Origin of the sequence: Rhizobium sp. BK008, from assembly GCF_014197345.1 — a bacterium.
Lineage (GTDB): Bacteria > Pseudomonadota > Alphaproteobacteria > Rhizobiales > Rhizobiaceae > Rhizobium > Rhizobium anhuiense.
Map to the genome: position 1 here is coordinate 262,467 of NZ_JACIFK010000006.1, position 115,343 is coordinate 377,809.

General features: G+C 61.6%; 94 protein-coding genes (2 of these 94 cut by a window edge). 47 read left to right on the plus strand and 47 right to left on the minus strand.

Annotated elements, in window-relative coordinates; all coding sequences use genetic code 11:
* On the plus strand, nt 1-578 hold the 3' end of the coding sequence (locus FHT69_RS23465; RefSeq protein WP_132574987.1) for a hypothetical protein. Its footprint begins 610 nt before the window's first position; only the last 578 of its 1,188 coding nucleotides appear in the window; the start codon falls outside the window, past its left edge; the stop codon is at nt 576-578.
* A 204-nt stretch (nt 579-782) separates the two neighbouring features.
* Here the strand turns inward: FHT69_RS23465 and FHT69_RS23470 are convergent, their stop codons facing one another.
* From FHT69_RS23470 to FHT69_RS23490, 5 genes are all read right to left on the minus strand, one after another.
* Nucleotides 783-944, minus strand: coding sequence for a hypothetical protein (locus FHT69_RS23470; RefSeq protein ID WP_164735950.1), 162 nt, complete (start codon nt 942-944; stop codon nt 783-785).
* Nucleotides 945-1,140: 196 nt separating this feature from the next.
* Nucleotides 1,141-3,006, minus strand: a complete 1,866-nt coding sequence (gene malQ, locus FHT69_RS23475; protein WP_183906034.1) for a 4-alpha-glucanotransferase — start codon at nt 3,004-3,006, stop codon at nt 1,141-1,143.
* Between the two features lie 28 nt (nt 3,007-3,034).
* Complete coding sequence (treZ, locus tag FHT69_RS23480) at nt 3,035-4,801, minus strand: malto-oligosyltrehalose trehalohydrolase (RefSeq protein WP_246780755.1); 1,767 nt, start codon at nt 4,799-4,801, stop codon at nt 3,035-3,037.
* Between the two features lie 143 nt (nt 4,802-4,944).
* Nucleotides 4,945-6,618: a response regulator gene (locus tag FHT69_RS23485; protein WP_183906036.1), complete on the minus strand. Its 1,674-nt coding sequence runs from the start codon at nt 6,616-6,618 to the stop codon at nt 4,945-4,947.
* A 10-nt stretch (nt 6,619-6,628) separates the two neighbouring features.
* On the minus strand, nt 6,629-12,928 hold the full coding sequence (locus tag FHT69_RS23490; RefSeq protein WP_097543750.1) for a HAMP domain-containing protein: 6,300 nt from the start codon (nt 12,926-12,928) through the stop codon (nt 6,629-6,631).
* Nucleotides 12,929-13,084: 156 nt separating this feature from the next.
* Between FHT69_RS23490 and FHT69_RS23495 the strand changes: the two genes are divergently transcribed.
* From FHT69_RS23495 to FHT69_RS23535, 9 genes are all read left to right on the plus strand, one after another.
* Nucleotides 13,085-13,549: a hypothetical protein gene (locus tag FHT69_RS23495; RefSeq protein WP_183906037.1), complete on the plus strand. Its 465-nt coding sequence runs from the start codon at nt 13,085-13,087 to the stop codon at nt 13,547-13,549.
* Between the two features lie 74 nt (nt 13,550-13,623).
* On the plus strand, nt 13,624-13,905 hold the full coding sequence (locus tag FHT69_RS23500; protein WP_047618913.1) for a hypothetical protein: 282 nt from the start codon (nt 13,624-13,626) through the stop codon (nt 13,903-13,905).
* 359 nt (nt 13,906-14,264) lie between these two features.
* Complete coding sequence (locus FHT69_RS23505; RefSeq protein ID WP_183906038.1) at nt 14,265-15,182, plus strand: metal ABC transporter substrate-binding protein; 918 nt, start codon at nt 14,265-14,267, stop codon at nt 15,180-15,182.
* On the plus strand, nt 15,179-16,078 hold the full coding sequence (locus tag FHT69_RS23510) for a manganese/iron ABC transporter ATP-binding protein (RefSeq protein ID WP_048338450.1): 900 nt from the start codon (nt 15,179-15,181) through the stop codon (nt 16,076-16,078). Before FHT69_RS23505 ends, FHT69_RS23510 begins: the two co-directional genes overlap by 4 nt.
* Complete coding sequence (gene sitC, locus FHT69_RS23515) at nt 16,078-16,935, plus strand: iron/manganese ABC transporter permease subunit SitC (protein ID WP_143541136.1); 858 nt, start codon at nt 16,078-16,080, stop codon at nt 16,933-16,935. The genes FHT69_RS23510 and sitC overlap by 1 nt, the downstream gene beginning before the upstream one ends.
* Nucleotides 16,932-17,777: a metal ABC transporter permease gene (locus FHT69_RS23520; protein WP_183906039.1), complete on the plus strand. Its 846-nt coding sequence runs from the start codon at nt 16,932-16,934 to the stop codon at nt 17,775-17,777. The genes sitC and FHT69_RS23520 overlap by 4 nt, the downstream gene beginning before the upstream one ends.
* A gap of 132 nt (nt 17,778-17,909) precedes the next feature.
* Nucleotides 17,910-18,935, plus strand: a complete 1,026-nt coding sequence (locus FHT69_RS23525; RefSeq protein ID WP_047618900.1) for an ABC transporter substrate-binding protein — start codon at nt 17,910-17,912, stop codon at nt 18,933-18,935.
* Nucleotides 18,932-19,972: a FecCD family ABC transporter permease gene (locus FHT69_RS23530; RefSeq protein WP_048338447.1), complete on the plus strand. Its 1,041-nt coding sequence runs from the start codon at nt 18,932-18,934 to the stop codon at nt 19,970-19,972. The genes FHT69_RS23525 and FHT69_RS23530 overlap by 4 nt, the downstream gene beginning before the upstream one ends.
* A complete protein-coding gene (locus tag FHT69_RS23535) occupies nt 19,969-20,730 on the plus strand; it encodes an ABC transporter ATP-binding protein (RefSeq protein ID WP_183906040.1) in 762 nt (253 codons plus the stop codon). The genes FHT69_RS23530 and FHT69_RS23535 overlap by 4 nt, the downstream gene beginning before the upstream one ends.
* A gap of 7 nt (nt 20,731-20,737) precedes the next feature.
* Here FHT69_RS23535 and FHT69_RS23540 read toward each other — a convergent pair whose 3' ends face one another.
* Entirely contained in the window at nt 20,738-21,205 is a 468-nt protein-coding gene (locus tag FHT69_RS23540) for an Lrp/AsnC family transcriptional regulator (RefSeq protein ID WP_048338445.1), read from the minus strand.
* Nucleotides 21,206-21,358: 153 nt separating this feature from the next.
* Here FHT69_RS23540 and FHT69_RS23545 point away from each other — a divergent pair, with 153 nt between their 5' ends.
* On the plus strand, nt 21,359-22,549 hold the full coding sequence (locus tag FHT69_RS23545) for an amino acid aminotransferase (protein WP_183906041.1): 1,191 nt from the start codon (nt 21,359-21,361) through the stop codon (nt 22,547-22,549).
* Between the two features lie 26 nt (nt 22,550-22,575).
* Complete coding sequence (locus FHT69_RS23550) at nt 22,576-24,204, plus strand: thiamine pyrophosphate-dependent enzyme (protein WP_183906042.1); 1,629 nt, start codon at nt 22,576-22,578, stop codon at nt 24,202-24,204.
* Nucleotides 24,205-24,243: 39 nt separating this feature from the next.
* Here the strand turns inward: FHT69_RS23550 and glgB are convergent, their stop codons facing one another.
* Genes glgB through FHT69_RS23565 form a run of 3 tightly spaced genes read right to left on the minus strand, consistent with a single transcriptional unit; the run spans nt 24,244 to nt 32,957 of the window.
* A complete protein-coding gene (gene glgB, locus FHT69_RS23555) occupies nt 24,244-26,454 on the minus strand; it encodes a 1,4-alpha-glucan branching protein GlgB (RefSeq protein WP_183906043.1) in 2,211 nt (736 codons plus the stop codon).
* The gene (treS, locus tag FHT69_RS23560; protein ID WP_183903868.1) at nt 26,451-29,732 is read right to left on the minus strand and encodes a maltose alpha-D-glucosyltransferase; all 3,282 of its coding nucleotides are present in this window, start codon (nt 29,730-29,732) and stop codon (nt 26,451-26,453) included. Before treS ends, glgB begins: the two co-directional genes overlap by 4 nt.
* Complete coding sequence (locus tag FHT69_RS23565) at nt 29,733-32,957, minus strand: alpha-1,4-glucan--maltose-1-phosphate maltosyltransferase (protein WP_183906044.1); 3,225 nt, start codon at nt 32,955-32,957, stop codon at nt 29,733-29,735.
* A gap of 228 nt (nt 32,958-33,185) precedes the next feature.
* On the opposite strand from FHT69_RS23565, the gene FHT69_RS23570 reads away from it, so the two are divergent.
* The 3 genes from FHT69_RS23570 (at nt 33,186) to FHT69_RS23580 (ending at nt 35,324) form a co-directional block, all read left to right on the plus strand.
* Entirely contained in the window at nt 33,186-33,575 is a 390-nt protein-coding gene (locus FHT69_RS23570; RefSeq protein WP_047618877.1) for a hypothetical protein, read from the plus strand.
* Nucleotides 33,576-33,647: 72 nt separating this feature from the next.
* On the plus strand, nt 33,648-34,529 hold the full coding sequence (locus FHT69_RS23575) for an MBL fold metallo-hydrolase (protein WP_047618875.1): 882 nt from the start codon (nt 33,648-33,650) through the stop codon (nt 34,527-34,529).
* Between the two features lie 21 nt (nt 34,530-34,550).
* On the plus strand, nt 34,551-35,324 hold the full coding sequence (locus tag FHT69_RS23580) for a phosphotransferase enzyme family protein (RefSeq protein ID WP_047618873.1): 774 nt from the start codon (nt 34,551-34,553) through the stop codon (nt 35,322-35,324).
* A 55-nt stretch (nt 35,325-35,379) separates the two neighbouring features.
* Here FHT69_RS23580 and FHT69_RS23585 read toward each other — a convergent pair whose 3' ends face one another.
* Both FHT69_RS23585 and FHT69_RS23590 read right to left on the minus strand, forming a co-directional pair.
* Entirely contained in the window at nt 35,380-36,423 is a 1,044-nt protein-coding gene (locus FHT69_RS23585) for a magnesium and cobalt transport protein CorA (RefSeq protein ID WP_047618872.1), read from the minus strand.
* A gap of 155 nt (nt 36,424-36,578) precedes the next feature.
* Complete coding sequence (locus FHT69_RS23590; protein WP_183906045.1) at nt 36,579-37,289, minus strand: DUF4272 domain-containing protein; 711 nt, start codon at nt 37,287-37,289, stop codon at nt 36,579-36,581.
* Nucleotides 37,290-37,490: 201 nt separating this feature from the next.
* On the opposite strand from FHT69_RS23590, the gene FHT69_RS23595 reads away from it, so the two are divergent.
* Nucleotides 37,491-39,374, plus strand: a complete 1,884-nt coding sequence (locus FHT69_RS23595) for a methyl-accepting chemotaxis protein (protein ID WP_183845425.1) — start codon at nt 37,491-37,493, stop codon at nt 39,372-39,374.
* A 66-nt stretch (nt 39,375-39,440) separates the two neighbouring features.
* Here the strand turns inward: FHT69_RS23595 and FHT69_RS23600 are convergent, their stop codons facing one another.
* The 5 genes from FHT69_RS23600 to FHT69_RS23620 form a co-directional block, all read right to left on the minus strand.
* Entirely contained in the window at nt 39,441-40,892 is a 1,452-nt protein-coding gene (locus tag FHT69_RS23600) for an NCS1 family nucleobase:cation symporter-1 (protein WP_183906046.1), read from the minus strand.
* Between the two features lie 150 nt (nt 40,893-41,042).
* Nucleotides 41,043-42,212 carry an alpha/beta hydrolase gene (locus FHT69_RS23605; RefSeq protein ID WP_183906047.1) on the minus strand — a complete coding sequence of 390 codons (1,170 nt, stop codon included), beginning with the start codon at nt 42,210-42,212 and terminating at the stop codon, nt 41,043-41,045.
* Between the two features lie 76 nt (nt 42,213-42,288).
* Entirely contained in the window at nt 42,289-45,360 is a 3,072-nt protein-coding gene (locus FHT69_RS23610; protein ID WP_047618865.1) for an efflux RND transporter permease subunit, read from the minus strand.
* A complete protein-coding gene (locus tag FHT69_RS23615) occupies nt 45,357-46,442 on the minus strand; it encodes an efflux RND transporter periplasmic adaptor subunit (RefSeq protein ID WP_183906048.1) in 1,086 nt (361 codons plus the stop codon). The genes FHT69_RS23610 and FHT69_RS23615 overlap by 4 nt, the downstream gene beginning before the upstream one ends.
* On the minus strand, nt 46,439-47,512 hold the full coding sequence (locus tag FHT69_RS23620; protein WP_029868246.1) for an efflux RND transporter periplasmic adaptor subunit: 1,074 nt from the start codon (nt 47,510-47,512) through the stop codon (nt 46,439-46,441). Before FHT69_RS23620 ends, FHT69_RS23615 begins: the two co-directional genes overlap by 4 nt.
* Nucleotides 47,513-47,625: 113 nt before the next feature.
* On the opposite strand from FHT69_RS23620, the gene FHT69_RS23625 reads away from it, so the two are divergent.
* The gene (locus tag FHT69_RS23625; RefSeq protein ID WP_047618973.1) at nt 47,626-48,258 is read left to right on the plus strand and encodes a TetR/AcrR family transcriptional regulator; all 633 of its coding nucleotides are present in this window, start codon (nt 47,626-47,628) and stop codon (nt 48,256-48,258) included.
* A gap of 102 nt (nt 48,259-48,360) precedes the next feature.
* On the plus strand, nt 48,361-49,410 hold the full coding sequence (locus FHT69_RS23630) for a LacI family DNA-binding transcriptional regulator (RefSeq protein WP_244604831.1): 1,050 nt from the start codon (nt 48,361-48,363) through the stop codon (nt 49,408-49,410).
* A gap of 262 nt (nt 49,411-49,672) precedes the next feature.
* Here FHT69_RS23630 and FHT69_RS23635 read toward each other — a convergent pair whose 3' ends face one another.
* The 6 genes from FHT69_RS23635 to FHT69_RS23660 are packed head-to-tail and all read right to left on the minus strand — an operon-like array spanning nt 49,673 to nt 57,820.
* Nucleotides 49,673-50,719: a carbohydrate ABC transporter permease gene (locus FHT69_RS23635; protein WP_174824483.1), complete on the minus strand. Its 1,047-nt coding sequence runs from the start codon at nt 50,717-50,719 to the stop codon at nt 49,673-49,675.
* Nucleotides 50,720-50,732: 13 nt separating this feature from the next.
* Nucleotides 50,733-51,728, minus strand: a complete 996-nt coding sequence (locus FHT69_RS23640) for a carbohydrate ABC transporter permease (protein WP_063473552.1) — start codon at nt 51,726-51,728, stop codon at nt 50,733-50,735.
* Between the two features lie 2 nt (nt 51,729-51,730).
* Nucleotides 51,731-52,837: an ABC transporter ATP-binding protein gene (locus FHT69_RS23645; RefSeq protein WP_047618858.1), complete on the minus strand. Its 1,107-nt coding sequence runs from the start codon at nt 52,835-52,837 to the stop codon at nt 51,731-51,733.
* Complete coding sequence (locus tag FHT69_RS23650; RefSeq protein WP_097543734.1) at nt 52,825-54,189, minus strand: glycoside hydrolase family 28 protein; 1,365 nt, start codon at nt 54,187-54,189, stop codon at nt 52,825-52,827. The genes FHT69_RS23645 and FHT69_RS23650 overlap by 13 nt, the downstream gene beginning before the upstream one ends.
* The gene (locus tag FHT69_RS23655; protein WP_029867880.1) at nt 54,186-55,280 is read right to left on the minus strand and encodes a glycoside hydrolase family 105 protein; all 1,095 of its coding nucleotides are present in this window, start codon (nt 55,278-55,280) and stop codon (nt 54,186-54,188) included. The genes FHT69_RS23650 and FHT69_RS23655 overlap by 4 nt, the downstream gene beginning before the upstream one ends.
* Nucleotides 55,281-55,297: 17 nt before the next feature.
* A complete protein-coding gene (locus FHT69_RS23660; RefSeq protein ID WP_097543733.1) occupies nt 55,298-57,820 on the minus strand; it encodes a hypothetical protein in 2,523 nt (840 codons plus the stop codon).
* A 191-nt stretch (nt 57,821-58,011) separates the two neighbouring features.
* Between FHT69_RS23660 and FHT69_RS23665 the strand changes: the two genes are divergently transcribed.
* The 3 genes from FHT69_RS23665 (at nt 58,012) to FHT69_RS23675 (ending at nt 62,316) form a co-directional block, all read left to right on the plus strand.
* Nucleotides 58,012-59,295 carry an ABC transporter substrate-binding protein gene (locus FHT69_RS23665; protein ID WP_029867882.1) on the plus strand — a complete coding sequence of 428 codons (1,284 nt, stop codon included), beginning with the start codon at nt 58,012-58,014 and terminating at the stop codon, nt 59,293-59,295.
* Between the two features lie 205 nt (nt 59,296-59,500).
* A complete protein-coding gene (locus tag FHT69_RS23670) occupies nt 59,501-60,862 on the plus strand; it encodes an MFS transporter (protein ID WP_029867883.1) in 1,362 nt (453 codons plus the stop codon).
* Nucleotides 60,863-61,053: 191 nt separating this feature from the next.
* Nucleotides 61,054-62,316: a DUF3422 domain-containing protein gene (locus tag FHT69_RS23675; protein WP_029867884.1), complete on the plus strand. Its 1,263-nt coding sequence runs from the start codon at nt 61,054-61,056 to the stop codon at nt 62,314-62,316.
* A gap of 54 nt (nt 62,317-62,370) precedes the next feature.
* Here FHT69_RS23675 and FHT69_RS23680 read toward each other — a convergent pair whose 3' ends face one another.
* From FHT69_RS23680 to FHT69_RS23705, 6 genes are all read right to left on the minus strand, one after another.
* A complete protein-coding gene (locus FHT69_RS23680) occupies nt 62,371-64,515 on the minus strand; it encodes a methyl-accepting chemotaxis protein (RefSeq protein ID WP_029867885.1) in 2,145 nt (714 codons plus the stop codon).
* A 16-nt stretch (nt 64,516-64,531) separates the two neighbouring features.
* Nucleotides 64,532-65,461 (minus strand): substrate-binding domain-containing protein, encoded by a 930-nt coding sequence (locus FHT69_RS23685; RefSeq protein WP_063473577.1) that lies wholly within the window; start codon nt 65,459-65,461, stop codon nt 64,532-64,534.
* Nucleotides 65,462-65,660: 199 nt separating this feature from the next.
* Complete coding sequence (locus FHT69_RS23690; protein ID WP_183906049.1) at nt 65,661-66,545, minus strand: carbohydrate ABC transporter permease; 885 nt, start codon at nt 66,543-66,545, stop codon at nt 65,661-65,663.
* The gene (locus FHT69_RS23695; RefSeq protein ID WP_097543729.1) at nt 66,535-67,461 is read right to left on the minus strand and encodes a carbohydrate ABC transporter permease; all 927 of its coding nucleotides are present in this window, start codon (nt 67,459-67,461) and stop codon (nt 66,535-66,537) included. Before FHT69_RS23695 ends, FHT69_RS23690 begins: the two co-directional genes overlap by 11 nt.
* A gap of 35 nt (nt 67,462-67,496) precedes the next feature.
* Nucleotides 67,497-68,717, minus strand: a complete 1,221-nt coding sequence (locus tag FHT69_RS23700) for an ABC transporter substrate-binding protein (protein ID WP_183906050.1) — start codon at nt 68,715-68,717, stop codon at nt 67,497-67,499.
* A gap of 50 nt (nt 68,718-68,767) precedes the next feature.
* Nucleotides 68,768-70,090 carry an alpha-L-fucosidase gene (locus tag FHT69_RS23705; RefSeq protein ID WP_183906051.1) on the minus strand — a complete coding sequence of 441 codons (1,323 nt, stop codon included), beginning with the start codon at nt 70,088-70,090 and terminating at the stop codon, nt 68,768-68,770.
* A gap of 206 nt (nt 70,091-70,296) precedes the next feature.
* Between FHT69_RS23705 and FHT69_RS23710 the strand changes: the two genes are divergently transcribed.
* Entirely contained in the window at nt 70,297-71,304 is a 1,008-nt protein-coding gene (locus FHT69_RS23710; RefSeq protein WP_029733074.1) for a LacI family DNA-binding transcriptional regulator, read from the plus strand.
* A 6-nt stretch (nt 71,305-71,310) separates the two neighbouring features.
* On the opposite strand, the gene FHT69_RS23715 is transcribed toward FHT69_RS23710, so the two are convergent.
* Complete coding sequence (locus tag FHT69_RS23715; RefSeq protein ID WP_082849646.1) at nt 71,311-71,586, minus strand: type II toxin-antitoxin system RelE/ParE family toxin; 276 nt, start codon at nt 71,584-71,586, stop codon at nt 71,311-71,313.
* The gene (locus FHT69_RS23720) at nt 71,586-71,846 is read right to left on the minus strand and encodes a CopG family ribbon-helix-helix protein (protein ID WP_047618843.1); all 261 of its coding nucleotides are present in this window, start codon (nt 71,844-71,846) and stop codon (nt 71,586-71,588) included. The genes FHT69_RS23715 and FHT69_RS23720 overlap by 1 nt, the downstream gene beginning before the upstream one ends.
* A 290-nt stretch (nt 71,847-72,136) precedes the next feature.
* Between FHT69_RS23720 and FHT69_RS23725 the strand changes: the two genes are divergently transcribed.
* The 6 genes from FHT69_RS23725 to FHT69_RS23750 all read left to right on the plus strand — a co-directional run bounded on the left by FHT69_RS23725 (nt 72,137) and on the right by FHT69_RS23750 (nt 77,495).
* On the plus strand, nt 72,137-72,865 hold the full coding sequence (locus tag FHT69_RS23725; protein ID WP_049808181.1) for a FadR/GntR family transcriptional regulator: 729 nt from the start codon (nt 72,137-72,139) through the stop codon (nt 72,863-72,865).
* A gap of 123 nt (nt 72,866-72,988) precedes the next feature.
* Nucleotides 72,989-73,567, plus strand: a complete 579-nt coding sequence (locus FHT69_RS23730) for an isochorismatase family protein (protein ID WP_029733070.1) — start codon at nt 72,989-72,991, stop codon at nt 73,565-73,567.
* The gene (locus FHT69_RS23735; RefSeq protein WP_029733069.1) at nt 73,564-74,577 is read left to right on the plus strand and encodes a GlxA family transcriptional regulator; all 1,014 of its coding nucleotides are present in this window, start codon (nt 73,564-73,566) and stop codon (nt 74,575-74,577) included. The genes FHT69_RS23730 and FHT69_RS23735 overlap by 4 nt, the downstream gene beginning before the upstream one ends.
* A 96-nt stretch (nt 74,578-74,673) precedes the next feature.
* Complete coding sequence (locus tag FHT69_RS23740) at nt 74,674-75,687, plus strand: ABC transporter substrate-binding protein (protein WP_029733068.1); 1,014 nt, start codon at nt 74,674-74,676, stop codon at nt 75,685-75,687.
* Between the two features lie 96 nt (nt 75,688-75,783).
* Complete coding sequence (locus FHT69_RS23745; RefSeq protein WP_029733067.1) at nt 75,784-76,602, plus strand: ABC transporter ATP-binding protein; 819 nt, start codon at nt 75,784-75,786, stop codon at nt 76,600-76,602.
* Between the two features lie 11 nt (nt 76,603-76,613).
* On the plus strand, nt 76,614-77,495 hold the full coding sequence (locus FHT69_RS23750) for an ABC transporter permease (protein ID WP_029733066.1): 882 nt from the start codon (nt 76,614-76,616) through the stop codon (nt 77,493-77,495).
* Between the two features lie 82 nt (nt 77,496-77,577).
* On the opposite strand, the gene FHT69_RS23755 is transcribed toward FHT69_RS23750, so the two are convergent.
* Genes FHT69_RS23755 through FHT69_RS23770 form a run of 4 tightly spaced genes read right to left on the minus strand, consistent with a single transcriptional unit; the run spans nt 77,578 to nt 82,355 of the window.
* Nucleotides 77,578-78,978 (minus strand): sensor histidine kinase, encoded by a 1,401-nt coding sequence (locus tag FHT69_RS23755; protein ID WP_063473548.1) that lies wholly within the window; start codon nt 78,976-78,978, stop codon nt 77,578-77,580.
* Entirely contained in the window at nt 78,968-79,636 is a 669-nt protein-coding gene (locus FHT69_RS23760; protein ID WP_047618835.1) for a response regulator, read from the minus strand. Before FHT69_RS23760 ends, FHT69_RS23755 begins: the two co-directional genes overlap by 11 nt.
* Nucleotides 79,637-79,686: 50 nt before the next feature.
* Nucleotides 79,687-80,547, minus strand: a complete 861-nt coding sequence (locus FHT69_RS23765) for a hypothetical protein (RefSeq protein WP_063473547.1) — start codon at nt 80,545-80,547, stop codon at nt 79,687-79,689.
* An 11-nt stretch (nt 80,548-80,558) separates the two neighbouring features.
* Nucleotides 80,559-82,355, minus strand: a complete 1,797-nt coding sequence (locus FHT69_RS23770) for a heparinase II/III family protein (protein ID WP_063473546.1) — start codon at nt 82,353-82,355, stop codon at nt 80,559-80,561.
* Nucleotides 82,356-82,485: 130 nt separating this feature from the next.
* On the opposite strand from FHT69_RS23770, the gene FHT69_RS23775 reads away from it, so the two are divergent.
* From FHT69_RS23775 to FHT69_RS23805, 7 genes are all read left to right on the plus strand, one after another.
* Nucleotides 82,486-83,472 carry a carbohydrate ABC transporter permease gene (locus FHT69_RS23775; RefSeq protein WP_025554591.1) on the plus strand — a complete coding sequence of 329 codons (987 nt, stop codon included), beginning with the start codon at nt 82,486-82,488 and terminating at the stop codon, nt 83,470-83,472.
* A complete protein-coding gene (locus FHT69_RS23780) occupies nt 83,469-84,305 on the plus strand; it encodes a carbohydrate ABC transporter permease (RefSeq protein WP_025554593.1) in 837 nt (278 codons plus the stop codon). Before FHT69_RS23775 ends, FHT69_RS23780 begins: the two co-directional genes overlap by 4 nt.
* A 4-nt stretch (nt 84,306-84,309) precedes the next feature.
* Nucleotides 84,310-85,482, plus strand: coding sequence for a glycoside hydrolase family 88 protein (locus tag FHT69_RS23785; protein ID WP_063473545.1), 1,173 nt, complete (start codon nt 84,310-84,312; stop codon nt 85,480-85,482).
* A gap of 15 nt (nt 85,483-85,497) precedes the next feature.
* The gene (locus tag FHT69_RS23790) at nt 85,498-86,607 is read left to right on the plus strand and encodes an ABC transporter ATP-binding protein (protein WP_025554597.1); all 1,110 of its coding nucleotides are present in this window, start codon (nt 85,498-85,500) and stop codon (nt 86,605-86,607) included.
* Nucleotides 86,608-86,627: 20 nt separating this feature from the next.
* Nucleotides 86,628-87,341 carry a YesL family protein gene (locus FHT69_RS23795; RefSeq protein ID WP_025554599.1) on the plus strand — a complete coding sequence of 238 codons (714 nt, stop codon included), beginning with the start codon at nt 86,628-86,630 and terminating at the stop codon, nt 87,339-87,341.
* A 39-nt stretch (nt 87,342-87,380) separates the two neighbouring features.
* Nucleotides 87,381-88,655: an ABC transporter substrate-binding protein gene (locus FHT69_RS23800; protein WP_063473544.1), complete on the plus strand. Its 1,275-nt coding sequence runs from the start codon at nt 87,381-87,383 to the stop codon at nt 88,653-88,655.
* A gap of 77 nt (nt 88,656-88,732) precedes the next feature.
* Nucleotides 88,733-90,583, plus strand: a complete 1,851-nt coding sequence (locus tag FHT69_RS23805) for a DUF2264 domain-containing protein (RefSeq protein ID WP_063473543.1) — start codon at nt 88,733-88,735, stop codon at nt 90,581-90,583.
* Nucleotides 90,584-90,608: 25 nt separating this feature from the next.
* Here the strand turns inward: FHT69_RS23805 and FHT69_RS23810 are convergent, their stop codons facing one another.
* Nucleotides 90,609-91,115 carry an HIT family protein gene (locus tag FHT69_RS23810; RefSeq protein WP_048338436.1) on the minus strand — a complete coding sequence of 169 codons (507 nt, stop codon included), beginning with the start codon at nt 91,113-91,115 and terminating at the stop codon, nt 90,609-90,611.
* A 319-nt stretch (nt 91,116-91,434) separates the two neighbouring features.
* On the opposite strand from FHT69_RS23810, the gene FHT69_RS23815 reads away from it, so the two are divergent.
* Nucleotides 91,435-91,698 (plus strand): hypothetical protein, encoded by a 264-nt coding sequence (locus FHT69_RS23815; RefSeq protein ID WP_029867892.1) that lies wholly within the window; start codon nt 91,435-91,437, stop codon nt 91,696-91,698.
* 42 nt (nt 91,699-91,740) lie between these two features.
* On the plus strand, nt 91,741-92,010 hold the full coding sequence (locus FHT69_RS23820; protein ID WP_029867893.1) for a hypothetical protein: 270 nt from the start codon (nt 91,741-91,743) through the stop codon (nt 92,008-92,010).
* Between the two features lie 107 nt (nt 92,011-92,117).
* Here FHT69_RS23820 and FHT69_RS23825 read toward each other — a convergent pair whose 3' ends face one another.
* From FHT69_RS23825 to FHT69_RS23840, 4 genes are all read right to left on the minus strand, one after another.
* Nucleotides 92,118-92,528, minus strand: coding sequence for an HD domain-containing protein (locus FHT69_RS23825; RefSeq protein WP_183906072.1), 411 nt, complete (start codon nt 92,526-92,528; stop codon nt 92,118-92,120).
* A gap of 5 nt (nt 92,529-92,533) precedes the next feature.
* A complete protein-coding gene (locus tag FHT69_RS23830; RefSeq protein ID WP_183906052.1) occupies nt 92,534-92,857 on the minus strand; it encodes a DUF2934 domain-containing protein in 324 nt (107 codons plus the stop codon).
* Nucleotides 92,858-92,911: 54 nt separating this feature from the next.
* Complete coding sequence (locus FHT69_RS23835) at nt 92,912-93,268, minus strand: hypothetical protein (RefSeq protein ID WP_183906053.1); 357 nt, start codon at nt 93,266-93,268, stop codon at nt 92,912-92,914.
* Between the two features lie 107 nt (nt 93,269-93,375).
* Entirely contained in the window at nt 93,376-93,666 is a 291-nt protein-coding gene (locus FHT69_RS23840; RefSeq protein WP_183906054.1) for a hypothetical protein, read from the minus strand.
* 357 nt (nt 93,667-94,023) lie between these two features.
* Here FHT69_RS23840 and FHT69_RS23845 point away from each other — a divergent pair, with 357 nt between their 5' ends.
* The 3 genes from FHT69_RS23845 (at nt 94,024) to FHT69_RS23855 (ending at nt 96,430) form a co-directional block, all read left to right on the plus strand.
* Nucleotides 94,024-94,338 carry a co-chaperone GroES gene (locus FHT69_RS23845; RefSeq protein ID WP_127431063.1) on the plus strand — a complete coding sequence of 105 codons (315 nt, stop codon included), beginning with the start codon at nt 94,024-94,026 and terminating at the stop codon, nt 94,336-94,338.
* Between the two features lie 153 nt (nt 94,339-94,491).
* A complete protein-coding gene (gene groL, locus FHT69_RS23850; protein ID WP_029868430.1) occupies nt 94,492-96,120 on the plus strand; it encodes a chaperonin GroEL in 1,629 nt (542 codons plus the stop codon).
* Between the two features lie 52 nt (nt 96,121-96,172).
* Nucleotides 96,173-96,430, plus strand: coding sequence for a hypothetical protein (locus FHT69_RS23855; RefSeq protein WP_047618812.1), 258 nt, complete (start codon nt 96,173-96,175; stop codon nt 96,428-96,430).
* Here FHT69_RS23855 and FHT69_RS23860 read toward each other — a convergent pair.
* Entirely contained in the window at nt 96,411-97,160 is a 750-nt protein-coding gene (locus tag FHT69_RS23860) for an SDR family oxidoreductase (RefSeq protein WP_097631692.1), read from the minus strand. The two genes, FHT69_RS23855 and FHT69_RS23860, sit on opposite strands and share 20 nt — an antisense overlap.
* Nucleotides 97,153-97,902 (minus strand): SDR family NAD(P)-dependent oxidoreductase, encoded by a 750-nt coding sequence (locus tag FHT69_RS23865; RefSeq protein ID WP_029868427.1) that lies wholly within the window; start codon nt 97,900-97,902, stop codon nt 97,153-97,155. The genes FHT69_RS23860 and FHT69_RS23865 overlap by 8 nt, the downstream gene beginning before the upstream one ends.
* 98 nt (nt 97,903-98,000) lie before the next feature.
* Here FHT69_RS23865 and FHT69_RS23870 point away from each other — a divergent pair, with 98 nt between their 5' ends.
* Together FHT69_RS23870 and FHT69_RS23875 are read left to right on the plus strand one after the other, a co-directional pair.
* A complete protein-coding gene (locus FHT69_RS23870; RefSeq protein WP_183906055.1) occupies nt 98,001-101,057 on the plus strand; it encodes an FAD-binding and (Fe-S)-binding domain-containing protein in 3,057 nt (1,018 codons plus the stop codon).
* Between the two features lie 45 nt (nt 101,058-101,102).
* Nucleotides 101,103-101,834: a FadR/GntR family transcriptional regulator gene (locus FHT69_RS23875; RefSeq protein ID WP_097631694.1), complete on the plus strand. Its 732-nt coding sequence runs from the start codon at nt 101,103-101,105 to the stop codon at nt 101,832-101,834.
* Nucleotides 101,835-101,889: 55 nt separating this feature from the next.
* Here the strand turns inward: FHT69_RS23875 and FHT69_RS23880 are convergent, their stop codons facing one another.
* Genes FHT69_RS23880 through FHT69_RS23905 form a run of 6 tightly spaced genes read right to left on the minus strand, consistent with a single transcriptional unit; the run spans nt 101,890 to nt 110,593 of the window.
* Complete coding sequence (locus tag FHT69_RS23880) at nt 101,890-103,575, minus strand: thiamine pyrophosphate-binding protein (RefSeq protein ID WP_097631695.1); 1,686 nt, start codon at nt 103,573-103,575, stop codon at nt 101,890-101,892.
* Nucleotides 103,576-103,597: 22 nt separating this feature from the next.
* Nucleotides 103,598-104,791, minus strand: coding sequence for an NAD(P)/FAD-dependent oxidoreductase (locus FHT69_RS23885; protein ID WP_097631696.1), 1,194 nt, complete (start codon nt 104,789-104,791; stop codon nt 103,598-103,600).
* 9 nt (nt 104,792-104,800) lie between these two features.
* Nucleotides 104,801-105,613: an NAD-dependent epimerase/dehydratase family protein gene (locus tag FHT69_RS23890; protein ID WP_047618800.1), complete on the minus strand. Its 813-nt coding sequence runs from the start codon at nt 105,611-105,613 to the stop codon at nt 104,801-104,803.
* A gap of 12 nt (nt 105,614-105,625) precedes the next feature.
* Nucleotides 105,626-106,837 (minus strand): pyridoxal phosphate-dependent aminotransferase, encoded by a 1,212-nt coding sequence (locus tag FHT69_RS23895; RefSeq protein WP_179869575.1) that lies wholly within the window; start codon nt 106,835-106,837, stop codon nt 105,626-105,628.
* Complete coding sequence (locus FHT69_RS23900) at nt 106,834-108,501, minus strand: hydantoinase B/oxoprolinase family protein (protein ID WP_132575032.1); 1,668 nt, start codon at nt 108,499-108,501, stop codon at nt 106,834-106,836. The genes FHT69_RS23895 and FHT69_RS23900 overlap by 4 nt, the downstream gene beginning before the upstream one ends.
* A gap of 10 nt (nt 108,502-108,511) precedes the next feature.
* Nucleotides 108,512-110,593 (minus strand): hydantoinase/oxoprolinase family protein, encoded by a 2,082-nt coding sequence (locus tag FHT69_RS23905; RefSeq protein WP_183906056.1) that lies wholly within the window; start codon nt 110,591-110,593, stop codon nt 108,512-108,514.
* Between the two features lie 307 nt (nt 110,594-110,900).
* On the opposite strand from FHT69_RS23905, the gene FHT69_RS23910 reads away from it, so the two are divergent.
* From FHT69_RS23910 to FHT69_RS23930, 5 genes are all read left to right on the plus strand, one after another.
* Nucleotides 110,901-112,016, plus strand: a complete 1,116-nt coding sequence (locus tag FHT69_RS23910; protein WP_029868369.1) for an ABC transporter substrate-binding protein — start codon at nt 110,901-110,903, stop codon at nt 112,014-112,016.
* 77 nt (nt 112,017-112,093) lie between these two features.
* On the plus strand, nt 112,094-113,011 hold the full coding sequence (locus FHT69_RS23915; RefSeq protein ID WP_028755661.1) for an ABC transporter permease subunit: 918 nt from the start codon (nt 112,094-112,096) through the stop codon (nt 113,009-113,011).
* A 17-nt stretch (nt 113,012-113,028) separates the two neighbouring features.
* Complete coding sequence (gene livM / locus FHT69_RS23920) at nt 113,029-114,339, plus strand: high-affinity branched-chain amino acid ABC transporter permease LivM (protein ID WP_183906057.1); 1,311 nt, start codon at nt 113,029-113,031, stop codon at nt 114,337-114,339.
* Nucleotides 114,336-115,154 (plus strand): ABC transporter ATP-binding protein, encoded by an 819-nt coding sequence (locus FHT69_RS23925; protein ID WP_183906058.1) that lies wholly within the window; start codon nt 114,336-114,338, stop codon nt 115,152-115,154. Before livM ends, FHT69_RS23925 begins: the two co-directional genes overlap by 4 nt.
* Nucleotides 115,151-115,343, plus strand: partial view of an ABC transporter ATP-binding protein gene (locus FHT69_RS23930; RefSeq protein ID WP_183906059.1) — the 5' end (the start) only. 542 nt of this gene lie beyond the right edge of the window; the window shows 193 of its 735 coding nt (coding positions 1-193); the start codon lies at nt 115,151-115,153; its stop codon lies beyond the right edge, outside the window. The genes FHT69_RS23925 and FHT69_RS23930 overlap by 4 nt, the downstream gene beginning before the upstream one ends.

Genomic DNA, 115,343 nt, shown 5'->3' on the forward strand with positions numbered 1-115,343 from the left:
CGACGCTCGACGGCACCGTGACGATGAAGGGAAACTGGGAGATCGAAAACGGCAAGGTCGCTGTCGACGAATATGCCTTCGATTTCAAGAATATCGGCCGGCTGAATTTCGCCGTCGACTTCTCCGGTTATACGCTGGGCTTCATCAAATCGCTGCAGCAGGCGGTGAAAACCGCCGAGGCCAATCCGAACAAGGAAGAGGCCAACCAGGCCGCCGGCCTTGCGATGTTGGGGCTGATGCAGCAGCTGACGTTCAACAGCGCTTCGATCCGCTTCGACGATGCCTCGATCACCAAGAAGGCACTTGACTATGCTGGCTCGCAGCAGGGCGTCACGGGCGATCAACTGGCGCAATCGCTGAAAGGTCTTGTGCCGATGATGATGGCACAGCTCAACCTACCCGAGCTGCAAAACCAGGTGTCTGCCGCCGTCAACACCTATCTCGACGGTCCGAAAAATCTGACGATCAGCGCCGCGCCGGAAAAGCCGGTTCCCTTTCCGATGATCATGGGTGCTGCCATGGGTGCACCGAACACCATTCCCTCGGTGCTCGGCGTCAAGGTCACCGCGAACGACTAGAGCCATTCCAGCAAAAGTGCGTCGCGGTTTTGCGTCCGGACTTGCGTGAAAACAAAGAGATAGAGCATTTCCGTGATTCGGAGAAAAACGGAAATGCTCTAGGATCTTTGCTCTAGGATCTTTGCAGGGCGCTTCACGAACGCCGTCTGCCGGAGGCGGGTTATCTGCCAACCTGCCTCTGGATCAGCCCCTTCAGGAATTGCTCTAGAACTCGTCGCTGCGACGCTTCACGGCGTGCTTCAGAGCCACCATATGCCTTCGCCGCTCCAGCACATAATCGGCATATCCGACGCAGATGAACAGCAATGTCGGGCCGGCGTATATGATGATCAGCGCCAATGCGATAAGGATGAATGCGGTCGTCATGGTCGTATTTTCCATCAATATTAGGCGTGCCGCAACTGAAGCGGCGAAACGGACGGAGCCTCGTCTCGACGATCCCTGTCCTTATTCCTTCAAAATTCGCCGGCCTGCTATTCGTTCCCTTCCCGATCGATTTCCATTCGTTTGGGATGCCCGATCGAGCGACAATGACGAAGTTGACGGCTCGCCCCAACCTCGATCAGTCCCGTGGCCGTTCCTCCCGCATTGCCGCCGTCACGCTCTTGAGCAGCGGGCTCGACATCAGATCCCCGAGCAAAAACGATAGCTTCGGCTTCCAGTTCGGATAGCTGTCACTGGTGCCGGGAACATTGGTCGGTCTCTTCTCGTCGGTAAGGTCGGCGAGACGGACCACAGCGAGAAGCGAGTGTGTCCTGGCGATGAAGCGATAGGCGCTCACGGTCAGTTCTCTCAGCGTCCGCTCGCTTGCTTTCGCGCGCGCGAGGCGGGCCGGCAGATCGAGGCCGGCGAGCTTGAAGGCGGCCTTCAGGTTTCTCCGTTCGCGTTTGCGGTATTCGCGATGTTTTTCGGTGAGATCGGGCGGCACGATGCCGTGGTCGGACCGGGCCTGAATGTCGGCGCCACGCCACCAGCCGGCAAGCGTCTGATGGTCGTGGGTCGAAATGCAGGCCAAAGCGAGGACGGGATAGACGTCCGCCGGCTTGAAACCCTGTTCGTCCTGTTCATAGGAAAGAATGCGATAGGAGAGAATGTGGGCCGCCGCCAGATCCTCCTGCAATCCGTTGGGGATCAGCCCCAAATCTTCTCCAATGACCAGGCAGTGATGTTCTGCGGATAGCTCGGCAAGGATCTGCAAAAGCCGATGCTCGGGATAGCAGACAAAGGCGCCGTTGTCCGGCCTGCTGCCTAATGGCACCAGGAAGAGGCGGCGAAGCGCTGCGGCGTGGTCGATGCGAATGGCGCCCGCATATCGCATGGCAGCGCTCACCATCCGCCGGTAAGGCGACATTTCTCCTGAAGCGATTGTCGAAGGCAGGTATCCGGCGAGGTGCCAGTCCTGCCCGTCCACGGCGAAGGGATCGGGCGGGCTGCCAATTGTGGCCTTCGAGACGTAGATGTCAGGCTCGCTCCATGTCGCCGAACCGTCGACCGCCTCGCCGACGGCCAGATCGAGATAGAGCCCGATCCGCAGGCCGGCCTTCCCAGCCCGGTCCGCCGCCTGCGTTAGCTGCCGATGGGCGAGCCATTGCAGCCACATGTGGAAGCGGACATCGTCCGCATGCCCACGCTCGAATTCGACGACAGCGGCGCTGTCGAAGTGCTGGAAGTCTGCCGGCCAGCTTTGCCAGCCGGCGCCCGAGCCGCGCTCGACCATGGAAAAGGAGAGGCATTCGAAAAGCGCGTGAAGGCGCAGGCTGTCGCCGCCTTGCGCAACAAAAGCGTCGAAATCGGCCGGGTCGTATCTTTTGTCACTGACGCGGCGCTGTCGCCAGGCCGGCCAGAGATTGCGAAGGGCCTCGAGCTTGATCTCTGCTACTCCGACGTAATCGACGAGATCGGTTTGGCGAAGGCTTGCCAATTGCCGTTCGAGTTCCGGACTACAGACAAAGCCCGGCAATCGGTCGACCGCGAGATAGAGCGGGTTGAGATGCTGGCGGCTCGAGGGCTCATAGGGGCTGCAACGCTCGGGATCGGCGAGAAACGGCGCGTGAAGCGGGGTGAGGCCGATGAAATCGGCGCCCAGCGATCCCATGAGATCCGCCATATCGGCCAGATCCTCGAAGTCTCCTATGCCCCAGTTGCGTGCCGAACGGAGCTCGTAAAGCTGCAGGCTCACACCCCAGACCCGCGTAGCGGAAAGGAAATCCGGCAGAAATGACGTGGGAATCTTCCTGCGTGCCGGCCTAGGCTCCCGCCGCGGCGCGCCGGCCTCGTGATCGACCGCTCCCGTCACGTCGATCTTCAATGCCGAGAGGATCTTGCGCTTGGTCTCGCCCGATACCGTCACCTCCCGGTTGTCCGGACTGGGCCTGGTCGGGCTGATGCCGTGCCGGCGAGCGAGCTTGTCGAGCTCAGCGGATTTCATCGTTCGATCGCCTTCCTGTCAGCCCGCCTCACGCTTCGCTGATGCTCCACATCACCGTCCAAGGCGCGAGATTATCGCCGTCGCTGCCGCCGAGACGGAAGATCGTCTCGGCGTCGTCCTGCTGCAAGGAGAGTGGCACCGCGTCGTTGCCGAGATTGGCGCGCAGATGAAGACGCCGGTTTTGCGCCAGGGTCCAATCCACCGCGAGCGCGCTTCCGGCTGAGCGATAGACCGCCTTTCCGGCGCCGGCGCCTTTCAGCAAGGGCACGATCCTTCGGTGCCGGAGCCCAAGAAGCGTCCTGTAGAAATCAAGAACATCGGAGGAAGCGCATTTCGACCAATCCAGCTTGGCGGCGGCAAAGGTCGATGGCGCCGTCGGGTCGAGAAGATCGTCTGCGTCGAAGCCCGGCAGACGCGACAGCTCGTCGCGGCGGCCTCTTCTGACCTTCTCGTTCAGATCCTCGTCGAAATCGCAGAAGAAGGGGAAAGGCTCTCTGGCGCCCCATTCCTCGCCCATGAACAGCATCGGGATCTCGGGCGCCAGCAGGTAGATTGAAGTAACGGCCTTGACGGCATCCGCCGGGCTCGAAGCCAGAATCCGGTCCCCCAGCGCCCTGTTGCCGATCTGGTCGTGGTTCTGGATGAAGGAGATGAAAGCGGTGGGCGGCAGGTGACCGCTCGGCCTGCCGCGGCTTCCGCCGCGATAGGGCATATGCTCTCCCTGAAACACGAAGCCTTCCGCCAGCGCCCGGCCGAGCTTGCCGGGGTCTTCGGCATAATCGGCATAATAGCCGAAGGTTTCGCCCGTGGCGGTGATGTGCAGCACATGGTGCACGTCGTCGTTCCATTGTGCGGTGAAGAGGCTCGCCTCGCCGTTTTCGTCACGCGACAACAACTCGCTGTCGTTTTCTTCGTTTTCGACGATCAGGTGAATATGCCGACCGACCGCCGCCGCCCTGACGCGGCGGGCAAGCGCGTGAAGCAGATGCTCGGCGCTGTCGTCCTTGATGGCATGGACGGCATCGAAGCGGAAACCATCGAGCCTGAATTCGGTGATCCAGTAGAGGGCATTCTGAATGATGAATTCACGGATCATCGCCGATCCGTCGCCGTCGTAATTGACGCCGTGGCCCCAGGGCGTCTTGTGGTGGTCGGTAAAGAGCGGCGCGTAGGAAGGGATAAAATTGCCGTCCGGTCCGAAGTGATTGTAGACCACATCCAGGAAAACCGAGATGCCGCGCGCATGCGCTGCGTCCACTAGCGCCATGAAATCTTCCGGACGGCCATAACTGCTGTCCGGAGCGTAAGGAAGCACGCCGTCATAGCCCCAGCCGTAGCGGCCCGGGAATTCGCCGACCGGCATGATTTGCAACGCCGTGACGCCCAGTTGTTGCAGATGGTCGAGACGCTCGATCGCCGCCCTGAAACTGCCCCCAGGCGTGAAGCAGCCTATATGCATCTCATAGATGATCATCTCCTCCCAGGGGCGGCCCGCCCAGGCATCCGTCTTCCAGCGATAGGTGGCAAGGTCGATCACTTCGCTCGGACCGTGCGCATCCTGCGGCTGAAACCGCGAGGCGGGGTCCGGAACTTCGGAGCCGTCCGGCAGGACAAAGCGATAAAGCGTACCGGCATGGGCATGGGCATCCGCAACTGCACAGCGGTGCCAGCCATCGTCAGCCGCCTGCATTGGGCGCAGGCCAGCGCCTTCGAGCTTCAGCGACACGCTATCATGCAAGGGAGCCCAGAGGCGAAACAGAATGCCCTCTTCGGTGAATGCGGGGCCGAACGTCATTTTGGTCAAGGGAAAGCCTTCGATGAAATCGGGATGGGATTTGGGTAACTTTTGCCGGGGCAAAAAGTTTCGTCCGCAGGCGGACGCACGAAAGCGGCCGCTGTCACCAGGATGGCCGGGCCGGTCGCCTTACGCTTTGATCGTCAGGCCGCCGCGACTTTGCCTGAGAGCGCCTGGTCCATGGCCGCCTGGAGTTGCTCCTGCGTGAATGGCTTCTTCATCCGCAGCATCCGGCCGAGGCCATGGTCTTCGGAAAACTCGGCATAGCCAGAGGCAAGGATGATCGGCAGGCCTGGAAAGGAAGAGCGAAGGTGACGCGCAAGCTCCGCGCCCGTCATACCCGGCATGGCATGATCGGTGATGACGAGATCGCAATCCTGTCCGCCGGCAAAGAATTCCAAAGCCTGGGACGCGGAAGACGCTTCCTGCGGCAGGTGCCCGAGATCCTCCAGCATCGCTACGGTTCCCGTCCTGACCAGCGCGTCGTCGTCGACGACGAGAATGGCAAGCGGCCGAGACGAGGGTTTCAACGGCTCCGTCGCCGGAGGCTCGACGGCCGGCAGCACTTTGACGAAGGTTTCGGCGACGGGCAGCCACAGGCATATGGTCGTGCCCTTGCCCCTTACGCTCGATATCTGGATCGAGCCGCCGGATTGCGCCGCCAGGCCATGAACCATCGACAGGCCGAGACCGGTGCCCTTGCCGACCCCTTTGGTGGTGAAAAACGGTTCTGCGGCACGCGAGACCGTTGCCTCGTCCATTCCCTCGCCATCATCCGACACCGATATCCTGATGTAATTCCCGCCCGCGAGGCTGGCCGGCCGGCTCTCTTCGGCCGCCGCGGCAACCGTCACTACGCCGCCACTTTCGAGTGCGTCCCGGGCATTGACGAACAGGTTGAGCAGCGCCAGTTCCAGTTGGTTGCTGTCGACCAGCAGGGGCGCGAGATCGGCCGGGATGCTTTTGCGGATTTCGATGCGCGGCCCCACCGCCTTGGCGAGGAGATCTTCGACGTTTTCGAACAGCCTGAGGAAATCCACCGCCTGCGGCTTGAGCTCCTGGCGGCGCGCGAAGGCAAGCAGGCGTTGGGTCAGCGCCGTGCCGCGCTCGGCCGCCTGGATCGCGTTCGTCACCAGGCGTTCGCTGCGTTCATCCGGCGGAAGCCGTTTCTTCAAAAGATTGAGGCTGCCGAGAACCGCCATCAGGAGGTTGTTGAAGTCGTGGGCGACGCCACCCGTGAGGTGACCGATCGTGTCGAGCTTCTGCGCCTCGAACAGCTGTGCGAGCGCCTCCTCGCGCTCCCGTGTCCGTTGATCGATCCGATGTTCGAGCTCTTCGTTGAGTTCACGCAACTGCGCTGCCGAAGCCTCGAGCTCGGCGGTACGCTGGTGAACGCGGGCCTCCAGCTCGGCGTTCAGGCGTTCGAGCTCCCGCGTCTTCCTGTAGAGATCGGCAAAGACCCGCACCTTGGCTCTCAGCACCTCCGGGACGATCGGGACGGAGACGTAGTCGACCGCGCCCACCGCATAGCCACGCAGCCGATCCGGTTCGGCGAGCATGACGGCGGAGACGAAGATGATCGGCGTGTTCTGATAGCGCGGATGCTGCCGGATCATGCTGACGAGCTCGAACCCGTCCTGTTCAGGCATGCAGACATCGACGAGGATCACCGCGATTTCGGTGCGCAACAGGTGCTCGAAGGCCTCGCGGGCGGATTGCGCCTTGATGAGGTTTTCTTCGAGTTCTTCGAGAATGACCTCGTAACTCAGGAGCTTGGCCGGCTGGTCGTCGACGAGGAGGATGTTGACGGGGTTCATGGCCAGATCCTCAACGATGCAGCCACATGCGAAGAGCCGACAGAAGCTGTTCGGTATTGACCGGCTTCGCCAGGTAGTCCGAGGCGCCCGCTTCCAGGCATTTCTCGCGGTCGCCCTTCATCGCCTTGGCCGTCAGCGCCAGGATCGGCAGCCGCCGGAACCGGGGCTCCGAACGGATGACCTGCATCGTCTCATAGCCGTCCATTCCAGGCATCATGATGTCCATCAGCACGATCGCGACTGAAGGTTCGTTGTTGATGACATCGATGGCTTCGCTGCCGGTCGTCGCTGTCAGCACCTTCATTCCCCGGCGTTCGAGGACACTGCTCAGGGCGAAGATGTTGCGGGCATCGTCATCGACGAGCAGGACGGTTTCACCAACCAGATCCTCATCCGAGCTGTGCAAATCCCGCAGCGTTGCCTGCTTTGCGGCCGGCAGGTCGGCGACGACCCGGTGCAGGAACAAGGCCGTTTCATCCAGAAGGCGCTCAGGCGACTCGACCCCCTTGACCACGACGCTGCGGGCCATGCTGTGCAGCGTCGCGTCTTCCTCGGCGGAAAGCTCCCGGCCGGTGAACACGACCACCGGCACCTCGCCGATCTCGGCGTCGTCGCGAATCTGCTCCAGCACGTCGAAACCGGACATGTCGGGAAGGGAAAGGTCGAGCACCACGCAGTCGGCGGCATTGTGTCGAAGGACGGCGAGAGCCTCCGATCCGGAGCCGACGCTGGTGATGTCGATGTCGTCATGTCCGAGAAGGGCGGTGACGCTCAGACGCTCGGCCTCGTTGTCTTCCACGAGCAGCAGGTGCTTGCGGCGCGGCTGCGCATAGGCCTTCAGTCGCGACAGCGCCTTGCCAAGCCCTTCCGGCGTCGTCGGCTTGCTCATGAACGCGAAGGCGCCGCGGGTCAGCCCATGTTGGCGATCCTCGTCGAGGCTGATGATCTGGACCGGAATATGCCGCGTCTGCGGATTCTGCTTGAGCTGGCTGAGCACCGTCCAGCCAAGCATGTCGGGCAGGAAGATGTCGAGCGAGATCGCCGCCGGCCTGTAGTCCTGGGCCAGTGCGAGCGCATCGCTGCCGCGCATCGCCACCAGAACCTTGAAGCCGTTGTCGCGGGCGAGATCCACCAGGACGCGGGCATAATGCGCATCGTCCTCGACGACGAGCAGCACCGAGTCGCCGGCTGCTATCTGGTGGCGATCGTCTTCGACATGTTCTGCAGGCTTTTCGGCCCGGCGGCTGGCGGCGGCTTCGGCGAATTCCACGACATTTGCCGGCGGAACGGACTTCGGCGCAACCGCGCCGGCGCCGACATAGGTGAGCGGCAGGTAAAGGACGAAGGTGCTGCCAACCCCAGGCGTGCTGCGCAGCTGGATCTCACCGCCCAAGAGGTTTGCCAGTTCGCGGCTGATCGCCAGGCCGAGGCCGGTACCGCCATATTTGCGGCTCGTCGAAGCGTCGGCCTGCTGGAAGGCCTCGAAAATGATGCGCTGCTTTTCAGGCGGTATGCCGATGCCGGTATCGACGACCTCGAAGGCGATCACCGAAGGCGCGTGCTTGAGCGAGGGATGATCGGACGACCAGCCGCTCGTTGCCGCAGCGACGCGAAGCGTCACGCCGCCCTGCGCGGTGAACTTGAAGGCATTCGACAGCAGGTTCTTGAGGATCTGCTGCAACCGCTTCGAATCCGTGATGAGGCTCTTTGCGACATCGGCGCCGACATCGACTGCGAAAGACAGGTTGCGGTTTTCGGCCTCGTGCCGGAATGGCCGCGCCATCATCTCGAGCAGGTTGCTGACGAAGATCTCCTCGGCATCGACCGAGACCGTTCCGGACTCAATCTTCGACAGGTCGAGAATGTCGCTGATGAGGTTCAGCAGATCGGTGCCCGCGCCGTGGATCGTCTTGGCGAACTCGACCTGTTTCCCCGACAGATTGCCATCCGGATTTTCTCCGAGCTGCTGGCCGAGGATGAGGATCGAATTCAAAGGTGTGCGCAGCTCATGCGACATGTTGGCGAGGAATTCGGATTTGTACTTCGACGTCAGCGCGAGCTCGGTTGCCTTTTCCTCCAGCGCGCGCCGGGCCTGCTCGATCTCCTGATTCTTCGCCTCGACTTCGACGTTGCGTTCCTCCAGCTGCTGCGCCTTCTGCCCGAGCTGCTCGTTGGTCTGCTGCAACTCGCGCTGCTGCGTCTGAAGCTCGGCGGCAAGCTGCTGGGACTGCTTGAGCAGGCCTTCGGTCTGCATGGTCGCTTCGATGGAGTTGAGGACGATGCCGATCGATGTCGTCAGCTGGTCGAGGAAGGACAGCTGCAGCTCGGTGAATTCGCCGGCGGAGGCAAGCTCGATGACCGCCTTCACCTGCCCCTCGAAATGCACCGGCAGCACGATGGCGCTTCTCGGCAGGGTGGTGAACACCCCTGAACTGATCGGAACGACGTTATCGGGAAGATCGGTGACCAGGATGCGGCGGGCGTCGCTGGCGCATTGCCCGACAAGTCCCTGGCCGAATTCGAGCCGGGCCGGATGCGCCGCCTCAACCCCTTGCGCATAGACGGAGAGCAGCGACAAGACCGGCTGCCGCTCGTCGGCATCCACCTGGTAGATGACCCCTTGATGGGCGCCGACCAGAGGTGCGAGCTCCGACAGCAGCATCTTGCCGACCAGCGTCAGGTCGCGCTGGCCCTGCAGCATATTGGTGAAGCGCGCCAAATTGGTCTTCAGCCAGTCCTGCTCGGTGTTGCGCTCTGTGGTCAGGCGCAAATTGTCGATCATCGTGTTGATGTTGTCCTTGAGCTCGGCCACTTCGCCACGCGCGTCGACCTTGATCGAGCGCGTCAGGTCGCCCTTGGTGACGGCGGTCGCCACTTCGGCAATGGCGCGCACCTGCGTCGTCAGGTTGGCGGCCAGCAGGTTGACGTTGCCGGTCAAGTCCTTCCAGGTGCCTGCTGTGCCCGGAACATTCGCCTGACCGCCGAGGCGGCCTTCCACGCCGACCTCACGCGCCACCGTGGTCACCTGATCGGCAAAGGTCGCAAGCGTGTTGGTCATGTTGTTGATGGTTTCGGCAAGGGCGGCCACCTCGCCCTTGGATGCGACGGTGAGATTCTGCTTGAGGTCGCCGTTCGCCACCGCCGTCACCACCTTGACGATGCCGCGGACCTGCTCGGTCAGGTTGGCGGCCATGACGTTGACGGTGTCGGTCAGGTCCTTCCAGGTGCCGGCGACACCCGGCACCTGCGCCTGGCCGCCAAGCTTGCCTTCGGTGCCAACCTCGCGGGCAACACGCGTCACTTCGCCGGCGAAAGCATTGAGCTGGTCCACCATCGTATTGATGGTGTTCTTCAGTTCGAGAATTTCCCCCTTCACGTCGACGGTGATCTTGCGCGACAGGTCGCCGCGCGCCACGGCCGTCGTCACTTCGGCGATGTTTCGAACCTGGGTCGTCAGATTGGCGGCAAGCAGGTTGACGTTGTCGGTGAGGTCCTTCCAGGTGCCGGCGACGCCGGGAACGACGGCCTGCCCGCCGAGCCTGCCATCGGTACCGACTTCGCGGGCGACACGCGTCACTTCGCCGGCAAAGGAGCGAAGCTGATCGACCATGGTATTCAAAGTATCCTTCAGGAGCAGGATTTCGCCGCGCACGTCGACGGTGATCTTGCGCGACAGGTCGCCATTGGCGATTGCGGTCGCCACCTCGGCGATGTTGCGCACCTGCGCCGTCAGGTTGCCGGCCATGGAGTTGACGCTGTCGGTCAGGTCTTTCCAGGTGCCGGCGACACCGGAGACCTGCGCCTGGCCGCCAAGCTTGCCTTCGGTGCCGACTTCGCGCGCCACACGCGTCACTTCGCCGGCGAAGGCGTTCAGCTGATCGACCATCGTGTTGATGGTATTCTTCAGTTCGAGGATTTCCCCTTTCACGTCGACGGTGATCTTGCGCGACAGGTCGCCGCGCGCCACGGCGGTCGTGACTTCGGCGATGTTGCGCACCTGGCCGGTGAGGTTGGAGGCCATGGAATTGACGTTTTCGGTGAGGTCCTTCCACGTGCCGGCGACGCCCGGCACCTGCGCCTGACCGCCAAGCTTGCCTTCGGTGCCGACCTCGCGCGCGACGCGCGTGACTTCGGAGGCAAACCGGTTCAACTGATCGACCATGGTGTTCAGCGTTTCCTTGAGCTCGAGGATTTCCCCCGAGACCGACACCGTGATTTTCTTCGACAGGTCGCCATTGGCGATCGCGGTCGAGACTTCGGCAATGTTGCGCACCTGTGCCGTCAGATTGCCCGCCATGGAATTGACGCTGTCGGTCAGGTCTTTCCAGGTGCCGGCGACGCCAAGCACGTTCGCCTGGCCGCCAAGCCGCCCTTCCGTGCCGACTTCGCGCGCCACACGCGTCACCTCGCCGGCAAAGCCGTTGAGCTGGTCGACCATGGTGTTGATGGTCTCCTTCAGTTCGAGGATTTCCCCCGACACGGTGACGGTGATCTTCTTGGAAAGGTCTCCCTGGGCGACGGCGGTCGCGACTTCGGCGATGTTGCGCACCTGCCCCGTCAGGTTGGAGGCCATGGAATTGACGCTGTCGGTCAGATCCTTCCAGGTGCCGGCGACGCCGCGCACATTGGCCTGGCCGCCAAGTCGCCCTTCCGTTCCCACTTCGCGGGCCACACGTGTCACTTCCGAAGCGAAGGCGTTCAGCTGGTCGACCATCGTATTGATGGTTTCCTTCAATTCGAGAATCTCGCCCTTCACGTCGACGGTGATCTTCTTCGACAGATCGCCATTGGCGATCGCGGTCGAGACCTCGGCGATGTTGCGGACCTGCGCCGTCAGGTTGCCGCCCATCGAGTTGACGTTTTCGGTCAGATCCTTCCAGGTGCCGGCGACGCCGCGCACATTGGCCTGGCCCCCGAGCCGGCCTTCCGTACCCACTTCGCGGGCCACACGCGTCACTTCCGAAGCGAAGGCGTTCAGCTGATCGACCATCGTGTTGATGGTCTCCTTCAGCTCGAGGATTTCGCCTGACACCGTCACGGTGATCTTCTTCGACAGGTCGCCATTGGCGATCGCGGTCGAGACCTCGGCAATGTTGCGCACCTGTGCCGTCAGGTTCGAGGCCATGGAATTGACGTTGTCGGTCAAGTCCTTCCAGGTGCCGGCCACGCCCGGCACCTGCGCCTGGCCGCCGAGCCGCCCCTCGGTGCCGACTTCACGCGCCACACGCGTCACTTCGCCGGCAAAGCCGTTGAGCTGGTCGACCATCGTGTTGATGGTTTCCTTCAGTTCCAGGATTTCACCCGAGACGTCGACGGTGATCTTGCGCGACAGGTCGCCGCGCGCCACGGCAGTGGTCACCTGGGCGATGTTACGCACCTGGGCTGTGAGGTTGCCGCACATGGCGTTGACGCTGTCGGTCAGATCCTTCCAGGTGCCGGCCACACCCGGCACCAGCGCCTGTCCGCCAAGCTTGCCTTCGGTGCCGACTTCGCGGGCGACGCGCGTCACCTCCGAGGCGAAGGACCTGAGCTGGTCGACCATCGTGTTGATCGCTTCTTTCAGTTGCAGGATTTCGCCGCGCACGTCGACGGTGATCTTCTTGGAGAGGTCGCCATTGGCAACGGCGATCGTCACCTCAGCGATGTTGCGCACCTGCGCCGTCAGGTTCGACGCCATCGAGTTCACGCTTTCGGTGAGGTCCTTCCAGACACCCGTCACTTCGGGCACCTGCGCCTGTCCGCCGAGCTTTCCGTCCGTGCCGACCTCACGGGCAACGCGCGTCACTTCCGATGTGAAGACGCTCAGCTGCTTGATCATCGTGTTGACGATATCGGCCGAGCGCAGGAATTCGCCTTTGAGCGCCCGCCCGTCGACATCAAGCGGCACGGTCTGCAACAGGTCGCCCTTAGCAACGGCCGTGATCGTCCGGGTCACGGCCGTCGTCGGCCACAGGAGATCGTCGATCAGGCCGTTGATCGATCCTTCCATCTCGGACCAGGAACCATCAGACAGGCCGAAGCGCACGCGCGTGCTCGTTCGCCCGTCCCGGCCGACGACCTGACCCACATGCTCGAGCTGCTGGGCCATGCGTTGATTGGCGGCAATGATGTCGTTGAGAGCGTCGGCGACCTTGCCGGTGACGCCTGTGAGATCCGACCGCATCCGCACGGAAAAATCGCCGCGCCTGACTGCGACAAGGACCTCCAGAAGCGCGCTGGCGTCGTCGAACGCCATCGTCTTGTGGTCGTGCCCATTGATGCTGTCCGGCGTGACGCTATCCCGCGAAAATTCACTGGCTTGATTACTCACGAAAATCCCCCCTGTTCGACTGGAGATAATTTAGTGCTCGAGTGGAAAAAGGGTATGGCCGGACCGCGCGGTTGTACAGACCGATATGTCCTGCCGTCAGCCATAAACTTCGCCTGCGCGGGAACAGTTTCCCGCCGGCCGTCGTTTCCACCCCGAATGGAGAGCGACATGTCGAACGTCTCGAGAACAGGCAAGGAAGAGATCAACAACGCGACCAACCCGAACACGTTTGGAAAGTCGGTCGAGAGCCAGGCGCAAATCGAGGACGCGGCTGCGCAGGCGGCGGCCGGCGCTGGCGGCAAAATGCTCAACATCTACCGATTGGAGCCCGTCGCGGCGCCTGACGATCCGCGATGGGACAATTCCCCGGGGCACGGTATTGTCGTCGTCGCCGCCAGGACGGCGGGCGACGCCAGGATCGTCGCTGCGGCTCGTGAGCTCGACTTCATGGAAGTGGATGCGGCGCCCGCCGAGGATGTCACAACCGTCAATGCAAGCGCCTTTCGGGACGACAAGCTCTACACCGTCATCGAGATCGATCGGAACCGGCGCGATGTCACGCGCGGGATCGTCGACGGTGAAGTTACCGTCGACACGATCCGGCCGGTTCAACCGGACTGACGTAGCAATGTCCCGGCGCAATCGGCGACGCGCCGGAGCGTCATCAAGTGGCCCCTCGTTTCCTCGGAGCTCTCATGAATACGGCCAACCTTCAGCTCAAGGGCCTGATCATGGCAATGGCGTCGATATGCGACGCAATCGTCGAGAAGGACCTGCTCACCCGTCAGGAACTCAATGCCGCGCTCTCGAAAGCCAAGAAGGCCATCGAGGACGACGACGACCATGAACTCTCGGATGCCAACCGCGCCGCGATCCTGTTTCCCATACGGGTGCTGCAACTCGCCGAGGAGGCAAGCGGGCGAGGCGAACAATTGACGTTTTCGGATTATGCCAAGCTCGTGGGAAAGATGAGCTGATGACCATGTTCGAAGCCTCGAATCCTATGGCAAGTCGCGGTCCCTGCTCCGCGCCTCAGTGGCAGGCTTAGATGGTCTGAAATCAGTCGAGCGGTTGCAACCGGCTCGGTCTGTTCCTCTATAGATCCGCGATAGAAACCAACGCCTTGTTCGACGCGTGTCGGCGGGAACAATTCTCGTTCCGCTCCTTTCTCGAAAATCCTTGTTGCAAATCAGTCGCAATTGCAGAATAGATAGGGGCAGGCTTATCAGCAGCAATTGCCAATGCGTCGCATTTGCATCAGCGGACTGATTGCGGTCGACGCTGAGCCAAGGCGAGATCGGGAAACGATGGATGACGCAAAGAGAGAGGAAAGTTCATGCTTAGTCGAATGAGACGCCGGGTCGCAACCGGGCTGGCGGCCATCGCCGCACTCGGCGTGATGGCTGGCAGTGCCGCCGCGCAGGAGAAGTTCAAAGCCGTCACCACCTTCACCGTTATTGCCGACATGGCCAAGAACGTGGCCGGTGATGCGGCGATCGTGGAATCGATCACCAAGCCGGGCGCCGAGATCCATGAGTATCAGCCGACGCCCGGCGATATCCAGCGGGCGCAGGGCGCGCAGATCCTCCTGTCGAACGGACTCAACCTCGAGCTATGGTTCCAGAAATTCTATCGGAATCTCAAGGATGTTCCCGACGTCGTGGTCTCGACCGGCGTCGAGCCGATGGGCATCAGCGAAGGTCCCTATAGCGGCAAACCCAATCCGCATGCCTGGATGTCGCCGAAGAATGCGATCATCTATGTCGACAACATCCGCGACGCCTTCGTCAAATACGACCCGAAGAACGCCGAGATCTACAAGGCCAATGCCGAGGCCTACAAGAAGGAGATCGAGGCGACCATCGCGCCGATCCGCGAGAAGCTCGATACCATTCCCGAGGACAAGCGCTGGCTGGTGTCGAGCGAAGGCGCATTCTCTTATCTCGCCCGCGACTTCGGCTTGAAGGAGCTCTATCTGTGGCCGATCAATGCCGATCAGCAGGGCACGCCACAACAGGTCCGCAAAGTCGTCGATGCCGTCAGGGCCAATAAGATCCCTGCCGTGTTCAGCGAGAGCACGGTGTCGGACAAGCCGGCCCGCCAGGTCGCCCGCGAGACCGGCGCCCGGTATGGCGGTGTTCTCTATGTCGACTCCTTAAGCGACGCCGACGGTCCCACGCCGACCTATATCGATCTGTTGCGCGTGACCTCCGACACTGTCGTCAAGGGCCTAGCCGAAGGCCTGTCGCAATGAATGCGATCGTCTCCCCGGTTTCCCCCGCATCTTCGGATGTGGGGGCCGGCATTTCCGTGAGGGATGCCACGGTCACCTATCGCAACGGCCACACGGCGCTGCGCGACGCCAGCTTCCAGACACCAACTGGCACCATCACCGCGCTCGTCGGTGTCAACGGTTCCGGCAAGTCGACCCTGTTCAAGGCGATCATGGGCTTCGTGCGTCTGGCCAGGGGCGAGATTTCGGTGCTCGGCATGCCGGTCGAACAAGCGCTGCGGAAAAATCTCGTCGCCTATGTGCCGCAATCGGAAGAAGTCGACTGGAATTTTCCGGTGCTGGTCGAGGACGTCGTCATGATGGGGCGCTACGGCCACATGGGGATGATGCGAATACCGAAGGCGGCCGACCACGAAGCCGTGTCCAAGGCGCTCGCCCGCGTCAACATGAGCGAATACCGCAAGCGTCAGATCGGCGAGCTGTCCGGCGGCCAGAAGAAACGCGTCTTCCTCGCTCGGGCGCTGGCGCAGGACGGTCGCGTCATCCTGCTCGACGAGCCTTTCACCGGTGTCGATGTCAAGACCGAAGAGGCCATCGTCAAGTTGCTCCGCTCGCTGCGCGACGAAGGCCGGGTGATGCTGGTCTCGACGCACAATCTCGGCAGCGTGCCGGAATTCTGCGACCGCACGGTACTGATCAAAGGCACCGTATTGTCCTACGGACCGACAGACGAGACCTTTACGCAGGAAAATCTCGAAAGAACCTTCGGCGGCGTGCTTCGCCATCTCGTGTTGAATGGCTCCGGCGGCAAGCCATATCCCGTCGGCATCCTCACTGACGACGAGCGGCCGCTGGTCCTGCGGGAGGGCAAGCTGCTCGCGCCGGCCCCGGCGAACAAAAGCGATGGACAAGCCTGATGGCCGGCATTCTCGAACCCTTCACCTATGACTACATGCTGAACGCCATGTGGGTATCGGCTCTTGTCGGCGGTGTCTGCGCCTTCCTCTCCTGTTACCTGATGCTCAAGGGCTGGTCGCTGATTGGCGACGCACTCTCCCATTCCATCGTGCCGGGTGTCGCCGGCGCCTACATGATCGGACTTCCCTTCTCGATCGGCGCCTTCTTCTCCGGCGGCCTGGCTGCCGCAGCGATGCTCTTCCTCAACCAGCGTACCAAGCTGAAGGAGGACGCCATCATCGGCCTGATCTTCTCCTCATTCTTCGGGCTTGGCCTGTTCATGGTATCGCTCAGGCCGACTGCCGTGAACATCCAGACGATCGTGCTCGGCAATATCCTCGCGATCACGCCCGAAGACACGCTCCAGCTTGCCATCATCGGTTTCGTTTCGCTCGCCATCCTGCTGGTGAAATGGAAGGACCTGATGGTCGTTTTCTTCGACGAGACCCATGCCCGTTCAATCGGACTTAACCCGACGCGGCTCAAGATCATGTTCTTCACGCTGCTGTCGGCATCGACGGTCGCGGCACTCCAGACCGTCGGCGCCTTTCTCGTCATCTGCATGGTGGTCACGCCGGGCGCGACGGCTTACCTGCTGACGGATCGCTTCCCGCGGCTGCTCGTCATCGCCGTGGCGATCGGGGCAGCGACCAGCTTCATCGGCGCCTATGTGAGCTATTTCCTCGACGGCGCGACCGGCGGCATCATCATCGTCCTCCAGACGCTGATCTTCCTTGCCGCCTTCTTCCTGGCGCCGAAGCACGGAATGCTGGCAAGCCGGCGCAGAGCCGCACAAGCTCTGGAGGTATCCCCATGAATGGTCTCACCGCCCTGTTGGCGCCGTTCCAGTTCGATTTCATGATCAACGCCCTGATCATCTCGGTGCTGATCGCCATCCCGACGGCGCTGCTCTCTTGCTTCCTTGTGCTCAAGGGCTGGGCGCTCATGGGAGACGCCATGAGCCATGCCGTATTCCCGGGCGTGGTCATTGCCTATATCGCGGGCTTTCCCTTCGCCATCGGCGCCTTTGCAGCCGGGATGGTCTGTGCGCTTGCCACCGGCTTCCTCAAGGATAACAGCCGCATCAAGCAGGACACGGTGATGGGCATCGTATTTTCAGGCATGTTCGGGTTCGGCCTGGTTCTCTATGTGAAGATCCAGTCCGAGGTGCATCTCGACCACATCCTCTTCGGGGACATGCTCGGCATCGGGTTTCCCGACATCGTGGAGACGGGAGCCGTTGCGATGCTGACGGCCACCATCATCGCCGTCAAGTGGCGTGACCTGCTGCTGCATGCGTTCGATCCGGCGCAGGCCAGAGCGGTCGGGTTGAGGGTGAATCTCCTTCACTATGGCCTGCTCTGCCTGCTCTCGTTGACGATCGTGGCTGCACTCCGGTCGGTCGGGATCATTCTCGCCATTTCGCTGCTGATCGCACCAGGCTCCATCGCTTATCTGCTGACGCGCCGCTTCAGTGCGATGCTCGCTTTGTCGGTCGCAATCGCGGTGGTCACGGCCTTTGCCGGCGTCTATCTTTCCTTCTTCATCGATAGCGCACCCGCTTCGACCATCGTTCTTCTGTTCGCGATCGCCTTCGTTGGAGCCTTCCTCCACGCCACCCGCAAGACCGCGCGCATCGAAACGAGCGAGGTAACCTGAGGAGCCGGCGTTGCCCCGGCGCATGTACTCTGCTCTCGAATTTTGCGATAAGTTGATTTATTCTGTCTTGTTTTCTGGCTACTCCCAAGGCTATACCCCGGCCGCATGCACTCACGCACCGGGGATTTCTTCGTGACCAGCCTCAAATCAATTCTGGCCGCCTGCGGCCTTTCCGCCCTGATCGGCTTTGCCGCAAATCCATCTTTGGCCGGTTCGACGACCTACCCGTTGACGCTGGAAAACTGCGGTGCTGAGGTAACTTTCAAGAAGGCGCCCGAGCGGGCGATCGGCCTCGGCCAGAACAGCGCGGAAATCCTGCTGTTGCTCGGCCTCCAGGACAAGATGGTCGGCACCGCCTTCTGGCCGAGCAAGGTCCTGCCGCAGCTCGCCGAGGCCAATGCCAAGGTCAAGCTCCTGACCGTCGAAATGCCGACCTTCGAGTCGATCCTCGCCGAAAATCCCGACTTCGTGGCGGTGGCCTTGCCGAGCCTGGTCGGGCCGAACAGCAAGGTCGCCAAGCGCGACGATTTCGACAAGGTCGGTGTCGCCACCTATCTCTCGCCCAGCACCTGCCTCAGCACCAAGGACGTCAAGGACCAGTACGGCAGCCGCGGCGAGCTGTGGAACATGGATCTTCTCTACAAGGAGATCGACGAGCTCTCTGAGATTTTCGACGTCGCCGACCGCGGCCAGGCGCTGATCGCCGACTTCAAGGCGCGTGAGGCCAAGCTTCGCTCCGGCGTTTCCAAGGACGGCGTGAACCTGTCCTATGTCTTCTGGTTCTCCAGTCCCAGCCCGTCGGCCGATGCCTATGTCGGCGGCAAGAACAGCGCCTCCGGCTTCATCGCCGACCTGCTCGGCGGGCATAATGCGATATCAGCGGAAGCCGAATGGCCGACGATCGGTTGGGAAGGCATCATCGCCGCCAATCCTGACGTGATCGTCGTGGCCAGCCTCGACCGTAACCGTTGGGAACTCGACAAGCCGGAGGCCAAGATCAAGTTCCTGAACACCGACCCGGCCGTCAGCCAGACCCCAGCCGTCAAGAACAAGGCGATCGTCGTCATGGACGGCCAGGCGATGAACCCGACCATCCGCACGATCTACGGCGCCGAGCAGGTGGCCGAGCAGTTGAAGGCTCTCGGTCTGCTGAAGTGACGGAAGCGGGCAGTCTCTTCCGGCAGCTGGGAGCGGCCACCGCACTGCTGCTCGCCTCCCTCTGCCTCATCGCTGTCGCCGTCGGCGTCAGCGTCGGCATCGGCGACCTGCCGATCCCGCTGGCGACCACTTTTTCGGCCGTCACCAACCGGCTCGGATGGACCGCGGTCGAACTGAACCGCATCCACGAGACCGTCATCTGGGATTATCGCCTGAGCCGCGCGCTCGTCGCCGCCTTCTGCGGCGCGGGCCTTGCGCTGTCGGGCGCGATCATGCAGTCGCTGCTGCGCAATCCACTTGCCGAACCCTATGTGCTCGGTATCTCCGCCGGCGCCTCCACCGGCGCCGTCGCGATCGTCATCTTGGGCGTCGGCTCGGGCGCGGTATCGCTATCGGCCGGCGCCTTTGCAGGGGCCTTCGCGGCCTTCTTCTTCGTCGCGCTGTTGTCGAACGGCACGCGCGGCGGCGCGGACCGCACCATTCTCGCCGGTGTGGCCGCATCGCAGCTCTTCAACGCCTCGACCTCCTATATCGTCACCACCTCGGCCAATGCGCAGCAGGCCCGCGACGTCATGTTTTGGCTGCTCGGCAGTTTTGGCGGCGTGCGCTGGCCGGAATTCGCGCTGGTTTCGATCGTCGTCGGGTTCGGCCTCGCCGCCTGTCTGTTCTATGCCCGCGTGCTCGACGCCTTCGCTTTCGGCGACGAGGCGGCATCCTCGCTCGGCGTCAATGTCGGCCGCGCCCGCATGGTGCTCTTCGCGCTGACCGCGATGATGACGGCGACGATCGTCAGTATGGTTGGCTCCATCGGCTTCGTCGGCCTCGTGGTGCCGCATGTCGCCCGCTTTGTCGTCGGACCGCTCCATATCCGGCTGCTACCGGCCTGCGCCATAACAGGAGCGATTTTCATGGTGCTCGCCGACATCGCCGCGCGCGCCCTCATTCCCAACCAGATCCTGCCGATCGGCGTCGTCACGGCCCTGGTCGGCGTTCCCTTCTTCTCCCTCATCCTCTACCGGTTCCAGCGCGCGACATGAGCATCAAGGCCGACAACCTCACCTGGAAAATTGGCAGGAAGACCATTCTGGACGGCGTCTCCCTGGAAGCGCAGCCCGGCCGGATGCTCGGCCTGCTCGGGCCGAACGGCTCCGGCAAGACCTCGCTGCTCAGGCTTCTCGCCGGCCTGAAGCAGCCGCATGCCGGCCGCGTCACGCTCGACCGCAGCGATATCGGCACGATCAGCCGCCGCTCGATCGCCCGGCGCATCGCCTTTGTCGAGCAGCATGCCACGACAAATGCCAATCTGAAGGTGGTCGACGTCGTCAAGCTCGGAAGGTTCCCGCACCGGTCGATGTTCTCGGGCTGGACCAAGGCCGACGAAGAGGCGGTCGAAAGTGCGCTCGCGCGCGCCGGCATGGCGGAGAAACGCGACGATCGCTGGCAGAATCTCTCGGGCGGCGAAAAGCAGCGCACCCATATCGCAAGGGCGCTCGCTCAGTCGCCGCAGGAGCTGATCCTCGACGAGCCGACGAACCATCTCGACATCCAGCACCAGATCGGCCTGATGCGGCTCGTCTCCGGCCTGCCGATCACCAGCATTGTCGCTTTGCACGATCTCAACCATGCCGCCATGTTCTGCGACCAGCTGATCATCATGCAGCAGGGCAGGATCGTCGCCACCGGCGCACCGCAGGACGTATTGAGCGAGGCCCTTCTGCGCGACGTCTTCTCCGTCGAAGCCCGCATCGAAGCCTCACCCTATCACTCGCGCCCGCATATCCATTATCTCAGGTGAGAGCGTCTCAGGTCACGATCTGCAGCGGCAAAGCGGTCGTCTTTTTCAGTGTCTTGAGGACGATGCTTGACTTGACCGACGCCAGATTGTCGGTGACCCGGATCATTCTTTCGAGAAACTGGCTGAGATGTTCGAGGTCGCGCGTCATGACCTTCATCAGAAAGTCGGCGTCGCCGGTCTGCGAATAACACTCCAGGATCTCCGGCGCGGTCTCGATGAAGCGATGAAGCCGCTCGTTGCCGCCTTCCGTATGTGCTCTCAAGCTGACGAGCGTATGGGCAACGACGGTAAAACCCAGTTTCACGGGATTGAGGATGGCGACGACACTCTGGATATATTGCTCGTTGCGCAGCCTTTCCAAACGGCGAGCGCATTGGGTCGCAGAGAGATTGACCTTCTGAGACAGCTCGCTCTGCGTCACCTCGCTGTTTTGCTGGAGGGCGGCAAGCAATTTGATATCGAATGGATCAAGCATGGCCGCCCTCCTCGAACGGTGAATTTCTGCACATCATAGCCATATCGCGCCGATTGTCTGCATGATGGCGCGGTTTCAGGGAGATAATCGCAGAAATTCGTCGTGAAAGTTCAGCTAGTCTGCGAGCCAGAATTCAAGAAACGAGGTGGACTTGTGTTTGACGAACTGAACAGTCGGCCGGCCGACAGCCTGCTTGCACTCATCAAGGCCTTCCAGGCCGACGATCGCCGCGGAAAAATCGACCTTGGCGTCGGCGTCTATCGTGACGCCATGGGACGCACGCCGGTGATGCGTGCCGTCAAAGCGGCGGAACAGTTTCTCCTGGAAACCCAGGACAGCAAGAAATATCTCGGGCCGGAAGGCGACCTGCAATTCGTGCGCCTGCTGCAGCCCATCATCTTCGGAAAATCGCCGACGTTTACGCAACGCCTCGTCGGCATTCAGACACCCGGTGGAAGCGGCGCCTTGCGTCTCGGGGCCGAGCTTATCCAGGCGGCAAATCCATCGGCGAAGGTTCTGCTCGGGACGCCAAGCTGGCCAAATCATGCGCCGATCTTCAGCTCGGCGCGCTTGCCGGTAAAGGAGTACGCCTTCGTCGACTTGGCGTCGCAGCAGGTGATATTCGAAAGCGTGATCGACGCCTTGTCTTCCGCTCGGGAAGGCGACGTCGTTCTCCTTCACGGTTGCTGCCATAATCCGACCGGTATCGACTTCACCATGGAACAGTGGCTAGAGATTACCGAGCTCCTTGTCGCGCATCGACTGGTGCCGTTCATCGATCTCGCCTATCAGGGGCTTGGCGACGGCCTCGAACAAGATGCCGCGCCAGCACGCATGGTCCTCGACGCAGTCGATGAGGCGCTGATCGCCTATTCCTGCGACAAGAATTTCGGTCTCTATCGCGAGCGTGTCGGCGCGCTCTATGTCATGGCCCGTAATGGAGATGACCTGAGGAAAGCCGAAAGCAACATGGCGGCACTTGCCCGTGTGAACTGGTCCATGCCGCCCGACCATGGCGCCGCCATCGTCAGGACCATTCTCGAGAGCGCCGAGATGACGGCCATGTGGCGCGCCGAGCTCGAAGAGATGTGCCAGCGTGTCAACGGCAACCGGGCAGCGCTCGCCGCCGCCTCCCCCGATCTGACCTTCATAAGCCGGCAACGCGGTCTGTTCTCCAATCTCTCCATGTCGAAGGATACGGCCGTAGCGCTCAGAGCGAGCCACGGTATCTACATGGCGGATTCCGGGCGCATGAACCTTGCCGGCATGCAACCGGCCGACGCCGGCGCCATTGTCGCAGCGCTTCGAGCCGAAGGCTGCCTGAAATCATCGACGGTCGCCTAGCCGAACGCCCGCATTGGAGTCTTCAGATGAGCAGGAAAGAAACGACCGGTCAGGCGATGACCCGTTCCCTCGTCGCCCATGGGATCGACACGGTCTTCGGCATCCCCGGCGCCCACATGTATGATTTCAACGATGCCCTTTACGGCGCCGGCGATAAGGTTCGGTTCATTCACACCCGGCACGAGCAGGGCGCCGGCTATATGGCTTACGGCTATGCCAAGTCCACCGGTCGGATCGGCGCCTATACCGTCGTGCCTGGGCCGGGTGTCCTCAATTCCGGCGCGGCTCTCTGCACCGCTTATGGCGCCAACGCGCCAGTGCTTTGCATTACCGGCAACATCATGTCCCATTTGATCGGTCAAGGCAGAGGGCAGTTGCACGAATTGCCGGATCAGCTCGCCACGATGCGCGGAATCACCAAGACGGCGGAACGCATCAATCACCAGTCCGAAACCGGTCCTGTCATGGCCGGGGTCGTCAGTAAAATGCTCTCGGGCCGCCAAGGTCCGGGAGCGGTCGAAGCGCCATGGGACGTGTTCGGACAATCCGGCCCTGAAATCGACCTTCCCGTCGGTTCGAGAGCGCTTTCTCCGGTCGTGAACCCCGATGCGATCGCCGCCGCAGCGGCACTGATTTCAGGTGCCAAGAACCCGATGATCATGGTCGGCGGCGGTGCGGCAGATGCCGGCGCCGAGATCGCAGCACTTACAGAACTGCTGCAGGCCCCCGTCACCGCCCATCGCTCCGGCAAGGGCATCGTCGCCGACGACCATCCGAACTATCTGAATTTCGTCGCCGCCTACGAATATTGGAAGAAGGTGGACGTCCTGATCGGCATCGGCAGCCGGCTCGAATTGCAGTTCATGCGATGGAAGTGGCTGCCCAAAGGTCTCAAGGTCATCCGCATCGATATCGATCCGACCGAAATGGTCCGCCTCAAGCCCGATGTGGGCATCGTCTCGGATGCCAAGGCGGGAGCACAGGCTCTGCTTGATGCCGTGGCAGGTTCCAGCCGCGAGGATCGCACACGCGAATTTGCCGAACTCAACACAGAGGCCAGGTCTCGCTTCTCGGCAGTGCAGCCGCAACTCGCCTATCTCGATGCCATCCGCGAAGCTCTGCCAAGGGACGGCTTCTTCGTCGAGGAAATCTGCCAGATGGGCTTTACCGCCCGATTTGCATTCCCGGTCTATGGCCCTCGCCAATACGTCACATGCGGTTATCAGGACAATCTGGGTTTCGGCTTCAACACGGCCTTGGGCGTCAAGGTCGCTCATCCCGACAAAGCCGTTATTTCCATTTCCGGCGATGGCGGCTTCCTGTTCGGCGTTCAGGAACTTGCCACAGCCGTCCAGCACAAGATCAATGTCATCGCTGTCGTCTTCAACAACTCTGCCTTTGGCAACGTGCTGCGCGACCAGAAGCAGGCGTATAAGGGCCGCTATCTTGGCTCGGACCTCACCAATCCGGATTTCGTCGCCCTTGGCGAGAGCTTCGGCATTCGCGCGTTCAGGGTGACGAGCCCCGGCGCATTGAAAGACGCGCTCGAGAAAGCCCTATCACTCGACGAACCCGTTCTCATCGAGGTTCCGGTCGAGAAGGGATCCGAGGCGAGCCCCTGGCCTTTCATTCATGCGGCTCCGCATGCCGAATGATGCCAAACGACCGCGAAGCCGCAAGGGACTGAGACCTCGTCAAGGCGACGGCCCCTGCAGAAACATCGTCGACAGCGGCGGCAGCGTCAGCGACAGGGAGACGGGCCTGCCGTGGGCCGCCACGGGTTCAGTCGACACCGCGCCATTGACCAGACCCGAGCCGCCATATTCCCGTGCATCGGTCGTTATCCGTTCGATCCACACACCGTCGCTCGGCACACCGATCCTGTAACCGTAACGCGGCACCGGCGTGAAATTCGACACGACCAGGAACGACGAAGCGCGGGCGGGCGCGTAACGGAGCATCCCGAGAACGGAATTGACGGCGTCGTCGGCTGCCGCCCATTCGAAGCCCTCCGGGTGAAAGTCGCCGAACTGCAATGCCGGCTCTTGCCCGTAAAGGCTGTTCAGATCCCGCACCAGCCGCTGGATACCGACATGCTGGGGCCGGTCCAGCACATCCCAGGTCACCGAACCGTCATGGTTCCACTCGCCCGGCTGGGCGATTTCGCTGCCCATGAACAGAAGCTTTTTGCCGGGATGGCCCCACATGAAGGCAAGATAGCTGCGCAGATTGGCGAATTTCTGCCATTCGTCGCCCGGCATCTTGGTCAGCAGCGAGCCCTTTCCGTAGACGACCTCGTCATGGGAAATCGGCAGCATGAAGCGCTCGGAATAGGCATAGATCATCCCGAAAGTCATCGTACCGTGGTGATAGCTCCGGTAGACCGGATCCTTCTCGATGTAGCTCAGGCTGTCATGCATCCAGCCCATGTTCCATTTAATGTCGAATCCGAGTCCTCCCTGCTCCGGCGGTTTCGTCACTCCGGGCCAGGCCGTCGATTCCTCGGCGATCATCATCGCGTGCGGGCAGCGCTCGTGGATGATGCTATTCAGGTGCTTGAAGAATTCGACCGCTTCCAGGTTTTCGCGACCGCCATATTGGTTGGGAATCCACTCGCCCTCGTTGCGGCTGTAGTCGCGGTAAAGCATCGAGGCAACGGCATCCACCCGCAAACCGTCGATGTGGTAACGCTCGAGCCATTCGAGCGCGCTGGCGATCAGGAACCCTTTCACCTCGTTGCGGCCGAGATTGTAGATCAGCGTGTTCCAGTCGCGGTGAAAGCCTTCGCGCGGATCTTCGTGCTCGTAGAGCGCGCTGCCGTCGAAGCGAGCAAGCCCCCAGACGTCTGTGGGAAAATGGGCCGGCACCCAGTCGAGGATGACGCCGAGCCCGGCGCCATGGCACCGGTCGACGAAATAGGCGAGATCCTCAGGCGTTCCGTATCGGCCGGTGGGCGCAAACAGGCCGAGCGGCTGATAACCCCAGGAGCCGCCGAAGGGATGCTCCATGATCGGGAGGAGCTCGATATGGGTAAAACCCATGTCGCGGGCATAGGGAACGAGCCGCTGGCTGAGCTCGACCCAGTCGAGTGACCTGTTGCCATCCTTTTGATCGCGAAGCCAGGAGCCGGCGTGCACCTCGTAGACGGAGAATGCGCCCTCCAGTCTGTCTTGCAGGGATCGGCCCTTCATCCAGCCGTCATCGCTCCATCGAAACGGCGTCGACGATGCGACGATGGATGCGGTCGACGGGGCGGCCTCGCTCGCCCTTGCCACCGGATCGGCCTTCTGCGGCAGGCAGGTCCCCTGCGCGTCGACGATCTCGAACTTGTATCTTTCGCCGGGGGCGAGGCGCGGAACGAACAGTTCCCAGACGCCCGCCGACGGTCTCAACCGCATCGGGTTTCGCCGCCCGTCCCAGGCATTGAAGTCGCCGACGACCGAAACACGGCGCGCATTCGGAGCCCACACGGCAAAGCGGACCCCTGATATGCCGTCGATCGACATCGCCATAGCGCCGAGCGTCCGGCTCAGGCTGTAGTGGGTGCCTTCCGATATCAAATGGAGGTCGAGTTCTCCCAGCAGCAGGCCGAAACTGTATGGATCCTCGGTGATCTGGACGGCATCCGGCCAGGTGATCCGCAGCCGATATCCCGTCCTCGACGCGGCCACTGCCGCAAACAGGCCGGACGGATGGGCGATGCTGAAAGGCGTCACCACCCGACCGCTCGCCGCCTCGATGAGATCGACCGCTTCGGCGCCGGGCAGGTAGACCCGCACGATCGTCATGCCACCGCTTTCGTGGGGACCGAGGATCGAAAACGGATCGCCATGACGTCCCTCGATCAGGGCCCATAACGCATCCTGTCCGATGCCTGAGAGAAGTTCCGAACGTTCGACATTCATGCCTTCACCCCCGCCAGACGGGATACGATTTCGGTAAAGCCGGATAATGGGATCGGAAGCCATTTCGGCCTGTTGCGGGCTTCATAGGCGATCTCGTAGGCGGCCTTTTCGAGAAGAAAGGCATCGAGAACCCTCCGTCTTTGATTGGCTGGCATATCAAGCTCCTTCGATACGGAGACCGCCTGCGAATAGGCATCGAGAAAAGCCTCCTCGGCATGGCGCCCGAAGCGGGCGATCGCCTCGCGCCGGACTTCGTTCTCGTGTTCGATGACTGCGTCGTTATCGAGTTGGGCGGTGGCCACGAGATAGCTCAGCGATCTCAAAAGCCCGGCGACATCGCGCAGCGGGTTGGTCTTGGCGCGGCGCTCGGTCAGGTTTTTCGCGGGTTCCCCCTCGAAGTCGATGATGACGGCGTCGCCCTCGCTGACGAGGATCTGGCCAAGATGGAAATCGCCATGCGTGCGCGTCATCAGCGTATGCCGGGCGCTCGCCGCCAGCGTCGCGGCGAGCTCGGCGAGTTCGGAACGGCGCTTGAGAAGCGGTGCTGCGAGCAGGTCGATCGCCGGATCGGCATTCTCCTCGCGTTCAGCAAGTTTCGACAGGGCATAGGCAACCTCGCCGGCAACGGCGTTCTTCATCGCCTCGAGCTCGCTGTCGCCTGCGACCACCGGACTGAAGGCTTCGTCATCGGTCTCCCCAGCGAGTACAACATGCAGTTCGCCGAGCCGGAGGCCGACCATCGCGACGAAACTGATCAGCGACCGGAAGACGTCGTCGCCGGGCTGGACGGCCGGGTCGTTCAGCACGAGTTCGTCTGCCCCACGGCGCAGATTGTTCAACATCCAGTTCCAGGCGTCGCCTTGATTGCGGATCGCGCCCTGGACGATGATCAAGGTCGAACGGCGTCCGCTGGAATCGGTGTGCGCGACCTCGCCGAGCAGGGGCGCCGTGTGGTCATAGCCGGCGCGGGTGAGATAGCGCGTCATCTCGACCTCCGGATGGATACCCGGAAAGATGTGCCTGATCAGCTTGATCATCGCGAGGTCGCCGACGATCAGCGAACTGTTGGACTGCTCGGCCGAAAGCCAATGGACCGCAAGGTCGTCAGTGACTTCAAGGCGATCGAGCCGCTCCGTGCCGAGAAATTCGAGGGTGCCGGTGCGGCCGGTGATGCGCGAGCGGTCGCGAAGTCCGCGCAGGATGCCGCGCGCCATCGCCTCCACGGCAAATCCATCCGTCAGGAAGCCGACGCGCCTGCCCTGGCGAATCCGTCCGAGCGCCAGTTGCTGGGTCAGCGCGGAGGGTTGCGCATCGTCCCAGGCGACCGCCAGCGGCAGTTGATAGGATTCGCTATGGTTCGGCAGCACGGCTTCCAATTCACCGAGGACGATACCGTCGGCGAACGGGATCGGGGTTGCGGAGATCAGACGTGCTGCCTGAAGCGCCTGGTCCTTCGCCCCGAACCACCGCCGTTTCGCGAGATAGGCAGGCAGGATTTCAGTGCTGAGGGCGCGCGCAAGCTTGGGTTCATCGACAAGATCGAGCAGGCCGCGGCGGATGACCATCGTCACCAGATCTGGAAGCTGCTCCGGCGGCGCGGTGCGCCATGCCGGCGGGTCGGCATCGGCCTCCAATTGGAACCAGAAGAAGCCGTAGGGCGGCAGTGTCAGCAGATACGTCAGTTGACCGATCGGCGGGAAGGGTGACATGCCGGTCAATTCGATGGGCACGCGGCCCTCGAAGCTCGACAGGTCGAGTTCGACGGCCTGGGGCAGCCGCGAGAGGTTTGCGACGCAAAGCAGGGTCTCGTCTTCATATTCCCGGAGATAGGCAAGGATCTTGCGGTTCTCCGGTGAGAGGAACCGCAGCGAACCACGTCCGAAAGCCGGATGCCTGCCGCGCAGCGCCAGCATTTTGCGCGTCCAGTTCAGCAGCGAATGCGCGTCCGTGCTCTGCGCCTCGACGTTGACGGCCTCGAAACCGTAGAGCGGATCGGCGACCGGCGGCAGGACGAGACGCGCCGGGTCTACCCTGGAGAAGCCGCCATTGCGGTCCGGAGACCATTGCATCGGCGTCCTCACCCCATCCCGGTCGCCGAGATAGATATTGTCCCCCATGCCGATCTCGTCGCCATAATAGATCACCGGCGTTCCCGGCATCGACAGAAGCAACGCGTTCATCAGTTCGATCCGCCGGCGGTCGCGTTCCATCAGCGGCGCTAGGCGCCGCCTTATGCCGAGATTGATGCGGGCGCGCTTGTCGGATGCATAGGTCTCCCAAAGATAGTCCCGCTCGGCGTCGGTCACCATTTCGAGCGTCAACTCGTCGTGGTTGCGAAGGAAGATCGCCCATTGGCAGTTGTCGGGAATCTCCGGCGTCTGACGCAGGATGTCGGTGATCGGGAACCGGTCCTCCTTGGCGATCGCCATATACATCCGTGGCATCAGCGGGAAGTGGAAGGCCATGTGGCATTCGTCGCCGTCCCCGAAATATTCGCGCGTGTCCTCCGGCCACTGATTGGCCTCGGCAAGCAGCATCACGCCGGGATGGGTGGCGTCGAGAGCGGCGCGAATGCGTCTGAGGATTGCATGGGTTTCCGGCAAGTTTTCGTTGATCGTTCCCTCGCGCTCGACGAGGTAGGGGATCGCGTCGAGACGAAATCCGTCTATGCCGGTTTCCAGCCAGAAGCGCATCACCCTCAGCAATTCCTCCATGACGAGGGGGCTGTCGAAATTCAGGTCGGGTTGATGGGAATAGAAGCGGTGCCAGTAATAGGCGCCGGCAACGGCGTCCCATGTCCAGTTGGATTTTTCCGTGTCGATGAAAATAATCCGCGTTTCCGGAAATTTCTGATCGGTATCCGACCAAACGTAGAAGTCGCGCTCCGGTGATCCCGCTGGCGCCTGGCGGGCGCGCTGGAACCAAGGATGCTGATCGGAGGTGTGGTTGATGACGAGCTCGATGATGACGCGGATATTGCGCTGGTGAGCAGCATCGACGAAGGCGCGGAAATCCTCCACCGTCCCGTAATCGGAGCTGACATTGCCATAATCGGCAATGTCATAGCCGTCGTCGCGGCGCGGAGAGGGAAAGAACGGCAGCAGCCAGATGGCGTTGACGCCGAGGGCCGCGATGTGATCGAGCTTCTGGTGCAGGCCGGCAAAATCGCCGACCCCGTCGCCATTGGCGTCGTAGAACGACTTGATGTGCAGCTGGTAGATGATCGCATCCTTGTACCACAGCGGCTGGTGCGAGCCATCGGCATTCATCGCGTCCATTCATGCCTCCCTTGAGCGAATACGCCAGATCGCATAGGGCAGGACCTCGGGGTTGAACCCGATGCTCTGCCATTTGCCGGTCCACTTGAAACGATGCCCGACGATCAGATCTTCGGCATCCAGCGTGCCGCCGTCTCCGAGCGACCAGTGCCAGAGCGGCAGTTCGACGTCGCTTTGCTGGAAATTGTAGGGATCGAGGCTGATGGCGATCAGCAGGACATTGTCGCGGGCACGGCTTGCCTTCTCGAAAAACAGGATATTGTCATTTCGCGCATTCAGCAGCGTCAGCCCGAGATGCGAATGCAGCGCGGTGTTTTCGGTCCGGATGCGGTTGAGCGTCCTGATTTCGGCAATGATATTGCCCGGCCGGTCATAGTCCCAGGCACGGATCTCGTACTTCTCGCTGTCGGCATATTCCTTGCGTTTAGCGTCAGGACGCCCCTCGCAAAGTTCGAAACCGTTATAGACGCCCCACAAACCCGACAGGGTGGCGGCAAGGGCTGCGCGGATCAGGAAGGCCGGACGCGGCGCATTCTGCAGGAAATCCGGATTGATATCATGGGTGTTGACGAAGAAATGCGGGCGGAAGAACTCCTTCGCCGGCGTCTCGGTCAGCTCTCGCATATATTGCTCGAGCTCCCATTTGGCATTGCGCCAGGTGAAGTAGGTGTAGGACTGGGAGAAGCCGATCTTTGCCAGCCGGTACATGACCTTCGGCTTGGTGAAGGCCTCCGACAGGAAGACGACATCGGGGTGACGCGCCCTGATATCGCCGATCAGCCATTCCCAGAACGGAAAGGGTTTGGTGTGCGGATTGTCGACGCGAAACAGCTTCACGCCCTGATCCACCCAAAGCTGGACGACATCCCTGAGCTCCACCCATAACGAAGGCAGCGCGTCTTTCGTGTAGAAATCGACGTTGACGATATCCTCGTATTTCTTCGGCGGGTTTTCGGCATATTTGATCGTGCCGTCGGGACGCCAGTCGAACCAGCCGGGATGCTCCTTCAGCCAGGGGTGATCCGGCGACGCCTGGATCGCGAGGTCGAGAGCGATCTCCAGACCATGCCGGCTTGCCGCCTCGACCAGCCGGCGGAAATCCTCGAACTCGCCGAGCTCGGGATGGATGGCATCGTGGCCGCCGTCCTCCGAGCCGATGGCATAGGGGCTTCCGGGATCGCCCGGCGCGGCTTTCAAGCTGTTGTTACGGCCTTTCCGGTTGGTCGAACCGATCGGATGAATCGGCGGGAAATAGAGCACGTCGAAGCCCATATCGCGGATGGCGGGCAATCTGGGGATGACGTCGTCGAAAGTGCCGTGCCGGTCCGGATCGCCGCTCTGCGAGCGCGGGAAGATCTGATACCAGCTGGCAAAGGCGGCCGCCTTCCGTTCGGCATCGACGGTGCTTGCCTCTGAGCGAAGCCGAAACGGCCGGCTGTCCGCCCTGTCCATCAATCCGGATGTCCCGGCATCGAGCAGGATCGCCGTGCGCTCGACATCGGACGCCCTTTCGAGACTGTCGGCGAGGGCCTGCAATTCGGTGCGGAGCGCAGCACCCGCATGCGTCTCGGCCGAGCGGACGAGGTTCAGCCCCTCCTGCAGTTCGAGCTTCAGGTCCAGCCTGGCATCGTTCTTCTTCGTCAGTTCGTAACGAAAGATCGCAAACGGGTTTTTCCATGCCTCGATGGCAAATTCGTAGCGTCCGGTGCGCTCCAGCAGGAATTCGGCGCGCCAGCGGTCGTTTTCGACCAGTTGCATCTCCGTCTCGTTCCAGTCTGCAGCATCGACCGGCCGCCAGAGCAGGACTGCGACGAGCGGGTCGTGGCCGTCGGCAATTATATCCGCCTCGACGGCCACGATGTCGCCGACCACCCGCTTGACGGGAAAGCGCCCGTCGTCGACCCTCGGCATGATGTTTTCGATGGCGAGCCGCGCCGACGCGACCGCCTGCTCGATCTCGAGGATCGGCTGGGATGTGATCGGCGACGGCGCCTTACATTCAACCACCCGGGCCTCCCCTGCCCGCAGCCGCAGCGGCGCGCCGTCGGTCGCGACGGGAAGAAAACCGGAAGCCGCTTCGCGAAGGGCCGTCACCGGCGCGGGTGCGCTCTTCCGAAGATCCCTATTGAGCAGGATGAGGCGTACATTCTCGGCGCTGCGCAGGTCTTCCGCCTCGGACTGCAGAAGTGCCGAGACCGGGCCATTGGCGTTGCGGATCAGCCGCAGCGATGCGGCACGCGCATGAGGGTTCTTGCCGATCTCATTGTTTGCAAGGCGAATTTCGGAGGAAAGATCAAAAGCGAGGTCATGGCGCATCCCTCGCAAGCCGGCTCCATTCCCATGGGTCGGATCGAGTGGCGTGGTTGCACCATATTCGAAGCCCATCGGAACCATCAGGCCGCCGCCGAGCGAGGCAGCAAGACGCAGCGCCCGGACCGCGCGCCGTTCGAGGACTTCGCGGCTCTCGGTTCCGTGCGCGATCCGCCGGGCGAATGGCGGCTCCGGAAAAGCGATCTGCCAGCCGAGCGGTGCCTGGACGCGGTATTCTTCGATGAACCATCTCTCGTCGAGATCCCACCAGGCCATCGATGAAAAACATCCATCGAAGCCTGTATCCCTGACCGCGTCCCTCACGCCAAAATCAGTACCGGGCGTCCAGGCGATAAATTGCGCGTCCGCCTTCTCCTGGACTGCCGAAATCAGCGATCTGAAAATCGCCGGCGCGACGCGATCAATCCCGAGCGTCCGGTAACCGGCGAGGCCGAGCTCGGTCAGCAACCGCAGCCGTTCAGTCCATTCCGCCAACAGCTGCGATTGGCGCTCTGCGCCCATCGCGGATATCGGGTCCTCGGGGTCTAATGGCGAGCGCCGGGGGTCGACGGGATGAAAGTCCGCTTGGGAAGCCCGGGCTTTGCCGTCGAGCATCAAGTCCATCATCAAGGCGACACCGCTCTTGCGGGCAGCCTCCGCCAGAAGCCCCACTCCATCCTCGACCTCGCGTCCGAGCGACAGTTGAGGATCGAGGCAATCCAGATCTTGGGAGGCGAAGACGCTGCGCTCCCCGCCCCGGTCGAAGAGAGGTGCGGTCAGCACACGGTCGAAGCCCATCTCCGCCGCATGGTCGAAAACCTCGCGCCACGCATCGACACCCTGAAGAAGGAGTGGATTGACATAATAAATCCGGGGTGGGGTGCTCAACACACCCTGGTTCGCAGAGAATAACATCGTCCGCCGCCTCGAGTTGGTTTAGAGGCAAACTTTTTTTGGCGGCGGTTGTTCCACTAAAACTGGCAATTCGCGATGCGCCAGATACCGTCGGCCGCGTTGGCGCGGGATCGATGGGGCGCGTTCCAAGGCGCTCGCACTGCGGCGAAGCCTTGAAGGTTCGTGCCGTTTTTGGGTAGTCTTCTGCCTCCCGGGAGGGTGACCCATTTGGCTGCTGACGACGTACCATTGCTTCGATCGATACAACTTGGCGCAGCCCTGTCGGCTTGCGCCTTGGGTCTGGCTTCCTGGAGCATCGAGACCGATCACTCCACGGAGCACACGCATGGCCTGTTCGAAATCCGCGAGGAGGCCAGGCGCTTCATTTCGCACGAGAACGCCAGGGGGGATCAGCAATGGGAAGTGCTGGAGCCCAATCTGAAGACGCTGGTTCCCCGATGTGCGGTCCCACTGGAAACACAGTGGACGCCGAAGAGTCTTGGCCGCTCGAAGCCGAGCGTCATGGCGATATGCACGGTCACCGTGCCGAACTCTGTGATGAAACGCTGGGACGTACACGTCCCCGTGAAGCAGGAACCAAATCAGGCGAAAGCCGCCACAGATCCCGCCTCCCCCTGAAAGAGCAGGCGTCCGAACGTGATTTGATATATCCGGATGAGATCACTGCGATTGCAACAGAGGCGACCAGACGTGAATGCATCGGTGGAATTGCGCTCCTACCCCGGACTCGACGATCGCATCGTGATCGTCCGGGTCGGCGACGAAGTGGATGCCGTGTTCGTCCGGACCGAGAGATTCAACGTCCTGATCGATACGCTCGGCACGCCCGAGCTGTGCCGGATGGCGCTGGATCTGCTCGAGGAAAGGGCCGAGGCTCGTCCGCTGGTCGTCGTCAATTCGCATATGGATTGGGATCATTTCTGGGGAAATGCCGCCATTGCCGGGCGCGCGCCGATTATCGCGCATGCCGCCGCGCTCGACCGTTTGCGCGACCCTTCCACACGAGAAGTCCTCAGCGACAAGGCGAGCCAGGAATCGCGATTTCGGAACGTCGACCTCATCGGTCCCGATATTACCTTCTCAGGCTCGATGACCCTCAACGGCGGCGATCTGACGCTGGAGCTCATTCATACGCCAGGACATACGCCCGACCATATCGCCATATGGATTCCCGAACTTCGCACCTGCCTGGCCGTCGACGCGGTGGAATACCCCATTCCCGAAGTCTGGAGCAGAGCTGCTGGCGACCTTCGCCTGATCCGTTCCTCGCTCGAGCGCATACGCGACCTCAAAGCCAGACTGGTCATCCCTGCGCACGGCCACACGTACTCTCCTTCGGCAGTCGATGAGAACCTGGCCTATTTCCAGGCCCTGGCCGATCGTGTCGGCAGTTTGAGCGAAAGCCGGCTGGCGGATCAGCAACTCGGCAGCTCAAGCGGCCTGCGGCTGGAAGACTTCGTCCCCATCCCCGACGGAATGCCTTCCGACACGGTGACGTTCTACCGGAACTGTCATGAGACAAACCTCGGCGCGACGGTTCAGGCCCATATCGAAAGACTGAAATCCGCGTAGAATATCTTTGGAGATCGCGAAGTGAAGCCATTGGAGGGCGGCCGAACCGCGCAGATCTGGCGTGACGGCGATACCGTCATCCGACCATCGGGCGCATGGACGCCGACGGTGCATCGGTTTTTACGCCATCTGAGGAGCAGAGGCTTTGCGGGAGCACCTGATCCCATTGAGATAACCGGCGAAAATCAGGAAGTCGTCAGCTATGTCGCCGGGCGTGTCTGCGAAGACTTGAACGATCCGTTTGTCGGATCGGAGCGCATGCTGGTTTCCGCAGCCCGGCTCCTGCGCGATTTTCATTCGGCATCTCAAGGGTTTCTGCAGAGGGATCGCGAGGTCCAGACATGGATGCTGCCGCCGCAAGAGCCGTGCGAGATCATATGCCACGGAGATTATGCGCCCTATAATGTCGCCACGGCAGAGCATGAGGCTGTCGGGATCATCGATTTCGACGCCGCCCATCCTGCGCCGCGCCTATGGGATCTGGCCTATTCGGTTTATCGCTGGGCGCCGCTCTCCGATCCCGCCAATCCGCATGTGCCATTCGACCTCGACGAACAACTGCGGCGGGCGGACATCTTCTGCATGGCCTATGGGGCGACGGCGGAGGAACGGCTCCAGCTCCCCGAAACGATCTGCCGGCGCCTTCAGGCGCTCGTCGATTTCATGCTGGCGAGCGCCTCAACCGGAGATGAGACATTCGTCGAGGACGTGAATGCAGGAGACGCCCGGCTTTATCTCAGCGATATCGACTATATCGGAAACCATCGGGATCGACTGCTGAAGGCGCTGTGCTGACGCGCCTCGCCAATGCAGACGTCCCGTCTGCCGCGTGTCCGCAGCGCCCACATATCTAGAGCCATTTCCTCCGACGGAAGAAAGTGAAGAGGAACAGACACAAGAAGGCGATGACGGCTAGCACGACGAAATAGCCATACTGGAATTTCAGTTCCGGCATATCGCTGAAATTCATCCCGTAGATGCCGGCGATTGCGGTGGGGACGGCGAGAATCGCCGCCCAGGCGGCGAGCTGGCGGGCAATCGCCGTCTGCTCCGTCTGGCCAATCATCACGCTGGCCTCGAAGGCGAAAGCGAGGACCTCGCGCAGCGCGTCGATATCCTCCTGGACCCGGCGCACGTGATCCGTTACATCGCGAAACAGCGACTGGAGCGTCGGATCCATGCCGGGAAGATCGATATGCTCGTAGCGCCGACAGACGTCTACCAGCGGGACCACGGCGTTGCGCAGCCGCAGCAGCTTACGCCGCAACAGGTAAAGCCGCTCGATGTCGGATTTTGCCAGCTGTTCGCGTAGCACCAGATCCTCGAGCTTCTCAACCTCCTCCTGCACGACCTCGATCACCGGCATGTAATTGTCGACGATGAAATCGAGGATGGAATAGAGAATGTAATTTTCGCCGTGGGCAAGCGCCGTGGGCGTGGCCTCGCATCGCTGCCGCACCGCAAGGTACGAGGACGAGTCTCCGTGGCGAACGGAGACGACATAGCCGCGACCGACGAACAGATGCGTTTCGCCGAAGACGATTTCGTCATCCTTCATATGCGCAGTCCGGGCGACGATGAACATCGCGTCCCCATAGATCTCCAGTTTCGGGCGCTGGTGGGGCTGTGCTGCGTCCTCGATCGCCAGCGGATGGAGATTGAACTCGGCCTGAACCTGGTGCAGCAGCACTTCATCCGGCTCGTGCAGGCCGATCCAGACGATGGCATTCTCCCGGCCTCGCCATTCGCCGGCCTCTTCGATCCTGATGTCCCGAATGCGTTGCCCATGCTGGTAAACGGCGGCAGCCACGACGCCGGGCCGTTCAAACGGCGGCGATGCAGAACCGCTCCCTCCCCGCTTGGGAATACTGTCCAGATCCTTCAGCTGTTCCAATCCTGCCACCCTCCCATCCCCGCGCATCACATATCCGCGGCCAACTCGTCCGCCGGCCGGGCGCGCAGCCGATCATAATGCTATTTGGCAAAACATGCATCATCCGCCTCGGTGGCGGCTGACTAGACGCTTTTCGTGGCCGGACCCGGGCCGCATCATGTGTCCGTGGATATATCGTCCCAGTCCTGATCCATGTAACCGGTCAGCCAGTTGAGGGCGTAATGCCGTTCGTAAACCACGCCCTTATCCAATCCGGCGGGTGGCTCTTCGCCCTTCAGCCGCGCGTTCACGGCGGCCCAATCGTAACGGTAGACAAGGTCGGCGGCGTCGAGCAGCTCTTTCTGCGGGCGCAGCCTGGCACGCCGCATGAGCCCTTCCGTCCCCAGTTCGCGAAGCGTGTTCGCAATGAATGGCACATCGCAAATATGGTCTGGACGCTCGAGGTCCGGCGAGATTCCGAGCGCCCACAGCATGACGTGGACACCCTCGTACCGCCAGGCGAAATTCGTCCGCTCCTGATCCGAGGGATCCGGATCGTCCATGAACGCCTGTTCCTTCGGGGTGAAAAAACTTGCGGCGTTAAACTGGCGGATGAGAGCCTGACCCATTGCGTGGTCGCCGGTCTCGCCTTTGACGGCAACGATTGCAAGGGCGATCGTGCGCTGAACGACAGCCTTGGTATTGCGGCGGGTGCCCTCGTTCCGACCATCGATGGTCGGCAGATGATCGATGGTCGGAACGCCTTCCGATCGAAGCTGGGCGATAGACCGGGCTTTACGCGCTCCCGCCTCGTCAGCGGGTTGCGAAACGGCTGCCTGCACCGGCAGGATCAGTGCGAGAAAGGCGGAAAAAATGCGCTTCATCATTATCTGGCTCCCAGCATCGCCGACGACGAATGGATAGCCATTTTCCAGTCTGAGCGGGATCCCGAGACCGAAGGCAGCGGCGATATTCCGGAAAACTGGTAAACGGCTTTTTTACATCCCGGAACAAATCGTTAAATTTTTTTCGATACAAAAGTTGTCAGCCAAACCGGTATGAGGCCGGACCTTCGATGGGGACTTTCAATGCGTCGTCCAAACATAAAATCGAGTTTGCTGTTGATTTTCAGCGGCATAGCTCTTCTTTTCGGCCTTGTCGCCTATCTCGCGGTCGACGGCCTTCGAAAGACGAACGGCTCCACTGAAGAAATTGCTGCCCATTGGCTGCCGAGCGTGCAGGCTTCGCAGGCGATCAATCTCGCCATGACCAATTTGCGCCTTGCCTATCGTGATCACATCATCGCGCAATCGGATGCGGAAAAGAAAACACGCGAAGAGGCCATCAAAGTCGCCGAGGATACCGTCGGCAAATCGGTGGACGCCTATCTTTCGCTGGCTTCATCCGAGCACGAGCGCGACCTGATCAAGACGATCAAAGAGAGCGTTGGAGGCTACATCGCCAGCAGCTCGCAGTTGCTCGCCCTTTCCCGCGCCAACAAGACCGAAGAAGCCGGGCAATATCTGGGCGGGGAGATGCGCTCCTATTCGGACAAGCTCAAGGAAGCCACCACGACCCTGGTCGAATTGGACGTCAGCGGCAGCAACAAGGCTGCCGAACTCAGCGAGGAAACCTTCGACTCCATAGAATTCTACCTGCTTGCCACAATCGGCGTTGCAGGACTGCTCGTTCTCGGCGCCGTCGCCTTCGTGCTGACCGGCATCGCCAACCCGATTACCGGCATCACCGCCGCGATGCGGCGGCTGGCCGAGGGAGACACCGCTTCGAAGATTCCGTTTGCCGACCGCGCCGACGAAATCGGATCGATGGCGGGCGCGGTGGAGATCTTCCGCCAGGCCGCGATCACGAACAAGCGCATGGAAACGGAAGCCGAGGAAAGCCGCAACAGGGCGGAAGGCGATCGCATTGCCGCTCAGCAGCAGGCGGAAGCCGACGCCTCGGAGCGGCTGCGCATCGCCACCTCGGGTCTCGCCGCCGGTTTGAAGCGACTGGCCGCAGGCGACCTCGCCTTCCAGCTCAACGAGGCCTTCGCCCCCGACTTCGAGGCGCTGCGCCATGACTTCAACCAGTCCGTCAACCAGCTTGGCGCGACGCTGAGAGCAATTTCCGAAAGCATCGGCACGATCGACGAAGGCACGCGGGAAATCTCCTCAGGGGCGAGCGATCTTTCGAAGCGTACGGAACAGCAGGCGGCCTCGCTCGAAGAGACGGCGGCAGCGCTGGAAGAGATCACGGCAAACGTATCGAACTCCAGCAAGCGAACCGAGGAGACGCGTACGGTCGCCACGGAGGCAAATCGCAGTGCCGGGGTCTCCGCGGAAGTGGTCTCCCACGCCGAAGAGGCGATGGAGCGGATCGAGACCTCGTCGCAGCAGATTTCCAACATCATCAGCGTCATCGACGAAATCGCCTTCCAAACCAACCTTCTGGCGCTCAATGCCGGCGTCGAAGCGGCAAGAGCCGGCGAGGCCGGTAAGGGCTTTGCCGTGGTCGCCCAGGAAGTGCGCGAACTCGCACAGCGCTCGGCAAGCGCTGCCAAGGAAATCAAGGGCCTGATCCAGAACTCCTCGAAGGAAGTGGAAAGCGGCGTCAAGCTGGTGCGCGATACCGGCCAGGCCCTGAAGACCATTGGCGGCTTCATCACCCAGATCAATCACCATATGGATTCGATCGCCACCTCTGCGAAAGAGCAGTCCATCGGGCTGAGCGAAGTCAATGTTGCGGTCAACCGGATGGACCAGACGACGCAACAGAATGCGACCATGGTGCAACAGTCGACGGCGGCATCCGATTCGCTGGCGCAGCAAGCCCAGAAGCTTCGCGAACTTATCGCCCAGTTCAGGCTCGACGATGGGGCCTCCAGCCAGTCCGCAGCCCTTCGCTCGACGGCCAGAACGATGGCGCAGCCCTCTGCCCGTTCAACCATGCATGCGGTCGCCGCACGCCGCTAAAACACATGGCGGCAGGAAATCGGATATGAAAGGCGCCCGGCAATTGCCGGGCGCCTTTTCATTCGGTCATGACGCGAAGGCGGGATTGCGGCGCGCGCCCATTCTCAACACGAAATAGATCGCCCCGCCGATGGCGACGCCGAAGAACCAGCCGTAGGTGCCCCACCAGTCCGGAAGGATGGACGTGAAGGTCGGCAGGATTGAGGAGAACAGCGCCCCCACGGCAAATGCGACGAAGGCGCTGCCGTGCCATCCGCTCTGGAACCGGAACTCGCCATTCTCATGGTAGAGCGCCTCAACATTCAGCTGGCTTTTCCGGATAAGGTAATAGTCCACCATCATGATGCCGAAGATCGGCCCCATCGTCGATCCGATGAAATTGACGAAATGCGCCGCACCCGTCTCCCAGGGAGCAAACGGGTAAAGCACGAGAGCGATCAGGGCGGCGATATATCCCCCGCGTTTGAAGTTGATCTGCCGCGGGAAGACATTGGCGAAGTCGAAGGCCGGCGACACGAAGTTCGCGACGACGTTGATGCCGAGCGTTGCGATCGCAAATGTCAGCGCCGCAAGCAGCGCCAGGAACCAGCTGTCGAATTTCGCCGATATCATTTCGGGATGTAGCAAGACCTCGCCATAGACTGTGAAGGCGGCCGTGGTCGTAACACCCGCGACGAGGCAGAACGCCAGGAGATTGATCGGCAGCCCCCAGAGGTTGCCTTTCCGCAGCGCCTTTTCGCTCGTGGCATAGCGCGAGAAATCGCAGAAGTTCAGGTAGAGCGCCGCGAAATAGGTGATCCAGGTGGCCGCCACGGCGGCAAGCGCCGCGATCGAGCCGGGTTCACCCGGCACGCCGGCATCCTTGGTCTTCTCGATCAGCACTTCGCGCTGGATTTCGGAACCGAAAGAGAAGGTGCCGGATTTGACGACCAGATAGACTGCGAGGATCAGCATCATGATCCAGACGGCGGGACCGGCCCAATCCTGGAATTTGCGAACCGTTTCCATCCCCCGCTGGATGATCAGTAATTGCAAACCCCAGACGATGACGTAGCAGATGACTTCGAGGGTCGAGTGGCCGAGCAGGTGGCTGTTCTGATGGAAGGCGAGCAGGCTTTCGTTGCGGATCAGCAAGGCGACGATAGCGCCGGACGCGGCCGCGGTTTGCGCCCCATACCAGAAGCAGGCGACCACCGCGCGGACCAGTGCCGGAACATTCGCCCCGAATGTGCCGAAGGAGGCGCGCGCCAGAACCGGAAAGGGTACGCCGGTACGCACGCCGGCATTGCCGACCAGGCTCATCAGAAAGAAGATGACGAGGGATCCGATGCCGATGGCGATGACGAAATTGACGAAGCTGCCGCACAGCAGGAACAGGCTCGCCGCCAGATAATAGCCCCACAGGCTGTGGACATCAGATGTCCAGACATTGAAGATGCTGAATGCACCCCATTTGCGCTCCTCGGCGGGTGCAAGATCCTCGTTATACAACGAGGGAGACGGATTTCGTACGCTCATGAATGCCCTCCCATATCCTCGAGGTCAATTTGACCACAGGCGGAAGTCTGCTCTTCATTTGGGCATCTGACAATTTGATAGTCACATTGTACACATCTCTTGGCGATGCCTGAGGATTAGCCATCGCCGCCGGCTCTTGCTTCAGTCCATTCATTGCGCGCCGACGACACGTCCGGCCAGGCGAAACGGACTTGCCACCGCGGCGCCGGCGGCATCGAAGACATAGGCACCAACATCACCGGCGGTCGAACGCCGCCCGCTTTCGAAGGAGGCGAGCTGCGCGCCGAACTTGGCGAGCGATGCATAGCGATCATGCCCCAGCCCGTCGGAGGCCTGGATCGAAGTGATGTCGATGACCCGAAGCCTTTCCTTCAAGGCAGCCTCCTCGATGACGGGATCGTCGATATCGAGGCGCCCGACGCGCGGCCGCTCCCCCGCGATGAAACTCGAAGCCACGAGCGCCCGGTCGTCCTTCGATACGAGAAGGGATATCGGGAGCGGCATGCGCCCGATATCCTTCAGCTGGGATCGGAAGACATCGACGTCGATGTCAGGGGCGGCCAGGATTACCGCCAGCTTGGCGATGACGTCATCGCGATGTTCCAGCTTGAGCTGACGCACCGTTTCCATGACCAGGAACCCGCCCATGCTGTGGCCGAAAAGAATGATGCGTTTCACCTTCCCGGAAGCCGAAAGCGATCTGACGAGGGCGTCGAGGTCGCTGCGCGAGGAGAGCGCCGCATCCCGGTCGGCGACATAGCCGGCAACGGCCGCAGCCGAGGGCCAGGAAAATAGGATCGGTGCACCCGGAATGTTGGCGTCCGCGGCGATCTGGGCGGTGCGATAGAGCGCCTCCTGGTAGCTGTAGTTGTAGCCATGCACGAAGATGCCGACGGTGCCGTCGGGTTGCACGGAGGCGAGCGCCTGATGCACGAAGGCGTCCTTCGGCAGCTGCTTGCGCTCGACGACCGCAAATTGGCGTTCGGGATCCGGTTTTGCGCTGGGGTAAGTGATGGCGGTATTCTTCCTGCCGGAAGGGACCGAAAATGCGTACTGCTCGTAGGTGAGATTGTCAGCCCATGCACTGCCGAAGCCGCCCCGCACACTGTCGGGAGTTCTGTTGGTCGCGGCAAGAACGCTCACGCGATCCGGTGCGACGTCATCCGCATGAGAGGCTTCATCGCGATGAACCGCCAGATGGACCGGGTTCAAGACCTCTGGCGAGGGCCTCGTGGCGCAACCGGCGAGCACTGCCAGACCGATCGTGGCCAGCATCGCCGGCGCGCCCTTCGGAAGCCATTTCAAACGCAGTTCCGTCATCGAGCCGTCCCCTCGGAGACCAGGAGATGCAGCGGCCGCCCTGGCGGCCGCATGCGATATTCGGGGACACGCGTGCTCATGCTTCTGCAACGGCGTCGGCCTGGACGTCTTCATCGCGCGGGATCCGGAACCAGGCGACATAGAGCGCAGGCAGGAACAGCAGGGTGAGCGCGGTGCCGACGACGATGCCGCCCATCATGGCGTAGGCCATCGGCCCCCAGAAGATTTCGCGCGAGATCGGGATTAGCGCGAGGGTGGCGGCGGCGGCCGTCAGCATGATCGGCCGCATGCGGTGTTCGGTGGCTTCGATGACCGCCTTCCATGGCGCCATTCCTTCGCTGCGCAGATGCTCGATCTGGACGACCAGGATAACCGAGTTGCGGATCAGGATGCCGATCAGCGCCAGCACGCCGAGGATCGCGACGAAGCCCATGGGGGCGTTGCTTAGCAAGAGTGCTGCGACCACGCCGATCAGGGCCGTCGGCGCGACGGCGAACACCAGGAAGAGACGGCTGAAGCTCTGCAGCTGGATCATCAGGATCGTCGCCATCGTAAAGAGCATCAGCGGAGCGACCGCAGCGATCGGCCCTTGGGCTTCCGCGCTGGATTCGACCGCGCCACCCACTTCCACCTTGTATCCCACCGGAAGGTTCTTCTGGAACTCCTCGACCTTCGGCTTCAGCTGGTCGACGATGGTGGCCGGCTGTGTCGAACCGATGACGGCAGCCTTGAGCGTGATGGTGGGTTGCCGGTCACGACGCCAGATCGTCGGCTGCTCGAGTTCGTAGCGGAAGTTCGCCACGGCCGAAAGAGGCACGACCTTGCCGTTGGAGGTGGAAAGCTGCAGGTTCTGCAGCGTCTGGATGGAGTCCCGTTCGGATGCCCTGGCTCGCCCGATGACGTTGACCAGATAGATATCGTCGCGGACCTGCGTTGCCGTCGAGCCTTCGACGATGCCGTTGAGGGCGGTGGCAATATCCTCCGAGGAAACGCCGAGCTGGCGCGCCTTGTCCTGCAGCACGTCGACCTTCACCACGCGGGACGGCTCGTTCCAGTCCAGGACCATGTTCGACAGCAGCGGATGCGAGCCGACGACGCCGGCAAATTGCTGCGAGATGTCGCGAACCTTTTGAATATCGGGGCCGCTGATCCGGTACTGAACCGGCTTGCCCACCGGCGGGCCGATGTCGAGAAGCTTCACGAAGGCGTCGGTGCCGGGGAAGGTTTTTGTCAGATAGTCCTGCAGTTCCGCCCGCACCTTGTCGCGCACGTCGAGCCCCTTCGTGACGATGATCGTCTGTCCGAAGGTGACATCGGGTGTCTGCACGTCGAAAGACAGGATGAAGCGGGGCGCACCCTGGCCGACATAGGTCGTCCAGTGATCGATATCCTTATTGTCGGCCAGCATCTCCTTTTCGAACTTGGCCATCTGCCTGTTGGTCTCGGCGATCGAGCTGTTGTGGGGAAGATTCCAGTCGATCACGAGCTCGGTTCTGTCCGAGTTCGGGAAGAACTGCTGCTGCACCAGCCCCATGCCGCCGACCGAAAGGCCGAAGACGCCGACCGTGAGGATGATGGTGACCCAGCGCCAGCGCATCGCCAGCCCCAGAAGCCAGGAGAAGATCGAGGCGAAGCGCCCCTTCTTCTCATGATGCGACTTCATGGTCTTCGGCAGGATCGTGACGCCGAGAAGCGGAGTAAACAACACCGCCACCACCCAGGAAACGATCAGCGACACCGCGATGACCACGAACAGCGTGAAGGTGAATTCGCCGGCGGCGCTGCTGTTGAGACCAACCGGAATGAAGCCCGCGACGGTGACGAGCGTTCCCGTCAGCATCGGAAAGGCGGTCGACGTGTAGACGTAGGTGGCGGCTTTCCTGAGATCGTCGCCCGCCTCCAGGCGGGCAACCATCATCTCGACGGCGATCATCGCGTCGTCAACGAGCAGTCCGAGCGCGATGATGAGCGCGCCGAGCGAGATACGCTGAAGCGAAATGCCGGAATATTCCATCACCACGAAGGTGATGGCGAGCACGAGAGGTATGGAGATCGCCACCACCATGCCGGCGCGAAGACCGAGACTGATGAAGCTGATGACGAGCACGATGACGATTGCTTCGAAGAGTGCGCGGGTAAAGCCGGACACCGCTTCGTCGACGACGGCAGGCTGGTCGGAAACGCGGTGGACGTCCACGCCGATCGGAAGATCGGCGACAACGCGCTTCATCTGTGCGTCCAGAGCCTCGCCGAACTCCAGGAGATTGGCGCCCTGCTTCATGCCGATGGCAAGCCCGATGGCGGGCTGGCCCTTGAACCGGAACAGCGACGAGGGCGGATCGACGTAGCCGCGTTTGATCGTGGCGACATCGGTCAACGGGAAGAAGCGGTCGTTGATCCTGAGGTTGATCGTCCGGAGGCTTTCCTCGGAGGTGAACTGCCCGCTCACCCGCAGGGCGATGCGCTCCGGCCCGGCATCGACGAAGCCGGACTGGGTGACGGCATTCTGCGCCTGCAGGGTCTGGATGACTGACTGCTGGTCGATGCCGAGTGCTGCGATCTGGCGCGTGGAGAATTCCAGATAGATCGCCTCGTCTTGAGCGCCGATCACATCGACCTTGCCGACGTTGGGCACGGTCAGAACCTCGGAGCGGGCATTTTCGACGAGATCGCGAAGCTGCCGCTGGGTCAGTCCGTCGCTCGTGAAGGCATAGATGTTGCCGAACACGTCGCCGAAGCGATCGTTGAAGAAGGGACCGACGACCCCGCTCGGGAAATCGCCCTTGATGTCGGCGATCATGTTGCGGATGCGCAGCCAGGTCGGTGCGACATCCCTGGCCTTGGTCGTCGGCAGCAGTTCGACGAAGACGGTCGTCTGGCCGGCAACGGTCTCGCTCTTGGTGTAGTCGAGCGATTCCAGTTCCTGGAGCTTTTTCTCGATCCTGTCGGTCACCTGCCGCGTCACCTCTTCGGCGGACGCGCCGGGCCACTGGGCGGTGATCACCATCGTCTTGATCGTGAAGTTCGGGTCTTCCTCGCGGCCGAGGTTCAGATAAGAGAAGGTGCCTGCGAGAATGAAGACGATCATGAAGTACCAGACGAGCGAACGGTGTTCGAGCGCCCAGTCGGAAAGGTTGAAGGACTTCACTGGCTGATCTCCTGGTCGATCCTGATGGTCTGGCCATCTTCAAGTTTATGCACGCCTGCCACGACCACCCGTTCTCCAGCGGCGATCCCTTCGGTGACGCGGACGGTACCGCCGTCTTCGACGTCGCCGTCGATCGTCACGCGGCGCAGCGATACCTTTTTGGCCGGCGCGTCGACGATCCAGACGCTCGGGCCGTCGCTGCCGACAAGGATGGCAGAGGAAGGCAGAACGATCTGCGGATCGGCGGCAATGGTTGCCGAGGCCGAGATGACGGAGCCGAGCCTGAAAGTTTCAGGCGGATCGCTGAGCGCGATCTTGGTTCTGCTCGTGCGGGTGGCGGTCTCCGCCTCCGGCGCGATCTCGCGCACCACCCCGGATGTGCGGATGGTCGGATCGAGCTGCAGCGTCACTTCGAAAGGCGCGCCGATTTTCAGTTTCTGGGCGGCTGCCTGTGGCACATCGAGCACGGCGTCGCGCCTGTCCGGCCGGGCGATGGTCACGACCGTCTGGCCGGCCGAGACGACCTGTCCGACCTCGGCCGAGGTCGCCGTCACCACGCCATCGAATTCCGCCTGAAGCTGCGCGTAGCCGAGCTGCTCCTTGGCCTTGTCGAGGTTGGCCTGCGCCTTGGCCACGGCAGCCGCGGCCGTCCGTCTCGCCTGCTCGGCCTCTTCGAGCGAGGCTTCCGTGCCGGAACGCGACTCCACCAGCGCCCGCTGGCGCTGCTCCGTGGTCACCGCGTTTCTGAGCTGGGCGTCGCTGTTCTCCACGTCCGACTGTGCGTTACGCACGGCAAGCTCCAGCGCCAGCGGATCGATGGCGGCGACGACGTCGCCCCGCTTGACGATATCCCCGACATTGACATTGCGGGCGATCATCCGCCCGAGAATCCGGAAGCCGAGTTCGGTCTCGATCGTCGGTTCGATCGTGCCGGTCAGGCTGAGGCTCGAAACGGACGTCTGTTTGACAGTCATCGACAGCACGGGACGGGGCGCATCCTCCTTGCTTTCCTCCTGCTTCGTGCAGGAGGAAATCAGGGCCGTACCCATCATCAGGGCGACTATCTTGGGACGAATACTCACTTGGAAGCTTCCTTGACATAAGACACGATTTCAGCCGGCCTGAGGAACTTGGTCCCGTCGGTCACCACGACGTCACCCGCCGACACGCCTGATTTGACGATGAAGCTGCCGGTCTCGTATCCGGCGACATCCACAGCCCTTGCCGAAACCGCAGAGGATGCGGGATCGACGATCCAGACGGCCGGCTTGCCGTCCTTGGACGTCATGGCGGACCAGGGAAGCTGGATGACGTTCTGCGAGACGTAATTGAATCTCCCGACGACGGGAGCGCCGAGGGGAATGGGCGCGTCGCTAGATATCGCAACCTTGACCTTGATGGTTCCGGTGGAGGAATCGATGGTCGGCGAAATCTCGCGCACCTTCGCCGCGATCTTCTGTGAAGGGTCCGACAGAAGGGTCACAGTTCCGTCGCCGTCGATCGGGCGTAGGAACGCGCTTTCGACCACCTCGAAGACGGCATCCCGGTCGCCGTCATGGGCAAGGGTGAAGACGACCTGCGCGGCCTGCGCCACCTGCCCGACCTCGGCATTGCGGGCGGTGATCATCCCGTCGGCATCCGCCTTCAGCTCCGTGTAGGACAAAGTGTCCTGAGCCGTTTCCAACAGCGCCTGCGCCGACTTCGTCGATGCCTGCGCGGTCAGAAGCGCCTCCTGCGCCTGGTCGAGCGCCGCGCGCGTCGTCACCTGCGTTCGAAACAGGCTCTGCTGGCGGTCATAGGCGAGCTGTGCCTGGGTCTGCTGGGCTTCAGCCGACTGAAGATTGGCAGCCGCCACATCCAGTTCGGCCTTCTGCTCTTCCGGATCGATCCGCGCCAGCAGCTGCCCCGCCTTCACGGACTGTCCGACTTCCACCAGCCGTTCAATGATCTTGCCGCTGACGCGGAAGGACAGATCGGTCTGGACACGTGCGCGGACTTCTCCGGTGATCGCGCCGCCCTCAACCAGCGGCTCGGGTTTGGCGACGACGACGGTGACCTGCCGCGGGGTGGACTCAGTCGGCCCGCCCGCATCGCTGCATGATCCGAGACCGATGGCGCATACGATCGCTGTGGCGACCAGAATGGTTCTCATAGTTGACCTCTTGCTCTCAACGGCAGCTGCTATATAATTGACTGACGCATTAGTCAATGAAACTTTGTGCCGCAGGGGACGAGCCGCGCACGACACGGGAGGCAAGGAAAAAAATGACAACTCCGAAGAAACTCACACGCGCGGAACAGAAAGCGCTGCGGCCCATCCAGATCCTGGATGCGGCCTTCGAAGAATTCGTCAGAAGCGGTTTTTCGGGCACGCGTGTGGAAGACATCGCCGAAAGGGTCAACGTCACCAAAGGCACGGTCTATGTCTACTTCGAGACGAAGGAGAAGCTTTTCGAAGCGATGATCCACCATTTCTCCGTGCCGTTTCAGGAGTTGCTGGAGACGGCCGAGGGCCTCAGCGGCAGCGCTACCGACAGGCTGCTTTCCATTCTCGGCCTGCTTTACGAGCAAATTGCCGAGGATCGCACGACCCGCGAATTGACGCGGCTCGTCATATCCGAAGGGCAGCGGTTTCCCGACCTGATCGACCGCCACCATGATGAGTTCATTGCGCCGATCATCGCCAAGGTCGACGGCCTCATTCTGGAGGGCGTGGCGTCGGGGGAGTTTCGGGCAATTCCGGTGGAATTCTCCGACATCGTGGTCGCACCCATCCTGACGACGACGGTTCTCAGGCTTATATTCGACGACCGCCGCGAGCCGCCCCCCAACAAGGAGGCCTTCCTGCGGGCCTATTTCGACCTGCTGCTGCACGGCCTGCTGGCCAAGCCTCACTGATCACAGAATGACGAAAAATACCGCGCAAAGCGCATAGCTTTTCTCAAGTTTTTATGTGAAAACATCGAGTTAGCGATGCCTTCGAAGGCATAGCCTCAATTCGTGACGGAAAAAGTGGAACGCAAAGTCAATCTCAAGGATGTCGCGCGCGATGCCGACGTGTCGCTGAGCACGGCCTCGCACGCGCTGAACGGAACCGCGCCGCTGACGATCGAGGTGCGCGAGAGGGTTCTCGACTCGGCCAAACGCCTGGGTTACCTCGACCGCCGGAGGAAGAAGGCGACGATCGCGGCCTTGCGCGTTCTGCTGCTTGCCATTCCCGACGACGCCGCGCCGCAGAGCGATCTCAACCTGGTGAGCTGGACGATCCTCAACGGCCTTCGACGGGAGTGCGAGCGCCGCGGCATCAGGATCGTGCCTTTCGTCAGCACCGGCCGACGCATCGACGGCGCTCAGGTCAGGCAGATCGCGCTCACGGAGCGCGCCGACGGCATCGTGATCCTGAACGACGATCAGCCGGAACTGATCCGAAGCCTCGCCTTCCCCGACATGCCCGTCGTCCTCGTTAACGGCGAGGATCCAGCCATGCTGGTCGATACGGTCACGCCCGAAAACCGTTTCGGCGCGCGGCTCGGCATCGAGCACCTGCTGGGGCTCGGGCATCGCCGCATCCTGCACCTGACCTGGAAGGGCCGCACCACGATCCAGCGCCGGTATGACGGCTTTTCCGATGCCTATCTCGCCGCTCAGCTTCCCGTGCCGGAGGATATGATCGTCGAGGCCGAAGGATATGAGCCGAGGCATGGCGAGGCTGCCATCAACGCGCTGCTCGACCGCGATCCCACGATGAAAGGAGCGACGGCCGTCTTCTGCGCCGCCGACAATCTGGCGCTCGGCTGTTTGAAGGCCTTGGCCGATCGCGACATCCGTGTGCCCGAAGCGATTTCCGTCCTCGGCTTCGACGACATCGTCCCCGGCGAATTCAGCCGTCCGCCGCTTTCGACGATCAGCGTTCCCACCGACAGGCTCGGCGCCGCCGCTTTGGCGCTCATCGAGCAGCGGCTGATCGCCAACGACCCGCAGCGGCCGGCCCATCGCCTGGAGCTCGGATGCCATCTCGTCTTGAGGGGTAGCGTCGCGCCGCCGCGCTAATGTCTAGTTCCGGGCACTAGGCTGAATTCCCGGCATTTTCGTAAAACGGAATTGGAGAGATCCAGGCGATCACGTGCGAACCTCTGTGCCTAGGCGACGGTGCGTGTCGCTCGAAAAATGGCCGGCCGCCTTGGGGGCCTCGCACAACAAAGACCGAAGCGCGCCGCATGAAACAAGTTCAATGCGACGCGCTTCAGTCGGGAGGAAGACGCAGTATGGGTTCTCCGACGGGGCGAGGAGATCTTTCTCCCCGCCTTGCCGTTCACTTCATCCCTGTTCCGGCAATGCCTGTGGTGATGTACTTCTGCAGGAACAGGAAGACGACCGTGACAGGCAGCAGGCTGAGGAACGTCATTGCCAGGATATAATGCCACTGCACAGAGAACTCGCCCTGGAACGCGTTCAGACCGACCTGCAGCGTGAAATTCTCGCGGCTGTTGAGGACGATGAGCGGCCAGAGGAAATCGTTCCAGCGCCAGAGCACGGAAAAGATCGCCAGCACCGCCAGTGCCGGCGCCGTCAGCGGCAGGATGATACGCCAGAAGATGCAGAATTCGCTCGCCGCATCGACGCGCGCCGCCTCTATCAGCTCATCGGGTATGGTCAGCATATATTGCCGCAGCAGGAAGACGGCGGTCGGAGAGGCGACCGTCGGCAGGATGACGCCCCAGAGATTATCGGCGAGCCCGACCCCGACGATAACGAGATAGGCCGGCACCATGACGACGGCGAGCGGGATCATCAGGGTTGAAATGATGATGACGAAGACCGCGGTGTCGCCTGCAAATTTGTATTTCGACAGGGCAAAGGCCGCCATGGCGTTGACGATCAGCGTCAGCAGCGTTGCGACGAAGGTGACGAAGACCGAATTCTTGAGGAAGGTCAGGAAGTTGAAGCGCGTCAGCGGATCGGTGTAATTTTCCGTGGCGACCGTCAGCTTCTGCACCGGCGTCAGCCCCTTCACGTCGACGCTGACGGGCTGTCCCGGATTTGCGGGGTCGACCATCTGGGCCTTGAGGCCGATGCGCCGGACCATGGCCATTTCGCGCTGTTGGCCGTCAACGGTGACCTGCCAGAGGCTGAGCGGCTTGTCGAAGCCGGGTACGGTCTGCTCCACGGCGGCCCGGGGAAGCAGGGTCGGTGGAAACCGGGTAATTTCGGCCGCCGGCTTCAGCGAGGAGAGGCCCGCCCAGAGGACGGGAACCAGCACCACGAAGGTTCCGCCGATCAGCCAGACCCATGACAATATGTCGGTTATATCGATGCGTCCGGCCCGGCGGGTGCGCGTGAGAAAACTGATCGGATTCATACGGCTGTTCATCTCAGGACTCCATTCGCTTGCCGATGCGCAGCTGTATGAGGGTGAGGACCAGAAGCACCAGCCCCATCAGAACCGATGCGGCGGATGCGAGACCGAAGAGACGGAGATCGCTGCCGAATGCCATCTGGTAGATATATTGCACGATGAAGCTGTTGGCCGTGCCGGGACCGCCGCCATTGGTCAAAACCCAGGCCTCGTCGAAGATCTGGACCGATTTGATCATCAAAAGAATGAACACGACCAAGAGATTCGGGGCCAGCAGGGGAAGCGTGATCCTGAAAAGCGTGCGGCGCGGTGAAGCAGCATCGATGGAGGCAGCCTCGTAAAGCTCCTTCGGAATAGCCTGAAGGCCGGCGAGCAGGATGAGGGTATAAAAACCCATGTGAAACCAGACCGAGACCACGACGACGAAGAAGCGTGACCAGCCGACGTCGAGCAGGAAGATCTCAGGGGGAACGCCGATCATCTGGAAGAAGGCGTTCAGGAGCCCGTTGCGATCGAGGAACCATTTCCAGATGAGGCCGATGACGACGGGAGACAGCAGAACGGGATAGAAAAACATCGCCCGGAAGAAGCCGCGCGCGACAATCGCCCGATTGAGGATCAGTGCCGTGATCAGCGCCACCAGCAAGGTGGCGACGACATTGAGGGCCACGAACCAGAGCGTGTTCCACACAGCCGTCCAGAACAGCGATTCCTGGCAGGTTCCCGGCTGCAGATAATTGCCGCAGGAAAGCAGTGTGCGGAAATTATCCAGGCCGACGAAGGGCCGCTCCGAGACGAAAAGGTTCGTGCCGCCGGTGAAGGCGTAACCGATCGCGATCGCGATGGGAAGGAACGTGAAAATGGCGAACAGAACGAGGTTCGGCGCCAGGAACAGCCATGGCATGCGTTTGCGGCCGAAGATGCGCTCGACCACATTCATCGGGGCTTCGACCACCCGCATCGCCGTTTCGCCTGCCTGGGACAGCAATGCACCTGCCTTGAGCGCCGCCATGTTCAGCGCCTCCCCTGTCCGGGCCGCCGGGCAAAAGCCAGGCCACTTTCGGGATCGAACAGGTGAACCCGTCCCGGGGCGGCGTCGATCAGGATGTGATCACCCGGCGCCGGCGCGAAATGGCCGGCCTCATGAATGATGATTTGCTCATCCTGGCCTGCAAGGTTGCCGTAGACATAGGTTTCTGTGCCGAGGCCCTCGTGATACTGGACGATGAACGGCAGACCTTGCTCGCCGGAGCGTGAAAAATGCGCGGGCCGGATGCCGGCGAGAACGGCCTGCCCGACCGCAATCCCCGCAGGATCGACATCGCTGACGATTTTGCCGCCGTTGCCGACATCGATCGCGACGCCGTTTTCGCCGATGCCTGATACCTTGCCCTTGATGATGTTCATGCGCGGCGAACCGAGGAAGCCGGCGACGAACAGATTGCGTGGGCTATCGAACAGGTCCAGCGGCGCGCCGACCTGCTCGACCCGCCCGGCGCGCAGCACGACGATCTTGTCGGCCATCGTCATCGCCTCGACCTGGTCATGGGTGACATAGATCATCGTCGTCTTGATGTCGCGGTGGAGCTTGGTGATCTCGGCGCGGGTCTGGACGCGCAAGGCGGCGTCGAGATTCGACAAAGGCTCGTCGAAGAGGAAAATGTCCGGTTCGCGCACGATGGCCCTGCCGATCGCCACGCGCTGACGCTGGCCGCCCGAAAGCTGCTTCGGACGCCGGTCCAGATAGGGTTCGATCGCCAGCATCCTGGCGGCTTCGGCAATCCGCGCCTCGATCTCGGCGCGCTTGAACTTCAGGTTCTCCAGGCCGAAAGCGAGGTTCTTGCGAACGCTCATATGCGGATAGAGCGCATAGGACTGGAAGACCATCGCGATCTTGCGCTCGGCCGGCGAGAGCGCGCTGACGTCGCGGCTCCCGATCGCGATTGCGCCCGTCGTGACCTCTTCGAGACCGGCGATGACGCGCAGCAGGGTCGACTTGCCGCATCCCGACGGACCGACGAAGACGACGAACTCGCCGTCCTTGATATCGAGCTCGACGTCATGCAGGACTTTGACAGAGCCATACGACTTGTTGACGTTGGAAAGTTTCAGTTCTGCCATGCCCCACTCCCATCAGGTGCCACCGTTTCGAAGACGGCGTCGTTTTTGTTCCAGCCTTGCGGCAGCGGTGTCGGTCTTGTGATCCGCACCTCGTTCATCAAGATCCCGGTGACATCAGCCACGTAGACGGCCGGCATTCCTCCCGGATAATTCTCAAGGCCGATCACCCGCCCGTCCGACCCGCGGGTCCAGGCATTGGCGCGGCCGCCGCCATCGGCTTTCGGGGAAAGGTCGGCGTTCGTCGGGCGCAGGTCGTAGGACCGCGCCGTGCCGAGTTGCCCGGGCTGCTGGTCGATGGCGATACGCGCCAGTGATGCGTTCCGGATGCCGGCCGACGAGGTCGAAATGACCGTGATCGCCCCCTCCATCCGGCCGGTGATATCCTCGACGATGAGATTTTCGATGGCGCCCGCCGTGCGCTCCGCGATGCGGTCGACCACATTGACGGTCAGCGCCTCGCCTGAGCCCCAGAAACCATCGGGGGTCTCGCGGCATTCCACCGCAATTCGCGAAAACCTCACATTCGATATCCGGCCGCCATCGCGGGAAAATATGCCGAGCGCCCTGTTGGAGGATGCGACGTTGCAATCCTCGAACACGACGTTGGTGACGTCGCCATGGGTTTCCGTGCCTATCTTCAGCGCACAGCTGAGGCTCTGAACGGAGCAGCGGCGGACAAGAATGTTTTCGCATCGTCCGATGGCGACACGATCGGGGCCGATGCTCGTCTTCAGGCATACGCCGTCGTCGGCCGTCGATATCCGGCAGTCCTCGATCACGGCGCCGCGGCAGGCATCCAGCACGATACCATCCGTGTTGGGAAGGCGACGGTCGTTGTCGATGGTTACGTTGCTGACGACCACATCGGTGCAGTTGACGAAATGCAGCGTCCACATCGGCGAGCGGCTAATATGGACAGAGCTGATCTCGACCTCGTCGCAGCCCTCGAATACTACGACGCGCGGACGAAACTCGGCCGGAATGAAGGTTCCGACTGTCTCGTCGTCTCCCACAATGAAGCTGTCGCAACCGGCTTCGATGCGCCCCGCCCCCGTCAGGCTGATCCGCCGTGCATCCCTAGCGACGATCATGCCGCGGTCCGACTTTTCGGCGATCACCGAAACACTCGTATGCGCATAGGCCTCGTAATCCGCAACGGGACGCAGGATCGCGCCGGCGGCCAGATGAAGGTCGACATCGGATCTGAGCTGGAGCCCCCGGCAGACATGGATGCCGGCCATGAGCTCCACGCGTCCGCCGCCCGAAGCCGACAGGCCGTCGATGGCCGCCTGCAGGCGGACCGTATCGTCGTCCTCCGCCGGCTCGATCGCGACAAGAGACACGGGGCTCATTGGCGATCGCCGTTCTCGAGGACGACTTCCGTCAGCAACAGCATGGTCAGCGCCTGGCCGTAAGGCGTCGGCACGTTCGGGATGCGCCTGTAGAAATCGAGGTCATGCCCCATCGGCGTGCCGTCCGAGACGCCGTGGACCACACCTTCCTCGTCTATCTGCGCCAGCACTGCCGCAAGCGCCCGCTCCGCGTAGGCCTTGTCGCTATCGTCGAGAATGCCGGCATCGACGGCGCGCAATATGCCATAGGCAATGCCTGCCGTGGCCGAGGTTTCCAGCGGCGAGGACGGGTCGTCCAGAAGCGTCGTGAACATCCCGTCCGGCCGCTGGCATTCCTTCAGCGAGCGCACCTGGCTGACGAGGACGTTCGACAGAAAACGCCGGTCCTTCTCGCCGAGCGTCGGAACGAGATCGAAGAGCTCGGGGATGGCAACGGTGATCCAGGCATTGCCGCGCGCCCAGAAGGCATTGGCGAAATTGTGCCGCCCGTTGAAGGTCCAGCCGTGATACCAGAGGCCGCTGACCGGATCGGAGAGGTAGCGGGTGTGGATCACGAACTGATAGACGGCCTCGTCGATCCAGTCGCTGCGTTCGCAGAGCACGCCGGCCCGGGCGAGAAACAGGCAGGCCATGAAAAGCGTGTCGTCCCACAATTCGCCGTCGTTGAGGCGCTCCTTGACGACGTGCTGAAAACCGCCGTCTTCGGTCTTCGGCAATTCCTTGACGAGCCATTCGGCCCAGTCCTCGACAAGAGCGCGAAAATCGGGACGGTCGACATGCTGGACGAGGATCGCAAGCGGCAGCATCGGCGCCGTGCTGTTGATCTGGCGCGGCGGCAGGCCGCGTTCGATCTGGCCGGCATACCAGGCAACAAGCTCCTGCAGCGCTTTCTGGTCATCGGTGGCAATGGCGCGCCGCAGGAAACCGTAAAGACCGACGCCGACTTCCCAGTCCCATTCGTCGAACTGGATTCCCGAGGCGGAATTTCCGGTCACGAGACCTTCCTTGATGCCCTTGAGCCGGCTGAAAGCCGTTGCAACGCGATCGATCGTCGTCAGGAGAGCGGCGTTATCGACAGATGTTGTGTTCATGCTTGGAGACCTATGTTTCAGGAGTAGAACGGCCCGTCAGTGCCGGCCCCGGAGGCTGCACTGTCGTGGGTGAGGATCGGGTGTGGCTGATCGTACGTGAACGGCCTCGCCTTGCCGGCGATCGAAAGACCGTCGGCATAGGACAGGCAGAGCGCCGGGCCGCCCGGCGGCGTCAACGCGAGCCGCCGAAGCCCGGGATCGAAGGAAACCGTCGTCTGGCACAGGCGTTCGATGAACGCCTTGAAGGCATCGCCGCTGCCGCATCCGACGACGGCCGCCCAGCCGCAAAGCGGCCCGTAGGAGCGCGCCTCGCGGCCGGCGGTCGGGCCGTCGGTGATCAGCTCCAGGCCGTTCGACGCCCAGAGGGCGGCAAATCCCCTGCCCGATCGCGCAATCAGCCACTTGTCTTCGGTGATGAGATCGTCCAGGCCGTCGCGACCGATATAGGCATGCGTCCATCCGTGCCGCGCATCGCTTGTGTCCTCGATCAGCAGGGCGACGTCACGATGCTGGGCAACGCGCGGCAGAATGCCGTTGCCGGCCCAATAGGACGGCCTCTGATTGCCCCAGGGATCGTCCTCGCCGGGATGGTTGACCCAGAGCCTCGCCATGGGGTGGCCGGCGAGCCGGATGTCGAGCACATGCTGCTGATGGCCCTTCTGGCCGGTCTTGTGATCGACGACGGTCGAAAGCTGCGCCGCCTCGTTTTTGAACAGCACGAGTTTTCCGCTCTCGAGCCCCTGGCTGTAACGCGCCTCGACGCTTCTGGTCCTGGCAAGCGACGCAAGCTCGGCGAGATCGGCCGGCGGCTCGTAGCCGCCGGCGCAGAACATGGTCAATGCCGCCACGCCATTGTTCAGCCAGCCGGTTCCGAAGGCGACCTGGGCGAAAGGTGCAAGCTCTGTCAGCGGGCCGGCGCGCAGTTCCTTGTCGTAGGCGCGGCCCTGCGATCCGGCCGGAACGCCTGCGAGCGTGTGAAGGGCGATCATGCGGAAGATGAGATCGATCTGGCCGCGGGCGCGCTCCGAAATCGCCGTCTCGGCCCAGCGCTCCAGCGCCAGCAGGCCGATGAAGTCGATCGGGTAATAGGCCGCCGAGTTCCACTCCGCCAATCCGTGGGCTTCGACGCTGTCGAACCAGCGCGCGAGGCGCGCGCGGCCAAGTTCCGCCTGCTGCCGGCCCGTCCTGCCCGAGGCTGAAAACACCTCGTCGGGCAGAAGAAGTCCGGCCAGCAGCTGGCTCGTGTGAAAGCAGAGCACATGGTTCTCGCTCCAGAACCACATCGCATCGTTGCCCGGCTCGTCGACCCAGTAACGATAAGAGAGAACGGAATGCCGGATGCGATCGACCACCGCCGCCGGCATCCGGTCGGCATAGGCGCCGAGCAGCCACAACAGTGGCACCATGATGAAATCCGAGCAATCCTCCCGCGCATCGATGGAGACGAGCGTTGCGTCGATGATGCGGTCGAAGCTTTCCTGGTCGTGGTGACCGGTTTCCATCATCGCAATGAGACGCCCGACGCGGTTGGCGCCGAAGCGGGCGCTGTATTCCAGCGCCTGCCGCTTGCGGGCAGAAAGCGATGCCTCGGCCGGCAACGGCGAAATGCAGCTCATGAAGGCGGCATCGATGACGCGGGTGACCGAGCCCGTACCGGAACCGATCGTCATGTGGATGCCGTGATAACCATCTGCGATGCCAGAGACATTCTCGGCGACCAGACGGTTCTGATGAGCATGCAGGGTCAGTTTCGAATGCGCGAGAACGGGCCGCTCGTGACCATGGCCGATGACCTTGAGCTCTACAGGCAGGTCGCGCTCCGGCGCCGTGTCGAAGATGATCTCCAGCGGCTGGTTGACGAAGACGTCGCGGGCCGGGCGAACGCCGCGCACAAGGGCTTCCAGCTCGCGAACCTCATCCTGGTCCAGCGATACCGGCAACAGCACGCAGAGCGGCTCCTCATCCAGCAGCTCTAGCTCGAAAAACCACGTCGTGTCGCGCTCGGCCAGGTCTTCGGTGTGAACGAGAATGTGGTTGTCGCCGGCTTCGAGCGTCAGCCTGATGTCGGTTGCGCTCTCGACATTGCGCTTGAAGGGTTCGAAGCGCACCGCCTCCTGTCCGTTGACCCATATGCGAACGCCGCCGCAGGTCTTCAGTCTGAGATTGAGCGTTCGCGCCGTCTCGGTCCTGAACGTGCCCTTCAGCCATCGCCTGAGATGCGTCGGCACATGCCAGAAGCCGGTGAACTCGACGCGGCGGTTCGAACCGGGAAGATAGAGGCTCTCGGTCGGCCAGGACGTGTCGGGCGAGAGCGGCCGCCCCACCATGGTGGACCAGAAGGCTTTGCGGCAAGGCAGGTCGCCGACATCGACGAAACCGTTGATGAAACGATAGTTTACGCGATCTTCGGCCGGCGCCGGCTCGCCCGGAAAATAGCTGGCGATGAGGCCGGATACCGCCCATGCCGTGACCGTCTGGCCCGCGGCCACGCCATATGCTGGCGCCATATCGTCCGGCCGCTTGATGCATTCCGTTTTCACAGACCGCCTCCTCCGCAATCCTATGAAAATATTTTCATTAGGTCATTTGGGCGCGTCGTTTTTGAAAAATGCTCAAAAACATCGCTATTGCCTCAGAAAATAGCTTGACGGGACGAATGTCAAGTATATGAAATTCATTTATCGATGGCTGACGCCGCGATTGATGAAAATGTTTTCATGGGAGGATGAAAATGAAAACCTATCTCTCAGGAGCCCTCGCACTGGCGCTGGCTACCGTTTCTTTCGCATGGGCCGGCGCGGCCATGGCGGAAACCAAGACGATCACCTTTCTGTTTACCGACGACGACCAGGCTTACGTCGAGCGGATGGAAGCGCTGAGCAAGGAATTCGAGACGGCGCATCCCGACGTCAAGGTCAACTTCGTCTCGTCGGGCTATGATGCGGTCGCCAAGCAGCTGCCGGTGCAGCTCGCCGTCGGCGAAGGTCCTGACATCGCCAAGATCACCGACTGGCAGCTTGCGCCCTACTACCTCGACATGCGTCCCTACATGAAAGACCCGGACGGCTTTGCCAAGCTGCACGGCGACAGCCTGAACACGCTTCGCTTCCCCGGCGTCAACGATCCGAAGTCGATCAACGGCTATATCGCCTCGCAGACCTTCAACCTGCCCTTCGTCAACAAGACGCTCTTCGAACAGGCCGGCGAACCGCTTCCGAAGCCCACCGCCACGCTGAAGGACATCGTCGAAGCCTCGGCGCGCGTCGCCAAGGCGACCGGCGCCCAGATCCCCTTCACGATGGATCGCTCGGGCCATCGCTTCTCCGGCGCGGCATTCTCCTACGGATCGAACTACGTCAAGGACGGCAAGTTCTTCTTCCCCGACGATGCCGCCAAGCGTTATGTCACGGATCTCTACGGCTGGACGAAGGACGGCTCCTTCCCCAAGGAAATGTGGGGCGCTGCCGGCGGAACCCAGTACAAGAACATGGGCGACGAATTCGTCAACGGCAACGTCGTGACCTATCTCGCCGGCAACTGGATGGTCAATCCGTTCCAGAAGAAGATCGGCGACGCCTTCGATTGGACGGCGATCAGCGCCCCCTGCGGCGATGCCGGCTGCTATGCGATGCCGGGCGGCACCGCGATCGTCGGCTTCAAGCGCACCAAGTATCCGGAAGCCGTGGCGGCGTTCATCGAGTTCCTCGGCTCCGAAAAGGTCCAGCGTGAAATCGCCGAAAACTACGTCATCCTGACGGGCGCCGACATCAAGGACCCGCAATACAAGCTCGAGAGCAAGAATGCTAAGGACGCCATGGCCGTCTTCCTCGGAAGCCGCAATAGCGTGCCGCAGGCAGCCCGGGACCTGGAACGTCTCAAGGGATCCTCCGCCATCTATCAGCTGATCGTCCAGAGGATGAGCCAGTTGATCGTCGGCGAGCTTTCCCTCGACGAGACCTTCAAGGCCATGAGTGCCGACGTCGACAAGGTCAACGGGGCACTCGCCGCCAAGTAACCCGGTCACGCGTTGTCCCGCAAAATGCGCGCATGCAGCAGCCACGGCCTCGCAACAGGGCCGTGGCTTTTCATTTTCCCTACGGACACTTCGACCAGTTTCGAATTGTCGACGGCCTGAACCACGCTACGTCTGCCTTCAAAGTGTTGCAGCGTCCCTTGCGCGTCTGAAAAGACGCACGGCGCCGTACTGGAAAGGCAGCGTCATGCACTCAATCGAACAAGGCACCCAAGCTTACTCGCAGTTGAAGCCGGCCGCTCTCGCCATTCTTTGCCTCGGCGTGATAGTAGCGCAGGTCGATACATCGGTCGTCAATCTGGCGGTTCAGCCGATAGGGCTCGATCTCAGGGCCTCCGTCACCGAGCTGCAGTGGGTCGTCGACGCCTACAATCTCGTTTACGCCGCACTTCTCATCAGCGGCGGCCTGTTCGCCGATCTTTACGGCCGGCGCCTGATGTTCGTGATCGGCTGCGCTGTTTTTGCCCTGGCGAGCCTTGGCTGCGCTTTCGCCTCGACCATCGCGGTCCTCATTGCGGCGAGGGCCCTGACCGGCTTCGGCTCTGCCCTCCTCCTGCCCGCTTCTCTTTCGCTGATCCGGGTCATCTACCGGGATGAGAAGGTCCGTGCCCGGGCGCTCGGAATCTGGGCCGGCTGCAATGGAATGTCGCTGGCGATCGGTCCGAGCCTCGGCGGCCTCCTCATCCGTGATTTCGGCTGGCGATCCGTCTTCTTCGTCGTCATTCCCATCGCGCAGATCGCGGCGGCGGCAGCACGGTTTTTCGTTCCGGAAAGTGCCGATCGGCAAGGCCGGTCCTTCGACATGCCGGGGCAATTGCTGGGGATCGTATCTCTCACCGTGTTGACCCTCGCCGCAATCGAATCATCGCATCTGCCGCCCTTATGGATGGCACTCATGGCAATCGCCGGCGCGCTGCTTCTGCTGCTTTTCATCATCGTCGAGAAGCGCCTGGAGCAGAAGGCTCTGGTTCCGATCTCGATGTTTTCGGGCAGGCAGTTCCGCGGTGCCATGGCCGGAACGGCCGCAATGACTTTCGGCATGTACGGCACGCTTTTTCTTTTTCCGCTCGCCTCCCTCGGCCTCGGACGCCTGGCCTCGGTGGAGGTCGGACTGTCGCTGCTGCCGATGGCTCTCAGCTTCATCGCGATCTCACCCTTCTCCGGCTCGATTTCGGAACACCTTGGGAAGAACCGCACCATATCTGCTGGACTGGCGCTGATGGGTTTGGGCAACCTCCTGCTCGGCTCATCCTTTCTGGCCGACTGGCTCATCGCCGAAGAGATCGGATTGTTGCTGACCGGGATCGGGATGGGCATGGCGACGGGGCCTCTGACGGCGGTTGCGGTTTCGACCGTCACCGCCGATCGCGCCGGCACGGCAAGCGCCCTGATCAATGTTGCCCGCATGGTCGGGGCGACGATAGGCGTCGCTTTGCTCGGGGCGATCTTCGCCTTCCTGGGGGAGGCGGAAGCTGCCTTCATCGTCGCGATGACGGCGGGCGGCAGCGCGCAGCTGCTTGGAAGCTTTATCGCCTGGCGCTTGCTTTGAACGCGCGGCCGGATGTCGCGGTCATGCGCAGCCTCCGCATCCGCCGGCGAAGGTCTCGTGACACGAGCCCCGCGAGAGGCTATAGGCGTTGTCGGTCTGCGCCAGCCTGCGGGTCCGTTAATTCACAAGTGCCGGCAACCCGGTTACGTCCGGCGACCCAGCGACTGCCTACCGTATAGAGGTGCATTTCCATGCCGATGGGCTCCGAGCATCCGCTGCGAAGGGAACTTCACAACGAGCTGCACGCGCGGCCGTCGCTTTATTTCGACGGCGACACCGATGTCTGGCACGTCGCCATCGTCGGCGAGAATGCTCCTCCTTCAATCCCAGTCTCGCTGCCGGGGCTGGAAGATGTCTCCACGACTCGCGAGGGTAACCACGGCATCGGCCGTTTCGGCGACGGCCGGCTGAAGTGGGAGGCCCATACCGAGTTCCTGACGCTGACCTTCGTCGTTCCGGCATCGGCCGAACCCGGCAGCCAGCCGCCGGAAGCCTTTCAGGCCTGCTGCCGCCAGATCGACGGAAAGATCATTGCAGCCGTTCGGGTGCTGGTGCGGGACGAGAAGGACGGACAGCGTCCGGAAAAACCGAAACTCGACTATGTCGCCTCTCAGGTCGGCGGCGGCGATGCGGAAGTGCATTCGAACTTCCGGCTGACCGACAGCGGTTTCGTCGAATTCCTGTTCTTCAACCGCAACCTCAACGCCTATCGCACCGGCCGCATGGTCAGGCGTTTCCTGGAGATCGAGACATACCGGATGATGGCGCTGCTGGCATTGCCGATGGCGCGCGAGACGGTCTCGAAGCTCTCCGTCTTCGACCGGCGCCTCGACTTGCTGATCGCGCATATGCAGAGTGCTATCAAGGTCGACAAGGCGCTGCTTTCCGAGGTGACCAGGCTCTCGTCGGATGTTCTCAACTTCTCGGCGCTGGCCCGCCACCGCTTCGGAGCGACGAAAGCCTATGCCGAAATTGTCGCGAGCAGAGTGTCGGAGCTTCGCGAGACACGCGTCGAGCAGCGCCAGAGGCTCGGCACCTTCATCGACCGGCGCTTTCAACCGGCCGTCCGCTCGGTCGAAGCCGCCGAGCGCCGGCTCGACGAACTCGCCGAACGCGTGAGCCTGGCTGGAGACCTTCTCAGGACGACCGTGCAGGTCCAGCTCGAGGATCAGAACGCGTCGTTGCTGACGTCGATGGAAGAGCGGGCGCGCATCCAGGTGCATATCCAGCAGGCGGTCGAAGGCTTCTCCGTCATCGCCATCACTTATTATACCGTCGGGCTGGCGAAGATCTGCCTGGAAAGCATTTCCGAACTGGGTGTCGATCCGCATGTGGCGAAGCTCGCCGTACTCGGCGCCATCCCGCTCGTGCTCTTTGCCGTCTGGACGGCGGTCCGTCACGTTCGCAAGAGCATTGCCGGCGCACCGCACGGTCCGGCATCCGGGAACCACTGACGCGACCGCCGCCCTTTCGGGCGGCGGCGCTTACTTTCGTGCATCGATGGAAGGTCAGGATGCCAAGGCGTAGTGCCGATGCTCCGATGCCCGGCCGCTGCTTGTCCTGAAGCGCCGCAGCAATTCGGCAAGGCTTTCGGTTTCATGCGTCAGGCTCTGGGCGGCGGCCGTGGTCTCTTCAACCATCGCGGCGTTCTGCTGCGTCACCTTGTCCATCTGGTCGCCGGCGGCCGACACCTCCCGCAGGCTCGTCGCCTGCTCGCGGGCGGCAACGGCGATCTCGGCCACGGTCGCATTCATGGCGGTGACCTGCTCGACGATCTGTTCGAGCGACAGGCCGGATTCACCCACCAGCTGGACGCCTGTCTTGACCTGCGCCGAGGAAGTGGAGATCAACTGCTTGATCTCCCTTGCCGCGTTGGCGGAGCGCTGGGCGAGCTCGCGGACTTCCTGAGCGACGACGGCGAAGCCCTTGCCGGCCTCGCCGGCACGCGCCGCTTCCACGCCGGCGTTCAGCGCCAGCAGGTTGGTCTGGAAGGCGATCTCATCGATGACGCTGATGATGTTGCCGATCTTCGACGATGAATTTTGAATTTCCGTCATCGCGTCGATGGCGCGGGCAACGATCTCGCCGCCCTTTTCGGCATTGGTGCGGGCGGTTGCCACGACACCCTGGGCGCGGCTTGCGCCCTCCGCCGTTCCGTTGACGCCACGGGTCACGTCACCCAGCGCCGCCACCGTTTCTTCCAGGGACGCTGCCTGCTGCTCGGTGCGGCGGGCGAGATCGTTGGACGCCGTGGAGATTTCCGCAAGGCCGGACCGAATGGTGGCGACCGCGCGAATGACGGAATCCACCGCCTCTTCGAGGCTCGCAACCGAGTTGTTGAAATGATCCCGGATCCTGACGTAGCGATGATCGACTTCGCCGACGCGGACGGTGAGATCGCCCTTCGACAATGCGTCCAGCCCGACGGAGATCTGGCGGAAGGCATGTTCCATCACCTGCGCGTCGGAGAGCCGCTCGGCCTCCTGACGGAGCCGTTCCTCTTCGGCAGCGAGGCGCGCGCGTTCGGCATTGGCCTCGGCGATCAGCTTGGCGCGGCCTGTCTCCTGGAAGACCTTCAGCGACCGGGCCATGGCGCCCAATTCGTGGCGATGCTCGACGCCGGTGATGACGATCCCTTCCTCGCCGCGGGCAAGCTGTTCCATCGACTGAGCCATGTTGCGCACCGCCGAGGAAATCAGCCGGCCGACGAAATAGGAAAGCACCAGGCCGATGACGATCAGGAGACCGCTGATAACCAGCGTCGTGCTGGTCGCGGAGGCAACCGTTGCATCGACCGAACCGTCGAGGTTCTTCTGCGCGCCGGTCACTGCCGCCTGCAGGTTCTTGAACTCGCCTGATATCTTCGGCGCCAGCACGTTCAGCTGCGTCTGGCGGATATTGCCGGCAGCCTGCAGCACCTCCTTCATGTCGCCGAGACGGGCGGTGTAGTTCTGCATGAGCTGGCCGGCGCCCATCAGGCGCTTCTTCTGCAGCTCGTTCTTTGCAGCCTTGGCGGCGGCATCGTTGAGCGCCACGGCTTCGGCGAGTGCTGCCTGCGCCGTATCATAGGCGGCGAAATCATCGGAATGCACGAAGCGTTCGGAGAAATAGAGGCTGCGGTTCAGGGCCTCCAGCGTCGCCGCCGTCATCTGCAGCAGGGCCACGTCGTTCTGGCGCCAGGCGCTGCGCACGACGTCGTTGAGCGCGATGCTGGTCCAGGGGCCGAATTCGGTGACCTTGGAGATCAGCATGTCGCGTCGGGCCTGGAGGGAAACAATTTGTTCGAAAGCCTTGCCATAGGCGGTGATCTCCTGACGGATCGCCGCAAGGCCGGACTGCAGCTCCTTGTTGCCGGCAAAACGCGGATCATCCGCCTCGAAGGCCTTCACGCCGGCGCGAAAGCTGTCGACCACGGCTTGTGTCGGCGTCGAGCGGAACGCTTCCGCCGACATCTGAATTTCGTTCAGCTGCTCGCTGTAGTCCGAGATGGCGAGACTTTGACCGGCCGTGACGCGATAGGATGCGAAGATCGCGGCGAGGCCGTTCATGCCCGAGATGGCGCTGACCGTGAGCAGGCTCATCAACAGGATCAGCGGCACGAAGCCGGAGGTGATCTGCGCGCGAATGCCGAATTTATTCCAGAAATGCAACATGATAGTCCTCTTATGCTTACTGGCTCTTCGGCAGATAGGCGGCAATGTTTTCAGGTGTGACGAGTTCGAAGGGAACGTTGTTTTCGCGCGGCACCTTCTCTTTGTTGATCAGTTTCACGGCGGCGTCGACAGCGGCAGCGCCCTGCCCGACGGCGCTCTGGAGAATGGTGACGTCGAGATCGCCGGCCACCATCGCGGCGAGCGCGTCGTCGGTCGCGTCGACGCCGCCGACGACGACGTCCTTCATCGGGATATTGGCCCTCTTCATGGCGCGGATCGCACCAAGCGCCATCTCGTCATTATTGGCGATAACCGCATCGAACTTGACGCCGGCCGCCAGCCATTCCTGCATCTGCTGATCGGCATAATCGCGTGACCAATAGGCCGCCTGCCGCTCGACGATCTCGAGGCCTTTGCATTCCGGCGTCGCAATGACATCGGTGATGTCCTGGGTGCGGGTGCGGGCAGCCACATGGAAGACCTCCCCCATCAGCACGACGACGCGGCCCTTGCCCTTGAGGAGAGAGCATACCTGCTTCGTCTCGAGCGTACCGGAGTCTTTCTCATCGGAGGCGACGACGACCTGATTGTCCGGCAAGTCCAAAAGATTGGAGGGCGTCGTGTTGATGTAGATCAGCGGAATGCCGGCATCCGCTGCGATCTTGGTCATTTGCGGCCCGAGATCGCCATCAGACAGCATCATGATAATGGCATCGACCTTGTCGGCGACGAACTGCTGAACCTGCTTCTTCTGCAGTTCGTTGTCGCCCTTGGCATTCGCGGTGACGAGCTTGAGGCCTGATATCGTCTTCCCGTGCGAGACGACGCCGTTCAGAAGCATCTCTCTGAATTTGTCGAGATTGGTCATCGAAACCGCGATCGTCTGCGCATTGGCAACAGAGACCGATATCGCCAGAGCGATGGATGCAAGCGTGGCCGTTTTCATGAATTCCCCTGCGCAATTCGGATACAACTGCGTTATTTCAAATTTTGGTTAAATTTTACTTTTCGACCGGAAACAAACGTTAAGCAGGGGATATGATCTTGCAACGCGAGCAGCGCGTTCTTCGGCGGCAATCGGCCGGACTTCAAGGACATCGCATCGAACTTGACGCAATGCGCTTAAGTCCTTGTACTTATAGACATCAGCGCCCACCGAAGCCGGAGCCGACGCTGATGCCTTTGTAGATCACCCTCTGCAGCACGATGGCGAGCACGACGCCCGGCAGCATGGAGATCGTCGCACCCGCCATGATGTAGTTCCAGGCGGTGCCCTGCTGCGTCTGAAACAGGGTGAGGCCGAGTGGCAGCGTGGCTTTTTCGAGGCCGCTGGTGGCGATCAGCGGCCAGAGAAAACTCTTCCACTGCGCGATGAAGGTGAAGAGCGCCAGGAGACCGATGGCCGGCATGGCAAGCGGAACGATGATCCTGACCAGGATGCGCAGGCGCGAGGCCCCGTCCATCATCGCCGCCTCGTCGAGATCCTTGGGAATGCCGAGGATGAACTGGCGCAGCAGGAAGGTGCCGAAGGACGAGAAGGCGACCGGCAGGATCATGCCGTGATAGGTGTTGATCCAGCCGAGCTTGCTGACGAGAAGGAAGAGCGGGATGACCAGCATCACCTGGGGGATCATCAGCGCGCTGAGAAAGGTCAGCAGCAGTCCTTCGCGGCCCGGAAACCGCAGCCGTGCGAACGCATAGGCGGAAAGGCAGGATACCGCGATCACGATCGCGGTGACGCCGCAGGCGACGATGAAGGAATTCAACAGGAACGTGCCGAACGGCAGCGACACCAGGGCCTCGACGAAGGTGCCCCAATGATATTCCTCGGGGAGGATGCGGACCGGCACGGCCATGACCTCGGCATTCGAGCGCACCGCGTTCGACACCATCCAGAAGAAGGGAAAGAGGAACAGCAGCGCAACCAGCGAAAGCCCCGCATAGCTCAAGACGGTGCCGATCCCACGCAAGATGCGGCGGCGATCCGCAGAGACGGAATGTGGGTGCCGTGAGCTCGGATCAATCGTCATAATGCACCCATTTGCGCTGCATGTGGAACTGCAGGATGGTGAGCGCCATGATCATGACGAACATCACCCAGGCAAGAGCTGAGGCATAGCCCATCTGGAAATTCGCGAAGCCCTTCTGGTAGATGGCGAAGCCGAGTGTCGACGTCGCCGAGCCGGGGCCGCCGCGCGTCATCGCAAAGATCTCGTCGAAGACCTGCAGCGAGGTGATCGCCGTCATGACAGTGGCAAAGAAGATGGTCGGCGAGATGAGCGGCAGGCGAATGCGCCAGAAGCGCTGCCAGGCATTGGCTCCGTCGATCGTCGCCGCCTCGAGATAATGCTTCGGCACCAGGTCGAGCGCAGCGTTGAACATCACGACGTTGTAGCCGACATTGGCCCAGAGCGTGACGATCACGACCGCCTGCATCGCCCAGCTCGAACTCAGCAGGAAATTCGGCAGGCCGAGGCCGAGCGAGCGGATGACGCTGTCGGCGAGCCCGTCCGGCGTGAAGATCAAGAGCCACACCACCGAGGCGGCAATGGTCGGGGTGAAGGTCGGCAGGAAGAAGATCACCCGGAAGATCGCCTTGCCGTGTTTCAGGCTGGATATCCACACCGCCAGCGTCAGCGAGACGATGATATTCACGGCCAGATACTCGACGGCGAAGAACAGCGTGTTGTTCAATATCGTGTAGAAGGCCGGATCGACGGTGAACAGCTTGATATAATTCTGAAAGCCGACGAAGGACGGCGTCGAGATCAACTGCCAGCTGGTGAAGGAGAGCGCCAGCGACGCCAGGATCGGCAGAGCCATGAAGATCATGAAGCCGAGGAAACTCGGCAACAGGAACAGCATGGCCGTCTGTGTCTCAGGCTGTAGAAAGCGCCGTGGCTGACCGGGCTGCAACGGAATTTCGGCGACGGCGCTTTGCGACATGTCTTCCTCCATCGCGGCAATCCTGCCACGCCATCCTATTGCTGCGCGAGGCTCTGGATCGACTCCATCGTCTGCTTGGCATCGGCGCTGCCGGCGAAGGCCGGCGGGAAATACTGGTTGAAGAGGTTTTCCACCGCCGCCCAGTTGTTGGTGATCACGTAGGGTACTGAATGCGCCAGGGAATAGTCGATGGCCTCGCCGCCATTGGTGATGTCCTTGGCCGCCACCTTATACCAAGAGGATTGCGCGGCCGTGCGCGCCGGCAGCGCACGCCCCTGCTCGGCGAGATACTGCAGTGCTTCCGGGCTGGTCAGCACCTGGATCGCCTTCCAGGCCGCATCCTTGTTTTTGCTCGACGTGGCGATGCCGAAACCGGAGCCCGCCGTGACGGCCGTAAGCTCTCCCTCTCCGCGCGGGAGGGTGGTGGAACCAATTTTGAACTTGACCTTGTCTTTCATGCCGATGATCGACCACGGACCGTCGACATACATGGCGACATTGCCCGAGTAGAACCGGCCTTGGATGACCGTGCCGGCATCGGCGCTCGACGGCACCAGCGGCGCGACCTTGTCCTTGGCGGCAAAACCGATCACCTTCTCGGCCGCGGCAACGGCGCTCGGATTGGTCAGGTCGAGCTCGCCGGAGTCGTTGACATATTTATCGCCCCAGGCCGATGCCAGGACCGAATAATTCTGAGGGGTGATGCCGAATCCGTATTTGCCGTCTTTCGTCAATTTCTTGGCGGTATCGGTGAATTCGGCCAGCGTCCAACCCGGTTTCGGCAAAGGAATGCCGGCAGCTTCGAGCGCATCCTGGTTATAGTAGATGACCCACGGACCGACATCATAAGGCAGACCGTAAAGCTGCTTGTCGACCGACATGCCGCCGATGATCGAGGGGGTGAAAGCGCCGACGTCGAACTTGTCGGCCGCGATCCGGTCATTCAGCGGCTCGAGCAGCGAATAGAAATTCGGCATGCGCAACGACTGCATGGAAACGATGTCGGCGAGCTGTCCCGACGCCGCCAGCACCGGCAGCCGCGTCCAGTAATCGACCCAGCCCGTCGTCGTCAGCGTCACCTTGATATCGGGATATTTGGCCGTCACCATGTCGGCCAGGTGCTGCCAGCCCTTGGTGTCGGCTTCGGAGCCGGTCCACATCTGCCAGGTCAGGTTGACCTGCTCGGCCGATGCGGCTGTGGCAAAAAGACTGCTGCCGATTGCGGCAAGCAAAAGCGTTTTCTTCAGAACCTTCATGGGTTTCTCCTCCCTCCATGAACGCAAAGGACACGCGAGTGCGATCGAGCTCACGCCTTCAGGACGATCTCGATCACCGGCACGGTAACGTCCGGGCGCCGGACCGGCAGTTCGAGCGTGATCATGCCTTCCGGCACCATCACGCCGATATTGGAATCCACATCCCTGGTGTGGCTCAGCCAGCGCACTTCGCTGGCGTCGTGCAGGAATTGCGCATAGGCGATCCTGTCGGCGAGGCCTTCGATGTGGATGTGGCGATAAGGCCAATTATAGACATGCAGGTAGAGGCGGTTGCCGCGCTGGGTATAGCGGCAGCCGGCCGGCACCGGATAGTCGGATGGCCCGGCCCCATAAATGGAGCGTGCGTTGACCTCAATCCAGTTCTGGTAGACTTCAAGCGCGCCGATGGCGCGCGCATCGAGCGTGCCGCGGCCGGTCGGGCCGACATTCATCAGGAGGTTGCCGCCGAGCGCGACGGAATCGATGAGCAATTGGATGATCTGTTCCGGGCTTTTCCAGCTATCCTCGTCGCGGTGATAGCCCCAGGAGCCGCTGAAGGTGTGGCAGGCTTCCCAGAGCACCCCCTGGCTGGCGATAGCGGGCGCCACGCGCGGCGTATATTGCTCCGGCGTCGTCACGTCGGGCAGATTGCCGGGCGGCAGATCGAGCCGGTTGTTGACGATGATGCCGGGCTGCAATTCACGCACCAGTGCGAGCAGGCGCTCGCTCTCCCAATCGGCACGCCCCTTGCCGGGCAGGCCGCGATATTCGCGCTGGGGATAGCTGAAATCGAACCAGATGATGTCGATGCGGCCGAAACCGGTCAGAAGTTCGCGCACCTGTTCGCGCATATAGGCGGCATAGTTGGCCATATCGCGGCCAGCATTCAGCGCCTCGGCCTGCGGATGGTTGCGCAAGGGATGGTGGACATCGATCGGAAAGTCCGGATGGTGCCAGTCGAGCAGCGAATAATAGAAGCCGATCTTCAGTCCTTCGGCGCGAAAGGCTTCGACCAGCGGCGTCAGCAAATCTTTGCCGCAGGGCGTGTTCGTCGCCTTGTAACCCGTCACCTTGCTGTCCCAGAGGCAGAAACCCTCGTGATGCTTGGTCGTCACCACGACATATTTCATGCCGGCAAGACGTGCCCGGCGGGCCCATTCCTTGGGATCGTAGAGATCAGGATCGAAATTTTCGAAATAGCGCTGGTAGTGGTCGTCGGTCAGCTCTTCGCGGTTCTTCAACCATTCATGCCGGGCTCCCAAGGCATAGAGGCCCCAATGGATGAACATGCCAAGGCGGTCGTGGCTGAACCAGGCGTGCTTGCCCGCTCCTTCCGATGCCGGATTTTCCGACAGGCGTTCCGAATTCGTCACAGGTTTCTCCTCCCTGCTTTCCGGCTCAATATCATATCGAACCGGTTCGGTGAGTAACAATCTTACTTGATCCAGCACCTGTCAAGCCAAATTCGCGGTCGCAGTTTTAGAAATGCAAGCCCTGCGGAATAACCAGTTTGAGGCATGGATGTTGCGCCGATCAATAAAATCGGACATAACAATGCATTAGAACCGGTTCGACAGACATGACCACGATACGAGACGTAGCGCGCATTGCGGGGGTTTCCATCTCGACCGTCTCGCTCGCGCTCAACAGCCCGAAGCGGGTCGGCGCCGAGACGCTCGACCGCATCCAGCAGGCGATAAATTCGACGGGCTACCGCATCGACCCGGTGGCCCAGACGCTGGCGCGCGGACGCAGCTCGCTGATCGGTTTCGTTTCGGCCAATCTCGGCAACATGTTCTTCGGCGACATCCGCCGCGAGATCGAGCACCAGGCGCTCGATCACGGCTATTTCGTCCTGATCGCCGACTCCTCCGGCAGGGCCGACCTCGAGCGGGCACTGCTGGAGCGGCTGGAGGCGCAGAAGATCGCCGGCATTGCGCTGGCGGCAAACGGGCGCGGCGAGGAATACGCCACGTTCCTGCGCGACTTCAAGACGCCGATCGTGATGTTCGACCAGAAGGTGGAGGGTGCAGAGCGCGATTTCGTCGGCTCCGACAATCCGCTGACCACCACCATCCTGACGGAACATCTGCTGCAACTCGGCCACCGGCGTATCGGCTTCATCTCCGGGCCTTCCGGTCTGCACACCGCCGACGAGCGCCTGAAAGGCTTTCTGAACACGATGACCGGCGCCGGTGTGGAGATCGACCCTTCGCTGGTGGTCGAAGGCGGCTACACCAGGACCGGCGGCCATGCGCAGGCGATGCGGCTGCTGACGCGCCGCGACCGGCCGACCGCCATCATCGGCGCCAACAACATGACGGGCCTGGCCGCACTGCAGGTGATGCAGGAGATGGGTTTCCGCTGCCCTGACGACGTGTCGCTGGCGATGGTCGACGACGTGCCATGGAGCAACGTCATCACGCCGCGCATCACCATGGTGGTGCAGGATGCGCAGAAGCTCGGGGAATTGGCGGCACAACGTCTGCTGACAAGAATAGCAAGCCCGGAGGGCGCCGCCGCGCCGCCTGAGGATTTCATCCTGACGCCGAGATTCGTGCGCGGGGAATCGACCAGGCGGCTGTGAGCGCTTCTACCGATCTTCCCGCGTATGCCAAAGCCGCAATACATAGATTGTCGACTGCTGGATTTCGTAGCGGAGCTCGTAACGGCCGACGAGAATGCGGCGAACCTCTCGAGGATCAAACTCCTCGAGTCGCTCGCCGAGACGTGGCTGCTCAAGCAGCCGCGCAGGGGCTGCCGTCAGCGCCTGTACGGTTCGGGCCGCAGCCCGCCGGTCGACCGGAGAGAGAAAGTCGTATAAGCGGGTAACATCCGAAACCGCTTTGTTCGTCCATTTGACTTCCATCACCGGGGCAACGAAATCGGCTCGTCACTGTCAAGACTATCAGCCCAGGCCTGAACAGCCTGGTGATCGACAACGTTTCCACTATCCACGTCGGCCAACGCCTCAAGCGTCAAACGCCGACGCTCCTCTTCCTGGTCGATCCATGCAGTCAGTGCCTGCTTGACGATCCAGCCGCGCGAGCGTTCGAGCCGCGATGCAAGTTGATCGACCTTCTGCGCAAGCGGCAGTGGAACATGGGCAGTCAGAACTTTGGTCTCCATCGAAAACTCCTTGTCAATCACTTATAATCATAGCGATTAATTCTGATTATATCCAGTCACCTATATCTCAGAAAAGCTCGAAACATGTCGGCGGACTGACGGAATGCCGAGAGTTTGCGATAAAACACAGCGGCTGATCTCCGAGTAAAAACCGCCAAGGAACAAGCCCGACTGCCGCGGCCATTGAAAGAGTGCGAAATTTGTCATACATGTGTGATGAATCATGAGTTTCGCAGTGCCGCGCGTTTGGACGGCATTCGGATCAAGCCGATGCGGGGGCAGGCGTGGCTATGCAGATGAAGGATCGCAGCAAAGGCTCCGGGTCGCTGGTCTCACAGGTCGGCGAAAGCCTTCGGCAAGCCATATTGAGCGGCCAGTATTCTGCCGGCGACAAGCTTCCGAGCGAGCATGAACTGACCGAAACGCACAGCGTCAGCCGGACCGTCGTGCGCGAGGCGGTGGCCGCGCTTCGCTCCGACGGGCTTGTCGAGGTGCGCCAGGGGGCAGGCATCTTCGTCCTCGGCGCCGATCCGGCTGTCTCCGCTGGGAAAGCCGACAAGGCCCGCGTTGTTTCCGATCTGGAAGTGCTCGAGATCAGAACGCCTGTCGAAATCGAAGCTGCCGGTCTTGCGGCCTTGCGCCGCTCGCCCGCGCAGGAGGAGGCGATTTTCGAATGCCACCGGAAAATTCTCCAGTGCATCGAGAGCGACCAATCCATTCGCGAGGCCGATCTCGAACTCCATGCCGCCATCGCCGAAGCTACGAACAATCCGCTGTTCCGGCAGTTCCTGGAGTCCCAGGGCTCGGCGATCATCCCGCAGTCCAGGCTGGTCCCGGAAACAAGGACAGCCGAACAGACTGCTTACCGAAGGCTGATCCATAGGGAGCACGAGGCGATCGTCGTCGCCATTTCCGACAGGGACGATCAGGCCGCCCGAAATGCGATGCGCGAGCATCTGGTCGGCAGCCAGGCAAGGTACCGCAACCTGCTGAGGGATCTGCGAAGCTTTACCAGCTGATAGTCGGCCCAGGAACTGTCTGAAAGCGCCCGTAGCGATTGGCGCGAATTGTCCGCTATTTGTCCGGCGCGCGCATTTTCCCGTGCCATCAAATTGCCGAATATGGCTTCATGATCAACCGCCATGGAGCAAAAAATGTCCGGCCATGATACTGTCCTTCTCGTTATCGACGCCCAAGAGTCTTTCAGACAACGCGATTACTGGGATGAAAACCTGGCATCCGCCTACATCGATCGTCAGCAGGCGTTGATCGACGGCGCGGAAGCCGACGGAATACCCGTCATCCAGATCTTCCATGTCGATGAAAACGCGCCGTTTTCGGAGGCATCCGGGTTCGTCAGGACACTCGCACCGCTCAGGATCGCGCCGAAGGCTACATTCAGGAAAAACCGCCATAGCGCCCTGGTCGGTTCGGGTCTCGACGTGTGGCTGACCGAGAACGGCGTCCGTCGTCTCCTCGTCTCCGGCATCCGCACCGAACAGTGCTGCGAGACCACCACCCGCCACGCCTCCGATCTCGGCTATCAAGTCGACTATGTCGGCGAAGCGACCCTGACCTTCCCGATGACCGACGCCACAGGGCGCACCTGGAGTGCGAGAGAAATCCGGGACCGGACCGAACTGGTCCTGTCAGGCCGTTTCGCTCGGATCGCGACCGTCGAACAGGCCCTGGCGGGGCGTGAAAAGCCACTCGCCGCATGACAGACGCCGTGCAGCCCTTCGATATTCCGGTCTTCGTCGTCGTGCCGCCGCGCGTGCTGCTGCTCGACGTGGCCGGTCCGATCGAAGTGCTGCGCAAGGCAAACCTCGAACAGCCCACAGTGCGCTTCACCGTCACCTATATCGGCCCGTCGGCGACGGTCGGCAGCTCGATCGGCCTTGCCGTTACGGGCGTCGCAGCATTGCCGGAATGCTTGCCCGATAGCGCGCTTGTCGTCATTGCCGGCAGCACCGACGTTCCGATGGAAAGCAGCCATCGGCGGGACGAACAGGAACGCGCCGACCAGGCTGCCATTGTCGCATGGCTGCAGCGCGCCATTCGTCCAGGAATTCGACTGGTCTCGATCTGCTCGGGCGCATTGCTCGCTGCCGAGGCCGGAATGCTCGACGGCCGCGAGTGCACCACCCATCACGGCTGCATGGAAGATCTGATCCGGCTCGCGCCGACGGCGCGCGTCCGGGACAACCGGCTCTATGTCGAGGATGGAGACCGCCTCACCAGCGCCGGCATCACCGCCGGCATAGACCTCATGTTGCATATCGTCGCCGAAGCGGCGGGACATGCCTGTGCGCTTGCGGTGGCGCGATACCTTGTCGTCTATCTCAGGCGCGGCGGCTCGGATCCGCAACTTTCGCCCTGGCTCGAAGGTCGCAACCATATCCACCCGGTCATTCATCGTGCGCAGGATGCAGTGGTCGCCGACCCCTCTCGGGACTGGTCGGTGGCATTGCTCGCCCGCCTCAGCGGCGCCAGCCCGCGCAACCTTTCACGGCTGTTCAACGAGCAGACGGGCATGAGCGTTACGGATTTCGTCAACCGTATGCGCGTGGCTCTTGCCCGCGAGATGCTCGCCGGTTCGCGACTGGACATGGAGGCCGTCGCCATGCGCGCCGGCTTCGGCTCGGCGCGGCAGCTGCGCCGAGCCTGGAATCGTCTGAATGATGGCCCGCCGAGCACGGCACGGTCGCGGCTGCAGCTGAAAGCTAGTTGAAAGCTTCGACGTCATAGGAAGGGGCAGCATCGTGGAGGAGACACGGGTCAAGGGTGGCGAGACGACGATGCGAGCAAACCACAGGAGGAGATTTCCATGCGTTCTTCACGCAGCCTTTTTCACACCGTCGCCTTTTCGACGCTTCTCGCCGCAGCATCTTTCGCTACGAGTGCCGCAAACGCAGCCGACAAGATCACCATCATGGTCGGCGGTTATGAGAAGCAGATCTATCTGCCCGCCAAACTTGCCGAATCGCTCGGTTATTTCAAGGACGAGGGTCTCGACGTCGAGCTCTTGAACGAAGCCGCCGGCGTCGATGCTGAAAACCAGCTTCTGGCCGGCGCCGTCCAGGGCGTGGTCGGCTTCTACGACCACTGTGTGGACCTGCAGGCCAAAGGCAAATTCGTCGAATCCATCGTCCAGTTCAGCCAGGCGCCGGGCGAAGTCGAGATGGTCTCGAGCAAACATCCCGACATCAAGTCGCCGGCCGACTTCAAGGGCAAGAGCCTCGGCGTCACCGGTCTCGGCTCGTCCACCAACTTCCTGACCCTCTTCATGGCCTCGAAGGCCGGCCTGAAGCCCGGCGACGTCGTGACGGTTCCAGTCGGCGCCGGCGGCACCTTCATCGCCGCCATGCAACAGGACCAGATCCAGGCCGGCATGACCACCGAGCCGACGATTTCGCGCATGGTCAAAACAGGCGAAGCGAGTGTGCTCGTCGACATGCGCACGGTCGAGTCGACCCGTCAGGCGCTCGGCGGCACCTATCCGGCCGCCTCGCTCTACATGGAGGCCTCCTGGGTCGACGCGCACAAGGAAGAGGCACAGAAGCTCGCCAACGCCTTCGTCAAGACGCTGCGCTATATCAACACGCATTCCGCCGCCGAGATCGCCGACAAGATGCCGAAGGACTTCTACGTCGGCGACAAGGACGGCTACATCAAGGCTCTCGACGAGGGCAAGGGCATGTTCACGCCCGATGGCGTCATGCCGGAAGACGGTCCGAAAACCGTGCTTGCCGTGCTCTCGGAGTTCTCCAAGAACGTCAAGGGCAAGCAGATCGACTTGTCCAAGACCTACACGACGGAATTCGTCAAGAACGTCAAGTAGGGCGTCACGCCGCTTCCGGCACCAACCGGAAGCGGCCAACCGATCGATCCATGGGCATTGCGTGCACGCGCCCAAAGGCACGCTTCAGGTATCATCATGCAACATGACAACAACCAGATTCCGGCGATCGAGCTGATCAATGTCAGCCGCCGCTTCGTCTCGCCGACCGGCAAGTCCCTTACCGCCTTGCGCGATTTCAACATGACCGTCGCCCGCGGAGAGTTTGTCGCCGTCGTCGGCCCCACCGGCTGCGGTAAATCGACGACCCTCAACCTCGTGACGGGTCTTGCACGCCCGAGCGCCGGCGAAGTCCGGCTGATGGGCGGCCCGATCACCGGCATCGACCCGCGTGTCGGCTTCGCATTCCAGACCGACGCGCTCTTTCCCTGGAAAAACGTCATCGACAACGTCATGGCCGGCCCGCTGTTTCGCGGCAAGTCGCGCACTGAAGCGGAAAAGAGCGCACGCGACTGGCTGGCCCGCGTCGGCCTTTCGAAGTTTGTCCATCACTATCCCCACCAGCTTTCCGGCGGCATGCGCAAGCGCGTCTCGCTGGCACAGACCTTCATCAACGAGCCGGAAATTCTGCTGATGGACGAGCCTTTCTCGGCCCTCGACGTCCAGACCCGCACCGTCATGCATGAAGAGCTGTTGAAGCTGTGGGCGGAGCGAAAGGCCTCGGTGGTGTTCGTGACCCATGATCTCGAAGAGGCTGTCGCGCTCGCCGACAAGGTCTATGTCCTGACCGCCGGCCCCGCGACGGTCAAGTCGGTCTATACGATCGATCTGCCGCGCCCGCGCGTCGTGTCGGAAATCCGCTACGAGCAGAGCTTCATCGACTATTGCAAGACGATCTGGGAAGACCTCCGCGAGGAGGTGGAGACCAGCTACCGGCGCGCGAGCGAAGCGGCCTGAGGGAGGATATCATGGCACACACCACTCTTGAGGCCGGTTCGGCCACCCTGTTTCGGCCGGGCACGTCGGACTCGGAAATCGAGGCGTCGGCGCTGAAGGCGATGCGCCGGCGCAACACCGCGGTGCGCTTCTGGCAGATTGCCATCCTGGTCTTCGTGATCGGCATGTGGGAGCTTTCTTCCAACATGCAGTGGATCGACCCGTTCTTCTATTCGAGCCCGAGCGGCGTCGTTGAGCGCCTCTACGAATGGGCGACCGAAGGCACCACGGAAGGTTCGCTCTGGTATAATCTATGGGTGACGATGGAGGAGGCCTTGATCGGCTTCTTCGCGGGCTCGATCACCGGCGTCTTCGTCGGCATCGGCCTTGGCCGCAACCGCTTCCTGTCGGACATCTTCTCCGTCTACATCAAGGCGATCAACTCGATCCCGCGCGTCGTTCTCGCCCCGATCTTCATCATGATCATGGGTCTCGGCCTGCCGTCCAAGGTTGCTCTCGCCTTCATCATGGTGTTCTTCGTGGTTTTTGCCAACGCCTTCCAGGGCGTGCGCGAGGCCGACCGCAACATGATCGCCAATGCGCGCATCCTTGGCGCCTCGGACTGGCAGGTCACCCGCACGGTGGTCATCCCCTCGGCGATGAGCTGGATCTTCGCCAGTCTGCACGTCTCCTTTGGTTTCGCGATCATCGGCGCAATCGTCGGCGAATTCGTCGGTGCCCGGTTCGGCATCGGCCAGCTGATTTCGATCGCCAAGGGTACGTTCGATGCCGCCGGCATGTTCGCGGCAATCCTCCTCGTCATGGTCGTCACGCTTTTTGCCGAATATATCATGACGCTGATCGAGAACCGCCTGGCGAAGTGGCGCCCGCAGCAGCATCTCGATACGCAGTGATCCAATCCGACCTCCTCCCAAGGCAGATCGAACAGGAGGCCGGGTGCATGCCCGGCCTTCTGTCATTTGATGCACTTGAGGTTTAAGCAAGCGGAAGCCGCACCGTCACGACCAGCCCACCGCCTTCCGCGTCATCGAGCGAGACTGAACCTCCGGCGCCTTCAACAACCTCCCGCACGATCGCAAGCCCCAGACCGCTCCCCTCGGCTTCGGTCCCCATGATCCGGTAGAAGCGTTCGAAAACCTGCTCGCGCTCGCCGATCGGAATACCCGGTCCGTCGTCCTCGACGGTGACGACGGCGTTGCCGTTCGCCTGGCCGATCGCGACGGTCACCCGTCCATTGGCACAGGTATAGCGTATGGCGTTGTCTATGAGGTTGACCAGCATCTCGCGCAGCATCGTAGCGTCGCCTTCGACGATGACCGGTCGGTCCGCTTCCAGTCCGAGATCGATGTTGCGCTTGAGCGCCTCTTCGGCATGCGCTTCCAGGATCTCGCGGGCAGCCTTGCTGAGATCGGTCGTATCGCTGCGCGGACGGCGGCTTCCGGGCTCGGCCCGTGACAAGGTGAGGAGCTGGCTGGCAAGACGCGAAATCTGCTTCGTGCTGGTGCGAAGGGCGAAAAGCGCCTCGTCGCGGCGAGCCGTATCGGCTTCGCGGGCCGCCACGCTCGCCTGCGTCGAAATCAGCGCGAGCGGCGTTCTGAGTTGATGCGCGGCATTCGATACAAAGCGTCGCTGTGCGGCCATCTGGTTCTGGACACGCTCCATATGGTCATTCAGGGCATGAACGAGCGGTCGCAGTTCGCTCTGCACCATCTCGGGCGGCAGCGGATCGAGACGGTTGCGCCCGCGCTGGCGCACGGCGTCCCGCAGTCTCAGAGCCGGTGCCAAGCCCCGCTGAAGCCCGAGGATGGTCACCAGGCTTGCGACGAAGACGAGCACGAACTGCTTCGAAAAATCCGAAAGCCATAGCTGCCTTCGCATCGCATACTGGCTGTTATGCGTCACGGCGACGGTGACCGAGATCGTGCCATCATCGGGAAGGCCGACGACAGGATGGTCGAGCATCAGGACGCGCACATCGGCACCATGGAACGCACGATCCTCGCCCGCCCGCTGTACGGCTGGCAACGGCAGGTCGGGAAGACCGCTCACCAGACTGCCCCATACAGTGATGACCTGGTAAAATACCCGGTCGCCGAAGCCTGTATCGAACATCTCCAGCGCGGAAGGCGGCACGTCCACCTGAACATTGCCACCCTCATCGACGCGGACGGCTTCAGCTATGACGCGGGCAGAGGCCAGAAGCGTTCGATCCGTCACCAGCTTTGCTGTCGCATCCGCCGTCCAGAAGCTGTCGTAAAGATTGAAACCAATCGCGCCGAAGAGAGTGAGCAGCACCCAGCAGAGCAGCTGTACCCTCAGGCTCTGGCTGAGCCGCGCGATCGTGGCGCCCAGCTTTGTGACGAGGCTACTGGACATGTCGGAGGAGATAACCGAGCCCGCGCAACGTCGCTATCTGAACCGAACTGCTCTCGAGCTTCTTTCGCAGCCTGTGGATGTAGATTTCGATGGCGCTCGGATCCGCCTCGTCGTCGAAACCGAACACGCTTTCGGAAAGAGCGGCTTTCGAGATCGTGTTGCCGAGCTTCATGACGAGCTGTTCAAGAACGGCATATTCGCGCGGCGTCAGTTGCAGCGGTTCGCCTGCGACGAAAAACTGCCGCGTTCCACCGGAGAAGCGCAAATTGCCGACGGTGATCTCGGAGGATGCCCGATCCTGGCCGCGGCGGACCACCGCACGGATCCTCGCCTCGAGTTCGGCAATTTCGAAGGGCTTGGCGAGATAGTCGTCGGCACCGCTGTCGAGCCCCGCCACACGACCGTCCAGGCTCGCATTCGCGGTCAAGATGATGACCGGCAGTTTGTTCCCGGACTGCCGCAATCGTTTCAAGAGCGTCAAGCCATCAAGCTTGGGCAGCGCCAGGTCGAGGATCATCGCGGCATATTCCGCCACCTTGAGCATGTGCTCCGCATCCTCGCCATCGTGGGCAATATCGATAGCATATTGCGCCTGTCGCAGGGCTTTCCCCAGCCAGGCCGCCAGATCCTTGTTGTCCTCCACCACAAGCAGTCGCATCCGACCTCCTTAGCATGTGCAGAGTGCTTGGCGGAAGCGCATCCGTGGGGTCATAAGTTGAGAGGAAGAGCGGCCGGCTCTGGTTTATCTTCGGCCGCAACTGCGACGTCCCGATCGACGGCGCCCGGCACTTCCGTTCCCCAGATCTCGATCTGGGTCAGCGCCGGAAAGGGCGAGGCATCCTCGGCCTTGATCAGTCCATGCAATTCCACCCATTCGACGATACAGGGTTCTATGGAAAAGCTCTGAGCAACACCCGATTTCACCAAGGGAAAGCGGGAGGTCCTGCCGTTCGAGAAAGTGACGCTGGCCTCATTCCACCAAGAATCATGCGGGAAATCGGCCCGGAGATAGAAGACGATCTCGTCAATGCTGACCGGCCGGCCGAATTCCAGCTTCAGCGCCGCCTGCGGATCGCGATTGATGCCCCAGCTCGTATAGGGCCAGAAGCCGTGATCGTCGTTGGCCTTTTCGCCGTCGATCGCGTTGCGCGCGGCAAAGGCCGCTTCGCCCCGGGTCTCCACATTGGCGCGCGCATGCGGAAACAGCGCCCGGTTGGCATGATCGTCCCAGGGGTTCAGAGCGAGATTACGGCGTTGCACGATCTCGTCGGGGCGCGCGCTTCGCGCCGAAAGCCGGTGGAGATCACCCCGGAAGGCATTCGGCGAATAGGGCTTGCGCTTGTCGCCGAAGGGCACGGCGAGGGCATAGGCGCATTCCTTCATATAGACCAGGCCGGGTTGGATCGCGCCATCGAGGGCGAGGAAGACATGTCCAGGCTCGGAGACCTCCAAGACCACGCGATCGCCTTCGCGATAGCTCTGTCGATAGACCAGGAAGGTCTCCTCCCGCCCTGTGGAGCTTGCCAGCACCAGCCCATCGGCATCCACGATCTTCAACGTCAATTCCATGCTCGCCTTCCTCATACGATCCGCAATCTCAGAACCCTGCCGGCGAACGGCACGCGCAGCCGGTAGATTTTCCCGGGCCAGGCCGATCTCAGCCGGGCGTCCTCCACGTCGATTTCGTCGATTTCGATCTCGCCACCGCCATCGACGAAAATGCTGCCGAGATCGGCGAGATCGATCCTGTCCGGGACGACGGTCGGCGCCAGGCACGTCATCAGCGACAGCACCGCCGGCTTGCCGCCGTCATAGCTGTCGACGATCTCGACATGGCGGCCGCGCAGCAGGGAAACGATGCGCCGGTAGCTGTGCAGCTCTGCTTCGGCGGGATAGGCGCCTGCTATATCGAGCGATATGCGCGCGCGCTCCTCGTCAAACCCGACCTCGACGTCTCGCGCGCCGAATGTGTCGCCGGCCGACTGCATGACGCCTGCGAATGTCGGCAGGTTGTGGAACGCCGATTGCATCGTCCAGATCTCGTAGCGCCGCGCCGAAAAGGTCTTTGCGGTATAGGTCTCGACACCGACATCGATCAGGAACGGGCGCCCATTCTTGTAGAGCGTCACGCTTCCGACATCGTTGTGATTGTGGCCCTCGCCATTGTTGCCGCCCTTGACGGCGAGCGAAAACTGCTCGTCGCGGGCGATGAACAGGCCAATGCCGGGATAAAACATATCGCGTCGGGACGCAGGATGCGGCGGGGCGGCATCGGGAAGCGTCGGGCCGATCAGCACTTCCTGCACGCGATACCAGAGGTTCCATTCTCCGGGCAGGTGCGAGCTTCCGGAGGCCGCCCTATCGGCCGCGGCGAACTCAGCCAGCACCTGCGAACCGACCGCCTGTCCGAACAGATATTCCCGCACACTGCAGGGTTCGACCACCGCGGAGGAATCGGCGAAGTTGAAATAATAGCGGCCGGCCACATGCATATGGGCGATATATTCAGCCATGCTGCGGATTTTCGGCTGTTGCCAGAGCTTGCCGAACAGGCCCGGCGCCACGCCATCCAGAATGGTCAGCGCGCCATGCAGGCAGAGTGCTGCGTGGCGATAGTAGAGCACGCCTTCCTCGCAGGCCCCGTCCTCGGCATAGTCCTTCAGGAAAGCATCGAGGCTGCCGAGCGCCTTTTCGACAACAGCACGGCGCGCCGGCTGGTCGGTTTTCAGCGAGAAGACCGTCAACAGGACATTCTGGCTTATCCAGGCCGTCCAGTTGTTCATTCGCTCCTCGCTGCGGCCCATCCACCAGAAATGCCGGCCGAGATAGGGCGAGAGGATGCGGATCTGGATCTCGCGTTCCACCCGGGCGGTAATTTCAGGGCTGATGCCGTCGAGCGCGTCGCCCAGCAAGGCGACGACGGTGGCAAGCAGCGCCGCCGTTTCGGCGGCGAAGAGATCGACGACAGGCTGTGAATTGTCGGGAAGCGGCAGCCGCGCGCCGCTTCGTTCATAGGCGTTGTGCGCCGGGAGCTGCCAGCCGCTCTCCTCGGCAATCAGGAAGATGCCGTCGACAATCCCAGGCAGGAACCGCGCCCCGCCTTCGACGAGTTCGCCGAGCACCAGATTGTTGAGCATCCGGCGCCGCGTGAAATAAAGCTCCTCGAAGCGCGAGCGGTTGCCCGTTGCGGTGAACTCCCGGTAATCCGAGGCGGTGATGAGCGGAAAGGCGCGCGCAAGCGTCTCTTCGGCGTCGCGAATGATCCGTTCCCGGACCGTCTGCGGCACGGAGTTCCATATGGCGCGATCTGAGCAAATCGACCCAGGCGTGAAATCGCCCAGCACATCCGGCAGCTCCCCTGAAATCTCGCTGAACATGTCCCTCCCCGCACCGGAAAGCATTGATGAGCGTTTGGCCTGCATGCTCACCTATCATATGTATTTTGCGCTTTCTATTAAATTCGTATGACCTATTCAGAACTTGTTTGACCAGTATCGGAACTGTGCTATGTGGTTGCGAGAGGAAGAGGAGGCATCGGTGTCCATATCGAATTCGGCCATCGCTGGAGATGGCGCTCTGGCAACTTCCGGCAGGAAAGCCACCGTCTTGTCCAAGCGCCAGCGCAGGATACGCAGCGCGCTCGTCGCCTATTCCTTCATCGCGCCGAACTTCCTCGGCTTTGCCGTCTTCACGCTCGGCCCGATCCTGTTTGCCTTCGTGCTCGCCTTCATGCATTGGGACGGCTCGAATGCGATTACCTTCGCCGGCCTCGACAATTTCTGGCGACTTTTCGAGGACAAGGCCTTCATCGCGGCCTTCTGGAACACAGTCATCTATACGGTCGCCTCCGTGCCGGCGACGCTGCTCTGCGCGCTCGGCCTCGCCGTCCTCCTCAACCAGAAGATTGTCGGACGCGATTTCTTCCGCACGGCGATGTTCTTTCCCTATGTCGCCTCGCTGGTGGCCGTCGCGGTCGTCTGGAACATGATCTTCAATCCCGAAATGGGACCGGTGAACATGATCCTCTACACGCTGGGCCTCGATCCCAAGAACATGCCGGGATGGGCTGCCGATCGCCACTGGGCAATGGTGACGGTGATCCTCTTCGGCATCTGGAAGAACATGGGCTATTACATGGTCATCTATCTGGCCGGTCTGCAGGGCATCAATTCGGAGCTCTATGAGGCCGCCGATCTCGATGGCGCCAATTCCTGGCAGAAGTTCATCCATGTCACCGTGCCGCAGCTCGGACCGACGACCTTCTTCGTCACCGTCATGCTGACGATCCAGTCGTTCAAGGTCTTCGACCAGATCTACATGATCACCCAGGGCGGTCCCGGCACCTCGACCCTCGTCCTCGTCTACCACATCTACAACGAAGCCTTCATTTCCTGGGATCTCGGCTATTCCAGCATGGTTGCGCTCGTTCTGTTCTTCCTCGTGCTCGCCGTCACCGTCTTCCAGTTCCGGCGCCAGAGGGAGGACGAGGCATGAGGATCGCAGGACGCAGAGTCACCGCCAAAACGGTCCTCCTCTATGCCATCGTGATCACGGTCACGGTGGTCATGCTGATGCCCTTCGCCTGGATGCTCTCGGCATCCTTGAAGCTCAGCCGCGACGTCTTCGCCTTCCCCATCGAGTGGATACCGGCGGAGCCGCAATGGCAGAATTACGTGGATATCTGGACGAAGATCCCGCTCGCCCTCTTCATCTACAACACCTCGAAACTGACGATCATCGTCACGCTGCTGCAGCTGTTGACCTCCAGCTTTGCCGCCTACGCCTTCGCCAAGCTGAATTTCCCCTACAAGAACACGCTGTTCCTCGGCTATATCGCCACCATCGCCATGCCCTGGCAGGTCTATATGGTGCCGCAATTCCTGCTGATGCGCGAATTCGGCCTCAACAACACTCATCTGGCGCTGATCTGCCTGCAGGCCTTTACCGCCTTCGGCGTCTTCCTGATGCGGCAGTTCTACATGTCGATCCCGACCGAGCTTTGCGAAGCGGCCCGCATCGATGGCATGAACGAGTACCAGATCTGGGCGCGCATCATGCTGCCGCTCTCCAAGCCGGCGCTCTCGACGCTGACGATCTTCACCTTCGTCACCACCTGGAACGATTTTCTCGGGCCGATGATCTATCTGACCAAGACCGAGCTGAAGACCGTTCAGATCGGCCTGCGCATGTTCATCTCGCAATATTCGGCCGAATACGGGCTGATCATGGCGGCCTCCGTCGTCGCCCTCATTCCGGTCCTCATCGTCTTCCTCTCTCTCCAGCGTTTCTTCGTCGAGGGCATCGCCTCGACCGGACTGAAGGGTTAAATCCATGAACGCCGTTCCGTCCGTCGCCCCGCAACCGATCACCGACGAGGAAGTGAAAGCCGCGCTCGATCTTGCCGTCGCGCAGATCCGCCGCAACCTTCCTACTTTCACCTATGCTTCGCAGAACCATTCGAGTGTCGGGAATTTCTATCCGGCTGTAGCGAACACTCAATGGACCGCGGGCTTCTGGCCCGGCGAACTCTGGCTCGCCTTCGAGCATAGTGGCGATCCGGTCTTCCGACATGCGGCGCAGATCCAGGTCCAATCGTTCCTGCATCGGATCGTGAACCGCATCGAGACCGATCATCACGATATGGGCTTCCTCTATTCGCCGTCCTGCATCGCCGCCTGGAAGCTCGTCGGAGACGAGGATGGCCGCAGGGCCGCCTTGCTCGCCGCCGACCAGCTGATCGAGCGTTTCCAGCCCGTCGGCCAGTTCATCCAGGCATGGGGCCGCAAGGGGGTGGCGGAAGAATACCGCTATATCATCGACTGCCTGCTGAACCTGCCGCTTCTCTATTGGGCAAGCCGCGAGACCGGCGATCCGAAATACCGCGAGATCGCTCTCACCCACGCCCGCACCACGCTCGCCAATTCGGTTCGGCCGGATGATTCCACCTACCACACCTTCTACATGGACCCGGTCACCGGAGCGCCGGTGCGCGGCGCGACCAAGCAGGGCTACCGGGACGACAGCGCCTGGGCGCGCGGACAGGCCTGGGCAATCTCGGGGATGGCGCTCTCCTATCGCTATGAGCGGATCGAGGAATATCGCCAAACCTTCGACCGGCTGCTTGCCTTCTATCTCAACCGGCTGCCGGCCGACATGGTGCCCTATTGGGATCTCGTCTTTTCCGACGGCGACGGCGAGCCGCGCGACAGCTCGTCGGCCTCGATCGCCGCCTGCGGTCTTCTGGAGATGGCCGATCTCGTCGAACCGGAGCCGGCCGAGCGTTATCACATACTGGCGCGGCGCATGATGAAGAGCCTTGCCGATCACTATGCGGTCAAGGATCCCACCGTCTCGAACGGCCTGGTGCTGCACGCCACCTATTCGAAGAAATCGCCCTTCAACACCTGCCGCGGCGAGGGCGTCGATGAATGCGTCTCCTGGGGAGACTATTATTACATGGAAGCTTTGACGCGCCTTTCGCGCAGCTGGTCTTCCTATTGGTGAATTCAGGAGAACCCGATGGCCAGCATTTCGCTTAAAGAGCTGAACAAGAGCTACGGTGCGCTTACCGTCGTCCACGACATCGACCTCGAGATCGCAGACAAGGAATTCATCATCCTGGTCGGCCCCTCCGGCTGCGGCAAATCGACGACGCTGCGGATGATCGCCGGCCTCGAAGAAATATCGGGAGGAGAGCTCAAGATCGGCGGCGACGTCATGAACGACGTTCCTTCCAAGGATCGGGATATCGCCATGGTCTTCCAGAATTATGCGCTCTACCCGCATATGACCGTCTACAAGAACATGGCATTCGGCCTCCAGCTCAGGAAGGTGTCGCGCGATTACATCGATGCCCAGGTGCAGGATGCCGCCAGGATCCTCGACATCAGTCATCTCCTGAACCGCAAGCCGAAGGCGCTTTCGGGCGGCCAGCGCCAGCGCGTCGCCCTCGGCCGCGCCATGGTGCGCAATCCCGCCGTCTTCCTTCTTGACGAGCCGCTTTCCAATCTCGATGCCAAGCTGCGCGGCACGATGCGCTCCGAAATCACCAAGCTGCACAAGCGCCTCAATGCCACCTTCATCTATGTCACCCACGATCAGGTGGAGGCCATGACCATGGCGGACCGGATCGTCGTCATGAAGGACGGGCATATCCAGCAGGTCGACACACCGCAGAACCTCTATGACCGCCCCGTCAACATGTTCGTCGCCGGCTTCATCGGCGCGCCGCAGATGAACATGCTGCCCTCGACCATCCTGCGCCGTGGCGAAGGCTACGTTGCCGTCTTCGACGGCCGGGAACTGCCGCTGCCTGCCCATTTCGACCAGAACAGGATCGCTCCTTACGAAGGCCGCGAACTGGTGCTCGGCATCCGCCCCGAGAATTTCCACGAACTGCCGCCGGCCGACATCGCACCGGAGAACCTGGCGCCCCTCAAGGCGGTCGTCGAGCTTGCCGAACCCATGGGCTCTGAAGTGCACCTGAACATGGTGGCGGGCGGACGCAATCTCATCGCCCGCGTCTCGCCGCGCTACCGGCCTGATATCGGCGAGGAGGCGACGCTGGTCGCCGATATGACCAACGCGCAGCTGTTCGACAAGGAAACGGAACGTTCGATTCTATACTGAGGCGCCTGCGGGAGACGGCTATGCAGTGGTTGCGGGAGATGTGGACGAGGGAGGGACCGGGCATTCCGAAGGATGCTCCGAAGAAGACCGGCCTTGCGCTGTTCGCCGAGATCCTCGTCCGCGAATGGTGGGAGATGGTCAAGCTCAACATCCTGTTCATCCTGGCCTCGCTCCTCGTGGTGACGCTACCGGCAGCCCTGGTCGCCATGGCCCGGGTCTCGGTGACCTTTGTGGAAGATCGCAACACCTACCTGCTGCGGGACTTCACCGAAGCTTTTCTGCGCTATTTCTGGCGCGCCACCGCTTGGGGGCTGGTGCTCGCGGGCGGGCTTGCAATCGGCATCCATGCGATCGTTGCCTATACCGCCGGCGCGCGCGACAACCTGCTGCTGAGCGTGCCGCTGGCGATTGCCCTCGTCGCCACCGCCTTCGTCACCGTTCTCGCCTGCCATCTCATCATTCTGATGGTGATGCGCGATCTGCCGGCTTCCAGGCTGCTGCGCCTCGCCGCGCTCGCCTCCATCATCCGTCCGCTCCCGGCGCTTGCAGCGCTCGCCTTCGTTGCAAGCCTCTGGCTGGCGCATATCCTCTTCTATCCGGTTTCCGTGTTCATGCCGGCAACCTTCAATTTTTCACTCGGAATGTTCGCCGTCGTATTCGGCGCCCATCGGGCGGCGGTGATGGTTCTCGAGCTGCCGCCGTACCGCAAACCGCATGCACGAAACGCTTCATAAATAACTGATCCAGAGATGATCCAGGGAAGGAGAACGGGAATGTATTTGGATAAATTTGGGAGGACGATGAAACTTGCCTTGGCGGGTTTCAGCTTGGCTGCAACGACGGCCGGGGCAGCATTTGCCCAGGACGCCGTGACGCTCAAATGGGCTTTGTGGGACTGGGACAAGACTGCCTATTACAAGCCGCTGATCGAAGCCTATCAGGCCAAACACCCCAACGTGAAATTCGAGCAGATGGACCTCGGCTCGCAGGACTATCAGCAGATGATCTCGACGCAGCTGACCGGCGGCTCCAAGGACATCGACATCGTCACCATCAAGGACGTGCCGGGCTACACCAATCTGGTGCGCGCCGGCAACATCGCCGATCTCAGCAGCTTCGTGAAGGATCAGAAGATCGACCCGGCTCCCTATGGCGGCCTGATCGAGGAACTGACCATAGACGGCAAGATCTATTCGCTGCCGTTCCGCTCCGACTTCTGGATCGTCTATTACAACAAGGACATATTCGACAAAGCCGGCGTGCCCTACCCCACGAATGACATGACCTGGGCGCAATTCGACGCGACCGCCGAGAAGCTTACGGGTGGCATGGGTACCAACAAGACCTATGGCGCGCTCCTGCATACCTGGCGGTCGACCGTCCAGCTGCCCGGCGTCCTCGACGGAAAACACACGCTGGTCGACGGTGAGTATGACTTCCTGAAGCCCTGGTACGAGAGGGCGCTCACCCTACAGAAGGATGGCGCGATTCCCTCCTACGCCTTCCTGAAGACGTCGAACACGCATTATTCGGCGCTCTTCTTCAACGGTACGATCGGCATGCTGCCGATGGGAACCTGGTTCGTCGGCACCCAGATCACCAAGGTGAAATCAGGTGAATCGAAGAGCAAGAACTGGGGCATCGTGAAATTCCCGCATCCCGACGGCGTCGCGGCCGGCACGACGGCCGCCCAGATTTCCGGCCTGGCGGTCAACGCCAATTCCGACCACAAGGATGCCGCACTCGACTTCATCAAGTTCGTCACCGGTCCCGAGGGTGCGGCCGTTATCGCGTCGACGGGCACGTTCCCCGCGCTCAAGACGGATGACGTCAGCGCCACGATCGCGGCAACGCCCGGCTTCCCGCAGGACGAGGCCAGCAAGGCGGCGCTGAAGCCGACGAAAACCTACCTGGAGATGGCGGTCAACCCGAACGCCGCCAAGATCGAGGTCGTGCTCAACCGTGCGCATGACGCAATCATGACCGACAACACGTCCGTCGACGACGGGTTGAAGGAAATGACCGACGGCGTGAAGGCCATCAAGTAGACGTCAAGAAATGTCGACGGCCGCGGGCAATATCTGCCCGCGGCCGATCCAGTTTTTCATGAATTTCGAGCCTGACAATGATATATGATCCCGCCCGGGCCAATCCGCTCTTCGGCAATCCGCTGAAGACCCGCGACGACCTCGCCAAGGCCGTCACCGATCTCTTCGAGCCGCTCCTGCCGTATTTTTCTGAAAGCGGCGCCCGTGTGCGCCTCGGTGCGGCCGGCGCGATCTTCGACCGGGCGGCGGCGGATCTGGAAGGATTTGCACGGCCGCTCTGGGGCATTGTTCCGTTCGCTGCAGGCGGCGGCGCGTTCCCGCATTGGGACCTCTATCGGCGCGGGCTGGCGAACGGCACGAACCCCGCTCATCCCGAATATTGGGGCGATCTTGCCGACCGCAATCAGCGACTGGTCGAGCTCGCCGCCGTCGGTTTCGCGCTGGCACTTGTCCCCGAACACATCTGGAAACCGCTCAGCGATAGCGAAAAGAAGACCGTCGCCGCCTATCTTCTCAGCGCGCGCGAACTGGAATTCATCGACAACAACTGGAAATTCTTCCGCGTCCTCATCGATCTCGGGCTGGAGCGCGTTGGTGTCGCCTTCGACCACGGGAAAACCCTTGCCTATCTCGACGAGTTGGAAGCCTTCGACCTCGGGGAAGGCTGGTATCGCGACGGGCCGGTGCGTCGGGTCGATCATTACATCCCCTTCGCCATGCATTTCTACGGCTTGATCTATACCGTGTTGGCGCGCGGCGACGAAGCGCGCAAGGACCGCTTCCGGGATCGCGCCCAGACCTTTGCCGGGGATATCCGCCACTGGTTCGGCCCCGATGGCGCAGCCCTTGCCTTCGGCCGCAGCCAGACCTACCGCTTCGCGGCCGGTGGTTTCTGGGGCGCGCTTGCCTTTGCCGGCGTCGAAGCGCTGCCCTGGGCCGAGATCAAGGGCTATTACATGCGCCATATCCGCTGGTGGTCGGCGATGCCGATTGCCGAGCGCGACGGCGTTCTCTCCGTCGGCTACGGTTATCCCAATCTCTTCATGAGCGAGAGCTACAATTCGCCCGGTTCGCCCTATTGGGCGCTGAAATTCTTCCTACCGCTGGCTCTTCCCGGGGATCACCCCTTCTGGACCGCCGACGAGGCGCCGCAGCCGGAATTTCCGGAGCCGGTTGCGTTGAAACCGGCGGGCATGGTCGCCATGCACACGCCAGGAAATGTGGTCGTGCTCTCCTCCGGACAGCAGCATGACAAGATGCTCGGCGCAAACGAGAAATATTCGAAATTCGTCTATTCCACGCGCTACGCCTTCAACATCGAAGCCGACGACCGGAATTTTGCCGCCGCAAGCTTCGACGGCATGCTCGGCCTCTCCGACGACGGCGTCCATTTTCGCATGCGCGAAACTATGGAAGAGGCGCTCATCGCCGACAATCGCCTCTATTCGCGCTGGCGCCCCTGGAACGATGTCACCATCGAAACCTGGCTGCTTCCCGAAAACCCCTGGCATATCCGCATCCACCGCATCGCCACGCCGCGCGCCCTCAGCACAATCGAGGGCGGCTTTGCGATCGAACGCGCGGACTTCAATGCCGACCGTTCCGATGCAGGGGAAGGCCGAGCCGTCTGGTACGGACAGACCGATGTCAGCGCGATCGTGGATCTATCGCCCGATCCGAGGGCCGGCCATGCGATGAGCCCGATCCCGAATACCAATCTCATCCACGCCAAGACCCTGCTGCCGCAGTTGCGCGGCCAAATCGGCCCCGGAACCACCGTGCTCGTGACCGCGGCAATGGCATTGCCCAGCCGCGAGAACTGGGCACAAGCGCTCGATAATCCGCCTGCCTGCCCTCGCCTCGAAGACTTGGAGCGGCTCTTTCGCGAGAACGGCGAGCGGGTGCCGGCATTCGCCCTCCAGTCATAGCCTGGGATTGGGGGAACAGGAGTGACTATCGTGCGGTCAACTCGGCACGGTATGCTTCTGCGATGCGCTGTGCCAACTCTGCCATTTGATCGTCAGGTATGTGCAGGACCCCATTCTCCGCCATCAGCGCATGGTATTGCTGCTCTTCGAGAGGCACGCCTGAAGGCAAGGGAACGACATGAAAATGCAGGTGACTATTGGCTTGCTGGCTGCCGAGCGAAAGCACATAAATTCGCTCGGCGTCGAACACGCTTTTGAGGGCGCGCGACAAGACATGCACCTTGCCCTGTAGTCGAAGATATTCATCCTTCGACATGTCTCGCGCCAGATCCTCACGGTGCTCCTTCGGACAGACAAGGCAATAGCCGGGTAACGTGGGATATTTGCTCAGGAAAATGATCGTCTCATCGTCTTCAAAAACGCGATGATGAAAGAAAGCGGGGTCGTTCTTGAGCAAGCCGCAGATAAAGCACGGCCTTGTTCCGATGTCGTGGACATAGGCTTTGAGATCAAATGGCTGGCGTTCGATCATTCCAAACCTCTGCCATCTCGCACGCGGCGTATCCTATTGTCAGATTGATGCGACAATCGGAGGGAAGTCAAATTGACCAAGTCATTAGCGCCAATGACACTCACTGACTCCGGAACCGTCACCAAAGCTATTGCAAAAACCCAATGCGCGCCCGACGCCGCCGTCGCATAACATTTTCGAATTACTCAATAGTTATATTTACATCTCCAACTAATGAATAAGAAAAACCCACTCTTCGCAACATTGCTGTAATGAAATCCGGCAAAGCGCAACAGCATACTTAGCTTTCAGTTTTCCGAGATCTTGAGAGGAGGACACAATGCCTACCATAATGATCTGTCACGACGTCAAGGACACGAAACACTGGCTCGCTTCACCCATCCGCAAACAGGTATTGGAACCCATCGGCGTCACGAACATTCGTACGTTTACAGACCCGCAAAACTCCAACCGCGTTGGTTTGGTCATGGACGTCGCAGACATGGAAAAGTTGATGGCCTTCATGCAGACCAAGGCAGCCGCCGATGCGATGGCGAGTGACGGCGTCTTGCCCGAGACCATGATGTTCCTGGTTCAATCGTAATAGCCATCCACGAGACTTGGAAATGCAATCGGGGAGGATGATATGACGACATTATTCGTGAGGCACGAGGTCTCCGACTACGCCGCCTGGCGCAAGGTATATGATGCGTTTCATCAGGTTCAGAAGGCCAATGGGGTGACAGCGCAAGCCGTCTATCGCGCCATCGACAACCCGAACGATATTACCGTCACCCATGAGTTTGCGACGTTTGAAGCGGCTCAGGCGTTCAGCAAACTGGACGAACTGAAGACGGCGATGCGCACGGGAGGCGTGCTCGGCGTCCCGACAGTGTGGTTTACCAACAAAACATGAAATGAGGCACAAAACCTTCGCTGCACCAGCGGAAGTCAGGTTACGGTCGCCATCGGCCCATTATCGATCTTGGCGGCCAGGCGAACTGCGCAAATTTGTCCGAGCTCCTATTGTCGGCTCTTGATGTCGCGCAGGAGATCCAGGCCGCGCTGGTACTTTTCGGTGTTCTTGCCGGTCTGTTCGGCCTGCCGGAGATTGTCTTCGAGATCGGCCTGCTTGACCGGCAAGGCCAGCGGGTTGGATGCCGCGCGTCTGACGAAGTCGTCGTCCGGCCGCCGTGTCAGAGCGTCCACGGCGGAGATGATCGCTGGCGCAAAGCCATCTTCCCTCAGCCTGTCGAGCGTCCAGCCGCTTCCTTTCTCGACCACGTCATGAAGGTAGGCGATCGTCCGCCGCTCATCGCCGGAAACGAGAAGTGCGACCCGCTGGCAATGTTCGAAGAACGGCCGGCCGGTCTTGTCTGCCTGACCTTCATGGGCTGTAAGAGCCACTTGGATGGCATGGTCGAGATGCTGCATGGCGATCACGGGCCCTCGGTCTTCCCGATCTTCTGTCGGGAAGGCTTCTCGCCCGTCGTCATCTCGATGTCAGGGACGGGAACCGCCGCGGCCTGGACAGGCGTTTGTCGCCGATCGAAATCGCCGCTCTCGCCGGCGCCTTGGAGCAGTGCTGCATCATCCCTGTCGTCTTCATCGAGCAGGTTCTGCAGTGTTTCATGCTCATCCTCGCCCGCAAGTTCATCACAGGCTTGCAGCCAGTGACGCTGGTCGGCGCCGTCCGGGCGGCCTTCGGCCTCCCAGATTTCGTAGGCACGGTGACGTATCTGCTCGTGCTTGTCTATCGCCATGATCTCCTCCAAGCGCATTTAAATAAGCCGTCCGAAGAACAGGCCCAGCCACTTTCACGGCGTGTTGATGGTTAGAAGAAAATCCTCCACCCGTTTGTGCTCGTCCTTTGAAAGCGTCTCCACCCGTTCCTTCCAGAAGCGTTCGGCCTCCCGCGGATCTTCATCCCATTGACGAACGTCGGTGATATTGTCGTCGATCATCGACCGGCGGTGGCCGCCGAGGCTGAGATATTCTTTGGCAAGCTTGAGGCTTAGGGTTTCGGTGCCGCTGTGGCGATCCAATGTCGAACTGACGTTGCGCCGGGCAGTTTCCAATGCCCTTTTGCGATCGGCTTCGGTCCGTTCGGTGTCGGCGGAACGCGCGTCGTCGGTCCCGCTCTCGGGCGGCACGGTGGATTTGACGGTCATCATGGATCACCCTTCGATGTTGTGATCCAATAACCTTCGCAAGCAGTGAGAGTTCCGCGTGGGTGGCGATTGATTTGAGCGCGCGATCGAGCCGCACGCGCCGGCGGCAATCAATGAACGGCCATACTCACCATTCGATAGGGGTGCACGGCCTCGAACTGCGAAATCATCGCCGTCGCCTGCAGCAACACGAACTCGGCATTGTCGGGATCGTCACGGGCCAGTTCGTCGGCGTTGACGCGGATCGCTTCAGCCATGTTGTTGGACAGTGCCGCAAACTGCATGTTGCCTTCGACAAGAGCCTCACGCGCCGTATCCTCCAGCGTGCGAGCGATATCGACGAAGATTTCCTCACGTTCCTCAATGCTGAGGTCTCTGATTATATTGGTCTTTTCTTCCATGTCACTCACTCCAAAAGACGTGGGACGGTGATCGAGCTCGTCAAGCCTCGATCATGAGACAGTTGGGAATGTCAAATTCCGGATTCAAGCCTCGATGCGGCTTGAACGCGCCTTCGACGCAGTGTCATCCACCTCGTAGTCCGAACGCGGGAGCCGATTTTCTGTTCCCTGCAATACGTTAGCACTCGTCGGTGGAGAGTGCTAATTTTTCTCTCATTCCCTCTTGAAATTGCAGTGCCGTCGAACCAGATCAGTCGCGCAAGGCGCGCTCGCGCGGAACCTTGCACCCGCCCCGGATTGGTCATCCGGTCCGGCCCGGGGGAGCAACATCATCACTGTTTGTCGATGGAGGAAGACATGTCGTTCCGACCGCTTCATGATCGCATTCTCGTCCGCCGGGTCACGTCAGAGGAAAAGACCAAGGGCGGCATCATCATTCCCGACACTGCCAAGGAAAAGCCGCAGGAAGGTGAGGTCATCGCCGTCGGCCCTGGTGCACGCAACGATGCCGGCCAGATCCAGGCGCTCGACGTCAAGCCCGGCGATCGCATCCTGTTCGGCAAATGGTCCGGCACCGAGATCAAGATCGATGGCGAAGACCTGCTGATCATGAAGGAAAGCGACGTGATGGGCGTCATCGAAACCCAGGACGAACAGCAGCAGGCCGCCTGAGGTCCCTGCGAACATTCGTCAACGCTGGAGCGCTTCAGCTTGTCGTAGAAAAGCAGAACAGCTCCAACATTTTATTTCTGACGCAATTCCGAACGGAAAACCGCTTCGCACCTTTCCCGGAATTGCTCTGGCTGCCTATGAAGGAGTGAGGACATGGCTGCTAAAGAAGTCAAATTCAGCACCGAAGCCCGGGAGAAGATGCTGCGCGGCGTCGACATCCTGGCCAACGCCGTGAAGGTGACGCTCGGCCCGAAAGGCCGCAACGTCGTGATCGACAAGTCCTTCGGCGCGCCGCGCATCACCAAGGACGGCGTCTCCGTCGCCAAGGAAGTCGAACTCGAAGACAAGTTCGAGAATATGGGCGCCCAGATGGTCCGTGAAGTCGCCTCGAAGACCAGCGACATCGCCGGCGACGGCACCACGACCGCAACGGTGCTTGCCCAGGCGATCGTCAAAGAGGGCGCCAAGGCCGTCACGTCAGGCATGAACCCGATGGACCTGAAACGCGGCATCGATCTCGCCGTCGGCGCCATCGTTGCGGAACTGAAGGCCAACGCCCGCAAGATCTCCAACAATGCCGAAATCGCCCAGGTCGGCACGATCTCCGCCAATGGCGATGCCGAAATCGGCCGTTTTTTGGCGGAAGCCATGGAAAAGGTCGGCAATGATGGCGTCATCACCGTCGAAGAAGCCAAGACCGCCGAAACCGAACTCGAAGTCGTCGAAGGCATGCAGTTCGACCGCGGCTACCTCAGCCCCTACTTCGTGACCAATGCCGACAAGATGCGGGCCGAGTTCGAAGACCCATATATCCTCATCCACGAGAAGAAGCTGTCGAACCTGCAGTCGATGCTGCCGGTTCTCGAAGCCGTCGTCCAGTCCGGCAAGCCGCTCCTCATCATCGCTGAAGACGTCGAAGGCGAAGCTCTTGCAACCCTCGTCGTCAACAAGCTGCGTGGCGGCCTGAAGATCGCTGCCGTCAAGGCGCCTGGCTTCGGCGATCGCCGCAAGGCCATGCTCGAAGACATCGCCATCCTCACCGCCGGCACCGTCATCTCCGAAGACCTCGGCATCAAGCTCGAATCCGTCACGCTCGACATGCTCGGCCGTGCCAAGAAGGTGTCGATCGAAAAGGAGAACACCACGATCGTCGACGGCGCGGGCGCCAAGTCCGACATCGAAGGCCGTGTTGCCCAGATCAAGGCCCAGATCGAAGAAACCACCTCCGATTACGACCGCGAGAAGCTGCAGGAGCGTCTTGCCAAGCTCGCCGGCGGCGTTGCCGTCATCCGCGTCGGCGGCTCGACGGAAGTCGAAGTGAAGGAAAAGAAGGACCGCGTCGACGACGCGCTTCATGCAACCCGGGCGGCGGTCGAGGAAGGCATTCTGCCGGGCGGCGGTGTGGCGCTGCTGCGCTCCGTCAAGGCGCTCGACAACCTCAAGACCGCCAATAGCGACCAGCGTGTCGGTGTCGACATCGTTCGCCGCGCGCTCGAGACGCCGGCGCGGCAGATCGCCGAAAATGCCGGAGCGGAAGGCTCGGTCATCGTCGGCAAGCTGCGCGAGAAAAGTGACTTCGCCTACGGCTGGAACGCTCAGACCGGCGAATATGGCGACCTTTATGCGCAGGGCGTCATCGATCCGGCAAAGGTTGTTCGCACCGCGCTGCAGGACGCGTCCTCCATCGCCGGCCTTCTCGTCACGACCGAAGCCATGATCGCCGAGAAACCCAAGAAGGACGCGCCGCCGCCATTGCCCGCCGGCCCCGGCATGGATTTCTAACACATCTGCCGGCCCGCCGGCCTCGCTGGCGGGCCTTTCGAAGGGAATAGAGATGGTTCAAACGATCAAAAACCGATCGCAGGTACCGCTGGACTCCCGCGATCTTGAAACCTGCCAGCACGTCTTCGACAAGCTCCGCGCCGATTACGCGATAGCAAGAGACAGCGATGAAGCAGAACGAATGGCGAGCATCATCATCGAGATCTACCGACAGGGCGTACGCGACCCCAATCAGCTGCAATCGATGGTCGAGGCGGCCCGCGGTCTCTTCGAAACAAGCGAGCGCCCGCCTACGGCTCGGGAAATTTGACCATGGTGCCGCCGCCGGTCGCCTGGTCCGTCGGGAAGACTTCGATCCGCGACACGTCGACGAAGACGGGAAGCTCGATGGCGTTCGAGATGATCGAGGCGATGTGTGAAGGCTGTATCGGACGGTAGCCGTCATAGAGCAGCGTCCGCGCCTGATTGCCCGCCATTGCGGTTCGATAAAGTTCCGTCTGGACGCGGCCCGGCACCACCTCGGTCACCCGAACGGAGGTCCCGAGCAGGTCGCAGCGCAAATTGTCGCAAAACAGGCTGAGCCCGGCCTTCGACGGGCCGTAGGCCGCCATATTCGGATACGGCGCCTGGCCGCCGCTCGAGCCGATATAGATCAGGTGGCCGCGCTTTCGCTCAACCATGGCAGGCAGGAATGCACGGGTCAGCTGCATCGGCGCCTTGAGATTGATGTCGATCATGGCATCGATTTCGGACGGTTCGATCTCGCTGAATGTCGCCCGCGTCGAGAGAATGCCGGCATTGTTGATCAGGATATCGACCTCAGTTCCGTGAAGCTGCTTGACGATTTCGGCGGTATCGCGCACATCGGCCCGGATCGGCTTCGCCCCGCTTTCCCCAGCGAGTTCTTCAAGAGCCTCGGCGCTTCGGCCAACGGCATAGACCGTCAGCCCCATCTTACACAGCTTGTCGACGGTGGCGCGACCGATGCCGCTCGTCGCACCGGTGACCACGGCGACCCGATAGGGCAGCGGCTCAGACATAGATGTAGCCTCCGCTGACGACGACGTTTTCGCCTGTTGCATAGGTGTTGCGGCTCGATGCCATCATGACGATCCATTCCGCCATTTCGACCGGCTCGGCCGCGCGGCCAAGGGCGCTGGCTTTGGCCAGCTCCGGCAGGAATCCGAGCTCCTTGGCGCGATCCGTCGCGAAACCGGCGGGCGCTACGGAATTGACAAGGATCTGGTCCTTGGCGCATTCCTGGGCAAAGGATTTCGTCAGACTGACGACAGCCGCCTTGGTTGCGGCATAATGCGCATTCTGGGGATGAGCCTTGAAAGCATCGACCGAGGTCACATTGACGATCCGCCCCGTAACCTCGGGCGCGTTCACGTGCTGGCGCATATGAAGAACGGCAGCCACCATCATATGATAGGTACCCTTCACGTTGATCGCATTTTCGAGGTCCCATTCCTCGTCGGTGATCTCGAGGATAGGACGTCTCGGATAGATGGCGGCGCTGTTGACGAGCACATGGATCCGGCCGAGCTTGCCGGCGATCTCGTTGAACCCACGATGAGCCGTTTCCGCCCGGGAAATGTCGGCAGCGGCCGTCGCAACCTCGGCGCCGAGAGCACGAAGCGCCTCGGCCGAAGAGGCAAGCAGCTGCTCATTGCGATCGATGAGCCCGATCCTGGTCGCCCCATGCGAGATCATCAGCTTGGCCGTCGTCAAGCCGAGTCCGGAAGCGCCGCCGACGATGATTGCGGTCTGGTTCTTCAAAGTTCCACCTCAGTGTTTTGCGTTGCGCAGCTGCCATTGTATGTTATCACTTATATGCCAAGCTTGACAAAGCTCAAGTGCATTCTGAAGGTTTCGCAATGATTCCACGCCTCCGTCCGCATGGTTCAATCCCCCTTCCTCCTGCAGGATTCTTCCAGCGACTCATCGAGGCGGGGTTCGATGGCGACATCGAAACCGGCGCGGCGAGCCGGACTGTTTTTTCGACCGACAACTCCATCTATCAGATCGAGCCGACCGGCATCCTTTTCCCCCGAGGCGTCGAAGACCTGCAGATCACGGCGGCCGTCTTGTCGGAGCCGGCTTTTCGCGGGATCACCGTCGCGCCGCGCGGCGGCGGAACCGGCACGAACGGCCAATCTCTCACATCGGGCATCGTCGTCGACTGCTCGCGACACATGAATTCCATTCTCGAAATCGACCCGGTCAGGAGAATTGCCCGCGTCCAGGCGGGCGTGGTCAAGGATCAACTGAACCAGGCTTTAAAGCCTTACGGCCTGTTTTTTGCGCCTGAACTCTCCACCTCCAATCGCGCCACCATCGGCGGCATGGTTTCCACCGATGCCTGCGGCCAGGGGTCATGCCTCTACGGCAAGACCAGCAACCATGTACTGGGATTGCGCATCGTGCTTGTAGATGGCTCCGACTGGTGGTCGCGCCCGCTCGATCCGGAGGCGTTCACGGAGATCGTCGCGCGCCAGGACCGTGTCGGCGAGATCCACAGGACAGTCGAGCGGATCGCGCGGGAAAAGCGCGACCGGATCGCCGAGATCTTTCCGAAACTCAACCGCTACATGACCGGCTACGACCTCGCTCACATCTTCCGCAGCGACGGGCGCTTCGACCTCAATGCCATCCTCTGCGGCTCGGAGGGAACGCTGGCGATGATCGCCGAAGCCGAACTCAACCTTCTGCCGATCCCCGCCCATGCGGCCCTGATCAACATCCGCTACGGCGACTTCAACACCGCCTTGGAGGATGCCCGCAGCCTCGTGGCGCTGAACGTCGCCTCGGTGGAAACGGTCGACGAAAAGGTTCTCGGCCTCGCCAGAGGCGACATCGTCTGGACCGGCATTGCCCGCTTTTTTCCGGACGACGCGGGCGGAGCGACCAACGGCATCAATATCGCCGAAGTGCTGGCCGACGATGAAGCCGAACTCGAACGCAAACTCGCCGAGGTGACTGCAGCGCTTGCCACCGGCGCAAATGCACGCCATGCCGGTTACACGATCGCCCGAGGTCATGCCGATGTCGAGGCGATCTGGTCGATGCGCAAGCGGGCGGTCGGCCTGCTTGGAAACGTGGAAGGGCCAGTCAGACCGGTTGCATTCGTCGAGGATACGGCCGTGCCGCCGGAAAACCTCGCGCCCTATATCCGTGAGTTCCGCGCGCTTCTCGATGGCGCGGGCCTTTCCTACGGCATGTTCGGCCATGTCGATGCCGGCGTCTTGCATGTGCGGCCGGCACTCGACCTTACCCGCGACGACCATATCAAGCTGGTTCGGGAGATCAGCGACGCCGTCGTAGCGCTGACGCGCAAATATGGCGGCGTGCTCTGGGGAGAGCACGGCAAAGGCGTGCGTTCCGAATATGTGCCGGAATTTTTCGGCGATCTCTATCCCAGCCTGCAGGAGATCAAACGGGCTTTCGATCCGGAAACCCGCCTCAACCCAGGCAAGATCGCAGCCCCGTCCGGCCAGGCGCTGCTGAAGATCGACGACGTGCCGCTGCGGGGAGAGACCGACCGCGTCATCGGCAACGAGATCCGCTCGGCCTTCGACAACGCCGCCTATTGCAACGGCAACGGCGCCTGTTTCGATTTCGAAGAAACCAGCCCCATGTGCCCCTCCTACAAGGCGACACGCGATCGGCGCTTTTCGCCCAAGGGCCGCGCAGCTTTGATGCGGGAATGGCTGAAGCTGCTTGCCGAGAAGGGCATCGATGCTCGCGAGGAGGCAAAACGCTTGCGGCGGAGCGGTCCGCTGGCGAACCTGGCGCGGCGCGCCTTCAACTCGCTGAACCCCCAAAATCGTGACGACTTTTCCCATGAGGTCCGCGCTGCGATGGACACCTGTCTGGCGTGCAAAGCCTGCGCGGGGCAATGTCCGGTGAAAGTCAGCGTCCCGGCCTTCCGCTCCAAATTCCTCGAACTTTATTACGGACGCTACCTCCGTCCGCTGAAGGATCCGCTCGTCGCCGCCATCGAGACCACCCTGCCCCTGGTTCAGCGGATACGACCTGCCTATAACCTTATCGTCAGCACGCGCGCCGGCAGGATGATGATGCGCGTCGCCGGACTGACGTCCCTGCCCCGCCTGCCGCAGATCTCTCTGGCGAAAGAGGCCGCCCGCCTTGGGGTACCGCTTGCGACCCCGTCGCGGATCGAGGCCTTGTCGCCGCGCCAGAGGGGGCAGAGCGTTATCTTCGTCGCCGATGCGTTTACCGCCTATTTCGATCCTGAGGTCGCCCTCGCCGCAATCAGGCTTGCGCGGAAAATGGGGCTCTCGCCCTTCCTCGCCGCGTCCCACGTTAATGGCAAAGCGCTGCACGTTCATGGCTATCTCGGACGTTTCGAGGCTGCGGCCGAGCGGACCGCGTGCTATCTCCAGCGGCTGGATGAAGCGGGTGTAGCGCTGGTCGGGCTCGATCCGTCGATGACGCTCGCCTTTCGCAGCGAATACAAGGGCATGCTGAAGGCGGCTATTCTTCTTCCGCAGGAATGGCTGGTCACCAATCTTGACCGGCTTGCCGCGTCACCCTCCTCCGCCAAGGGTAAAAACTTCCGGCTGATGGCCCATTGCACCGAACGCACCAATGCGCCCTCTTCCGTTGCACAATGGAAACAAGTGTTCGCAAGCCTCGGCATCGACCTTCAGGCGGCACAAACGGGGTGTTGCGGAATGGCCGGCACCTTTGGCCACGAGGCCCGCAACCGGCCGATCTCCGAGCGCCTTTATGCGATGAGCTGGAAGCCGGAGGTCGATGCATCAGGCGATACCGACAGTCTCATGGCCACCGGATATTCGTGCCGCTCCCAGGTGAAGGAAATCGACAACAAACGCATCCCGCACCCCTTTCAGGTCATCGATAAGATAATGTCTGAAAACCCCGGCATCCCGCAATCAGACGTGGCATGATATGTGATATGTGCTAAATCTGATCGTGAAAATCGGAGCAACCCTGTGTCAATCATCACGCAACGAGGCAATCTCGCGGAAATCGTCGTTGCGAAGCTGATGGAACGGATCGATTCCGGTCTTTATGCCCCCGGCGAGAAAATTCCGTCAAGTGCGCAGCTGTGCGAAGAGTTCGGCGTTTCCCGAACCGTCATTCGCGAGGCGCTCACCTCCCTCAAGGTGGGCGGACGGGTGACGGCGCGACAGGGTGCCGGGGTCTATGTCAGCGAGAAGGACGCAAAGACCCTCAATTTCGAGATCAGCCGCATCGAGGACATTCGCTCGGCGATGCAGATCCTGGAGTTGCGACTCGGCGTCGAGATCCAATCCGTTGCCCTTGCAGCGTCGAGGCGCACGCCGGAGGCGCTGGCAGAAATTGCCCGCGCCTATGACAACCTTGAAAACCTGGTGACGGACGATGCCGAGGTCGAGGCCCGCGCTGACTTCGAGTTTCATCTTGCGATCGCCCGCGCCACCCGCAATCCCCACTTCCCGAGTTTTCTGGAAGCGGTGATAGAGAGCATCAATTTCGAACTCGTGCTCAAACATCGCCAATCGGCGCGCGGCTACAGCACCTACCTGAAGAAGATCAACAAGGAACACGCCGCTATTCTGGCCGCGATCACCCAAGGCGATGCCAAGGCTGCCAAGGCCGCGCTGATCATCCATCTGGAGGAAAGCCTCCATCGCTACCGCACGATGCTCAATGAGCCGGCGAGCAGCGAAACAGAGGATTGATGGGCACCGCCTGCTTTTCAGGCGGTGCGTTTTCCTGCGATCACTTTCCCAGCAATCACTTTCCCTGGGCGATCGCCTGATCGCGAATTTGCGTCAGGGTCATTTTCGGCGTCAGCGCTTCCGGGTCGATCCGGATTTCGATGAGACCCGGCTTGCCTGACGCTTCGCAGCGTTCGAAGGCGCCGGCGAAGTGCTCGGTCTTTTCCACGGTCTCGCCGTGGAGGCCATAGGACCGCGCCAGCGCTGCAAAATCCGGGTTCGTCAGGCCGGTGCCGGAGACACGGCCGGGATAGCTGCGCTCCTGATGCATGCGGATCGTGCCATACATGCCGTTGTTGATGACGAGAAAGATCACCCGAGCGTCATACTGCATGGCGGTTGCAAGTTCCTGACCGTTCATCAGGAAACATCCGTCGCCGGCAAAGGCAACCACCGTGCGCGCGGGATCGGTGATCTTGGCGGCGATCGCCGCCGGTACGCCGTAGCCCATGGAACCGTTCGTCGGTCCGAGCTGGGTGCGGAAGGTGCGGTACTGATAGAAGCGATGCGCCCAGGCGGAATAGTTGCCGGCGCCGGTGGTCAGGATGGCGTCGGGCTTGAGATGGCCGCGCAGCCATTCCATGATGTCGCCCATCTGCACGGGACCCGGCACCTCGGGATGCGCGAGGTTTTCGAGGTAGTCGGCATGAGCCGTTCTGGTCCAGTCCTTCCACACCGGCGCAGATGATGGATTCAACTTTGCCGCCTGCGACAGGAAACCCGCAACGCTGGCATTGATCGGCAATCGCGCGTGATAAACGCGCCCCAATTCTTCCGCGCCCGGATGGATATGAACGAGCAACTGCTTCGGCACTGGAATGTCGATCAGCGTGTAGGCGCCCGTCGTCATCTCCCCGAGACGGGCACCGATGGAGATCAGCAGGTCGCAATCCTTCACATGGCGGATCAGCTTCGGCCCTGCGGCAAGGCCAAGATCGCCGGCATAATTCTCATGCCTATTGTCGAACAGATCCTGGCAGCGAAAGGACGCGGCGATCGGCAGGCTGAAGGCTTCCGAGAACGCCTTCAGGTCGACAACAGCCTGCTGCGTCCAGCCGCCGCCGCCAACGACGACCATCGGGCGCTTCGCCTCGGAGAGAAGGCCGAGCAATTCTTCGAATTGCGGTTCGCCGGCAAAGGCCTCGACCTTCTTGTAAGTCGGGGTGTCGGCGACATCGACCATATCGGTCAGCATGTCTTCCGGAAGAGCGACGACCACCGGCCCGGGCCGACCGTTGACGGCTCTGTGGAATGCCTGACTGATGAGTTCGGGAATGCGGGCGGCATCCTCGATCTCGACGACCCACTTCGCCATCTGGCCGAACATGCGGCGATAATCGATCTCCTGGAACGCTTCGCGCTCCATCTGGTCGCGCGCCACCTGGCCGATGAACAGGATCATCGGTGTCGAATCCTGGAAAGCCGTATGCACACCGACGGAAGCGTTGGTCGCGCCCGGCCCGCGGGTCACGAAGCAGATGCCGGGTTTGCCGGTCATCTTGCCGTAGGCTTCCGCCATATAGGCAGCCCCGCCTTCCTGCCGGCAGACGATGAATTCAATGGCATCTTCCATGTCGTGAAAGGCGTCGAGGGCGGCAAGATAACTTTCGCCCGGCACGCCGAACACGCGCTCGACACCGTGGATGCGCAAGGCATCGACGAGCACCTGGCCGCCGCTGCGCTTCAATGTCTCATTTCTCATCGGGAGCCCCTCTCCTTGTGCGTTAAATGACGGCGTCTTCGAGGAAGGGCCGGTTTGCCGTCACTCGTTCGTAGCCGAATGGCGAAAGATCGAGCGTCTTGAAGCCGCCATAGGCAATCAGTTCCGAGAGACCCCGTCCCATCGCCGGCGATTGCTGGAGACCGTGCCCCGAAAAGCCGTTTGCGAAGAGGAAATTGCTGACCTCAGTATGCGGTCCGAGGACGACATTGTGATCGAGGGTGCAATAGTCGTAGTGGCCAGCCCAGGAATTGACGACCTTGATCGCTTCAAAGGCCGGAACCCGGTTCGCCATGATCGGCCAGATTTCCTCATCGAATTCGTCGTGCATGACGTCGAAATCGTTGGGATCGACCTCCGGATCGTGCTTGGGATAGGTACCCATCAGATAGAATTTGCCCTCGGGCCGGAAGAAAACGCCGGTGGGGTCGATCGTCAGGCCGACCTTTCCTTCGAGCGGTGTGCGGCAATCGACGACGAACAGCGAGCGTCGGCGTGGCTCGACGGGAACGTCGAGCCCGGCCATGCGGGCGACCTTTTTACCGTTGGTGCCCGATGTGTTGACCATCGTGCCGCAAGCGATCGTCTGGCCGCTCTTCGTCGACACGGAAACCATGCGGTCTCCCTCTCTGTTGACGGCAACGACTTCGTCTTCGATATATTCGACGCCCAAAGAGCGCGCTTTCTTGCGGAAGCCCTGCAGCAGGCCGACGCTGTCAAACCAGCCCTCACCCCGTTCGCCGGTGCTGCCGAGCGTCAGCCCTTCCAGGTTCAGCCAGGGAAACCGCCGGCCGAGGCCGCCAGGATCGAGCAGCGTCACATCAGCCCCGCAGGAGATCTGGGTCTCGTGATTGCGCCGGAGAACCTGATCGCCGCGTTCGTCCTCGGCGAGGAACAAATACCCGGCCTCATGAAAACCGATCTCCGGCGTGTCGTCGTCGATGGCGACGTTTTCCTTGAAGTTGCGGATGAACTCCGTCCCGAACTGCGAGACTTTGACATTGATCGCATTCGAGAACTGGTGACGGATGGAGCTGGAAGAGAGCGCGGTGGCCGACCGCTGATAGGTCCAGTCCTTCTCGATCACCAGGACCGATCCGTTGAAATCGGGGTTGGTCGCCAGAAAATATGCCGTCGAACTGCCAACCACTGCACCGCCGACGATCACCACGTCATAGGACGACTTGGAAGCTTGCATCGGTGCGTCTCACTTCTTCTCGTCTTCATAATGGCCGGCAGCCGCAAAGCTGCCGCCCTGGAAGCGCACCGCCGGATCGTTGGGATCGCCTTGTTTCGTCTTCGCAAAGACCTTGTCCGCGTAATCGTCGGCGCTGTCTTCCGGCTTGTATCCAAGCGACGCCGCCGTGCGGTTGTCCCAGAAGGCCTGGCTGTTGTCGGACATGCCATAGGCGACCATGAAGCCGACGCGTTCGGCCGACAGGCTCTTTTCGACGAGCTGGCGGCAATCGCGATAGGAAAGCCAGGTGATGAGATGGCGCCGGTCCGTCGGCTCCGGGAAAGACGAGCCGATGCGCAGGCTCACGGTCTCGATCCCGAACTTGTCGAAATAGTAACGGCCGAGGTTTTCGACGAAGGTCTTCGACACGCCGTAGAGACTGTCGGGGCGGGTCGGTACGTTGCCGTCGATCGTCTCGGTGCGCTCGTAAAACCCGATGGCGTGAACGGAGCTGGCATAGACGATGCGCTTGACGCCATGCTGGCGCGCCGCCTCATAGATGTTGTAGCTGCCGACGATGTTGGCGTTGAGGATGGTGTTCCAGGGAGCTTCCAGCCCCTGACCGCCCATATGAATGATGGCGTCGCAACCCTCCACGGCTTTGGAAACGGCGTCGAAGTCGGAAAGGTCCGCCGGGAAATCTTCCTCGTGCGGCGCGAGGTTGTCGCAGGGCTTGCGTGCGGACAGCCTGACGATCTTGCCGAGCCTTGTTCCGGATTCGCGCAACTGGGTTCCCAGAGCGCCGGCCGCGCCGGTCAGAAGCGTGCGCTGATAATCGGTCATCGAATTTTCCCTTTAGCGAAGTTTAGCCAGTGCATCGGCGGTGCGCTCGATGGCAATGGCAAGATTGTCGCGCGATGTCGCGAAGGAAAGGCGAATATAGGGTTCGACACCGAAAGCGGCACCCGGAACGGTTGCGACCTTGCCTTCCCTGAGGAGATAGGAGGCCAATTCGGTGTCGTTGGAAATCCTGGCGCCGTCGGGCGCCGTCTTGCCGATATAGTGGGCGCATTTCGGAAAGAGGTAGAAGGCCCCTTCCGGTGCCCGCACCTCAAGACCCGGTATCGCGCTGAAGCCCCTTGCGACGAGTTCGCCGCGCGCCTTGTATTCGGCAACCGCTGTCGTCACGAAGTCCTGGGGACCGTTGAGCGCGGCGGCGGCGGCAAACTGGGTGATGGAGGACGGGCAGGTCGTGCTCTGGGACTGAAGCTTGTTGAGGACCCTGGTCAGTTCCCGCGGGCCGGCCGCATAACCGAGGCGCCATCCCGTCATGGCGTAGGCCTTGGATACGCCGTTGATGATGAGCGTGCGGTCCTTCAGCTCCGGGCAAGCGACGACGAAGGACGTGAAGGGCACCTCGCCGCAGACGATATGCTCGTAGATCTCATCCGACATGATCGCCACATGGGGGTGGCGCGCCAGCACCGCGCCAAGCGCCTTCAGTTCGTCCGCCGTATAGATCGCCCCTGTCGGATTGGAGGGAGAGTTGAACAGGAACCACCGCGTCTTCGGCGTGATGGCTGCTTCCAGCCGCTCGGCTGTGATCTTGAAGGCATCCTCGACACCGCAGGGCACGGTTTTGGGAATGCCGCCATGCAGGATGACGATGTCGGTATAGGAGACCCAGTAAGGCGCCGGCACGACCACCTCGTCGCCGGGCTCCAGCGTTGCCAGGAACGCATTGAAGAGTATCTGCTTGGCGCCGTTGCCGATGGAAATCTCATCCATGGCGTAGTCGAGGCCGTTCTCGCGTTTGAACTTGGCGACGATCGCTTCGCGCAGTTCCACCAGTCCGTCCGGCGCGGTATAGCGGGTAAGCCCCTTGCGCATCGCCTCGATCGCCGCCTGGACGATATGATCGGGCGTATCGAAATCGGGCTCGCCGAGCGAGAGGTCGACGACATGCTCTCCCTTGGCCCGCATCGCCTTGGCGGCGATCGACACCGCCATGGACGGCGAGGATTTGATCGTCGCGACGCGCGTGCTTTCGAATGCAATCATATTCATGCCTTGCCTCCCTGGGTCCGGCCCCTGCCGTAGGCTTCAGCCTGTTCTTCGGTGATGTATCCATGCCTCAGGTCGTGTTCGATCGCGTCAGTCGGGCGATTTGCCGGATCGCCGTAACCGCCGCCGCCCGGAAGCGACAGAACGAGGCGCCGGCCTTCCGGCACGAATTGCAGCCCCTTGCCCTTGAGAACCGTACCGTCGTCGAGCGCAACGGCGCCGGCCGTGCCGCTCTGTCCGCCTTCGCGGCCGCGTGCGGGGTGGCCGAGCCTGTCGAACATGGCGGAGAAGCGGAAGCTGAAACCTTCGGCCGCTTCGATCTCGATCATCTGGCCGAGACCGCCGCGTTGCGCGCCGGCACCCCCTGACCCCTCGCGCAACTCCTTGCGCCAGATGATGACGGGGCCGACATTTTCCGTCGCCTCGATCGGCATCGTGTGCACGCCGCTCGGAAAGGCGGTGGCGTTCAAGCCATCGAGAGCGGCACGCGCGCCGGAGCCGCCGGAATTGAACATCAGGATTTCCGCACCCTTGCCGCCGATCTGATCGGAGACGGGGCGCACGCTCATATGCAGGTTCCAGAGTGCGCTGGCACCCTCCGCAGGAACCTGGCCCGGAAGCGCCTGATGCAGCGCGCCGAGCACGAGATCCGGCACGAAATGGCCGAGAACGTGGCGGACGGCGACCGGCGCCGGCCGCTTGGCATTGAGGATGCAGCCTTCCGGCGCCACGACGTCGAAGGGTGCGAGGGAGGCCGCGTTGTTGGGAATTTCCGGCGCCACGACGCATTTGATGCCGTAGCAGGCATAGGCCTTGGCGTAGACGAGCGGCACATTGATGCCGAACTTGCTCATGCCGGAGGTGCCATCGAAATCGACCACGACTCCCTCGGGACCGATGGTAAGTTTTGCGGCGAGATGCACCGGCTCATCATAGCCGTCGAGATCGAGGCTATAATTCCAGGAGCCGTGCGGAAGATTCTTCAGCCGCTCCAGCGTTGCCTCGCGGCTGTGCTTGAGGATGAAGCCGCCGATCGTCGACAAATCAGGAAGATTGAATTCCGTCAGCATGTCGACGAGCCGGCGATGGCCCGTTTCATTGCAGGCGGCGAGCGCATAGAAGTCGCCGACGACCTTATCGTTTTCGCGAACATTGTTGCGCACAATATGGATCAGCGTCCGGTTCAGCTCGCCGCGCTCGAAGAATTTCATGATCGGGATGAAGATGCCCTCTTCATAGACTTCGCGGGCATCCGGGCCGAAACCGCGACCGCCGACATCGACGACATGCGCGGTCGAGGCAAAATAACCGACCAGCTTGCCGTGATGGAAGGAGGGCGTGACGACGGTGATGTCGTGCAGATGGCCCGTTCCCTTCCATGGATCGTTGGTGATATAGACGTCGCCTTCGAAGATATTGTCCGGCCCGATATCAGCAATGAAATGCGCGACGGATTCCGCCATGGCGTTGACGTGGCCGGGCGTGCCGGTAACCGCCTGCGCCAGCATGCGGCCTTCCAGGTCGAAGACGCCGGCCGACAGATCGCCCGCCTCGCGTACGGAGGTGGAGAAGGCCGTGCGGATCAGCGTCTGCGCCTGCTCCTCGACGACGGAGATCAGCCGGTTCCACATGACCTGCATATGGATATCGATCATGGATTGGTTCATGTGACTATCCTCAGATCCGGGTTACGAGAAGGCAGCCATCGCGCTGAACGACGGCCTTGAAAGAGGCGGTGAGAACCGTCGAGGTCTCGCGCTCGACGATGACGGCGGGGCCCTTGACCACGTCGCCGGGCGTCAGGCCGGTACGCTCGTGAATGCCCGCTTCGAGATAGGCGCCCTGCGCAGCCTCGAACAGGCGGCGGGCCTTGCCCGGCTGCACGATGTTGCCTTCGGCGATGGAGGATACGCGCTCCACCGGCGGCAGCGGCGAACTCGCCTTGACCGACCAGCTGACGATCTCGATATCGAGACCCTCGATGGCGCGGCCGAAGAAACGCTCATATTCCTTTTCGAACGAGGCCGCGATCGTCTCAGCACTCGCGGCGTCGAAATTGTCATCGGCAAGCGGGACCGGGATGTCCCAGCCCTGCCCGGCATAACGCATGAACAGCGTGCGTTCGATCACCGGGGAGCCCGCGTCGAGCCCGCCTTCGACGAAGCCCAACGCCTCAGCCTTCATGGCTTGGAGGAGCCGGTTGGCCTCGGAATATTCGAAATTCGACAGGTTGAAGACGGCGCTGCGGACGGACTCATAGCCGAACGGCGCCTTGAGGAATCCGATCGCCGAACCAACGCCGGCGCCCGGCGGAACGAGGAAGGTCGAGATGCCCATTTTTTCACAGAGGCGCGCGGCATGCAGCGGTCCGGCGCCGCCGAAGGTGATCATGGTGAAATCGGAAATGTTCTTGCCGTTCTCGACGGTGTGGACGCGGCCGGCATTGGCCATGTTTTCGTCGACCATTTCGCACGTGCCGTAAGCTGATGCTTCCGGGTCGAGGCCGATGACCGAGCCGATATCGTCGCTCATCGCCCGGCGGCTCGCCTCGACGGAAAGCGGGATCGCGCCGCCCGCGAAATTGGCGGGATCGAGCTTGCCGAGGATCAGGTCCGCATCGGTGACGGTGGGGTTCTTGCCGCCGCGCTGATAACAGGCCGGGCCGGGCTCCGAGGCCGCCGAGTGCGGCCCGACGCGGATCTGGCGCATTGCGTCGACCGAAGCGATCGAACCGCCGCCCGCGCCGATTTCGACCATCTCGACGACGGGGATGGAAATCGGCATGCCGGAGCCCTTGCGGAATCGATAGGTGCGCGCGACTTCGAACGTCTTGGCCGTCTTCGGCACCTGGTTTTCGATCAGGCAGATCTTGGCGGTCGTGCCGCCCATATCGAAGGAAAGAACCGTATCGAGACCATATTGACGGGCGATGTCGGCCGCGAAGATCGCGCCGCCCGCCGGACCGGATTCGACCAGACGCACCGGAAACTCGGAGGCGCTCTCGACCGAGACGATCCCGCCGCCGGAATGGATCATGAAGACCGGGCAGCCGACGCCGATATCCTTCAGCGACACGACGAGACGGTCGAGATAGGATTTGATCGCCGGCTTGACATAGGCATTGGCGCAAACCGTGTTGAAGCGCTCGAACTCGCGCATCTGCGGCGAAACTTCCGACGAGATCGAAACGGAAATGCCGGGAAGGCGCTTCAGGATCGCATCGCGGACGGCGACTTCGTGCGCGCCATTCGCATAGGCATGAATGAAGCCGACCGCGACGCTTTCATAGCCGCCTTCGGCGACCTTCTCGACGACGGCTGCGACCGAAGCCTCATCCAGAGCGAGCAGAACCTTGCCCTGCGCATCGATACGCTCACGCACGACGAATCGGTCGGCGCGGGCAATGAGCGCCGGCGGCAGGGAGATATTGAGATCATACTGCTCGAAACGGTTCTCGGTGCGCATCTCGAGCACGTCACGAAAACCTTCCGTCGTCACGAAGGCGGTTTTGGCGCCGCGCCGCTCGATGAGCGCATTGGTGGCGAGCGTCGTGCCATGAATCAGGATGCCGATCTCTGAAAGAGCGATATCCGCCATGTCGGCGACGGCCTTCACGCCCTTGAGGATCGCCCGCTCCGGTGCCGTATAATCCGTCAGGATCTTCGTCGAGTGAAGCGTCCCATCGAGGTCGAGAGCGATATCCGTAAAGGTGCCGCCGATATCGACGCCCACCCGGCAGTTTCGTGGCGTGCTGCTCACCGTCTTGTTCCCCGCTTTCTTAACGTTGGAGGCCGCGCTCGCGCGGCCATGCGCCGTGCCATTCTTCACTGTTGCAAACGACACTGCAACATTTCCGCTTGACGATCTTCGTATATGTCACTTATCATATAAGTGTCAATTAAGAAAAGGATCGAAAATCTCGAAATCCGCTCTTCTCCGCAACGTCGGTAAAGATAAATTATCCAATAGAAATAATAGCTTCGCCATTAGCGCGAAGCACGAACGCGGACTGAACCGCGTCGAGAACCACTAAAAACCAGAGAGCTTCAACCAGAGGGAAAAGCACATGAAATCCATCTCGAAACTTCTGAGCGCCACCGCTGTGGCCTCCGCCTTGCTGTTTTCCAGCGCTTTGGCCGCCGACACGGTCAAGATCGGCGTCGCCGGCCCCTATACCGGCGCCAATGCGACCTTCGGCGAGCAGGTGTTCAGCGGCGTGTCCGCCTATGTCAGCGACGTCAATGCGTCGGGCGGCATCAATGGCAAGAAGATTGAACTGGTGAAGGGTGACGACGCCTGCGAACCGAAGCAGGCCGTTGCCGTCGCCAATCGTTTCGTCGATCAGGACAAGGTCCAGGCCGTGATCGGGCATTTCTGCTCGTCCAACACGATCCCCGCTTCGGAAATCTACAATGATGCCGGCATCCTCGAAATGACGCCGTCCTCGACCAATCCGACCGTCACCGATCGCGGTTTCGACAATCTGTTCCGTGGCTGCGGCCGTGATGACCAGCAGGCCGTCGTCGCCGGCAGCTTCATTCTGGATACGCTGAAGCGGGACAAGATCGCGCTCATCCACGACAAGGACACCTATGGCCAGGGCCTGGTGGACGCCGTCAAGAAGACGATCGAAGCACGCGGAATCAAGCCGGTGATGTACGAAGGCCTGACCCGTGGCGAACGTGACTTCAACGCGCTCGTCACCAAGATCAAGAGCTCCGGCGCCAATGCCGTTTATTTCGGCGGTCTCATTCCCGAAGGCGGTCCGTTGATCCGCCAGCTGAAGGAACAGGGTGTCGACGTAGTCGTCGTCAGCGGCGATGCTTTCGCGCAGACGGAACTCGTCGCAGCCGCCGGCGGGCCTGAGAATCTGAAGAACGTCTATTATTCGGCGACGCCCGATCCGCTGGCCGATCCCTCCACGCAGGGCGTCCAGGATGCGCTGAAGAAAGCCAACATCACGCCGGCCAACTACGTGCTCTATGGCTACGCCAATGCGCAGGCCATCGTCGCTGCGCTGAAGGCCGGCGACGAGCTGAAGGCCCAGGCCGACTATCTCCGCAACAACACGGTCGATTCTGCCATCGGCAAAATCACCTGGGACGCCAAGGGCGACATCAAGGACTTCAAGTTCGTCTTCTACAACTTCGACGACAAGGGAACCCCTGTCTTGGTGAAGTAAGGCATTTTGCCCGAGTTGGCCGGACCGCAAGGTTCGGCCGGCTTATCCATCCCCGAAAACCATAAGAGGGGTTCACCATGGACTTTTACATCCTGGTTCAACAATTGTTCAATGGCATCACGCTGGGGACGATCTACGGTCTGATCGCGGTCGGATACACCATGGTCTACGGCGTCATCCGGATGATCAACTTCGCCCATGGCGACGTCTATATGGTATCGGCCTATATCGCCGCCATCACACTCGCCGTGCTTGGCTATTTCGGCGTTCAGTCGGTTCCCTTCGCCTTGATATCCGTGCTGGTGATCAGCTGCGCGATCACGGCCGTCTATGGCTGGGTGATCGAACGCGTCGCCTATCGGCCGCTTCGCGGCTCGACCAAGCTTGCTCCGCTGATATCGGCCATCGGCATCTCCTTGATGCTGCAGAGCTATGTCCAGATCGCTCAGGGCGCACGCGACCAGGGCGTGCCGACACTCATCCAGGGTGCGTTTCGCATCGGTGGCGATGTCCACTTCGCACAGATCACCTATATGCAGACGGTGATCCTGTTCGCGTCGCTGATCGCCATGGGCATACTGACCTATGTGATCAACTACACCAGGATCGGCCGCGAATGCCGTGCCACCCAGCAGAATATCCGGATCTCCGCGATACTGGGGGTGAACACCGACCGGATCATTTCGACCGTCTTTGTCATGGGCGCGGCCACGGCCGCCGTCGGCGGCACGCTCGTCACCTTCAATTACGGCTCCTTCAACTTTTTCATCGGCTTCGTGATGGGCATCAAGGCCTTCACGGCCGCAGTGCTCGGCGGGATCGGTTCACTGCCCGGCGCCGTGCTCGGCGGTATCGTCCTCGGCCTGACCGAGGCTCTGTTCGCAGGCTATGTCAGCACCGACTACAAGGACGTCTTCGCCTTTGCGTTGCTCATCACCCTCCTGTTTTTCCGACCGTATGGCCTGCTTGGCCGGCCGGAAATCCAGAAAGTCTGAGAGAGGAGCAAGAAACCATGGAATCCAACCGCCTTCGCGCGCTCGTCAGGCAAGCGCTCCTCACCTTTACGGTCTCCCTCATCCTGTTCGGCCCGATCTCGGGACTGGTGCTCGAAGGATTTTCGTTCACCAACGAACTGATGCGCGCGGTGTTGCTGGCTGCCGTCGTCACGGCAGGACGCCTAGCACTCTCGCTGTTCCAGATGAGCAGCGTCGGCCGAAAACTCACCCGGCGCATCGCAGGCAACGGTGCCGGCGTGACCGTCATGACCGGCAAGGAAAGGTCGCCGGCGCTGCTCCTTGCCGTGCTGTTTCTCGCAGGGCTGAGCCTGCCGTTTTTTGCCGACAAATACCTCCTGGGTATCGCGATCCTCGCCCTGATCTATTGCCTGCTCGGCCTGGGGCTCAACATCGTCGTCGGGCTTGCTGGCCTGCTCGATCTTGGCTACGTCGCCTTCTACGCCGTCGGCGCCTATCTCCTGGCGCTCGGATCGCAATATCTCGGCATCGGGTTCTGGGGCGCTCTGGTGCTCGCCCCATTCCTGGCCGGCCTCTTCGGCATGGTCCTCGCCTTTCCCGTTCTCAGGATGCATGGCGACTACCTTGCCATCGTCACGCTCGGATTCGGCGAGATCATTCGTCTTGTGCTGAACAACTGGCTTGATTTCACCGGCGGGCCGAACGGCGCTCCGGTTCCGGCACCGACCTTCCTCGGCCTCGAATTCACTCGTACCGCCAAACAGGGCGGCGTTCCCATTCATGAATATCTGGGCATCCCCTACAGCGCGGACTACCGGTTCTGGTTTCTCTATTTCGTGCTGTTTCTTGTCGTCTGCTTCGTCATCTACGCCGTAGAGCGGCTGCGCGTCATCCCTCTCGGCCGCATGTGGGAAGCGCTGCGCGAAGACGAGATCGCCTGTCGTTCGCTCGGCGTCAATCATGTCTTCACAAAGCTGACGGCCTTCATGCTGGGCGCCTCCACGGGCGGCCTCGCCGGCGTCTTCTTTGCCGCGCAGCAGGGTTTTGTGAACCCGACATCCTTCACCTTCTTCGAATCCGCCCTCATCCTGGCGATCGTCGTCCTCGGTGGCCTTGGGTCGACGGCCGGCGTCATCTCGGCAGCGCTCGTTCTCACCATTCTTCCGGAACTTCTGCGCGAATTCGCCGAATACCGCGTTCTCGTCTTCGGCATTCTGATGGTGGTGATGATGATCTGGAAACCGCGCGGCCTGGTCCGCATCAAGCGCCCGGCCTTCTTTCCGAGCTCGATGAAAGAAGGCATCGGCACCGAACTGGCCTTTGAGGGCAAGGCGGAGGCAGGACGATGAACGGACCTATCCTCGACGTGCAGAATGTCACGATGCGGTTCGGCGGCATCGTCGCCAACCGGGACGTCAGCTTCTCGGTCGAACGCGGCGCGGTGACCGCCCTGATCGGCCCCAACGGCGCCGGCAAGACGACGATGTTCAACTGCATCACCGGCTTCTATCGCGCCAGCGAAGGCCGTATCATGCTGAACGGACGCGATGGCCCGACCGATATCGGCCAGTTGGTGACGAAACCGGTTACCGGCGGCTCGCACCTCGTGACACGCGCCGGGATTGCCAGGACGTTCCAGAACATCCGCCTGTTCAAGGAAATGTCGGTCATCGAGAACCTTCTGATCGCCCAGCACCTCACCACCCGTAACAACATTCTCAGCGGCGTTTTTCGGACCGGAGCGTTTCGTAGAGCCGAGGGAGAAGCCATCGACCGGGCCTATTACTGGCTCGGGCAGATGAAGCTTGCCGACGATGCCAACCGCCTGGCCGGCGAACTGCCTTACGGCCGGCAGCGCCGGGTCGAAATCGCCCGCGCCATGTGCACAGGCCCGAGCCTCATATGCCTCGACGAACCGGCCGCGGGCTTGAACCCCTCCGAAACGCTGGATCTGGCGGAAGTCATCCAGCGGCTCTGTGCCGATCACGATCAGACGGTTCTCGTCATCGAACACGACATGGGCCTCGTCATGCGCATTTCGAACCACATCGTCGTGCTCGATCATGGCGAGGTGATCTCCGACGGCACGCCTGAGCATGTCGCCAATGATCCGGCCGTCGTCGCCGCTTATCTCGGGGTCAGCGAAGAAGAGGTATCAGCATGAACCAGTCGTCCGACACGCAGGTACCGCTTCTCGAATTCGCCGGCGTCCATGCCCATTACGGCGCGGTCGAAGCGTTGAAGGCGGTAAACGTCCACATCTCCGCCGGGGAGATCGTCAGCCTGATCGGCGCAAACGGCGCCGGCAAGACCACGCTGCTTTCCTCCATTTTCGGCGCGCCGCGCGCCTCAT

Coding starts and splice junctions, on each gene's coding strand:
- FHT69_RS23470 (WP_164735950.1), bottom strand. CDS start 944: ATGACGACCGCATTCATCCTTATCGCATTGGCGCTGATCATCATATAC.
- malQ (WP_183906034.1), bottom strand. CDS start 3,006: ATGAAATCCGCTGAGCTCGACAAGCTCGCTCGCCGGCACGGCATCAGC.
- treZ (WP_246780755.1), bottom strand. CDS start 4,801: ATGACGTTCGGCCCCGCATTCACCGAAGAGGGCATTCTGTTTCGCCTC.
- FHT69_RS23485 (WP_183906036.1), bottom strand. CDS start 6,618: ATGAACCCCGTCAACATCCTCCTCGTCGACGACCAGCCGGCCAAGCTC.
- FHT69_RS23495 (WP_183906037.1), top strand. CDS start 13,085: ATGGAGAGCGACATGTCGAACGTCTCGAGAACAGGCAAGGAAGAGATC.
- FHT69_RS23500 (WP_047618913.1), top strand. CDS start 13,624: ATGAATACGGCCAACCTTCAGCTCAAGGGCCTGATCATGGCAATGGCG.
- FHT69_RS23505 (WP_183906038.1), top strand. CDS start 14,265: ATGCTTAGTCGAATGAGACGCCGGGTCGCAACCGGGCTGGCGGCCATC.
- FHT69_RS23510 (WP_048338450.1), top strand. CDS start 15,179: ATGAATGCGATCGTCTCCCCGGTTTCCCCCGCATCTTCGGATGTGGGG.
- sitC (WP_143541136.1), top strand. CDS start 16,078: ATGGCCGGCATTCTCGAACCCTTCACCTATGACTACATGCTGAACGCC.
- FHT69_RS23520 (WP_183906039.1), top strand. CDS start 16,932: ATGAATGGTCTCACCGCCCTGTTGGCGCCGTTCCAGTTCGATTTCATG.
- FHT69_RS23535 (WP_183906040.1), top strand. CDS start 19,969: ATGAGCATCAAGGCCGACAACCTCACCTGGAAAATTGGCAGGAAGACC.
- FHT69_RS23540 (WP_048338445.1), bottom strand. CDS start 21,205: ATGCTTGATCCATTCGATATCAAATTGCTTGCCGCCCTCCAGCAAAAC.
- FHT69_RS23550 (WP_183906042.1), top strand. CDS start 22,576: ATGAGCAGGAAAGAAACGACCGGTCAGGCGATGACCCGTTCCCTCGTC.
- glgB (WP_183906043.1), bottom strand. CDS start 26,454: ATGAATGTCGAACGTTCGGAACTTCTCTCAGGCATCGGACAGGATGCG.
- treS (WP_183903868.1), bottom strand. CDS start 29,732: ATGGACGCGATGAATGCCGATGGCTCGCACCAGCCGCTGTGGTACAAG.
- FHT69_RS23565 (WP_183906044.1), bottom strand. CDS start 32,957: ATGTTATTCTCTGCGAACCAGGGTGTGTTGAGCACCCCACCCCGGATT.
- FHT69_RS23590 (WP_183906045.1), bottom strand. CDS start 37,289: ATGATGAAGCGCATTTTTTCCGCCTTTCTCGCACTGATCCTGCCGGTG.
- FHT69_RS23595 (WP_183845425.1), top strand. CDS start 37,491: ATGCGTCGTCCAAACATAAAATCGAGTTTGCTGTTGATTTTCAGCGGC.
- FHT69_RS23600 (WP_183906046.1), bottom strand. CDS start 40,892: ATGAGCGTACGAAATCCGTCTCCCTCGTTGTATAACGAGGATCTTGCA.
- FHT69_RS23605 (WP_183906047.1), bottom strand. CDS start 42,212: ATGACGGAACTGCGTTTGAAATGGCTTCCGAAGGGCGCGCCGGCGATG.
- FHT69_RS23620 (WP_029868246.1), bottom strand. CDS start 47,512: ATGAGAACCATTCTGGTCGCCACAGCGATCGTATGCGCCATCGGTCTC.
- FHT69_RS23625 (WP_047618973.1), top strand. CDS start 47,626: ATGACAACTCCGAAGAAACTCACACGCGCGGAACAGAAAGCGCTGCGG.
- FHT69_RS23635 (WP_174824483.1), bottom strand. CDS start 50,719: ATGAATCCGATCAGTTTTCTCACGCGCACCCGCCGGGCCGGACGCATC.
- FHT69_RS23640 (WP_063473552.1), bottom strand. CDS start 51,728: ATGGCGGCGCTCAAGGCAGGTGCATTGCTGTCCCAGGCAGGCGAAACG.
- FHT69_RS23645 (WP_047618858.1), bottom strand. CDS start 52,837: ATGGCAGAACTGAAACTTTCCAACGTCAACAAGTCGTATGGCTCTGTC.
- FHT69_RS23650 (WP_097543734.1), bottom strand. CDS start 54,189: ATGAGCCCCGTGTCTCTTGTCGCGATCGAGCCGGCGGAGGACGACGAT.
- FHT69_RS23655 (WP_029867880.1), bottom strand. CDS start 55,280: ATGAACACAACATCTGTCGATAACGCCGCTCTCCTGACGACGATCGAT.
- FHT69_RS23665 (WP_029867882.1), top strand. CDS start 58,012: ATGAAAACCTATCTCTCAGGAGCCCTCGCACTGGCGCTGGCTACCGTT.
- FHT69_RS23670 (WP_029867883.1), top strand. CDS start 59,501: ATGCACTCAATCGAACAAGGCACCCAAGCTTACTCGCAGTTGAAGCCG.
- FHT69_RS23675 (WP_029867884.1), top strand. CDS start 61,054: ATGCCGATGGGCTCCGAGCATCCGCTGCGAAGGGAACTTCACAACGAG.
- FHT69_RS23680 (WP_029867885.1), bottom strand. CDS start 64,515: ATGTTGCATTTCTGGAATAAATTCGGCATTCGCGCGCAGATCACCTCC.
- FHT69_RS23685 (WP_063473577.1), bottom strand. CDS start 65,461: ATGAAAACGGCCACGCTTGCATCCATCGCTCTGGCGATATCGGTCTCT.
- FHT69_RS23690 (WP_183906049.1), bottom strand. CDS start 66,545: ATGACGATTGATCCGAGCTCACGGCACCCACATTCCGTCTCTGCGGAT.
- FHT69_RS23695 (WP_097543729.1), bottom strand. CDS start 67,461: ATGTCGCAAAGCGCCGTCGCCGAAATTCCGTTGCAGCCCGGTCAGCCA.
- FHT69_RS23700 (WP_183906050.1), bottom strand. CDS start 68,717: ATGAAGGTTCTGAAGAAAACGCTTTTGCTTGCCGCAATCGGCAGCAGT.
- FHT69_RS23710 (WP_029733074.1), top strand. CDS start 70,297: ATGACCACGATACGAGACGTAGCGCGCATTGCGGGGGTTTCCATCTCG.
- FHT69_RS23715 (WP_082849646.1), bottom strand. CDS start 71,586: ATGGAAGTCAAATGGACGAACAAAGCGGTTTCGGATGTTACCCGCTTA.
- FHT69_RS23720 (WP_047618843.1), bottom strand. CDS start 71,846: ATGGAGACCAAAGTTCTGACTGCCCATGTTCCACTGCCGCTTGCGCAG.
- FHT69_RS23725 (WP_049808181.1), top strand. CDS start 72,137: ATGCAGATGAAGGATCGCAGCAAAGGCTCCGGGTCGCTGGTCTCACAG.
- FHT69_RS23730 (WP_029733070.1), top strand. CDS start 72,989: ATGGAGCAAAAAATGTCCGGCCATGATACTGTCCTTCTCGTTATCGAC.
- FHT69_RS23735 (WP_029733069.1), top strand. CDS start 73,564: ATGACAGACGCCGTGCAGCCCTTCGATATTCCGGTCTTCGTCGTCGTG.
- FHT69_RS23740 (WP_029733068.1), top strand. CDS start 74,674: ATGCGTTCTTCACGCAGCCTTTTTCACACCGTCGCCTTTTCGACGCTT.
- FHT69_RS23745 (WP_029733067.1), top strand. CDS start 75,784: ATGCAACATGACAACAACCAGATTCCGGCGATCGAGCTGATCAATGTC.
- FHT69_RS23750 (WP_029733066.1), top strand. CDS start 76,614: ATGGCACACACCACTCTTGAGGCCGGTTCGGCCACCCTGTTTCGGCCG.
- FHT69_RS23755 (WP_063473548.1), bottom strand. CDS start 78,978: ATGTCCAGTAGCCTCGTCACAAAGCTGGGCGCCACGATCGCGCGGCTC.
- FHT69_RS23760 (WP_047618835.1), bottom strand. CDS start 79,636: ATGCGACTGCTTGTGGTGGAGGACAACAAGGATCTGGCGGCCTGGCTG.
- FHT69_RS23765 (WP_063473547.1), bottom strand. CDS start 80,547: ATGGAATTGACGTTGAAGATCGTGGATGCCGATGGGCTGGTGCTGGCA.
- FHT69_RS23770 (WP_063473546.1), bottom strand. CDS start 82,355: ATGTTCAGCGAGATTTCAGGGGAGCTGCCGGATGTGCTGGGCGATTTC.
- FHT69_RS23775 (WP_025554591.1), top strand. CDS start 82,486: ATGTGGTTGCGAGAGGAAGAGGAGGCATCGGTGTCCATATCGAATTCG.
- FHT69_RS23780 (WP_025554593.1), top strand. CDS start 83,469: ATGAGGATCGCAGGACGCAGAGTCACCGCCAAAACGGTCCTCCTCTAT.
- FHT69_RS23785 (WP_063473545.1), top strand. CDS start 84,310: ATGAACGCCGTTCCGTCCGTCGCCCCGCAACCGATCACCGACGAGGAA.
- FHT69_RS23790 (WP_025554597.1), top strand. CDS start 85,498: ATGGCCAGCATTTCGCTTAAAGAGCTGAACAAGAGCTACGGTGCGCTT.
- FHT69_RS23795 (WP_025554599.1), top strand. CDS start 86,628: ATGCAGTGGTTGCGGGAGATGTGGACGAGGGAGGGACCGGGCATTCCG.
- FHT69_RS23800 (WP_063473544.1), top strand. CDS start 87,381: ATGTATTTGGATAAATTTGGGAGGACGATGAAACTTGCCTTGGCGGGT.
- FHT69_RS23805 (WP_063473543.1), top strand. CDS start 88,733: ATGATATATGATCCCGCCCGGGCCAATCCGCTCTTCGGCAATCCGCTG.
- FHT69_RS23810 (WP_048338436.1), bottom strand. CDS start 91,115: ATGATCGAACGCCAGCCATTTGATCTCAAAGCCTATGTCCACGACATC.
- FHT69_RS23815 (WP_029867892.1), top strand. CDS start 91,435: ATGCCTACCATAATGATCTGTCACGACGTCAAGGACACGAAACACTGG.
- FHT69_RS23820 (WP_029867893.1), top strand. CDS start 91,741: ATGACGACATTATTCGTGAGGCACGAGGTCTCCGACTACGCCGCCTGG.
- FHT69_RS23825 (WP_183906072.1), bottom strand. CDS start 92,528: ATGCAGCATCTCGACCATGCCATCCAAGTGGCTCTTACAGCCCATGAA.
- FHT69_RS23830 (WP_183906052.1), bottom strand. CDS start 92,857: ATGGCGATAGACAAGCACGAGCAGATACGTCACCGTGCCTACGAAATC.
- FHT69_RS23835 (WP_183906053.1), bottom strand. CDS start 93,268: ATGATGACCGTCAAATCCACCGTGCCGCCCGAGAGCGGGACCGACGAC.
- FHT69_RS23840 (WP_183906054.1), bottom strand. CDS start 93,666: ATGGAAGAAAAGACCAATATAATCAGAGACCTCAGCATTGAGGAACGT.
- FHT69_RS23845 (WP_127431063.1), top strand. CDS start 94,024: ATGTCGTTCCGACCGCTTCATGATCGCATTCTCGTCCGCCGGGTCACG.
- groL (WP_029868430.1), top strand. CDS start 94,492: ATGGCTGCTAAAGAAGTCAAATTCAGCACCGAAGCCCGGGAGAAGATG.
- FHT69_RS23855 (WP_047618812.1), top strand. CDS start 96,173: ATGGTTCAAACGATCAAAAACCGATCGCAGGTACCGCTGGACTCCCGC.
- FHT69_RS23860 (WP_097631692.1), bottom strand. CDS start 97,160: ATGTCTGAGCCGCTGCCCTATCGGGTCGCCGTGGTCACCGGTGCGACG.
- FHT69_RS23870 (WP_183906055.1), top strand. CDS start 98,001: ATGATTCCACGCCTCCGTCCGCATGGTTCAATCCCCCTTCCTCCTGCA.
- FHT69_RS23880 (WP_097631695.1), bottom strand. CDS start 103,575: ATGAGAAATGAGACATTGAAGCGCAGCGGCGGCCAGGTGCTCGTCGAT.
- FHT69_RS23885 (WP_097631696.1), bottom strand. CDS start 104,791: ATGCAAGCTTCCAAGTCGTCCTATGACGTGGTGATCGTCGGCGGTGCA.
- FHT69_RS23890 (WP_047618800.1), bottom strand. CDS start 105,613: ATGACCGATTATCAGCGCACGCTTCTGACCGGCGCGGCCGGCGCTCTG.
- FHT69_RS23895 (WP_179869575.1), bottom strand. CDS start 106,837: ATGAATATGATTGCATTCGAAAGCACGCGCGTCGCGACGATCAAATCC.
- FHT69_RS23900 (WP_132575032.1), bottom strand. CDS start 108,501: ATGAACCAATCCATGATCGATATCCATATGCAGGTCATGTGGAACCGG.
- FHT69_RS23910 (WP_029868369.1), top strand. CDS start 110,901: ATGAAATCCATCTCGAAACTTCTGAGCGCCACCGCTGTGGCCTCCGCC.
- FHT69_RS23915 (WP_028755661.1), top strand. CDS start 112,094: ATGGACTTTTACATCCTGGTTCAACAATTGTTCAATGGCATCACGCTG.
- livM (WP_183906057.1), top strand. CDS start 113,029: ATGGAATCCAACCGCCTTCGCGCGCTCGTCAGGCAAGCGCTCCTCACC.
- FHT69_RS23925 (WP_183906058.1), top strand. CDS start 114,336: ATGAACGGACCTATCCTCGACGTGCAGAATGTCACGATGCGGTTCGGC.